This window comes from Oceanobacillus sp. CFH 90083 (genome assembly GCF_009389585.1).
Classification (GTDB): Bacteria; Bacillota; Bacilli; order Bacillales; family Amphibacillaceae; genus Oceanobacillus.
This window is the reverse complement of the sequence record NZ_VIYG01000004.1, coordinates 1-115,343: the sequence shown is the minus strand read 5'-3', so window position 1 is coordinate 115,343 and position 115,343 is coordinate 1. Positions and strand designations below refer to the sequence as shown.

Annotated in this window: 106 protein-coding genes, 4 pseudogenes and 1 riboswitch (1 of these 111 running past the window's edge); of the genes and pseudogenes, 45 read left to right on the top strand and 65 right to left on the bottom strand. The window is 37.9% G+C overall.

The genetic code is table 11. The annotated features are described in order from the left end of the window. Positions 1-483 carry the 3' portion of an AEC family transporter gene (locus FLK20_RS07420; protein WP_152655932.1) on the top strand. 459 nt of this gene lie to the left of the window's left edge, so the window shows 483 of its 942 coding nt (coding positions 460-942); its start codon lies off the left edge, out of view; the stop codon is at positions 481-483. 463 nt (positions 484-946) lie between these two features. Here FLK20_RS07420 and nadE read toward each other — a convergent pair whose 3' ends face one another. The 6 genes and pseudogenes from nadE to FLK20_RS07395 all read right to left on the bottom strand — a co-directional run bounded on the left by nadE (position 947) and on the right by FLK20_RS07395 (position 6,328). After that, the gene (nadE, locus tag FLK20_RS07415; protein WP_152655931.1) at positions 947-1,774 is read right to left on the bottom strand and encodes an ammonia-dependent NAD(+) synthetase; all 828 of its coding nucleotides are present in this window, start codon (positions 1,772-1,774) and stop codon (positions 947-949) included. A 21-nt stretch (positions 1,775-1,795) separates the two neighbouring features. Further along, positions 1,796-3,256: a nicotinate phosphoribosyltransferase gene (locus tag FLK20_RS07410; RefSeq protein WP_152655930.1), complete on the bottom strand. Its 1,461-nt coding sequence runs from the start codon at positions 3,254-3,256 to the stop codon at positions 1,796-1,798. A gap of 524 nt (positions 3,257-3,780) precedes the next feature. After that, positions 3,781-4,033 (bottom strand): annotated as a pseudogene (gene tnpA / locus FLK20_RS22230) (IS200/IS605 family transposase); the annotation flags it as partial. A 271-nt stretch (positions 4,034-4,304) separates the two neighbouring features. Then, complete coding sequence (locus tag FLK20_RS07405; protein ID WP_152655929.1) at positions 4,305-4,955, bottom strand: hypothetical protein; 651 nt, start codon at positions 4,953-4,955, stop codon at positions 4,305-4,307. Between the two features lie 113 nt (positions 4,956-5,068). Beyond that, positions 5,069-5,830: a MerR family transcriptional regulator gene (locus FLK20_RS07400; protein WP_152655928.1), complete on the bottom strand. Its 762-nt coding sequence runs from the start codon at positions 5,828-5,830 to the stop codon at positions 5,069-5,071. A 159-nt stretch (positions 5,831-5,989) separates the two neighbouring features. Then, entirely contained in the window at positions 5,990-6,328 is a 339-nt protein-coding gene (locus FLK20_RS07395; protein ID WP_152655927.1) for a hypothetical protein, read from the bottom strand. Between the two features lie 269 nt (positions 6,329-6,597). On the opposite strand from FLK20_RS07395, the gene FLK20_RS07390 reads away from it, so the two are divergent. Next, positions 6,598-7,911 carry a lysine N(6)-hydroxylase/L-ornithine N(5)-oxygenase family protein gene (locus FLK20_RS07390; RefSeq protein ID WP_152655926.1) on the top strand — a complete coding sequence of 438 codons (1,314 nt, stop codon included), beginning with the start codon at positions 6,598-6,600 and terminating at the stop codon, positions 7,909-7,911. 51 nt (positions 7,912-7,962) lie between these two features. Here the strand turns inward: FLK20_RS07390 and FLK20_RS07385 are convergent, their stop codons facing one another. Continuing rightward, positions 7,963-8,415, bottom strand: coding sequence for a GNAT family N-acetyltransferase (locus FLK20_RS07385; RefSeq protein WP_152655925.1), 453 nt, complete (start codon positions 8,413-8,415; stop codon positions 7,963-7,965). A 162-nt stretch (positions 8,416-8,577) separates the two neighbouring features. On the opposite strand from FLK20_RS07385, the gene FLK20_RS07380 reads away from it, so the two are divergent. Beyond that, positions 8,578-9,516, top strand: coding sequence for an AEC family transporter (locus FLK20_RS07380; RefSeq protein ID WP_152655924.1), 939 nt, complete (start codon positions 8,578-8,580; stop codon positions 9,514-9,516). A 43-nt stretch (positions 9,517-9,559) separates the two neighbouring features. On the opposite strand, the gene FLK20_RS07375 is transcribed toward FLK20_RS07380, so the two are convergent. The 5 genes from FLK20_RS07375 to FLK20_RS07355 all read right to left on the bottom strand — a co-directional run bounded on the left by FLK20_RS07375 (position 9,560) and on the right by FLK20_RS07355 (position 13,722). Further along, positions 9,560-9,943 (bottom strand): hypothetical protein, encoded by a 384-nt coding sequence (locus FLK20_RS07375; RefSeq protein WP_152655923.1) that lies wholly within the window; start codon positions 9,941-9,943, stop codon positions 9,560-9,562. A 193-nt stretch (positions 9,944-10,136) separates the two neighbouring features. Further along, on the bottom strand, positions 10,137-11,027 hold the full coding sequence (locus FLK20_RS21575; protein WP_227994908.1) for a cupin domain-containing protein: 891 nt from the start codon (positions 11,025-11,027) through the stop codon (positions 10,137-10,139). 161 nt (positions 11,028-11,188) lie between these two features. After that, positions 11,189-11,944 carry a class I SAM-dependent methyltransferase gene (locus tag FLK20_RS07365; RefSeq protein WP_152655922.1) on the bottom strand — a complete coding sequence of 252 codons (756 nt, stop codon included), beginning with the start codon at positions 11,942-11,944 and terminating at the stop codon, positions 11,189-11,191. A 209-nt stretch (positions 11,945-12,153) separates the two neighbouring features. Further along, complete coding sequence (locus tag FLK20_RS07360) at positions 12,154-12,672, bottom strand: GNAT family N-acetyltransferase (protein ID WP_152655921.1); 519 nt, start codon at positions 12,670-12,672, stop codon at positions 12,154-12,156. Positions 12,673-13,050: 378 nt separating this feature from the next. Then, the gene (locus tag FLK20_RS07355; protein ID WP_152655920.1) at positions 13,051-13,722 is read right to left on the bottom strand and encodes a flagellar brake protein; all 672 of its coding nucleotides are present in this window, start codon (positions 13,720-13,722) and stop codon (positions 13,051-13,053) included. Between the two features lie 640 nt (positions 13,723-14,362). Between FLK20_RS07355 and FLK20_RS07350 the strand changes: the two genes are divergently transcribed. From FLK20_RS07350 to FLK20_RS07340, 3 genes are read left to right on the top strand one after another with little or no spacing between them, the layout of a single operon-like run. Further along, a complete protein-coding gene (locus tag FLK20_RS07350; RefSeq protein WP_152655919.1) occupies positions 14,363-15,196 on the top strand; it encodes a PRD domain-containing protein in 834 nt (277 codons plus the stop codon). A gap of 4 nt (positions 15,197-15,200) precedes the next feature. Continuing rightward, on the top strand, positions 15,201-16,646 hold the full coding sequence (locus FLK20_RS07345; protein WP_152655918.1) for a PTS transporter subunit EIIC: 1,446 nt from the start codon (positions 15,201-15,203) through the stop codon (positions 16,644-16,646). Continuing rightward, positions 16,624-17,403 carry a ChbG/HpnK family deacetylase gene (locus tag FLK20_RS07340; protein WP_152655917.1) on the top strand — a complete coding sequence of 260 codons (780 nt, stop codon included), beginning with the start codon at positions 16,624-16,626 and terminating at the stop codon, positions 17,401-17,403. Before FLK20_RS07345 ends, FLK20_RS07340 begins: the two co-directional genes overlap by 23 nt. 51 nt (positions 17,404-17,454) lie before the next feature. Here FLK20_RS07340 and FLK20_RS07335 read toward each other — a convergent pair. Beyond that, positions 17,455-17,577: pseudogene (locus FLK20_RS07335) on the bottom strand (LUD domain-containing protein); the annotation flags it as partial. A 370-nt stretch (positions 17,578-17,947) separates the two neighbouring features. Here FLK20_RS07335 and FLK20_RS07330 point away from each other — a divergent pair. From FLK20_RS07330 to FLK20_RS07310, 6 genes are all read left to right on the top strand, one after another. After that, complete coding sequence (locus FLK20_RS07330; RefSeq protein ID WP_152655916.1) at positions 17,948-18,937, top strand: LacI family DNA-binding transcriptional regulator; 990 nt, start codon at positions 17,948-17,950, stop codon at positions 18,935-18,937. Positions 18,938-18,948: 11 nt separating this feature from the next. Continuing rightward, positions 18,949-19,965 carry a Gfo/Idh/MocA family protein gene (locus tag FLK20_RS07325; RefSeq protein ID WP_227994906.1) on the top strand — a complete coding sequence of 339 codons (1,017 nt, stop codon included), beginning with the start codon at positions 18,949-18,951 and terminating at the stop codon, positions 19,963-19,965. 185 nt (positions 19,966-20,150) lie between these two features. Then, positions 20,151-20,960 carry a substrate-binding domain-containing protein gene (locus FLK20_RS07320; protein WP_227994897.1) on the top strand — a complete coding sequence of 270 codons (810 nt, stop codon included), beginning with the start codon at positions 20,151-20,153 and terminating at the stop codon, positions 20,958-20,960. Between the two features lies 1 nt (position 20,961). Further along, entirely contained in the window at positions 20,962-21,150 is a 189-nt protein-coding gene (locus tag FLK20_RS21875; protein ID WP_227994895.1) for a hypothetical protein, read from the top strand. Positions 21,151-21,236: 86 nt separating this feature from the next. Then, on the top strand, positions 21,237-22,736 hold the full coding sequence (locus FLK20_RS07315; RefSeq protein ID WP_152655915.1) for a sugar ABC transporter ATP-binding protein: 1,500 nt from the start codon (positions 21,237-21,239) through the stop codon (positions 22,734-22,736). 98 nt (positions 22,737-22,834) lie between these two features. Next, a complete protein-coding gene (locus FLK20_RS07310) occupies positions 22,835-23,881 on the top strand; it encodes an ABC transporter permease (protein WP_152655914.1) in 1,047 nt (348 codons plus the stop codon). Positions 23,882-23,985: 104 nt separating this feature from the next. On the opposite strand, the gene FLK20_RS07305 is transcribed toward FLK20_RS07310, so the two are convergent. Together FLK20_RS07305 and FLK20_RS07300 are read right to left on the bottom strand one after the other, a co-directional pair. After that, on the bottom strand, positions 23,986-25,791 hold the full coding sequence (locus FLK20_RS07305; RefSeq protein ID WP_152655913.1) for a methyl-accepting chemotaxis protein: 1,806 nt from the start codon (positions 25,789-25,791) through the stop codon (positions 23,986-23,988). Continuing rightward, on the bottom strand, positions 25,775-27,850 hold the full coding sequence (locus tag FLK20_RS07300; RefSeq protein ID WP_194165568.1) for an efflux RND transporter permease subunit: 2,076 nt from the start codon (positions 27,848-27,850) through the stop codon (positions 25,775-25,777). The genes FLK20_RS07305 and FLK20_RS07300 overlap by 17 nt, the downstream gene beginning before the upstream one ends. A 177-nt stretch (positions 27,851-28,027) precedes the next feature. Here FLK20_RS07300 and FLK20_RS07295 point away from each other — a divergent pair, with 177 nt between their 5' ends. Both FLK20_RS07295 and rsgA read left to right on the top strand, forming a co-directional pair. After that, positions 28,028-28,582 carry a TetR/AcrR family transcriptional regulator gene (locus tag FLK20_RS07295; RefSeq protein WP_152655911.1) on the top strand — a complete coding sequence of 185 codons (555 nt, stop codon included), beginning with the start codon at positions 28,028-28,030 and terminating at the stop codon, positions 28,580-28,582. A 296-nt stretch (positions 28,583-28,878) separates the two neighbouring features. Beyond that, on the top strand, positions 28,879-29,922 hold the full coding sequence (rsgA, locus tag FLK20_RS07290) for a ribosome small subunit-dependent GTPase A (protein ID WP_227994892.1): 1,044 nt from the start codon (positions 28,879-28,881) through the stop codon (positions 29,920-29,922). Positions 29,923-29,986: 64 nt separating this feature from the next. On the opposite strand, the gene FLK20_RS07285 is transcribed toward rsgA, so the two are convergent. From FLK20_RS07285 to FLK20_RS07265, 5 genes are all read right to left on the bottom strand, one after another. Next, a complete protein-coding gene (locus FLK20_RS07285) occupies positions 29,987-30,310 on the bottom strand; it encodes a cytochrome C biogenesis protein (protein ID WP_152655910.1) in 324 nt (107 codons plus the stop codon). Between the two features lie 56 nt (positions 30,311-30,366). Then, positions 30,367-30,957: a histidine phosphatase family protein gene (locus tag FLK20_RS07280; RefSeq protein WP_227994890.1), complete on the bottom strand. Its 591-nt coding sequence runs from the start codon at positions 30,955-30,957 to the stop codon at positions 30,367-30,369. Positions 30,958-31,516: 559 nt separating this feature from the next. Next, positions 31,517-32,623, bottom strand: a complete 1,107-nt coding sequence (locus FLK20_RS07275; RefSeq protein ID WP_152655908.1) for a 5-methyltetrahydropteroyltriglutamate--homocysteine S-methyltransferase — start codon at positions 32,621-32,623, stop codon at positions 31,517-31,519. Between the two features lie 39 nt (positions 32,624-32,662). Continuing rightward, complete coding sequence (locus tag FLK20_RS07270; RefSeq protein WP_152655907.1) at positions 32,663-33,412, bottom strand: cyclase family protein; 750 nt, start codon at positions 33,410-33,412, stop codon at positions 32,663-32,665. A gap of 27 nt (positions 33,413-33,439) precedes the next feature. Next, positions 33,440-34,492 (bottom strand): homocysteine S-methyltransferase family protein, encoded by a 1,053-nt coding sequence (locus FLK20_RS07265; protein WP_152655906.1) that lies wholly within the window; start codon positions 34,490-34,492, stop codon positions 33,440-33,442. A gap of 110 nt (positions 34,493-34,602) precedes the next feature. Next, a riboswitch (SAM riboswitch) is annotated at positions 34,603-34,703 on the bottom strand. 333 nt (positions 34,704-35,036) lie between these two features. On the opposite strand from FLK20_RS07265, the gene FLK20_RS07260 reads away from it, so the two are divergent. Next, entirely contained in the window at positions 35,037-35,345 is a 309-nt protein-coding gene (locus FLK20_RS07260) for a hypothetical protein (protein ID WP_194165567.1), read from the top strand. A 228-nt stretch (positions 35,346-35,573) separates the two neighbouring features. On the opposite strand, the gene FLK20_RS07255 is transcribed toward FLK20_RS07260, so the two are convergent. Together FLK20_RS07255 and FLK20_RS07250 are read right to left on the bottom strand one after the other, a co-directional pair. After that, the gene (locus FLK20_RS07255) at positions 35,574-36,437 is read right to left on the bottom strand and encodes a YitT family protein (protein WP_152655904.1); all 864 of its coding nucleotides are present in this window, start codon (positions 36,435-36,437) and stop codon (positions 35,574-35,576) included. A 391-nt stretch (positions 36,438-36,828) separates the two neighbouring features. After that, positions 36,829-37,476 carry a uridine kinase family protein gene (locus tag FLK20_RS07250; protein ID WP_152655903.1) on the bottom strand — a complete coding sequence of 216 codons (648 nt, stop codon included), beginning with the start codon at positions 37,474-37,476 and terminating at the stop codon, positions 36,829-36,831. 134 nt (positions 37,477-37,610) lie between these two features. Between FLK20_RS07250 and FLK20_RS07245 the strand changes: the two genes are divergently transcribed. The 8 genes from FLK20_RS07245 (at position 37,611) to FLK20_RS07210 (ending at position 44,618) form a co-directional block, all read left to right on the top strand. Continuing rightward, positions 37,611-39,563 carry a BglG family transcription antiterminator gene (locus FLK20_RS07245; protein ID WP_152655902.1) on the top strand — a complete coding sequence of 651 codons (1,953 nt, stop codon included), beginning with the start codon at positions 37,611-37,613 and terminating at the stop codon, positions 39,561-39,563. Then, positions 39,560-40,000 carry a PTS sugar transporter subunit IIA gene (locus FLK20_RS07240; protein ID WP_152655901.1) on the top strand — a complete coding sequence of 147 codons (441 nt, stop codon included), beginning with the start codon at positions 39,560-39,562 and terminating at the stop codon, positions 39,998-40,000. The genes FLK20_RS07245 and FLK20_RS07240 overlap by 4 nt, the downstream gene beginning before the upstream one ends. After that, positions 40,000-40,989 (top strand): 6-phosphofructokinase, encoded by a 990-nt coding sequence (locus FLK20_RS07235; RefSeq protein WP_152655900.1) that lies wholly within the window; start codon positions 40,000-40,002, stop codon positions 40,987-40,989. The genes FLK20_RS07240 and FLK20_RS07235 overlap by 1 nt, the downstream gene beginning before the upstream one ends. 16 nt (positions 40,990-41,005) lie before the next feature. Beyond that, positions 41,006-41,296, top strand: a complete 291-nt coding sequence (locus tag FLK20_RS07230) for a PTS sugar transporter subunit IIB (RefSeq protein ID WP_152655899.1) — start codon at positions 41,006-41,008, stop codon at positions 41,294-41,296. 16 nt (positions 41,297-41,312) lie between these two features. Next, positions 41,313-42,596: a PTS sugar transporter subunit IIC gene (locus FLK20_RS07225; RefSeq protein WP_152655898.1), complete on the top strand. Its 1,284-nt coding sequence runs from the start codon at positions 41,313-41,315 to the stop codon at positions 42,594-42,596. Between the two features lie 15 nt (positions 42,597-42,611). After that, positions 42,612-42,995: a tetratricopeptide repeat protein gene (locus FLK20_RS07220; protein ID WP_152655897.1), complete on the top strand. Its 384-nt coding sequence runs from the start codon at positions 42,612-42,614 to the stop codon at positions 42,993-42,995. Positions 42,996-43,009: 14 nt separating this feature from the next. Then, positions 43,010-43,849: a class II fructose-bisphosphate aldolase gene (locus FLK20_RS07215; protein WP_194165566.1), complete on the top strand. Its 840-nt coding sequence runs from the start codon at positions 43,010-43,012 to the stop codon at positions 43,847-43,849. 304 nt (positions 43,850-44,153) lie between these two features. After that, a complete protein-coding gene (locus FLK20_RS07210; RefSeq protein ID WP_152655895.1) occupies positions 44,154-44,618 on the top strand; it encodes a GNAT family N-acetyltransferase in 465 nt (154 codons plus the stop codon). A gap of 59 nt (positions 44,619-44,677) precedes the next feature. Here the strand turns inward: FLK20_RS07210 and FLK20_RS07205 are convergent, their stop codons facing one another. The 3 genes and pseudogenes from FLK20_RS07205 to tnpA (FLK20_RS07195) form a co-directional block, all read right to left on the bottom strand. Beyond that, the gene (locus FLK20_RS07205; protein ID WP_152655894.1) at positions 44,678-44,944 is read right to left on the bottom strand and encodes a GNAT family N-acetyltransferase; all 267 of its coding nucleotides are present in this window, start codon (positions 44,942-44,944) and stop codon (positions 44,678-44,680) included. A 221-nt stretch (positions 44,945-45,165) separates the two neighbouring features. Continuing rightward, complete coding sequence (locus FLK20_RS07200; RefSeq protein WP_152655893.1) at positions 45,166-46,650, bottom strand: hypothetical protein; 1,485 nt, start codon at positions 46,648-46,650, stop codon at positions 45,166-45,168. Between the two features lie 36 nt (positions 46,651-46,686). After that, a pseudogene (tnpA, locus tag FLK20_RS07195) lies at positions 46,687-46,977 on the bottom strand (IS200/IS605 family transposase); the annotation flags it as partial. Positions 46,978-47,456: 479 nt separating this feature from the next. Here tnpA (FLK20_RS07195) and FLK20_RS07190 point away from each other — a divergent pair. The 3 genes from FLK20_RS07190 to FLK20_RS21865 all read left to right on the top strand — a co-directional run bounded on the left by FLK20_RS07190 (position 47,457) and on the right by FLK20_RS21865 (position 49,820). Further along, positions 47,457-48,431: a DMT family transporter gene (locus FLK20_RS07190; protein WP_152655891.1), complete on the top strand. Its 975-nt coding sequence runs from the start codon at positions 47,457-47,459 to the stop codon at positions 48,429-48,431. A gap of 160 nt (positions 48,432-48,591) precedes the next feature. Further along, positions 48,592-49,206 carry an MFS transporter gene (locus FLK20_RS21870; RefSeq protein WP_227994888.1) on the top strand — a complete coding sequence of 205 codons (615 nt, stop codon included), beginning with the start codon at positions 48,592-48,594 and terminating at the stop codon, positions 49,204-49,206. Beyond that, positions 49,170-49,820 (top strand): MFS transporter, encoded by a 651-nt coding sequence (locus FLK20_RS21865; protein WP_227994886.1) that lies wholly within the window; start codon positions 49,170-49,172, stop codon positions 49,818-49,820. The genes FLK20_RS21870 and FLK20_RS21865 overlap by 37 nt, the downstream gene beginning before the upstream one ends. A 302-nt stretch (positions 49,821-50,122) precedes the next feature. Here FLK20_RS21865 and FLK20_RS07180 read toward each other — a convergent pair whose 3' ends face one another. The 3 genes from FLK20_RS07180 to FLK20_RS22225 all read right to left on the bottom strand — a co-directional run bounded on the left by FLK20_RS07180 (position 50,123) and on the right by FLK20_RS22225 (position 54,150). Continuing rightward, positions 50,123-52,054: a fructose-1,6-bisphosphatase gene (locus FLK20_RS07180; RefSeq protein ID WP_152655889.1), complete on the bottom strand. Its 1,932-nt coding sequence runs from the start codon at positions 52,052-52,054 to the stop codon at positions 50,123-50,125. Between the two features lie 424 nt (positions 52,055-52,478). Then, complete coding sequence (locus FLK20_RS07175; RefSeq protein WP_152655887.1) at positions 52,479-53,855, bottom strand: alanine/glycine:cation symporter family protein; 1,377 nt, start codon at positions 53,853-53,855, stop codon at positions 52,479-52,481. 184 nt (positions 53,856-54,039) lie between these two features. After that, positions 54,040-54,150, bottom strand: a complete 111-nt coding sequence (locus FLK20_RS22225) for an AraC family transcriptional regulator (protein WP_194165565.1) — start codon at positions 54,148-54,150, stop codon at positions 54,040-54,042. Between FLK20_RS22225 and FLK20_RS07165 the strand changes: the two genes are divergently transcribed. Then, complete coding sequence (locus tag FLK20_RS07165; RefSeq protein WP_227994929.1) at positions 54,116-54,328, top strand: MFS transporter; 213 nt, start codon at positions 54,116-54,118, stop codon at positions 54,326-54,328. The two genes, FLK20_RS22225 and FLK20_RS07165, sit on opposite strands and share 35 nt — an antisense overlap. Before the next feature lie 74 nt (positions 54,329-54,402). On the opposite strand, the gene FLK20_RS07160 is transcribed toward FLK20_RS07165, so the two are convergent. From FLK20_RS07160 to FLK20_RS07120, 9 genes are all read right to left on the bottom strand, one after another. After that, positions 54,403-55,995 (bottom strand): solute:sodium symporter family transporter, encoded by a 1,593-nt coding sequence (locus FLK20_RS07160; protein ID WP_152655884.1) that lies wholly within the window; start codon positions 55,993-55,995, stop codon positions 54,403-54,405. Between the two features lie 31 nt (positions 55,996-56,026). Next, positions 56,027-57,049, bottom strand: coding sequence for a Gfo/Idh/MocA family oxidoreductase (locus FLK20_RS07155; RefSeq protein ID WP_152655883.1), 1,023 nt, complete (start codon positions 57,047-57,049; stop codon positions 56,027-56,029). Between the two features lie 234 nt (positions 57,050-57,283). Further along, positions 57,284-57,589: a PTS sugar transporter subunit IIA gene (locus FLK20_RS07150; RefSeq protein WP_152655882.1), complete on the bottom strand. Its 306-nt coding sequence runs from the start codon at positions 57,587-57,589 to the stop codon at positions 57,284-57,286. Between the two features lie 2 nt (positions 57,590-57,591). After that, positions 57,592-57,888, bottom strand: a complete 297-nt coding sequence (locus FLK20_RS07145; RefSeq protein WP_152655880.1) for a PTS sugar transporter subunit IIB — start codon at positions 57,886-57,888, stop codon at positions 57,592-57,594. A gap of 186 nt (positions 57,889-58,074) precedes the next feature. Then, on the bottom strand, positions 58,075-58,830 hold the full coding sequence (locus FLK20_RS07140; RefSeq protein WP_152655879.1) for a DeoR/GlpR family DNA-binding transcription regulator: 756 nt from the start codon (positions 58,828-58,830) through the stop codon (positions 58,075-58,077). Between the two features lie 40 nt (positions 58,831-58,870). Beyond that, a complete protein-coding gene (locus FLK20_RS07135; RefSeq protein ID WP_227994884.1) occupies positions 58,871-59,869 on the bottom strand; it encodes a LacI family DNA-binding transcriptional regulator in 999 nt (332 codons plus the stop codon). Between the two features lie 184 nt (positions 59,870-60,053). Then, positions 60,054-61,466, bottom strand: coding sequence for a D-xylose transporter XylE (xylE, locus tag FLK20_RS07130; RefSeq protein WP_152655875.1), 1,413 nt, complete (start codon positions 61,464-61,466; stop codon positions 60,054-60,056). An 87-nt stretch (positions 61,467-61,553) separates the two neighbouring features. Continuing rightward, positions 61,554-62,366 (bottom strand): sugar phosphate isomerase/epimerase family protein, encoded by an 813-nt coding sequence (locus FLK20_RS07125; protein WP_152655874.1) that lies wholly within the window; start codon positions 62,364-62,366, stop codon positions 61,554-61,556. Continuing rightward, positions 62,366-63,409, bottom strand: coding sequence for a Gfo/Idh/MocA family oxidoreductase (locus FLK20_RS07120; RefSeq protein WP_152655872.1), 1,044 nt, complete (start codon positions 63,407-63,409; stop codon positions 62,366-62,368). Before FLK20_RS07120 ends, FLK20_RS07125 begins: the two co-directional genes overlap by 1 nt. Positions 63,410-63,855: 446 nt before the next feature. On the opposite strand from FLK20_RS07120, the gene FLK20_RS07115 reads away from it, so the two are divergent. The 14 genes from FLK20_RS07115 (at position 63,856) to FLK20_RS07050 (ending at position 78,409) form a co-directional block, all read left to right on the top strand. Beyond that, positions 63,856-64,668, top strand: a complete 813-nt coding sequence (locus tag FLK20_RS07115; protein ID WP_227994883.1) for a DeoR/GlpR family DNA-binding transcription regulator — start codon at positions 63,856-63,858, stop codon at positions 64,666-64,668. Between the two features lie 2 nt (positions 64,669-64,670). Beyond that, complete coding sequence (locus FLK20_RS07110; protein ID WP_152655870.1) at positions 64,671-65,060, top strand: tautomerase family protein; 390 nt, start codon at positions 64,671-64,673, stop codon at positions 65,058-65,060. 82 nt (positions 65,061-65,142) lie between these two features. Further along, a complete protein-coding gene (locus tag FLK20_RS07105) occupies positions 65,143-66,600 on the top strand; it encodes a CoA-acylating methylmalonate-semialdehyde dehydrogenase (RefSeq protein ID WP_152655868.1) in 1,458 nt (485 codons plus the stop codon). A gap of 97 nt (positions 66,601-66,697) precedes the next feature. Further along, positions 66,698-67,516 (top strand): 5-deoxy-glucuronate isomerase, encoded by an 819-nt coding sequence (gene iolB / locus FLK20_RS07100; RefSeq protein ID WP_152655867.1) that lies wholly within the window; start codon positions 66,698-66,700, stop codon positions 67,514-67,516. A gap of 92 nt (positions 67,517-67,608) precedes the next feature. Continuing rightward, the gene (gene iolC / locus FLK20_RS07095; RefSeq protein ID WP_152655866.1) at positions 67,609-68,589 is read left to right on the top strand and encodes a 5-dehydro-2-deoxygluconokinase; all 981 of its coding nucleotides are present in this window, start codon (positions 67,609-67,611) and stop codon (positions 68,587-68,589) included. Positions 68,590-68,618: 29 nt separating this feature from the next. Next, positions 68,619-70,535, top strand: a complete 1,917-nt coding sequence (gene iolD, locus FLK20_RS07090) for a 3D-(3,5/4)-trihydroxycyclohexane-1,2-dione acylhydrolase (decyclizing) (RefSeq protein ID WP_152655865.1) — start codon at positions 68,619-68,621, stop codon at positions 70,533-70,535. Between the two features lie 24 nt (positions 70,536-70,559). Beyond that, complete coding sequence (gene iolE / locus FLK20_RS07085) at positions 70,560-71,447, top strand: myo-inosose-2 dehydratase (RefSeq protein WP_152655863.1); 888 nt, start codon at positions 70,560-70,562, stop codon at positions 71,445-71,447. A 92-nt stretch (positions 71,448-71,539) separates the two neighbouring features. Then, entirely contained in the window at positions 71,540-72,397 is an 858-nt protein-coding gene (gene fba, locus FLK20_RS07080; RefSeq protein WP_152655861.1) for a class II fructose-1,6-bisphosphate aldolase, read from the top strand. Positions 72,398-72,463: 66 nt separating this feature from the next. After that, a complete protein-coding gene (gene iolG, locus FLK20_RS07075; RefSeq protein WP_152655860.1) occupies positions 72,464-73,474 on the top strand; it encodes an inositol 2-dehydrogenase in 1,011 nt (336 codons plus the stop codon). Between the two features lie 150 nt (positions 73,475-73,624). Then, the gene (locus tag FLK20_RS07070; protein WP_152655859.1) at positions 73,625-74,836 is read left to right on the top strand and encodes an MFS transporter; all 1,212 of its coding nucleotides are present in this window, start codon (positions 73,625-73,627) and stop codon (positions 74,834-74,836) included. A gap of 181 nt (positions 74,837-75,017) precedes the next feature. Beyond that, positions 75,018-76,121, top strand: coding sequence for a 5-methyltetrahydropteroyltriglutamate--homocysteine S-methyltransferase (locus FLK20_RS07065; RefSeq protein ID WP_152655858.1), 1,104 nt, complete (start codon positions 75,018-75,020; stop codon positions 76,119-76,121). A gap of 238 nt (positions 76,122-76,359) precedes the next feature. Then, positions 76,360-77,352: an ROK family protein gene (locus FLK20_RS07060; protein ID WP_152656171.1), complete on the top strand. Its 993-nt coding sequence runs from the start codon at positions 76,360-76,362 to the stop codon at positions 77,350-77,352. A gap of 29 nt (positions 77,353-77,381) precedes the next feature. Beyond that, a complete protein-coding gene (locus FLK20_RS07055) occupies positions 77,382-77,762 on the top strand; it encodes a VOC family protein (RefSeq protein WP_152655857.1) in 381 nt (126 codons plus the stop codon). A gap of 86 nt (positions 77,763-77,848) precedes the next feature. Further along, positions 77,849-78,409: a sugar O-acetyltransferase gene (locus FLK20_RS07050; protein WP_152655856.1), complete on the top strand. Its 561-nt coding sequence runs from the start codon at positions 77,849-77,851 to the stop codon at positions 78,407-78,409. Between the two features lie 224 nt (positions 78,410-78,633). Here the strand turns inward: FLK20_RS07050 and FLK20_RS07045 are convergent, their stop codons facing one another. The 18 genes from FLK20_RS07045 to FLK20_RS06960 form a co-directional block, all read right to left on the bottom strand. After that, the gene (locus FLK20_RS07045) at positions 78,634-79,575 is read right to left on the bottom strand and encodes a sugar phosphate isomerase/epimerase family protein (protein ID WP_152655855.1); all 942 of its coding nucleotides are present in this window, start codon (positions 79,573-79,575) and stop codon (positions 78,634-78,636) included. Positions 79,576-79,778: 203 nt separating this feature from the next. Continuing rightward, on the bottom strand, positions 79,779-80,642 hold the full coding sequence (locus FLK20_RS07040; RefSeq protein ID WP_152655854.1) for a sugar phosphate isomerase/epimerase family protein: 864 nt from the start codon (positions 80,640-80,642) through the stop codon (positions 79,779-79,781). A 45-nt stretch (positions 80,643-80,687) separates the two neighbouring features. Then, positions 80,688-81,713 (bottom strand): bifunctional inositol 2-dehydrogenase/D-chiro-inositol 1-dehydrogenase, encoded by a 1,026-nt coding sequence (gene iolG, locus FLK20_RS07035; RefSeq protein ID WP_152655853.1) that lies wholly within the window; start codon positions 81,711-81,713, stop codon positions 80,688-80,690. A 57-nt stretch (positions 81,714-81,770) separates the two neighbouring features. Continuing rightward, complete coding sequence (locus FLK20_RS07030) at positions 81,771-83,183, bottom strand: sugar porter family MFS transporter (RefSeq protein WP_370453170.1); 1,413 nt, start codon at positions 83,181-83,183, stop codon at positions 81,771-81,773. 524 nt (positions 83,184-83,707) lie between these two features. After that, positions 83,708-84,616: an AraC family transcriptional regulator gene (locus FLK20_RS07025; protein WP_152655852.1), complete on the bottom strand. Its 909-nt coding sequence runs from the start codon at positions 84,614-84,616 to the stop codon at positions 83,708-83,710. Positions 84,617-85,401: 785 nt separating this feature from the next. Then, the gene (locus FLK20_RS07020; RefSeq protein ID WP_152655851.1) at positions 85,402-86,784 is read right to left on the bottom strand and encodes a sugar porter family MFS transporter; all 1,383 of its coding nucleotides are present in this window, start codon (positions 86,782-86,784) and stop codon (positions 85,402-85,404) included. A gap of 230 nt (positions 86,785-87,014) precedes the next feature. Beyond that, the gene (locus tag FLK20_RS07015; protein WP_152655850.1) at positions 87,015-87,884 is read right to left on the bottom strand and encodes a sugar phosphate isomerase/epimerase family protein; all 870 of its coding nucleotides are present in this window, start codon (positions 87,882-87,884) and stop codon (positions 87,015-87,017) included. Positions 87,885-87,927: 43 nt separating this feature from the next. Then, positions 87,928-88,959, bottom strand: a complete 1,032-nt coding sequence (gene iolG, locus FLK20_RS07010) for a bifunctional inositol 2-dehydrogenase/D-chiro-inositol 1-dehydrogenase (RefSeq protein WP_152655849.1) — start codon at positions 88,957-88,959, stop codon at positions 87,928-87,930. A 692-nt stretch (positions 88,960-89,651) separates the two neighbouring features. After that, positions 89,652-90,560: a helix-turn-helix domain-containing protein gene (locus tag FLK20_RS07005; protein WP_194165564.1), complete on the bottom strand. Its 909-nt coding sequence runs from the start codon at positions 90,558-90,560 to the stop codon at positions 89,652-89,654. 256 nt (positions 90,561-90,816) lie between these two features. Next, a complete protein-coding gene (locus FLK20_RS07000; RefSeq protein ID WP_152655847.1) occupies positions 90,817-91,755 on the bottom strand; it encodes an aldo/keto reductase in 939 nt (312 codons plus the stop codon). 25 nt (positions 91,756-91,780) lie between these two features. Next, the gene (locus FLK20_RS06995; RefSeq protein WP_152655846.1) at positions 91,781-92,611 is read right to left on the bottom strand and encodes a sugar phosphate isomerase/epimerase family protein; all 831 of its coding nucleotides are present in this window, start codon (positions 92,609-92,611) and stop codon (positions 91,781-91,783) included. Positions 92,612-93,146: 535 nt separating this feature from the next. Continuing rightward, positions 93,147-94,028, bottom strand: a complete 882-nt coding sequence (locus tag FLK20_RS06990; RefSeq protein WP_227994882.1) for an aldose 1-epimerase family protein — start codon at positions 94,026-94,028, stop codon at positions 93,147-93,149. A 364-nt stretch (positions 94,029-94,392) separates the two neighbouring features. Then, positions 94,393-95,214, bottom strand: coding sequence for a carbohydrate ABC transporter permease (locus FLK20_RS06985; RefSeq protein WP_152655845.1), 822 nt, complete (start codon positions 95,212-95,214; stop codon positions 94,393-94,395). A 14-nt stretch (positions 95,215-95,228) separates the two neighbouring features. After that, complete coding sequence (locus tag FLK20_RS06980; protein WP_152656168.1) at positions 95,229-96,500, bottom strand: carbohydrate ABC transporter permease; 1,272 nt, start codon at positions 96,498-96,500, stop codon at positions 95,229-95,231. A 145-nt stretch (positions 96,501-96,645) separates the two neighbouring features. Next, the gene (locus tag FLK20_RS06975) at positions 96,646-97,968 is read right to left on the bottom strand and encodes an ABC transporter substrate-binding protein (protein ID WP_152655844.1); all 1,323 of its coding nucleotides are present in this window, start codon (positions 97,966-97,968) and stop codon (positions 96,646-96,648) included. Between the two features lie 339 nt (positions 97,969-98,307). Then, positions 98,308-99,612, bottom strand: a complete 1,305-nt coding sequence (locus FLK20_RS06970; RefSeq protein WP_152655843.1) for an ABC transporter substrate-binding protein — start codon at positions 99,610-99,612, stop codon at positions 98,308-98,310. Positions 99,613-99,739: 127 nt separating this feature from the next. Next, positions 99,740-100,723: a LacI family DNA-binding transcriptional regulator gene (locus FLK20_RS06965; protein ID WP_152655842.1), complete on the bottom strand. Its 984-nt coding sequence runs from the start codon at positions 100,721-100,723 to the stop codon at positions 99,740-99,742. A gap of 350 nt (positions 100,724-101,073) precedes the next feature. After that, entirely contained in the window at positions 101,074-101,826 is a 753-nt protein-coding gene (locus FLK20_RS06960; protein WP_152655841.1) for an SDR family oxidoreductase, read from the bottom strand. Positions 101,827-102,349: 523 nt separating this feature from the next. Here FLK20_RS06960 and FLK20_RS06955 point away from each other — a divergent pair. Further along, complete coding sequence (locus tag FLK20_RS06955; RefSeq protein ID WP_152655840.1) at positions 102,350-103,039, top strand: MFS transporter; 690 nt, start codon at positions 102,350-102,352, stop codon at positions 103,037-103,039. Further along, entirely contained in the window at positions 102,927-103,532 is a 606-nt protein-coding gene (locus FLK20_RS06950) for an MFS transporter (protein WP_152655839.1), read from the top strand. The genes FLK20_RS06955 and FLK20_RS06950 overlap by 113 nt, the downstream gene beginning before the upstream one ends. 147 nt (positions 103,533-103,679) lie before the next feature. On the opposite strand, the gene FLK20_RS06945 is transcribed toward FLK20_RS06950, so the two are convergent. From FLK20_RS06945 to FLK20_RS06900, 10 genes and pseudogenes are all read right to left on the bottom strand, one after another. Beyond that, positions 103,680-104,486: a histidinol-phosphatase gene (locus tag FLK20_RS06945; protein ID WP_152656167.1), complete on the bottom strand. Its 807-nt coding sequence runs from the start codon at positions 104,484-104,486 to the stop codon at positions 103,680-103,682. Between the two features lie 172 nt (positions 104,487-104,658). After that, a pseudogene (locus tag FLK20_RS06940) lies at positions 104,659-105,177 on the bottom strand (RpnC/YadD family protein); the annotation flags it as partial. 147 nt (positions 105,178-105,324) lie between these two features. Further along, a complete protein-coding gene (locus FLK20_RS06935) occupies positions 105,325-106,377 on the bottom strand; it encodes a galactitol-1-phosphate 5-dehydrogenase (protein WP_152655837.1) in 1,053 nt (350 codons plus the stop codon). Positions 106,378-106,381: 4 nt separating this feature from the next. Continuing rightward, positions 106,382-107,890 carry an FGGY-family carbohydrate kinase gene (locus FLK20_RS06930; RefSeq protein WP_152655836.1) on the bottom strand — a complete coding sequence of 503 codons (1,509 nt, stop codon included), beginning with the start codon at positions 107,888-107,890 and terminating at the stop codon, positions 106,382-106,384. Then, positions 107,883-108,716 carry a class II aldolase gene (locus FLK20_RS06925; protein ID WP_152655835.1) on the bottom strand — a complete coding sequence of 278 codons (834 nt, stop codon included), beginning with the start codon at positions 108,714-108,716 and terminating at the stop codon, positions 107,883-107,885. The genes FLK20_RS06930 and FLK20_RS06925 overlap by 8 nt, the downstream gene beginning before the upstream one ends. A 14-nt stretch (positions 108,717-108,730) precedes the next feature. Next, positions 108,731-109,759 (bottom strand): alcohol dehydrogenase catalytic domain-containing protein, encoded by a 1,029-nt coding sequence (locus FLK20_RS06920; protein ID WP_152655834.1) that lies wholly within the window; start codon positions 109,757-109,759, stop codon positions 108,731-108,733. 50 nt (positions 109,760-109,809) lie between these two features. Then, positions 109,810-111,177: a PTS galactitol transporter subunit IIC gene (locus FLK20_RS06915; RefSeq protein WP_152655833.1), complete on the bottom strand. Its 1,368-nt coding sequence runs from the start codon at positions 111,175-111,177 to the stop codon at positions 109,810-109,812. Positions 111,178-111,384: 207 nt separating this feature from the next. After that, entirely contained in the window at positions 111,385-111,669 is a 285-nt protein-coding gene (locus tag FLK20_RS06910; protein WP_152655832.1) for a PTS sugar transporter subunit IIB, read from the bottom strand. A 17-nt stretch (positions 111,670-111,686) separates the two neighbouring features. Continuing rightward, on the bottom strand, positions 111,687-112,154 hold the full coding sequence (locus FLK20_RS06905; RefSeq protein WP_152655831.1) for a PTS sugar transporter subunit IIA: 468 nt from the start codon (positions 112,152-112,154) through the stop codon (positions 111,687-111,689). A 1-nt stretch (position 112,155) separates the two neighbouring features. Then, the gene (locus FLK20_RS06900) at positions 112,156-114,210 is read right to left on the bottom strand and encodes a BglG family transcription antiterminator (protein WP_194165561.1); all 2,055 of its coding nucleotides are present in this window, start codon (positions 114,208-114,210) and stop codon (positions 112,156-112,158) included. Between the two features lie 313 nt (positions 114,211-114,523). On the opposite strand from FLK20_RS06900, the gene FLK20_RS06895 reads away from it, so the two are divergent. After that, the gene (locus FLK20_RS06895) at positions 114,524-114,790 is read left to right on the top strand and encodes an AbrB/MazE/SpoVT family DNA-binding domain-containing protein (RefSeq protein ID WP_152655829.1); all 267 of its coding nucleotides are present in this window, start codon (positions 114,524-114,526) and stop codon (positions 114,788-114,790) included. Continuing rightward, positions 114,790-115,197 carry a type II toxin-antitoxin system death-on-curing family toxin gene (locus tag FLK20_RS06890; protein WP_152655828.1) on the top strand — a complete coding sequence of 136 codons (408 nt, stop codon included), beginning with the start codon at positions 114,790-114,792 and terminating at the stop codon, positions 115,195-115,197. The genes FLK20_RS06895 and FLK20_RS06890 overlap by 1 nt, the downstream gene beginning before the upstream one ends. The last annotated feature ends 146 nt before the right edge of the window (positions 115,198-115,343 follow it).

The window sequence follows — 115,343 nt, the reverse complement described above, 5'->3', positions numbered from 1 at the left end:
ATGCTTCCAGATTCCAAAGCTGTGTTTATCCTGAAAAATCCCGGCTTTTTAGCAACAGTGTTCGGTTTTATTTTATTTATCTTTCCTGTTCAAATTCCTGCTTTTATTATGGAGCCGGTAGCGACCATCGGGCAGATGACAGTACCTTTATCCATGATTATGATCGGTATGATGATTTCAACGATTACTTTTTCAGATGTTATCACATATATGAAGGATATTTTCGTTTATATCGCCGTCATAAGCAGGTTATTTATTTATCCAATCCTCTTTTTTCTGCCATTACTGTTATTTCATCTTCCATTTGAGTGGTTTATGATAGCATGTCTGCTTTCTGCGACACCAAGTCCTGCCACGATAAGTATGTATGCACAAGTATATGGGGGAGACGCGGAATTTTCTGCGGTGGTTGTCTTTTTCTCCACCCTTCTTTCGGCTGTCAGCATTCCTCTGGTTTATTTACTTTTTTTATATTTTATCTAGCAGATGTATGTTACACCCTCCTGACCAAAAGAGCTTGCCAAGAAAGTCACTTGGTCTTTAAAACACTGGTGTTCTTGCCGAGGAGATGTTCGCTACGGGAAGTCGCTTTCCACGGGCAACGGCCTTAGCCTCCTCGGAGGAAGACCGCTTCCTGCTCAGGTCTACCTGTTGCTTTTCCTGTAGGAGTCGACAACATCCGCTCCCATCTTAGAAGAAGTATGTTTCTTTTGCTTTCTTACAAAGAATTCAAACTAATTCTAGCGGAAGAAATACACGGAGACTCCTGTGGGAATGCGCAGTGGGAAGACCCCGCAGGAAAAAAGTGCTCTTCTTTTTTTCGAGGAGGCTGAGCTCAAGCCCACGGAAAGCGGAGTGTATTTCTGGAGCGGCTATCTTCAGCATTTTTTATATTCTTTCTCATTCTGCAAAAAAGGACGAATGATTCATCCGCCCTCTCCTGCACTTATTTCCACCAATCATTATAAACAGAAGCAATCGGCTCACGCTTATGCATCGTTTTTATATAATGTGCTTCAATGGTTTCTCTCGCCTTCTGAGATATTTCTTTTCCCTCTAAATAGTCATCCACTTCTTCATACGTGACACCTAACGCTTCTTCATCTGCTAAGGCTGGTCGTTCATCTTCTAGATCAGCAGTCGGCTTTTTCATATAAAGATGCTCAGGACATCCCAATTCTTTTAACATTTGCTTTCCTTGACGCTTATTTAATCCGTCAAGCGGCACAAGATCACAAGCACCATCTCCATGCTTGGTAAAGAATCCAGTAACTGCTTCTGCCGCGTGATCTGTCCCTAATACAAAACAGTTATACACACCCGCGATACTGTATTGTGCTTTCATACGTTCTCTAGCTTTTTCATTTCCTTTTAAAAAATCACTAATAACAACACCTGCAGCACGTAATGTTTTCTCACTCGCATCCACAGCTTCTTTAATATTGACCGTCAATACCTTAGAAGGCTGGACAAACTGAATCGCATCTTCCACATCTTCTGCATCTCCCTGCTCCCCATATGGCAGCTTGACACCAATAAATTGGTACGCTTGCTCTTTCTGCTCCTCGTTCAATTCATCCATTGCCAGCTGAGCCAGTTTTGAAAGCAAGGTTGAATCCTGTCCGCCTGATATGCCAAGAACGAAGCCATTAGCAAAACTAAATTTTTGCAAATACTCCTTCATAAAATTTATCCGGATGCGGATTTCTTCTTTCGGATCGATTTCCGGTTTTACATGTAATGCCTGGATAACGGATTGCTGTAATTCACTCATTCATATACCCCCTTTAAAAAACTAACGATCTTGATCCTGCTTTACTTGCTTCTTCACATTTTCAATATGCTCCATTTTACTATTCCATAGTTTTATGCTTAAATCGACAGGGTATTCAGCCGGATAGTTTGTACGTTTATACTCATCCCAGAAAAGCTGAAGCTGATTCTTCACATAATTTTGCACTTGCAGCAGGCCGGGACATTCATAGACAATTTTACCATCTACTGCAATATCATGGTGCAGATTCACCGCATCAAAATTAGAAACCATTTTCTTATAATACGTATGAATCGGATGGAAAAGCATAATTTCAGCTTCCTGATTGGGATCTTCATCCTCTAGTGTCAGATAATCTCCTTCGCTGTGATGATTACCTCGATTAATAATCCGGTACACTTTTTTCTTTCCTGGTGTTGTCATCTTTTCCGGATTGCCTGAAAGCTTAATGGTATCCACCATTTTCCCATGCTCATCCTCAATGGATACCAGCTTATAAACAGCTCCAAGTGCAGGCTGATCATATGCTGTAATCAGCTTTGTCCCGATACCCCATACATCAATCTTTGCATGCTGAGCCTGGAGACTTGCTATCGTATATTCATCTAAATCATTCGAAACATAAATTTTCGCATTTTCAAAGCCAGACGCGTCTAACATTCTTCTAGCTTCCTTCGATAAATAAGCTAAGTCGCCGCTATCAATCCGAATTCCTTTAAAATCAATGTTGTCCCCTAATTCTTGTGCTACTCTAATCGCATTCGGAACGCCCGAATTCAGTGTATCGTAAGTGTCTACTAAAAAGACACATTCCCGATGCGTTGCTGCATATTTTTTAAAGGCAGTATATTCATCACGGTAAGCTTGCACCATGGAATGTGCATGAGTCCCCGATACAGGGATGCCAAATAATTTGCCTGCCCGGACATTACTTGTCGCATTGAATCCGCCAATATACGCAGCTCTTGTTCCCCACACAGCGGCGTCCATTTCCTGCGCTCTTCTTGTGCCAAACTCCATCACAGGATTATCTCTGACCAATTGTCTGATACGTGAAGCCTTCGTCGCAATAAGTGTTTGGTAATTCACAATGTTTAATAAAGCCGTCTCCAGCAATTGCGCTTCTGCTAATGGTGCTTCCACACGGATAATCGGTTCATTTGCAAACACAATTTCCCCTTCATGCATGGATTTCAGGGAGCCTGTAAATCGAAGACGGCGTAAATAATCAATAAAGTCCTCTTGATAACCAAGCTCTTGTAAATAGATTAAATCAGATTCACTAAAGCGGAAGTTATGTAAATACTCAATAATTCGCTCTAGCCCGGCATATACTCCATAGCCATTTCCAAATGGAAGCTTGCGAAAGTATAAATCAAACACAGCACTGCGATTATGTACACCATCACGCCAATACGTTTCAGCCATATTTATTTGATAAAGATCTGTATGCAGCATTAAGCTGTCATCTATATAATTCATTTCCGATTTCCTCCTGTGGGTTTATATGTTTCCTATTTTATTACCAAATAGATGAGAAAACAATATGATCATTAAATCGATATAACTGGAACGGCCGGAATGAATTCCGCTCCGTTTTCTTTAAGTTTCCATGATGGTCGACAACTTTTTCTAAAAAAGGTAATTTAGGAGCTTTCCCGAAAAAGACAGATGTGTTTGTAATTCTCGAGTGATCAGATACGGTCATCAGTACACGCTGCAATTCAGATAAACTGACAACTCCCACAGCTAAAACAGTGGGGTTCTAAGGTACTAATACACTTCTTAACAGCGCCCTTATCTTCCTATCACTTTTCACCGCTTTATGTCTTTTTAGGGCTTTCCCCAGGCAAGAATTATAGACCATTCTTGTAATGTTGAATTTCTTTTCCAACCGATGTTGTTGCCAAAGGGGGATGTGCACAGGAAATTCAATCGTATAACTCGGTGTATGATTTCTCGCCATCGGTTCAACTCCCCTCTAGTTTTGTTTTTTCTGACTTTCATCTGCATTTTCTTGAAGTCACTCTTTTGATATTCGCCATAATATTAGCGGGGTTAAGCGTTGACAACACGTTTGAAAACATATGTGTATGGTCTGTGTCACACTAATAGCAACAACAATTTTCAATTTTTCACATATTTCCCGTACTAACTGTTTGAAGCGTTCCTCTACATCCGTACAAAGAAATAGTTTCCTTCTATAATTGGGGACAAAAAAACAAAATAATAGTTAACTAATAATACGGTTGTGTTTGTTCATCTATATTCGTTCATATATATTGTATCGGCTTATCTGATGCACTGCAATGCATATATAACAAAAAGAGTTCATTTTTCAGATACTTGAAGCGTCACAAAACTTTCCGTTTTTAGTGGCACTCCGTATCCGACCTCATTCTCATCCCACACCTAAAGGAGTGGGCTTTCTCATTCGAAAAATAGGTAAGCACTTTATCTTTTCCAAACGTACAACAAAAGCTGAAAAAAATTTTCAGCTACATCTGCCACCGATTTCTTTTCAGCTTTTTTAATTATGCTTTTGTTTTTTTGGAAAAATCGTGTATGACCACGAATATATAAAATCAACAATAAAGATAAGCCCCCAAAGCTTTGACAATCCAAATGCTGTATCACTGGCATACGGAGACTGCCGGTAATCATCTGTCTCTATCCAGGACAAATCCGATAAGTAATCCAATATTCCTTCTGTACCGCCTAATCCATAAATCCACAAACCTGCTTGTACCCCAACAAAAATAATTAAGTGCATCATTGCACTAATACGATTTTTGCGGGCAATATATTTAGCATTCTGCTGACGCTCCATTATCTGCACATCTTTTTCCGTTAACAAAGAAACTCCGCGCCATTTACCAATCGTTTTCCGCATCCAGCGATCAAGCCGTTTAAAGTCAGCGATTCCAAACGTACATGCGTAGAGCACAAAAATAGTAATGATGATTTGAAATGTACTGATTTCTCCTGTTAGCTGATAAATATAAAGAGCCAGTACGGCTTCAAAAATAAACAAAGCTAAAAATAAACTGATAAAGATAACACTTAACTTCCTCTTATTCAGCAGGTACCTGGTTAATCCAAATAATAAAAGCGAAACAACAGAAAGAATCTCAGCTGCAATAAATAATTCCCATTGGTAGGTTAAAAGTGCTTCCTGCATGGCTTATCTCCTTTTTGTAAGTTCGTTTTATACTATTTACGCAGGAGTGGAAGAAAAGTTTCATAATAGTAAAAAAATCGGGAAATCTCTCCTCCCCGATTTTTTCAACAGAATCAATCCGTTGCATATTTAACCACTGCATCATGCAGAAGTGAAACAACCTCTCTTCCAGCACGATCATTATAATATTTCGCAAATCGTTCATCTGCTAAATACATTTGCACCAAACCTTTGTGTGCTTCTGCTGAATAATCTGGCCAAGAATACATCAGCCATTTTTTATGGTGTTCATAGACTTCTTTTGCTTCTGCTGCGTCTAAATCTTTTGTTTCTGCCAGTTGCTCCAGCTTCGCAAATAATTCATCTTCTATTCTTTGCATTTCCTGAAAATCTGCTTCACTGAGGTTCATCCACTTTTTATTCGATGCTTCTATTGTTTTCTCGCCATATTTTTCTCTGATTTCTTTTCCATATAACCTTTCATTCTCTTCCAGACGTTCTTTCTTAAATCCTTCAAATTTTTCTTCTGCTGTCATCGTAATCTCTCCTTTTGTATGTTGAATTGTTTTTTTCACCGTAGCTAACAATTGATTTATCCTTTCTTTTTCTGCTACCAGTTTGCACTGATGTTCTTCTAATGCAGCAAGCGTATTAAAATCAGGATTATCCAATACGGAGTGAATCTGCTCCAGTTTCATCCCTAATGAACGATAGAGTAAAATTTGCTGCAGACGATTTATTTCTTTTTCTCCATAAAGCCGGTATCCTGAATCTGAAAGCTTTGCAGGCTTTAATAAATCAATTTGATCATAATAACGGAGTGTTCGTGTGCTGATACCAGACATATCAGCTACTTGTTTGATGGAATATCTCATTCCTTTTACCTCCCTTCTATTCTTAATATAAAGATTTACGCAGCGTAAAGGTCAAGTCTTTTTTAATATTATATTAGAAAATCTGGTTGCGCTCCTGTAAGTAAGAAAATATAAAAACCCATCTTAATCCGCTTCTAAGATGGGTTTATCTTACCTTATTTAAATAATTTCATTAAAAATTAGTCCGCCATTTAAATCAATTATTTTCAAGCGGCTTGTATCCTTGATAAAAATGGTTTTATACTTTTTCTGATTATTTTCATCCCCGATAAACAGAATTCGTTTATGCGGATTATCCTCCACAACTTGAACAGAATCATTTCCTGATGGAATTTGATTTTGAATAGCTTGCATTTCTTCCTGCGCACTTTCGCCTGTTTGTTCTTCAAAAGCCACTGCTTCATTACCTTTTGTAATTTCTTCCGCTTCTCCTGTGTTGGAATAGATTCCAGTGAATAATAATGCTCCTGTTACTGTAGATAGTAAAATTGTCTTCATGTAAAAAACCTCCTTGATTTATTTACAATTACCAGTTTAGTGGAAAGCTTCTTAAAATGTACTTAAAGGAAAATGAGAATTTGATGAGAAATATTCCTTCTTCACTAAGCGTTTATTTTCACAGGGATGGGGAAAAGATAATATGTCTACTCTCTGTTCCCGTTCTTCTGTGGAAGATATTCGAGCAGTTATATTCTCCATTTTCACGTACCAAACCTTTCTATACTATTAAAAACACTTATACAGTTAACACAATCGGAGGAACGACAATGAACAAAATATATGATGCTATCGGTATTGGAATTGGTCCATTTAATTTAAGTCTTGCTGCTTTAACAAATGATTTGGATGAAGCAGACATTTTATTTTTTGAGCAGGAGGTTTCTTTTGATTGGCATCCGGGGATGCTGATTGAAGGGATGGACCTGCAAACACCTTTTATTGCAGATCTTGTGACATTTGCAGATCCTACAAATCGCTTTTCTTATCTAAATTATCTTTACAAGCATAATCGTATGTATTCATTTTTCTTTTTTAACCGTTTTACCATTCCCAGAGAGGAATATAATGCTTATTGCAAATGGGTAGCTTCAGAGTTAAGCAATTGTCAGTTTGGACAATGTGTAACAGATGTGTCAGAAGTGCCGGATAAATCCTGTTATGCAGTCACCGTCCTGTCCATAGAGGATGGCAGTAAAAAAATCTATTATGCAAAACATATCATTTTAGGAACAGGCAGCATCCCGAATATTCCAGCACCATTACAGGGGTTCCCGGAAGAGGATATCACACATACCAGCCGTTATACTTATTTTCAAGATGCTTTAAAAGAAGGAAGCTCTATTACTGTCGTAGGTTCAGGACAAAGTGCATCAGAGGTGTTTTATGATTTGTTAAAGGACCAAAAAAACTGCGGTTATGATTTAACCTGGTTTACCCGTTCCGGCGGAATTTTCCAAAAGGAGGATACAGGACTTGGCAGAGAAGTGTTTTCTCCAGAGTATATTGATTACTTCCATAACCTGACAATGGAAGCTCGGATGGAATCTCTTGAAAATTTAAGTACTATCCGAAACGGTGTAGATCCTAAACTGTTGGAAAAGATTTATGAGCTGCTCTATAACCGTTCCATCGAGTCTGCTTTGCACGAGGTCACTATCCAGACAAATACTGCGGTAAATGCGATTGAGGCACAAACTGATTCAAATACAGAAAGCTACCGTCTGCAATGTGAACAATGGCAAAAAGGTGAGAAATTTACTTATCATACAGACAAAGTTATTCTTGCAACCGGATATAAGCCGTATCTCCCAGACTGGCTGGAGAATTTTTATGAAAAAATAGAATGGGAGGATGAAAAAAGATTCCGCGTAACAGCAGATTATCGTCTTGTCTTTAAGGACTCCCGCGAGAATCAAATTTTCACCTTGACAAACATTGAGCATTCCCATGGTTCCAGCGCAACAAACCTTGGGCTATCAGTATTACGTAATCAAAAAATCATCAATTCCATTGTTGGTAAAGAAGTCTATTCCACACCGGATCAAGCAGTTTTTCAACAATTTGAAATGAAAAAATCATAATTACAGAAAAAGATGCCAGGTGTGCTTCATACACATTCAGCATCTTTTTCTCTACATTAAATCCATTTCCAGCCTTACCATATCCACAACCTGTATCCCATTTTCAAAGATTGGCTCGTCATAGTGACGCAAAAAGAAGTCACGATCAATGGAGACCATGCGAAAACCGCATTTCTGATACAAAGCTAGCTGTGTAACCCCTGAATTACCTGTTCCAATCTCTATCGTGCGGTACCCCTGCTGTTTTGCTGTCTGCACAGCATGTAATACCAGCTGTTTTCCAAATCCTTGCCCGTGATAATCTTCATCGACAGCAACATTTACCAGTTCCACTGTATCTGGCCTTGTCGGCAGAAGAACATACACACCAATCATCTTTTCTTCTTTCTCCAGCACATAGCAAGTTCCTCTTGAAGTATAATCACGCACTAATCTCTCTGATGGATCAGCAAGCAATAACAGATTCATAGGTAACGCTTCTTCTGCACGCAGCTGACGTATCATATTTTTCACCTCTTTTTTGACAGTTAAGGATGTCACCCAAAAGCTTGGTGACAACCAAGTTTTCTTTAAAATTGACTTGTTTCTTTCTTTGTAATCTTCTAATATTAGGAATTAGAAATCAAATATAGTATATCAATATTTACAAATTTAAAGGAGATTAAAATGAATGTTACCATTGTCGTCCTAACCGTCATTATGATGGGACTTATTTTATTCATCGGGGCATTGGTCGCCTTGAAAAATACAATTACATATGAAGCAAAACAGCTATTTATGAGCGTTATTATCAATGTTGCTGTTCCATTTATTATTTTAAATGGTGTCTTCAATACCGATTTAACGGATGACGTGCTGCATCAGGTTATTCAGATATTTATTCTCAGTGTCAGCTTTAATGTTTCAGCAGTTGGTATTTGTTTCTTATTTGGAAAAATTATCGGCTTCTCCATGACAAAATCAAAGCAGCTCGCTTTACTGGCTGCCATTGGAAATTCTGGTTTTATTGGCATTCCATTATGTGCCGCTATCTTCGGACCGATAGGCGGTTTACTTGCTGCTATTTTTGATGCAGGACTGGATGTTGTTGTCTTTTCTTTAGGAATCTACCTATTGCAAAGTGACGATCGCTTCGAATGGAGACATTTAAAAGCGCTGGTGAATATGCCATTAATTGCGATCAGTTTTGGGCTTCTTTTTGCTTTCAGCGGCTGGGAGGCTCCTGTTTTATTAAAAGATCTGGCCAGCATGCTCTCAGCATTAGCTGCTCCAATGGCCATGCTCTATGTCGGTTTTAGTCTGCCGGAGCTTTTTCGCAGCAAAGAGCCTTTATTTTATCGCGAGCTATGGATGCCCTTAACGTGGAAGCTGCTTATCCTGCCAATGATGATTATGATTATTCTGTCCTTTCTGCCAATTGAAGCTTTGCTCAAAAATATATTAGTGATTCTTTCCTGTATGCCAACCTTTATGCTGTCAGCTGTTCTATTTTCCCGCTATACAGATAGAGAACAAGAAGCCGTGGTTACATCTGTGTTTTCTACATTACTTGCTCTCGGAACAATTCCCTTTATCGCCTGGCTGTCCACCTTTTGGATCAGCTGATATTTACTACTGCGTGTAAAATAAGTGAAAGCAGATGAACATGTCACTCATGCGCGTCTGCTTTCATTCTACTTTTTCTTAATGATAAACCAATTTCCAGCACCTTATGATAAGTACAAATTAATCCAACAACGTGAAACAATATAGCTTTTGTTAGTCCTCCAAGTATAATACCCAGCAAACCCGCCACAAAAAGCGGAGAGTATTTTTTATTTACAGTCTCTTCAACGCGGTCTCCATGGTGAACTGTCAAAGAATTGCTGGAGAAAAAGCTCTGATTAACTGTAATCTCAGCTGTATCTTCAGAAACGGATGCAATAAATACATCATTACCTTTCAGTTTCCCCTGTGCTTCTCCATTAACGTTAACCTTTATACTGGGGAATCCACTAAGTGGACCTGTGTTTCTGTTGATATGAACCTCCATCTATGTACCCTTCTATCATTTTATTTCATTAAAATATACCAAATAACGAAAAATGAAAGAGACTAAAGGAACAGGTACGTTGGAACTGATTTTTTAATCAAGAAACAGAAAGCCGATCTGCTCACAGAACAGCTTCCTGTTATATGAAAAAAATAAACTGCTGCAGTGATTACTCCTGCACAAAATATAACTCTTAGCCTTCTTTTTGCATCGCCTCTTCCTTTGTACGTTCTACCGTCCCAAATGGGTGATGTGGCGGTGCATAAATCGTATACAGCTTTAAAGCTTCATCTCCTGTATTTGTTATGTTATGCCATGTACCAGCAGGAACCATAATAGCGCTATCTTCTTCCACTTGCTGCTGAATAGTCAGATTATCTTGCCGATTGCCCATCTGCACAGTTCCTTCTCCTTCTTCGATACGCAGAAATTGGTCTGTATCCGGATGTACCTCTAAACCAATATCACTTCCTGCCGGGATGCTCATTAATGTAACCTGAAGATGCTCTCCTGTCCACAAGGCGGTACGGTAATTTGTGTTTGCTTCTGCTGCATTTTCAATATCAATAACAAAGGGATTTCCTCCATAATCAGTAACCCGGGAATACATTTGGGAGTCCTGACTGGTTTCTAAATACTCTGCTAAATGATTCGCAATTTGATAATCTGTCATCGCCAGCTGATAAAGCAGCTGCCGGGAATACGGCTCATTCACCTGCTCACTTTTACGATAGTGTTCTTCATAGCTTTGAAGAGCATATTCATAAATAGATTCAAAACTTACATGCTCTTCCTGTTTATGCTCTGACTGTCTTGTATCTATCTGCCGTCCAGTGAAATGTTGATAAATCTGCTCCAGGCTTGCTGCTATTTGATTTTTAGATTGCACAGCATAGAGTATTTCCTGTCCGGAGTCTTCCTGCCTAAACGGCTCCAGCACTTGAAAATACATAGGAATTAACGCTGCTTCACGCTGCAACGTTTCCTCTACCATAATAGCTGTCTGTTTATCATAGGCGCTTCCCTGATTTAAATGTGGATTCATTCGATTCATTTGCTGCTGATAAAAAGGATTATAATACATTTTAGTCTTTTTACCTACCTTTCCTTAATCTTCTATCAGCATATGACTATAAATGAAAAATGGAACCCGGAAAAAAGAAGAGACACCTGAAAGCATCTCCCCATTCATCTTATATTATCCTGTGTCTAAATATTCCCTATCATTTCTGCTTGCGTTTCTTCTTATTTACCAGCTTTAAATTCCTTCTTCTCCACCGCAATCATCAAAAACATCGGTCTGCGCAGCTCATGCTTCATTGCCGGTACCTTCTCCAGCATCTCCTCTGACGGTACAGATTCCTCCACACGTAAAATGTCAAAGCCTGTCTGTATTAAACTATTTATAAATGCAGATACTGTACGATGGTACTTTATTACCTTTTCATTTAAAAAGGACGCTTCCCGTTTTCCCTCTATCTGATAATAATCCACAGGCCAATATAAAGGCTCCCCGCCCGCTTTATCATAAATCCAGTCCTGCTCTTTTCTTGCCGTAAAAATAGGATGCTCCACTGAAAACACGAAGCTGCCACCCGGCTTTAAAATTGTATATACTTTTTCACAAACACTGTCAAACGATTCGATATAATGAAGTGCAAGGGAGCTGATAACAATATCCATAGATGCTTCAGAAAAATCCATATCCTCGATAGCTTGATGCAAGTACGAAATACCGGAATCATCCGTCAGCTCTTTTGCCTGCGCAAGCATCCGTTCAGATATATCTGTGCCTATCACAGATTCGGCTCCCTGTTCTTTGGCATAACGGCTGTGCCAGCCAAATCCGCAGCCTAAATCTAAGACTTTTTTTCCTTTAAAATCGGGCAGCATCTCTTTTAATATATGCCATTCTCCAGCTGCTTCCAGTCCCCGCTTAGACCGGTCCATATCAGCATATGCTTGAAAAAATGGATGATCATCATATTTATTCTGTTTCAACGTTTCACTTCCTTTCGATTTCAGTTTATTATACAACATAAAAAAGCATATCTATGAAAAACATGCTTTATACTTGAAAATTATGTACCTGACAGCAACCTTATTCCAGTTAATGAATGATAAGGTATACCGCCAGAATAATTATATTAATCGATGATTTTATCAAATAACTGAAGAAGATAATGGGGGCAAAAAGCGATTACTGCAAATTATAAAATCTTTTCATATCTGCAATGCCCATGATTCGTGCCTTTATAATCGTAGCCAAAGCCTTTATATATCTGATTAAGTTTTTTATTACTTTCCACACAATCTAATCGAATTCGGCGCATTCCCTGCGTCTTTGTGTAAGCTTCCATCCAATCAACAATAGGCTTTCCCAGACCTCGTCCAATATGATCATAATCTACGGATAAGCGATGCATATAAAATGCATCTTCACTGGACTGCCCCCAGATATTTTTATCCCAAGGAGTCTGCATATCGTTTAATGTAAATGTAGCAATCGTTTCGCCATTTTCCTTAACAATAAAAGTAGCTCCATCTTCAATAGACTGTCTTACTTCCGGATCCTCTTCATCCTGATCAAGAAATTCCCACTGTTTGAGCCGACTTTTCTTCAACCATGTCGTAACACTTTTTAATAAGCGCAGTATAGACTTCATATCTTCCTTTTGTGCAATATACACATGCAGCTCTTGATCGATTGATCCAACTTTTTGCGACATAAATCTACCTCCTTATATCCTTTGCTATATATTCGACACGAAATTTAAAAATTCCTGCTTTCGAATAAAAAAAATTAAAATTCCTTGCTTCTATTTTCTCTTATACTGTGTGTTCAGCAGGCTACAAATTAGATGCAAGAAGGTCAAAGCGTTATGATTTTTTACGTGCGCGTGTTGTGATGGCTTCTGTATTGTCCATAAGGTAAAGGACATGGACGATCTTAACAGAAATCCCTCTATGCCTATAAATACGTGAGTAATAACAAATGTTTTCGATGGGACGAGTAATCGCAGTCCAGTCCCATCAGAAAAATCATATCAGCTAAAGCGTTCGCCGCATATTTGAGGGATTTTTGAACTACCTCTTATAACAAGTAATTACCTCTTCAGTTTATTACGAATCTCTATTTGTTTCCTGATACAGAATTGCACAATCTTTGACCGCGTTCCTTCCCTCATATCCATAAATTGGATAGCATTTTTAAACATTTTATTCTGTTGCTTCATCACATTGACAATTTTGCCCTTAAATGCTATTTTCTGCGTATCCGATTTCTCTTTCAAATACAATACGCCTGTCACTTGATCTCCAATTTCAACGATTTTAAAATTTGTGAAAAAAGCTACTCCGCCACCGCTGATATCATGGGTAGTAACGGTTATATTCTCAGCTTCTATTTCCTCCCGATTCTCATTTATCCCCTCAGCAGGAGGCAATGTCAAATCCATATCTAACATTATTTTCACACGGAAAAATTTCCTTCTCTGTACTACTTTTATTTCGCTTGTATCAGGTTTATTGAGTGATATTCTCCCGTTCAGATGACGATATATTTTTGTATCAAATTTACACACCCCTCTTTCATCATCGAGAAAGGAAACAGTAACGCACATGCCATTTTCAATAGACATCGGTATATTCTGCTTATTCACTGGTGGTTGAATCAGCATATCAGACTTGTTCCAAATAAGCTGTGTAAAATAAATTTTTTCCTCTGAAGTCATAATTTCAAACAATTGGCCATCCCAAAACTCCGTGTATTCTTTCAAATAAATTTCCCCTTCCTTCAGTTATGAAAAACAGATATTTGTGTTCTGTAATTTATTTAATCTATGTAATTCTGCAAGAAAAAATTCTACCACAACAAAAACTAATATTTGTATTATTAATAAAGCAAATGAATGGATGATTATCTTAACAATGAATATAGAACTATATTTCACTGAAAAAATATTCATTTATAGGTACTTGGACAGGAATACCTTGTCCTAATTATAGCGTTTTTTTTAATTTTTGTAATGATAATTACAATTTTTATTATTAATTGTGACATGCATCTTATCTTTCATTTTTTATTAAGAAGTTTCATCCTTTTAGCAAGAGAAGTATATATCAGCGAAATGAAGCAGATGTCTAGCATTTTATAATGAATCAGAAAAATATGTATAGTACATTTAAATAAAAATAAAGTGCTCTTTTTCCGTATACAAAGAAATTTCTTTCACATAATTTTTAGAGGTTCTTAAGTTCAGCTAACATATTGACACCGCTTCCAGATTACTGTACTATATATCTTATCATCTAAAATTAAATAATGTGGATTGTAACTCTTTGAGGCATTACCACTCTTTTTCAAAATGAAGGAGGGGTGAAGTATGTACTTAAAGAGTTTTTTTGTGAGGTGAAACCATGAAAGTTGTTAAAAAGCTGAATAATAATGTTGCTGAGTGTATTGATGGCAATGGCAATCAATTAATTGCATTTGGAAAAGGAATCGGTTTTCCAAAAATGCCTTATGAATTAACAGATTTAAGCTCCATCCATATGACATTCTATAAACTGAATGATCATTTTGAAAAGATCATCAAAGAGCTTCCTGAAAATATCTTAAATCTAAGTGTGGAAATTGTAGAAATGGCTCAAAAAGAACTCAAAGGGCAATTAAATCCAACACTTGTTTTCAGTTTAGCCGATCATATTCACTTTGCTATACAGAGGGTGACGAATTATCAAAATGTAAAACTGGCCTTCAGTCACGAGGTTGAGAAATTATATCCCGAAGAAAATAAATTAGCTGAAAAAGCAGTAAAAATGATTAATCGTTCCTTAAATGTCTATTTGCCCAAAAATGAAATTACCAGCATTGCTGTGCATTTTCTTAATAGTCAATCCGAATTTAAAATCTCTCAAGAAGAAGCATTAATTGAAGAAATCGTAAATAACGTAACAAAGGTTATGGAAGAAGAACTATCCATCCGTATTGATAAAGATGAATTCAATTATAATCGCTTCCGTACCCATATGGTTTATTACTTAAAACAAATCCGGAATGGAGAGCAATTTCTTGAGAATAATGAAAAGCTCTTACAAAGCCTGATTCAGGATTATCCTGAGATTTATAAAACTGCCGAAAAAGTTCGGGAGGTCATTTATCAGTCTTTGGCAATCCGGCCATCTAATGACGAGCTAGTTTATTTAATGCTCCATATTAATCGGCTGCACAAGAAAAATATAAGGAGATAAGAAGATGAAAAAAACAGATTATGGCCAAATGGCTAATGAAATCATACAAAATGTAGGCGGAAAAGAAAACATCAGTCATGTAACGCATTGTATGACAAGATTACGCTTTAATTTAAAAGATGAAAGTCTGGCTGATACCGATAAGCTAAAAGAAGTCAATGGGGTTTTGGGAACAACCCAGTCAGGCGGCCAATTCCAGATAATCATTGGACAGAATGTAGAAAAAGTCTATGATCAGCTATCTGTAGATTCAGATCATGCTTCCTCTCCTTCTGCTTCTGACGAAAAAGAAGCTAAAAAAGAAAAGTTTTCTTTTAAAAGAGCAGGAAATAAGATCCTTGATGGGCTGGCTGGAAGTTTAACACCATTAATTCCAGTGCTTGTAGCTGCTTCTATGTTCAAGATGCTTACTGCTGTACTGGGACCGACAATGCTGGGTATTATATCAGAAGAAAGCTCTTTATTCATTTTATTTAATTTTGTCGGGGATGCCGGTTTTTATTTCTTCCCTGTCATGCTGGGTTATACAGCCTGTAAAAAGTTCGGCTCAAATCCAGTCTTGGGGATGTTTCTTGGCGGCATTTTAATTCATCCAACCTTATTGGGATTTGCTGAAGCTGGAGAAAAATTCTCGGTATATGGAATACCAGCCACACCTGAAAATTACACAAGTACAGTTATCCCTATTATACTGTCAGCTTGGGTAATGTCTTACATTGAGAAGAATTTGAAAAAAGTTATCCCTGCAACCTTAGCAACCATTTTAGTTCCTACTTTGACAATTATGGCTATGCTGCCTATCGCATTAGTTGTCTTAGGACCGGCAGGATTCTTTGCAGGGAACTATATCAGCACCTTCCTGCTATCTCTTGATTCGATTGGCGGATTTCTTGCTGTTGCTATTATTGCAGCATTATGGCAATTCTTAGTGATGACCGGGATGCATTTGCTGATGATTACTACATTAATTACTGTATTTGCTCAAAATGGACAAGAATCCATTGTCGGCCCTGCAGCAATTATTGCCAGCATTTGTGTTGCAGGTATGAGCCTGGGCACTTTCTTGCGCTTGAGAAATAAAAATGAAAAGGCACTATCCTTCAGTTTCTTTATTGCTTCTTTTATCGGTGGTGTGACCGAACCGGCACTATATGGACTGGGCGTGCGCTATCGAAAGCCTTTTATCGGATTGATGATCGGCGGATTTGCAGGAGGATTATATGCGGGTATTACAGGGGTAACAAACTATGCACTCATCCCTGTAGCCAACTTTATTTCCATGACTGGATTCTTTGGAGGAACAACTGCGAATGCAGTCAATGGCTTACTTGCCTGTTCAATAGGTTTTGTTGTCACAGCAGTGATAACGTATGCGCTGGGAGTACAGCAGCAAACTCAAAAAAAGGAAGAGAGTGGAAGTGATATTTATGAAGAAAAAAGTGTTGTTTAGAGCAGATGATTTAGGATATTCCGAAGCAGTAAATTATGGTATCGAAAAATCTGTCAAGGATGGATTAATTTCCAGTGTGGGTGTCATGATGAATATGCCTGCGACACAGCATGGTGTGGATTTATTAAAGAAAGAAAATATTGCATTCAGCCAGCATACCAATATCTGTGTCGGTAAACCTTTATCCGACCCGAAAAGAATACCTTCCCTGGTTACAGATAAGGGCTATTTCAAACCTTCCAGGGAATACCGGTCAGCAGGCGAGGATTTTGTAGTATTTGAAGAGGCTCTGATTGAAATCGAAGCGCAGTATCATGCGTTTATTCGTTTGTTTGGCAAGAAACCAGATTATTTTGAGGGGCATGCCATTGCGAGCCATCATTTTTTTAAAGCTTTAGAGTACTTTGCAGAAGTACATGGACTAACTTATTCCGGATTACCGGCAGGAGCCGGTCCTAATGATCTTACCAGCAACGACTCTTTTATTATCGTCAATAATACGAAAGTGTATCTGATGATGGAAAGCATGCAGGCTGATTATGACCCTTATCATTCTTTGGAAAAAATGCTGGATAATCTGCATGAAGATGGCGTTGACATGATGATTTTTCACCCAGGTTATTTAGATGATTATATTTTAAAGCATTCTTCCCTGCTGATTCCCCGTACACAGGAGGTTGCTATGCTTACGGATACTCGCGTCAAGGAACAATTAAATGAAAAAAATATTGATTTAATTTCTTATAAAGAGCTCTAAATAGAGCGAAAAAAGCTTCTCCCGGCTGGCTGGGAAGAAGCTTTTTCTATATTAATCCACCACAATATACGTCACCTTCACTGGTCCATGAACACCAGCAATCAGATTCATTTCAATATCTGCACTATTACTCGGACCTGTTACGAAACAAACGCTGGAAGGAGGAGCAATGCCCTTTTCATTATCCTGATGAAGCTTGCTAGGCTTTGAAGCGAGGCAGGATTCTCAATTAGAAACGTTTAGCCTGCTGTAGGAGCCACAAAAAAGACTTCTCTATGAACAATCCATTATTATGAAATCCATTACATCTTTCAAGCAGCTTTCATTTTAAGATTTGTCATTGAAATTTTATGAATGTTTTCTGCTATGAAGGCGTATTTTTATTATAGTTACTTCTTTCATCCTATTTTTTAATTTATCAGAATATAGTGTATTGACTTTTTCTTTCTAACCCATTAAACTTAATGAAAACGTTTACATTTTTTGTTCTGCTTTCTAACAATTCCATCATCACTTTATTATTCGTTGTGAAAGAGGTTGTGTCATGGCAAATATTCAAGAGGTTGCTAAACAGGCAGGCGTCTCCATTGCTACCGTTTCACGCGTTCTCAATAACACATCCAAGGTCTCAGAAAAAACACGTTTCAAAGTCGAAAAAGCCATTCAGGAGTTAAATTATGCTCCCAGTATGCTTGGTAGAAATTTACGTAACTCTGAAAGCCGATTACTTCTCGTCCTTATCCACACCTTTTCCAATCCGTACTACACAGAAATCATTACCGGAATTGAAGATTACGCCATTGAAAACAACTATAATATTCTGCTTTGCGAAACAGATGATAACTTACAGCGTGAAGATATTTTCCTTAATATGGTTCGCAATAAATTAGCTGACGGAATTATCTCCATGAACCCTACTGTGCATGTTGACAAACTGAAGGAGCTTGCAAATTCTCATTCCATCGTGCTTTGCAGTGATTATTATGAAGATGCCGATATCCCTTATATTGCGATTGATAATACTATCGCTGCTTATCGGGCAGTGAAGTATCTTATTACAATGGGAAATAATAAAATTGGCTTGATTAATTTTAATGAAAACCTGCTCTATGCAAAACAGCGGCGAATCGGCTTTGAGAACGCATTAAACGAATTTCAATTACCCATCTGTGATGAGTGGATTCATCATAGTGACGGATTGACCTTCCAGGACGGCGTGGAAGCGATGCGGCGAATGCTGCGTTCCAAAAATCGGCCAACTGCTGTATTTGCCATTTCAGATACATTAGCCATTGGAGCACTCAAAGAACTCCATGCCCAGGGAATTAAAGTTCCGCAAGAAATGGCGATTATCGGGTTTGACAATATTGCTTTTTCCAGTATGACTACACCTACACTGACAACCGTTTCTCAACCAAAATATCAAATGGGCTACCGCTCAGCAAAAATGGTAATTGACCATATTCAAGGGTTAACCATTGAAAATGTCATTATGGATTATGAATTAATTATTCGAGAATCGACACTGGAATAGGAGGGATGTAAATGATTGTAGGAATCATTGGCTGTGGTTCCATTACGCGCTTCAGGCATGCTCCCGAGTATACAGCAAATCCATATGTAGAAGAGATTGTTTTCTATGACAGGAATCCCGAACGTGCCGAAGAAATGGTGCAATTATTCGGAGGAAGAGCTGCTTTATCGCTGGAGGCACTGCTTCAAGATTCGACCATTGACGCCATTAGCGATTGCTCCTCCAATGAAGCGCATTATTTTCATACAACGAAAGCTTTACAAGCCGGTAAGCACGTTCTCTGTGAAAAGCCGATTGCCACTACTGTTGAGCAGGCAGAAAAAATGGTACAAATAGCGAAAGAAACAGGAAAACTGTTAATGATTGATCATAATCAGCGCTTTACAAGAGCACATCAAAAAGCACGCGAAGTCCTTCAAGCAAAAGAGCTTGGCGACATTCTTTCCTTCCAGACAACTTTTGGGCACAGTGGTCCAGAAGATTGGGGAACAACCAAATCAAATGCAACCTGGTTTTTTAAAAAAGACCGTTCTCATTCTGGGGCAGCAGGAGATTTAGGTATTCATAAGCTGGATCTGCTCTTCTATCTGTTGGATGATGAGATAATAAGCCTTCATTCCTACGCAGCCACCTTAGATAAAGTAGATGAAAACGGGCAGCCCATCGAAGTGAATGACAATGTTGTCTGTATTTTAAAAACCGCCGGAGGAAGCATCGGTACTGCCACCTTCTCTTGGACCTATTACGGGGAAGAAAATAATTCGACAACGATTTACTGTCAGCAAGGCATTCTGAAAATATATCAGGATAAGCACTATCCACTAGTTATCGAAAAGAAGAATGGTGAGAAAGTCCACTATACATTAGAAGCGATTCAAACCAACACAAATCAAACAAACTCTGGTGTGATAGATGCCTTTATCCACTGTATTCAAGAAGATGAAAAGCCGATTGTCAGTGGTGAAGATGCGTTAAAGTCATTACGGCTGCTTGAAAAAATTCTAAAGCAGCAAGATGATGAAATGTAATGGATTTCATGAAGTACCAGCCTAACTCTTTATGTTAAGGAAAGGGGGCGTTTTCTACATCTATTCAGCCAAGTTCCATCTATTCTCATACGCTAATTGCAAATGGTCATTCTGCTTTCTTCCAGTCTATTTCATAAGATTTACTAAAGGGTTAACAAGAATCATTAAAATCGAGGAGGTTTACTATGAAGAAAAAAAGTTTGGGCTTCTTAATTATTGCTATGCTAATGCTTTTATTGGCTGCCTGCGGCGGGGGAAGTGAATCTGACGGGGCTTCAGATGATAGTAACGCAGACAATGGAAATGGCAGCGGAGGATCTGAAGAACAATATAAAATCGGTATACTTGCTCCAGAAGTGACACATGGCTGGGTTGCAGCAGTTGCTTATCACGCAGAAGAACGTGTAAAAGAACTAGGCGATCAAGTGGACTATCAAATTCAAACCAGCAGTAATGCGGAACAAATGACTTCTCAATTAGATGATTTAATGACTTGGGGAGCAGATGCCATTGTTGCTTTCCCTCAATGGGAAGGCATGGAAGTCCCGATTCAAAATGCCATTGACAGCGGTGTAACAGTGGTCAATTTTGACATTGTTATTGATGTGGAGGGTGTTTACCGTGTTGCAGGTGATAATGAAGACATGGGAATTCAGGGAGCGAATTACATTGTAGATAAAATTGGTGAAGAAGGAAATGTGGTTGTACTCGAGGTTCCTTCCTCCGGATCTGTATCGGAATTACGGACAAAAGGCTTCGAGGAAACGATCGCAGAAATTGCTCCAGATATGAACCTGATGACTTATGCAACAGAATTCACACGGGAAGATGGTTTAGCAGACTTCTCTGATATCTTAACCTCTGTTGATGAGATTGATGCCGTTTATTCACTCGATGACGAAACTTCTATTGGTGTTTTGCAAGCTATTCAAGAAGCCGGCAGAACAGACATTCAGGTTGTAACTGGCGGAGGGGGGGGCGCAGGAATACTTTGAGATGATGCCGGAAAATGAAGATATTTGGATTCAATCAGCATTATACAGTCCTGCAATGGTCCAGGATGCTGTGGACATAGCCATCGACGTTCTCAATGGTGAGGAAGTGGAAGAAGAAACCATCATTCCTACTACTGTCGTTGACCGTGATAACTACGAAGAATTCCTGGATGCAGAATCACCGTATTAAAAAAAGGACGCACTAAAACGTGTTATGTCCAGATAGGGAGCAGCATAAGCTTGCTTCCTTTTCATCCATTCCTTAGAGGTGATGACATGCTTGTAGAATTAAGAAACATTCGAAAGTCATTTGGTAAAAATCATGTTCTAAAAGACGTCTCCCTCTCTATTAAAGAAGGAGAAATCTGTGCATTGCTCGGAGAAAATGGGGCGGGTAAATCAACCCTGATGAACATCTTAGGCGGTATTCATCAGCCGGACACAGGCAGTATTTATGTAGAAGGTGCAGAGGTTAAATTAACTGGTCCTGAGCACTCTATTAACCTGGGAATTTCCTTTATCCATCAGGAATTAAATTTAATCAATGATTTGCCGATCTATGAAAATATGTTTTTAGAAAGAGATTATAAAAAAGGGTTTAAACGTGTACAGCATCAAAAAATGATTCAAGAAACGAAGAAAATATTTGAACGCATGCATGTCGACCTTGATCCTCGTACGCTTGTCAAAGATTTAGATTCTTCCTATAAACAAATTATTGAAATCTGTCGTGCGATTACAATGAACGCCTCTGTCATTATCATGGATGAACCGACGACATCGCTCACAGATTCTGAAATCGAACGTGTCTTTACCATGATGCGTCGGTTACGTGATCAACAGGTCGGTATTATTTTCATCTCTCATAAGTTAAAGGAAGTCATGGAGGTTTGTGACTCTTATGCCGTACTTCGTGATGGCAAGCTTGTCTCTGAAGGGCAGGTCAGTGATGTAACAACAAAGGATCTTGCCCGCTTTATGGTTGGCTATGATGTCCGGACAGACCGGCTGGTGCAGCAGCGTCACCGTGGAGAAGAAATTTTGCGTGCAGAAGAACTTACGTATAACACAGATTTTTTCAATATTTCTTTTTCCATTCATCAAGGGGAGGTTGTCGGATTTACTGGCCTGTTAGGTGATGGACGCAGCGAGCTGTTTCAATCTATTTTCGGAGCAAATGATATCTCAACGGGAAAACTGTTTCTTTACGGAAAGGAAATAAAAATTCATACAACCATGGATGCCATAAAAAATGGGATTGCTTATCTTCCAAGAAACAGAAAAGAAAACGCCATTATTAAAGATATGGATATTCTCGAAAATAGCGCTATTGCTTCTTGGAATATGCATGCAAAATGGGGCATTATCCAAAACCGGGTACATAGAGAGAAGCTGGATACACTTCAAAAACAGCTCAAGATCCGGATGACGGGTTCTTCAAGCAGTATCCTGAATCTCTCTGGAGGGAATCAGCAAAAGATAGTTTTAGCGAAATGGCTTTCCACAGAGCCTCGTATTCTTATTTTAGATAATCCTACGCAGGGAGTGGATGTTGGAGCGAAGGAAGATATATATGATATTATCCTGCGCTTAGCTGACGAAGGGATTGGCGTTATTATTCTTTCCAGTGAAGCGAATGAGATTCTGAGGCTTTGTAATCGCACATATGTCATGTATCATGGGCATTTGCAGGGGGTATTAGAAGGGGAGGAAATGAATGAACAATCTATTATGGAATTAGCTACGGGCGGAGATGCTTTTATTTCCAAGTCTTAAATGGAGCAGTTTACCACCATAAAGTAACGTTTAAAAGGAAGCACTATTCCATTATAGCGCAGTTTCATTTTATCCAGTAACGAAAAGGGGTGTACCTTTTGACAGAAAAAAACATCAATCGCTTTCATCAGTTTATCACCTGGTTCAAGGATCGGTGGTCAACCAGTCCACTGTTTAGTATTTTTATTGCGTTAATTGTAATGGTTATCTTACAAACGATTGTGTTGGGCTTTGACTATAATTCGTTTGGAGAATGGTTTACTTCCTGGACAAATAACTGGATTAATATTTTACGAAACAATGCCAGTGTAGCAATTGTTGCACTTGGAATGACGTTTGTTATTATGACAGGCGGTATCGACTTAGCAGTAGGTGCGACACTTGTAGCCACAGGGGCACTGACAATGACACTGCTTGATGTTGGAGCGAGTGGCCTATTAGGATCAATCGGCATTACGGGATGGCCGGCAATTTTGATTACGATCATTGCTGTTATCATCTTTGGCTATTTACTTGGCTCCTTAATTGGCGTAACAGTTACACGAGGAATGGTTCCTCCTTTCATTGCCACCTTAGGCGCAATGATGGTATTCCGCAGTGTCACCCAGCATTTCATGCAGGGTTCTGCACCACGTGTACCGTCTGAGTTTTTGCAAATTTCCAATCTTCAAATTGGAAACTATATGATTATGCCCATTATCTATTGGATTTTAATTGCAGCAATAATGTATTATATTTCCAAAAGAACCACCTTTGGACGGCAAATTATTGCTGTCGGTTCCAATGAAAGGGCTGCCAGACTTTCAGGAATTAATGTGAAACAGGTTAAATTTCGGGTTTATGCTCTTTCTGGAATGCTGGTAGCGATCGCTGCAATCATTCAAGTTTCCCGGATTGGCTCGATGGATTTTGCCGGGTCAGGACGCGGGATGGAAATGGATGCCATCGCCGCAGCTGTTGTCGGGGGTACAAGTATGATGGGCGGAAGAGGTTTTATTCTCGGAACAGTCTATGGGGTGTTAATTATATCTGTACTGAACAATCTGCTCAATCTTTTTGGGGTTCCTCCATTACTTCGGGATGCGTTCAAAGGAATTATCGTGATTGCAGCTGTTCTGTTACAGCGAAAGGAAAAAACTTCTTAACGAAATAGATTGGGAAAGGTTAGGTGTTTATCCGCTGCCTTCCACACATTTATTCCGAATCAAGAAGAACCCGCATGAGCCTCTTCATGCGGGTTCTTCTTCCATTAAAATAAATTCATTAAACGCTCCCAAAAACCTTCGCTATCTTCATCCTCTTCTGCTTCTTCTGTAATATCTTCCGGTTTGAGACTATCTGTTTGAATAACAAATTGAATTGAATTTGTTATCTCATTATTTTTTTCCGACACGAAAGATACGGGATCGAAATCGGATTTATCATATTGCGAAATCATCTCGTCAATTTCTTCCTGCATCTCATCAGGGATATTTTGCGTGGCATCATACAGCTCGCCAGTTCCATTTTGTAATTCATCTGCTCCATTAGCAAGCTCATTTGCCCCTGATGATACTTCACCGATTCCTTCATGAATATTTGAATAGGATGTGCTGAGCTGACCAACTCCATTGGTATAGGAAACTAAGCCTTCGTGGAATTGATTATAATTTTCAGCCATGGTATCTATACTTGTAATAAATTCATTTAACCCGTCATCGATATCTATGTCACCGATAGATTGTTCTAATTCCTCTGAGAAATCACGAATATAGCTGGTGATTTCCCCAGTAGAGGTTTGAAATTCAGTTAATGCCGGCTGGACTGCCGCAAAGGATTCCGCCGCTTCCTGATAAACAGCAAGGGCATTCTGAGCAGCTTCATACGTTCCAACCAGCTCTTCAACTACCCCTGAATCTATGTCACTATCATATAAAACTTGAAAATCTTCCTCTGTTAATGTTGCTTCTGGTATCTGCTCCATAGCTGTCTTTAATGTATCATTTGCATCCGTGTAGCCTTCTGTCAAAGTATCTATCCCATCAGACAGTTCTTCCATTCCTGCAGCCATATCCGAAGCAGCTTCTGTGATACTGCTTAACTGATCTATTCCATCAACTCCAGAAATCCGGCCTACTTCTTCCTGTATCCTCTGAAATGCATTATTTATTTCTTCCGATGCACCCGTTAATTCACCGCTGGAATTATTCAACTCATTTAAACCATCTTGAAACTGGGAAGATCCATTTTCTAAATCAGTCAGACCTCCTGACAGCCCTCTGATTCCTTCTCCAAGCTCACCTACCCCCTGGTTTAGTTCACCAATCGCATCGGTTAGACTTTGAAACTCCTCCGTCAGCGAATCTGTATCCGGTCCATCTACCGAGAAGGAAGATGGCAGCGCAGAGATCTCCATTCCCTCTAACTCAAATTGATCGGTGTCTGCCTGAATTGTGAGCGTCTCTTCTTCTCCAGGCATTACCGTAAATGCAACCTGCCTATTTTTCCCTGCATTCGCTATCGTTGCATCCGCAGCTTCAATATTATAAAAGTAGTCAGTATTCAGCGCCTGTGAAATTTGCAGCATATAGTTATCAAAGAAAGCACCTTCTGCTTCTTCATTCTGTTCTACTGTTATTTCAATCTCTACCTGCCCCGACTCTCCGATAGCCGTTTGTGGATCTACTTCTTCACCATCTAAATAATACGTGATTGTAAAATTCCACGGCAGTTCTTTCAACAGGTCACCCTGATAATAAAAAGTATCTGCTGTTGCTTCCATACGGATGATATCTCCGTCTTGTTCTATTTCACTCGTATCCGTTAAATTTTTAATAGCTTCATAGTTGCCAAAATCTTCAATAATACCTGTTTTATTCAGTTCAAATGCATTGACAACATATATATTTTCTAATGCGCCGTCAGCTTCTAAATTCGCATAAATAACTTCATTCTTTCTCTCTACTTCTGCCTTTCCATCTGTCTCCCCGGAAGACGCCGCCAAAACAGCCGGATTTAAAAATGGAATAAAGCATAAAGCCAGAGTAAGCCACATCCATTTAATCGTTGTTCTCATATTTTTCCTCCTTCTGAAACTTCATCCCTAACGATGTCTTTTGAAGCAATGTATCACCATATACCAGCAATGCAGGCAGTAAGGTGATGACAAGAATAAATGCTAAGAGTGCACCTCTTCCTAACAGTAAGCCAATAGAACCAACAACTGGATTAGAAGAAGTCATCCATAAAATAAAGCCGACAGTTGATAAAATGGATGCAGAAACAGCAATGGAGAAGAGCTTATCATCCAATGTCAGTTTCATCGCCTTCCATTTTGGCATATATCTCCTGTAATTTTTATATGTCTCTGTAAGTAATATTGCATAATCCACGGTTGCCGCCAGCTGAACAGTACTGACAATCAAATAACCAATAAAAACAAGCGGTGCTCCTGTAAAATAAGGAATAGCCAAATTCATCCAGACAGCCGCCTGAATAACCAGCAATAAGATCACCGGGAAGGAAACCGACCGGAAATTAAATAATAGTACGATTCCTACTCCGAGAATCGTTAATAGATTAACAAGCTGATTATCCTGCGAAACGATATCCTTCATATCATATAGCGAAGCACTTTCTCCTAATGCCAGTGCCTCATCTCCATAATAGGAAGAAGCAATTTCTCTTACATTTTCAACAATCGCAAAAGGAAGATCTCCTTCTGTCCCTGCTTCTGTATTAATAATAATCCGGCTATAATTATTAGAAAGAAATTGCGCTGTTACCTCCTCTTCTAAAAAGTCTTGCGGAATAACACTTCCAACCATAGTTGTATAGCTGATAACAGAGGAAACATGATCTACATTATCTAAAATTTGAACCATTTCCTGTTCTTTCCCTACATCATGATTAGGAACCAGTAAAACAATAGAAGTAGTTTCTCCAAAGCTTTCTTCAATTTGCCGGACATCAGTTCCTAATCGCGTATCCTCCGGCGGTTCTCCCATCCCGTACGTAAATGTCGTACTGCTCTGTGCCAGAAAGCTTGGAACAAGGAGCAATAAAACAAGCACGAGAACCGGAAGCCGTAATTTCAGCAGCTTTTTTCCAACCCCTTCAAAACGAGTTGGTACAAATACACGATGCTGCGTCCGGTCGATCCAGCGATAAAATACCAATGTAAAAGCTGGCAAGAAGATAATAACACTAATAAAGCTTAAAACAATTCCTTTTACTAAGTTTAACCCTAAGTCGGAGCCAATCTCAAAACGCATAAATAATAGCGCCATAAAACCGAAGATCGTTGTGAAAGCACTGGTACTGATAACTGGCCATGACTCTTTAATAGCTGTTTTCATTGCCTCTTCCGGTTTATAATTTTTGTTCCTGTAATCCTGAAAACTATGCAGCAGGAAGATAGCATAATCCAGAGAAACCGCAAGCTGCAGTATCGGAGCAACAGCCTGTGTAACAAACGAAATCTCGCCGATAAATACATTCGTCCCTAAATTAATAAGTACAGATACACCAATAGCAGTCAGGAAAAACACTGGTTCAACCCATGAGCTTGTTGATAGAATCAGGATAATGATAATAATCGGAACTAAAAGCGCTGCCGCATACATGCTTTCCTTCCCTGTCATTTCCTGCTCTGCAGCCGTATTAACTGCCTCACCAGAAATTGCATTTTCCTCACCGATTAAATCATAAATCGCATTAGTTGCCTCTACTTCTTTTTCATTAGCAATCGTCACTGAAAAAAGAGCATTATTATCTTTATAATATGCCTCTACTGTATCTGTATCAGATACTTCAACTGGTGTCCGGATATCTATAACATCATCCAGCCAGAGAACTTCCATGACACCACTTATTTCTTCCAGGTTACGTTTATATTCCATCGCCTCTTGGATAGAAACATCCTCTACCATAACTCTGGCATTTGGAATGCCACTTGAAAACTCATCTTCCATTACTTCTAAAGCCTGTGTTGATTCTGCTTCATCTGGTAAATAATCCTGCATATTGTAATTCACATCAACGAATAGAATTCCCGCTAAAGAAAGAATCATAAGTATTGTAAAAATGATTACAATTGTCTTTTTAAAACGAATAATTAAATTTGCCACACTCATTCCCCATTATCTTGCTGATTTCATTCATATCATTTAATATTATAAATACACACTGTTAGTTAGACAACAAACAGTTGTTTAAAATATGTACATTTCCCAACAGAAATCTACTATCTGTTGGATAACAAACATAATTTCATATTTTGTTCATAAATAGCGAAAGGAAGATAATTTAGTATGGTTCAAAAATTAGATCGTAGAAAGCGTTATACAAGAATGGCTCTAAAAAATAGCCTGATGGAACTTTTAAAGGAAAAACCTGTTTCTTCTATTACCATTAAAGAAATCTGTGAGTATGCTGATATCAACCGCTCTACTTTTTACAGCCATTACGCAGATCAATATGATTTATTGACCAATATTGAAGACGAAATAATCGATGAATTGAACCAGGCATTGCTTCAATATGACTATACGCAGGAAAAGGAAGCTCTGGCGATGTTACAATATTTACTCGAATACGTTCACAGCCGCCATGAGCATTTCCGGATTCTTTTTAGTGAGCACGGCAATAAAAGATTTACACACAAAGTTATGTATGCTGCACAAACTCATATTATGAATGACTTTAACGAACCGGAGCATAAAATGAGTGAAACCGCAGCAAAATATCTGACGATTTTTTCCGTCAGCGGGAGTATTACAGTGATCGAATACTGGCTCGAAAATGGCATGAAGGAATCTACGGATGAAATGGCTAAAATAATTACAGAAATTAGTAAGCCATGCTAAACTCCCCTGGATCATGTAGTAACATCAAATCAGCACCTTTAAGCTTGTGTTTTTTTGCCTATTTACTTTCTGTCAATAATCCGTTATGATGTAAGCAATTACAAAAAGGGAGAGGGTGATGTCTTATGAAGAAAGTATATGTAATTTTATCAGCAGCTATTTTCCATAGGTACTCACCTTCCCATACGTGATAAATATTTATTTGGAATTCTAAAAGAACTCCTATATTTTTGACGTGTCCGGGTTGGTATGTACCAATCCGTTTTTTATTTCAAAAATACAAGGAGGAAATTCATTTGCACGAATTTCAAAAAAACTATGCTTATCGTCCAGAAATAAATTATCAAGGCTCTATCGAGCTGTTAGCCCGTGTTATCAATGAACAAAAGGAAAGATATACCGTTCAAACAATCTATGGACCACGCCCGGCAGTTGTTAAAGGAAAGCTCAGATACAATGCGGCATCAAGAGAAGAATTCCCGTCTGTCGGAGATTGGGTTGTTCTAAAAGAAAATAACCATCATGATATACGCATCATTGATGAACTGCTCCCCCGTTTTAGCAGTATTATCCGAAAAGCGGATTCCTTAGAAACACATGCCCAAATTCTGGCTAGTAATGTTACCAAAGTATTTATCATGTTAAGTGCAGAAGAAAAAATTAACGAACGAAAATTGGAGCGTTTTTTAGTAACGGTTTGGGAAAGTGGAGCCAGCCCTATTCTTATTCTATCAAAAGCAGACTTAGTGGAGAATCCGGAAGCAATCAAACTGGAAGTGGACCAGCTTGCTTCCGGTATTCCTGTCCTGATTTGGGGCGCCAACCGGGAAATTGGCAAAGAAGACATCCAGAACAGCATTCATGCAGACGATACGATTGTGTTAATGGGAAACTCTGGCGTCGGGAAATCAACGCTAATTAATCATTTATTAGAAAAAGATGTTCTTAAAACTGGAGCTGTCCGTGACTCTGATAAACGTGGAAGACATACAACCACACATCGGGAGCTATTCCGACTGCCTGAGGGTGGTGTAATTATTGATACTCCTGGTATGCGGGGATTTTTGCTTTGGACTGGAGAAGAAACCGGGTTGTCTCAAACATTTTCTGATATTCAAATACTGATCGGGAGATGCCGGTTCAATGATTGTCAGCACGATACCGAGCCAGACTGCGCGGTGAAAGAAGCATTGGAAACTGGTGAATTAGAAAAAGAACGCTGGAACAGCTATGTTAAATTACAAAAGGAACTCGCTTATTTAGAGCGTAAGCAAAATGCACGGCTCGCTGCAGAAGAGAAGAAGAAATGGAAACAAGCGACAATGAGACACCTGAAATAAACCGCTGTTTATATACACATGATAAGAAGCAAGCCGTATCAACTGGACACGGCTTGCTTCTTATCTAATCCAGTATCGGTATAAAATACATCATGGGATGATTACTTGGATGGATATCATGGATGATTTTCTTGACTTTCTCAACCTGGTGAATCATACATCGGAATTCTACCTTATTGACCGTCTGCAGGAACTCGCTTTCTATTGGCAAAGACATATCCAATGAAGCCAGCTCCAAAGGACGGGAATAATGCTTGTATTTTGTATAAGACAGAACATTATCCTGATTTGCATAATGTAAAAATCCATGCTCATGGAGCTGCTCCCGCAAACTGCTGATATATTCCTCTGCAATCAGCACCTCTACCTTCACATAATTAATTTTCATCCATAACACCCCCTTTGTAAATCTCTCTATTTTTCAATTATATATTTTTTATGCTGTTACTCATTAACCGTGGCAAGATGAGCTGTATTATTATAATCCACGACACGCCACTCTCCGTTTTCAAAAGCAAATTTTGTAATAGATGTATTTTCTAGAAACGTAACACCTGTGCCTAATTCTCCTTTTGAAATAACAGATAAAAGGGCATTAATCAAGGCTCCATGAGAAACGATTAATACACGTTCATCAGGATATTTTTTGCAAATCTCCTCCAGCCCCTTCATTCCTCTCCGCTTTAATTCTTCAAATGGTTCAACATTCGGAATCGCATCACGATCAGGGAAAAAGTGGTTTCTCTCCTCTATCGTCATCCCTTCCGCATCTCCATAAGAGCGCTCCACAAAAGCAGACATTTTATGTAAAGGAAGCTTCAAGTTTTGATTAATGATTTCCGCTGTTACCCTTGCACGTGCTAAAGGGCTGGTAACTAATACGGTTGGTTTAAATTGTTTTGCAGCCGCACAGCAAATTTCCGCTTGTGACTTTCCAGTTTCATTTAATGGGATATCTGTCTTGCCTTGAATTCTTTTTTCCTTGTTCCAATTTGTTTCTCCATGCCGTATCATAAAAATCTCCGTCAAAGCCATCTCCCCACTTTCGAACTATTTTTCTGACTATCCCTATTCTAGCACTATTTCTATCTTTTTATCTATTAACTTGTGTTTTATTGACACCAAAAGAAACAGGCTTAAGGGTACCGATATCCCTCAGCCTGTTTTTAATGTTCATTTATTTTCCATACAATGTGATACGGTGAAACTTGATTTAGCGGGAGATTTTCCCGATAAAAATAAGGAACACAAGCTAACGTCTTCGCATTCTGGCGATTACTCGTCCCACCAAAAAGCTTTGCGAAAACGCTTGTGTGACCAACATCATGTTGGCCTGAATCAATCAGAAGATGAAGTAACCATTTTCCCCCATACAGATAAAAAATTTTTTCCGAATATAACATGAAGGGGAATTACGGACACTCATGCTGTGATACGGTGAAACTAATTTAACGGGCGGTTTTCCCGTTAAATTTTAGCTGAACCAATCAGGAAATGAAGTGCTCCGTTTTTCCCTATCCATATTAAATATGTCCTTCCATATACAATAAGGGGAATTACGGACACTCATGCTGTGATAACGCGTTGTTTTCTTTTATTCGCCCCATACTTCTTTGGCAGTATCCACGATATATTTTAACTTGTTCCACTGCTCTTCCTCTGTTAAAAGATTACCATGATGCGTTGATGCAAAACCGCATTGTGGACTGATGCATAATTGATCCAATGGAACATATTTTGACGCTTCTTCAATTCTTGCTTTAATATTTTCCTTTGGTTCCAGTTCACCATGCTTCGAAGTAAATACTCCCAGTACCACGCGCGGACCACCATTTGGAATATAATCCAGCGGTTCAAAGCCGCCGGAACGGTCATCATCATATTCTAGGAAGAAGCCATCCACTTTTTCTTTTGCAAACAAGGTGGGAGCTATTTTTGCATAGCTTCCTTCAAAAGCCCATTTAGAACGATAGTTACCGCGGCAAAGGTGGGTTGTAATCGTTAAGTCCTCTGGTTTATCTTCAAGAACACGGTTCACCACTCTTAATGCTAAGTCAATTAATTTTTCCCGATCATATCCACTATCATTAAATGGAATTTCGGGTGAACTTAAACCTGCAATATAAACATCATCTAACTGCAAATACCGACAACCCGCATCATAGAATGCTTTAATAGCATCCCGGTAAGTTTGAATAATATCATTTGCGTATTCCTCAATATCCGGATAAACTTCAAGGTTTCTGATACCTGCATTGAAAAACTGATTTGGACTTGGGATCGTTTGTTTCGCAATAGCCCGATTACCGACAATCTCTTTAAATTCAACAAATTCCTTGACATGCGGATGATCCGGGTTAAAAGAAACCTTTCCAGTCACTCGTACATTGTAGCGTTCTGTTTCTTCCCCTACAAATTGATATCCTTTCTCCGGCACATATCCTTCGACCCCATTTAAATGCTCCTGGAAATCTGTATGCCAGAAGCGGCGTCTGAATTCGCCATCTGTCACAGCATGTAAGCCAATTTCAATTTGCTTATCAACAATACGCTTAATTTCTTCTGTCTCAATTTGATGAAGCTCCTCTTTAGAGATAGATCCTTCCTGAAAATTCTTTCTTGCCTGATGAATGCGTTCCGGTCGTAATAAGCTTCCAACATGATCTGCACGAAATGGTGCTTTTACTGCTGTTTTCGTCATCTTTTCCTTTCTCCTCTTCTATACTATCTTTTTAAATTATTATGGTAAAATTGCAAAAGAACGAACAGGAAAACCACTTGCTCTCTCAGGCTTTGGACTGATGTTAAAAATCACAGCCCCCTTTGCCGGCAACTGATCCAAATTCGTTAACAGCTCTATCTGGAAAGTGTCCTGTTCTAACACATAATACTCGCCAATTAAAGAGCCATTTTTCCTGGCATCAATAGCTGCATCGGTATCAAACGTTTCATGACCCACAGCCTTAATATTTCTTTCTTCAAATAGGAATTTTAAAGCGTCCAGACCCCATCCAGGTAAATGACTATCCCCATTTTCATCCTTATTTTCAAAGGCTTCTTTATCCGGCCAGCGTTTACTCCAATCTGTCCGCAATGCAACAAAAGTACCGGCTTCAATTTTCCCATGAACTGCTTCAAACGCTAAAATATCTTCTGCCGTTAAAATATAATCATGGTTTTCCTGAGCTGCCTCAGATTTATCAATAACGACAAGCGGGAGAACAACTTCTTTTAAATCCAGTTCTTCTAAATAACGCTGATCACGGACAAAATGAATTGGCGCATCAATATGCGTGCCATACTGCCCTGAAACACTGAATTGCTGTGCTAAAAAACCATCATCATGTGTAAACAATGTCTCAAATTCCGCATCATTAAATGCGGCAAAATGCGGGGAATCTGGACCGAATGTATGTGTTAAATCAACCCATGTTTTTGATTTTATTGTTTCAAACGCCTGTAATAATTCATTTTCCTGTCTAACCGTCATGATAAGCCGCCTCCCATAATGTCCCTTTTAAGCTTTTGTTTTGTACTCAGTAATATGATCCTGTAACGTTTCGTCTTTACCAAATAAGAAGTGCTTATGCATATCCGGAGAATAGATTGAATTAATTGTTTCAATTCCGACAGCCTCTGCAACAGCGCGCACCATTGCCGGCGAAGCTCCACAGCATAAACCAATATAATTAATGCCGATGCTATGTGCTTTTTTCGCCCATTCAGCCAGCTCATAACGGTTATGGTAAAGCGGATCCAGTGAAGTCGGGAATGTTGTCTCCGTCGGTAAATGACAGCTGCACCCTCCATCCGGCAGGTTAAAGAAAGTCGGATGCTCCTCCGTTGTACGGTAAGGAATCGGTAACGCTCCTACATAGCCATCTACATTTTCACGAATTTTTTCCAAATAAGGCTGCATTGTATCCGGTCCACGGAAGCAGTTCATACCAACAACCAACGCACCATTTTCTTCCAGAATCTTACATGACTCTTCTACTGTATAGCCATCGCGTAAAATATTCTCACCCATTAATCCTAATGTAATCACTGCCGGCAAGTCATATTTTTTTATTTCTTCCAGGGCAATTAATGCTTCTTCATGGTAGTAGAAGGTTTCACCATTAATAAAGTCCACTCCTTCATCCTTACACCATGAAACCATCTCATTAAACATTGCCCTTACTTTATCCTTTGATTCCTGATCTTCCGGATTAAAGATATTGGTATTAGAGATATTACCCGCAACCAGCGCTTCTTCCGTTGGATGTTCTTTAGCTACTTCCTTCGCTAACCTAATGGCATTTCTATTTAAAGGCTCTAATAGGTCTTCCTTGCCAATGATACGCATTTTTTCACGGTGTGCATTGTATGTAAATGCCAGCACAACATCAGATCCCGCTTTCATAAAATCACGATATACGGCTTTTAAGGTTTCCGGATTATCCAGCGCTACTTCCGGTACAAAGGACCCTGCCTGAAGGTATCCTCTGCGCTCTAATTCAAATAAGTATCCTTCCCCAACAATTACTGTTCCCTGCTTTAAACGTTCTTCCAAGCTTCTTTTTGCCATCTTTACATTCCTCCTGTATATCATTTCTTTTTCTACAGATAAGTCAATATAGACGTAAAAAACCTCTTCTTTTTTAGAAAGAAGAGGTTTGATTATATTGTCAAGTACTCTCCTTATCTGCTAGCTTCATGCTACTGGAATTGGCACAGTTCTTTTTAAGTCTGTTGCCGAGGCTTCTAAGGGCCAGTCCCTCCACCTCTCTGGATAAGAAAATCTATTGCTTATTTAATTGTTGTAAATAACTATATATGTATTTGAATTTCATGTCAATAAGAAATTTTTAAAATATTACTGGCATATCGGCATCTCTAAGCGTATGTTTCGCTTTACTCTGAAAAAGGGTATATTTTTCTTATACAAAAAAATTCATAAAATGTTCAAAAAGTCTAGACACATGGAGAGAATAGGAATATAATACACATTAAACTCTCATCATTGAAATATATTACATTAAACTCATGTATCGATATTGGTATAATGAAATTATTTCTTGATCGTGAATGCTTCTAAATACATTTTAATTCAGGAACGGAAGGGGGCGTAGATGTTGAATAGATATTTGATGATTGCTTTCATAATTTTCTTTTTGCCGATGACACAATTATTTTCAGGTACACATCACAGCTACGTGCTCACCGAACAAAATATGCTGGTTGACAATCATGCATCACAGGATTTAGGTATTGGCGGAAACGATCAATCCGATAAATTTAAATTATTTATAGTTCATCCAACTTTAGTCATTACGCTATTCTTATTAGGCAGTCTGTGCTTATTCGCTACAGTTGTAAGAACTAACCGTACAAAACAGCTGTTGACGCCTGTTTTCTATCAATCCAATTTCGTTATCTAAGCCTCTTTGATATAAGCAAAATTCAAAAGAGGAGGCAAAAAAAATGATGATTTTTAGATTAATCGTTATTGGATTCTTTTCACTGACTGCATTGTCTGTATTCACTTACCAGGGTATTGAAGTATTTCATGCAGTTGCTGATATTTTCAGATCAAGATCATAATTATATACAGGAAGGCAGCCAATAAAAAGCTTATTGGCTGCCTTTTTATCATTCCTTAAAATGCCTTATCCAAAATTTCCGCCACGCACCTCGGAAACCTCGTAAACAGTTACAAATGCATTGGGATCAACATCCTGAATTATCTCTTTCATTTTACTTTCTTCCAGACGGGTAATGATACTCTTTATTTGTTTAAACTGCTGCTTTGAATAGCCGCCTTCTACATGCTGCAAGGTACAGCCTCTTCCTAAATGCTCTCTGATTTGTTGCATCATTTCATCAGCATGCTCTGTAATAATATATACTGCTTTTGTACTGCTCAAACCCTCTTCAATAACATGAATTACTTTAGAAGCAATAAAATAAGCAATCCCTGACATCAATGCTCCCCGTAAACCGAATACTGTGGAGACAACAATAAATACAAATAAATTAAGGAAGAGAATCAAATCACTTGTTCCAAAAGGAAGCTTCCGTGATAATAGAACAGCCAGCATATCAATTCCGTCTAACGCGCCCCCATTACGAAGCGCCAGCCCCATACCAAATCCGATAATAATACCTCCGACAACGGTAACCAGCAGGGTATCTCCTTCAATTTCAATAATGGTCGGGACATGATGCATCAGGCTTGTACTTACAGCTAAGGAAGCAATCCCGAGAATAGACAGGACTGCAAAGCTTTTACCAATCTGTTTATACCCTAAGTAAATAAATGGAATATTTAAGATACCTATCAACAATCCCAATGGCAAGCCTGTCCATTGCGAACCAACGATACTAAGACCAGTTACACCACCATCAGAAACACTATTTGGAATCAGTACCGCTTCCAGTCCATAAGCCGTAATAAACCCGCCAATAATAATAATGAATCCTCTTGCAAATAACATCGCTTTTTTCGATGCTTGTGTTTGTGCTTTGCCCATCAAATCTTCCTTCCTTTTCTTCCATTCTTACCGCTTGTGTGAAATAAGATATTTTACCACCTGTTTCAAGGCATTTAAATCCCTATTAATCGGGAGCGTATAAGCATCCTTCTTAGATTTTCTTATTTCATACAAAATACCCTTATAAAGACAGCTTTTTCAATATTATTTATTATACGCTTCTGCATCTTAAACTCAACCATTTCCGGATAAAAAATGGATAATTCTGCGTTTTTAAGGGCTCGCTTTCAAGTTGGCTTTGAAAACATAACTTACTTTAGAATACCCCATTTTTTCATAGCATCGATGCACAATGTGATGTGATGCGCAAGCCTGAGGATAGAGCAACCGATTCAAAATGATCTCTTCCTCTTGCCTGAATATCCTTATCTTACTCTGATGATAATGTATTTTTCTCAATGTGCGCACCTCTCTCATCCGTAAAAAGAATCATATCCGCCTGTTCTTTATATGGGTGCATAAAATGGTTGTATTGTATTCTTCTTTCTTGATGTGACTTTTGTATATCTTTCATATTTCTATTTCGCTCTGCTGTATCCCGGCTGGAACGCCGGTCTAATTCTGTGTCTCCATCTGTATAAAGATAAATTTGTAAATCCAGATAATCAGGGTTTACAAATGCTATACTCATCCCTTCCATAATAGTCAGCTTTTTGTTTGGATCTACCCTTTCAGCCGGTAAATAATCTGTGTCAATTGTATTCCAAACCATACCTGCACGTGTCATTTGAATATCACGTTCCAAAGCTTCCACATAATGCGCTAAAGGATGACAGGCAGTCATTTTTGCAGTGCGCACTTCGTTTTGATAAGTATATGTAATTTTCGTGTCTTTTCTTAATGCTGATCTGACAATGTATGGATCCGTACAAATTAAATTGGCATTTTGGCTGAAAGCCTGCTTCAATTGCTCGGCAAATGTTGTTTTCCCGGCTCCACCATGTCCGGTAATACCTATGATAATATGCTTATGTTGTGCATTTATCCATTTAATTAAATCCTGTATGATACTATCCATAGGATTCACCTCCACTACTATTATATCTTAATGAAGCAAAGTAGAAACCTTTTTTCCTACAGAGAGGAAAAAGGCTGCCTTAATAGAATGAATGCGCTTTCGTAATATGGAGTTAGAAAGGAGATCGTTGAACAGTGGAATTACTAAATAAACGGGAATTGAAAATGCTTCACCTTCTCTCGAGTAGTAAGGAAATGCATACAGGACAAGAAATAGCATTACTTCTAAATGTATCATCAAGAACGGTTCGCAATGATATTAAAAATGTAAATGTAGTATTGCCTAAATATCATGCCGAAATTATTTCTCACAAAGGAAAAGGTTATGAATTGATTATCAGGAACGAGGATAAATTTCGGGAGCTGTTACCGAAAACGGATTATGCAGTCCACCGTAGACATACGGGTGATTCAGAAAGTAAACAGCATGTTGACGAAATCGTTAGAAAAATATTGATGAACTGCCTGCACGGTGAAGTTATTTTCCAGGAGGAACTGGCTGAGAGCCTATTTATCAGTGCCACTTCTTTAAAGAAATATCTTCCACTTGTTCGCTCTGCTTTCAAAGAATACAATCTCACCTTAGTGTCTGACAAGAAGAACGGATTTGTCATTCAGGGAAAGGAGGAAAAAATTCGATTTTGCATATCTGACTTTCTATTTCAAGATGAAAAATTTGAATTGCTGGACGATTTATTTCCAAATAATTTTCTTGATGTAGACAGTCTGAAAGATATCGTGTTGAGCCTTCTCATACAGCATCAGTTACGTCTTACAGATGATGCGATTAAAAATTTAATTATTCACATTATCATTACAGTTTGGAGAATACAAAACCATCAGGAATCTATTGTAAGCAAAGAGCTGCAGTCTGCCATGGAGCATACAAAAGAATTCACCGCAGCTGTCGACATCATTGAAACAATTCACAAAAAAATGGGCATTAATCTAAAGGATGAGATTTATTATTTGACGCAGCATTTAAGTGCCAGCAGCAGGTTATCCAGCCAATATATTGACACCAAGGAGTACGACCAAATAAAACAAATGCTCCTCGAAGCACTGCACGAAATAAAAGATGCTACAGCGATTGATCTAATAGAAGATCAGCAGCTGATTAACGGATTAATTACCCATCTTGTTGTTGCCTTTAAACGGATTGTCTATCAAATGAATATTCGAAATGATGCGTTAAACAGTATTAAAAATAGTTACCCTTTGGCATTTCAGCTTGCCATGACAACGAGTAATTATCTAACCAAATCTATGAAATTAACTATCCATGAGGATGAAATTGGATACATCGCCATTCACTTTGGGGTGGCACTGGAAAGAAAAGGATTAAATCACACAACGATAAAGAATATACTGATTGTTTGTGGTTCAGGAATGGCAACTGCTGCTTTAATCAAAGAAAAAATTTTACGGTCTTATGGAGATCAGGTCAATATTGTTAACACGATGAGCTTATCTGAATTTAAAGAAGACAAAGCAGACAACGTCGACCTCATTATAACGACGATAGACATTCCATTTATTGATTCGCGAAAGTTATTAAAAGTAAATCCTATCATTAACCATCAGGATTTAATTACTATACGAAAGAAAATAAATACAGCAAATCAAACGCTCAGTATAGAAACATATCAGTATTTATTTAAAAAAGACCTGTTCATAAAAAGTTTGAACTTAGAAACAAAAGAAGATGTATTACATTATTTAACGAAGCGAATGAAAGATAGAAATTATATTAGTCAGACTACAATTGAATCTATTTTTGAAAGAGAAAAAATGGCTTCCTCAGAGCTATGCAGCCTGCTGGCTATTCCACATCCGCTTGTTTATACAACAGGGCGTCCATGTATTGCAGTAGGTATTCTCAGCAAACCGATTTTATGGGGAAAGGAAAACGTGCAAGTTGTCGTAATACTGTGTATTCCTAAGCATCAACAGGAACAATGGGAAATTATCTTTAAAAAATTATACCGTTTTTTAATTGAAGATTACGGGATTACAAAACTTATTTCTGATTACAATTATGACGATTTCATCAGAAAATTGTATCAATATGAGGAGTTTCATGTATGAAAGAAATCAAATTTACAAAAGAAAATGTCCGTTTAAATGTCCAGGCAGACGATTGGAAGGATGCCATACATCAGGGAGTTGCTTTACTCGAGCACAATGGGTTCGTTACAGATAAATATGCGTTTCATATTATCCGCAACATTGATGAATATGGACCTTATATTGTTATATCTCCAGGTATTGCTATCCCGCATGCCAGACCGGAAGACGGAGCCATTGATATTGGCGTCAGTCTTATAACACTAAAACAGTCTATAAGTTTTCCTAATATGGAAACTCCGGTTCGGGTGCTTATCAGTTTTGCTGCTCAGGATAATGATCAGCATTTAAACATCATTAAATTGATTGTAAAAATCATTGAAGATGGACTGATTCAAAAAATAGCTGATATATCATCTATTCAGAAATTGAACGATTTAATCGGAGGTGATGAATAATGCATCGAGTTGCTTTAATTACCAGTGGCGGTGATGGTGCAGGTATTAATTCTATGATTGAAATGCTTGCCCGAAACAAGGAAATTGATTTATACGGTTTTCATGATGGTTATGATGGCATTCTGGTAAATCAGCCTATTCATTTAACACCAGCAATTTGTGAAAATCATTCCTTAGACGGCGCTCATTTTCTAAGAACCGCACGCAGTAAGCTGCCATACACACAAGACGGCAGGCAAAAAATTATTCAAACACTACTTGAGCAGGAATTTGAATGTCTCGTTATATGCGGCGGAAGCGGATCGCAAATTGCCGCAAAACGAATTCATGAAGAAGGGATGAATACATTGTTTATTCCTATGACCGTCGATAACGATGTGATTGGAACAGACTATACGATCGGATACGATACAGCACTCAATCAAATATTAAAAATCATTGCAAATATCCAAAATACAGCTGCAAATATGCCGGGAAGGATATTTATGATCGAAGTTTTAGGTGGAAACGCAGGGAATCTCGCTTTAGAAAGTGCGTTAGCGGGAGGATGTGATTTAGCTATCATACCTGAATGTTCCACAGATAGAGAGGAAATTGCCAAAAAAGTACAAGCTAAACTAAAAGAAAAGCAATCTTTAATTATCACTTGCTCGGAATCTGCTTACGACAGTAAAAACTACCAGGCAGGAGACCAGGGTGTTTCCTTTGCTATTGCAGATTCCATTGAACGTTTAACCGGCATCCGTGTCCGAAAAACAGTGGTTGGTTTTTACATCCGGGCAGGGCACCCTTCCAACCGGGATGCCATCATTGCCTCCAAGCTCGGCTATTTCACTGCTGCCGCTATTTTAAATGGTAACTTCGGAGAAATGATTGCGGTAAAAAGAGATACTGTAACTACTGCTGATTATAAAGATTTAGATTTCTCAGCCAGCACAACGAATCAAGAGCTTTTAGAGATAGCGGAAAATGTAAACTTACTAAATTAATAAGGAGTGTTATGCCATGTTACAAATTTTAGTCGTATGCGGAGCTGGATTAGGAAGCAGCTTTGCCTGTCAGATGAGTGTAGAGTCAGTATTGAAAGATTTAAACGTCGAGGCTAAGGTAGATCATTCAGATATTGCCTCTGCTGCCGGCACAAGCGCAGACATTATCATTTCAGGGAAAAATTTTGAGGAGCAATTCTCCAGATATGATTTATCACAGGACCTTATTTTTCTGGAAAGATTAGTAGATAAGGAAGAAATCAAAGAAAAATTAACTCCAGTTTTACAGGAAAAGGGAGAATTATAGAAAGGGATGAGCTAAGATGTCCGTTCTTAACTTTATTATTGAAAGTATTCTCACACAGGCAGCTATCACAATCGGTTTAATTGCATTTGTCGGGTTATTGCTTCAGCGCAAGCAGTTTGGTGAAGTAATGTCCGGCAGCTTTAAAACAATGCTTGGGTTTATGGTTTTATCAGCCGGATCTGCCATTATTGTAGATTCTCTGACCTATTTTGGTGAAATTTTCACGGAAGCATTCGGTATGCAGGGAATTGTACCTTCTATCGAAGCAATTAATGGGCAGGCCATGAATAATCTTGGGCTGGGAAACCAAATAGCATTAACATTTCTGGCGATTTTTATCTTTAACATTATTATCGCAAGGATTACAAAATGGAAATATATATTCCTGACAGGGCAAGCCATTTTATGGATGGCGACAATGACTATTATTTTTGGCAGTGCTGCAGGATTCTCTGGAATTACACTCATTCTGTTCGGAGGATTGATTGGCGGAATCTTCGCAGTTGCGATGCCTGCTATTGCTCAGCCAATTGTCCGTAAAATTACAGGATCAGACGATATTGCATTAGGTCACTTTTGCACAGTTGGATACCTTTTTGGAGCAGGAGTTGCAAAAATAATAGGAAAAGGCTCTAAATCTATAGAAGATATTAAATTTCCTAAAGGGCTCGGGTTTCTATCCGACACGTATCTGTCTGTCGCTTTTATAATGGTCCCTCTTTATGTTATTACTGCAGCTTTTGCAGGAGCAGAATTTACTTCTCAATTATCTGGTGATGTAAACTTCATTGTTCATGCATTTTTGCAAGCGGTTCAGTTCGTTGTGGGTGTTTATGTACTGCTTTCAGGAGTCCGTTTACTGCTGGCAGAAATTGTTCCAGCTTTCCGCGGCATTGCATTAAAAGTTGTTCCAAACGCAAAGCCGGCGTTAGATTGTCCGGTACTGTTCCCTTATGCACCTAATGCTGTAACAGCCGGGTTTGTTACAACTACTATCGGTACAATCATTGCCATGTTTATACTACCGCTGTTCGGATTAGCTATGATTCTTCCAGGGATGCTGACTAACTTCTTCGCAGGAGGTACAGCAGGAATATTTATGAACGCAGTCGGCGGCCGGCGCGGTGTATTAATCGGCGGCATTGCGCATGGGATATTTATTACCCTGTTACCTGCACTGCTTGTTCCATATTTTAATGATTTAGGCTTCATCAATGCAACAGCAACCGACGTCGATACCGTTTCTGCCGGGTTACTTATTAAATGGTTTGTAGAACCGATTATGAATATATTCAACTAGAAAGGATGAAATAAGATGACATTCTTCCAAAGAAAAAAGAAGAAAGCTGCTTCTCCCAAAGAAGAAAAAGTGGTAAATAAAGAAGAATTTCTCACAAAAATTGAGCAGGCCAAGCAAGAGCTTGAAGAAGCAGACGCAGAGAATAAAACTTCATATTTGAATAAAATTGGAAGTCTTTATTTAGAAATAGAAGATTATGATCAGGCAATCACCTATTACGAAGCCAGTATTTCTGAAAAACAGGTAATGGGAAAAGCATTTGCTGATTTGACAAAGCTTTACAATTTCAAACGGAAAGAAGCTTCTGAACAGAATGATAAAGAAAAAGTACAGTATTACCTTGCCAAATCAGATGAATTAATAAAACTGACAAAAGATACCATTCGTGGGAATATGTAAGGAGGAAATGTATAATGAAAAATTTGACGGAATTATTTAAAGAGAATAAAGGAAAAAGAGCTATCGGTTCCTTTAATGTCCATTGTTTAGAGATGCTCCCGGCAATGATTGAGGGTGCAAAAGAATTGAATGTACCAATTATCATTCAAACCTCTCCTGGAACAGCAGAATATATTGGATTAGATTTACTTGTTTCATCTATCCAAACATTGAGCGAGAGAAATAATGTAGATGTTTGCCTGCACATGGATCACTGTACTGATATCGAGGTAATCAAAAAGGCTATTGATACCGGTTATACTTCCGTGATGTATGACGGATCCAGCTTGCCCTTAGAAGAGAACATCAAGAACACAAAAGAAGTCGTTGCCTATGCCAAAGAAAGAAATGTCTCTGTGGAAGGAGAAGTCGGCTCCATCGGCGGAGCTGAAGATGGTGTCGTTGTCAGTGAAGAGGATGCTATTTATACAGATCCCGCGGACGCTTATCATTTTGTGCAGGAAACAAATGTCGATGCTATCGCAGTAGCTATTGGTACAACACATGGATTGTATAAATCCAAGGCTAAGCTGAATTTTGAACTATTAGAAGAGTTAGCAGCTAATTTGGATAATGCAGGATTAGTTTTGCATGGAGGAACAGGTGTGTCTGAAGCAGATATGAGAAAATGTGTGGCCCTTGGCATGAAAAAAGTCAACGTAGGAACAGAGTTAAATAAGTCCTATATAGATAATGTAAATAGCGCCTTTTCCCAGGCAACACCTTTGACTTCTCTTCGTAAACTGTTTATTCCTGCAAACCAGCATATTAAGGAAATTGTTAAAGAGAAAAGTGAGCTCTTTCAATTGGTATAAAACAAAAATTCATTCCACTGGAGTTGTCATCCTCTTCTCTGCCAAGATGGTGATTACTCATTCTATCGAAAGCCTGAGCCAGGTTAAATTCTTTCGTCCAAACGATTAAGCTTAAACCGTTTGGACGATTATTTTTGTAATTTTTTCTCCATCCTTCCCTCTTAAAGTTCATTTGACTCTTTTCCGTACTTCTTTTAAAATCGGCTTTAAACAACTACTTAATGATTATCGGCAAAAACCGCATGGATGGAGAGATATTTGATGAACAATAACAATAGTAATACAATCCTTCGCCCCCATAACCATGCATGATTTCCAAACAGTCTTAAGCTGGAGCAGAGACAACAGCTTTTGTGCAGCGAATGGCTGGGAGCTAAACCGATCACAGGAAGAACTTTATATGTGGTGGAGCCATTGCGTCTATAACCAGCAGCCCAATTTCATCCGATTAGGCATCGAATTTCATCGCAGACTCGCTGGCTATGTTGATTTAGCTGATATACATAGTAATACTGCTGAATTAGGCATTGCAATTGGAGATAGCAGTCTATGGGGGAGAGGCATTGGAAATACTGCCGCAAAGAAGATGATCACATACGGAGTAGATCATCTTGGTATTCATTTATTTCGGGCAGAAACACATATAACAAATCAGCGCGCTCAAAAAATGCTGAAGAGAATCGGTTTCCAAGAAGAAAAAATCCAGGTGGATAAAGAAGATTCCAGCTTGCACATTCCATTCTCATTACATATAAACAGCTATAACTAGCCCTTCTTGACAGAAATTATTTTTTCCAGAAGCTTCTGTCAAGAAGAGTTCTTTCCATTTTAAGCCGGAAAAATCACACTTATATCCTTCCATTCATATACAATCAAATCCAGCGCATCATCAGCAATTTGAATCTTTTTCTTTTCAATAAGCTCCGCTCCCAGCTGCTCATAAAACAGACAGCTGTTATTTTCCGCCAGAACCTCGACTTGGACAGTGTGAATAGCTTGTTTTATAAAGAATTGAAAGGATTCTAATAAAAGTGCTTTTCCTATTCCTTGTCCTTGCCAATCTTTTAGTAAATAGACGGCTCTGACAACTCCCACAGCTAAAGCAGTGGGGTTCTAAGATACTAATACACTTCTTAACAGCGCCTTATCTTCCTATAAAAAAGAGTTTCCACTGAAACACTGGTGTATATTCTCTTAAAATATTAACGGACGTATTGCGAGGGTGCAAGGCACTTCACCAAGCCAGCCTAAAAAGACTTCTTGTGTGCTTGTCGTTCCGCTTCTCTTGGGCGTTTCATGACCAATCAGGTTTATTTTTATGCGATAAACCAACGCATTGTTTTACTTTTTGACTGTTTTAGTCGTTCTATTTCACCATGATGCATTTCTATAAAGTTAGCCCACTTTGCATTGCATAATTCTATATCAACAGAATCAAGGGTTTCCTTTGTATTAGCTATTAAAAAAGCACTATATAAATCACGTTGGATACGAAGCTCTCCAAAATCATTCCAGCGTTCTGAAAGTTGTTTTTTCTCGTATTTTCCTGTTACATGATTAAATTGACTCGCTTTTGTGGCGTAGGTATCTATCTTCTTTAATTCTCTTTCTTGATATTTCAGTTTGCGCTCGATAATGGTGAGCAGCATGGCAGGGGCACGCTTGGCAATGGATTTTCCAAAACGCCTTTTCCGGTTTATTTTCCCATTGGTATTGTTTCTAGTCGTATTTTTCGCACGTTTTTGCAGGGATTGAAACCGCATCGTTTCTACTCGTATATCGGAACCCAGGGTAAGAATATCGTTTGCTAATTTTTCATGTGACATTTTTCGCCTGCCAGCAACTTTGCGGTAGCGTTCTTTACGTTTTTGACGCAGCCTTTCATATCTTTTGGAGTATTTCCAGGTTAAACTGCCTTTTTTGATCGTTCCATTTTTATGAAAATTGTCAGGATTGGTACTTCGTTTGGATCTATCCATTTTTCGTTGAATTCTTCTTAATTCTTTTTCATCATTGTGGCACTCTGGAGCAAGTTCACGAAGTTCGACTAGGCTATCACTGCTAATCGCAATAGTAGATGTACCAATGTCTATTCCTACACGTTTTGTTTCGTCATGAGCAACTTTACGATTTCTTTTGGTTGGTGGGTATCCTTCTTGAATGAGTTGAACAAAATAGCGGGTTTTCCCTCTGACCTCCCGCTTCAAAATGCGTACATACTTTGTCTTGTCTAATAAAGCCTGATGTGCATATTCATCCTCTTTTTTAGGAGAAATCGGTATGCACAGCCAATTTTTAGGTTTCGGATTTTTCCTGGTTGGTTTATCGCCCCAAAGAATATTTTCTTCTCTATATCTCAACCCTGTTTGGTTTGATTTGTTTTCTACGGAAATAGCATCCTTTGCATGTTTGAAATATACTTTTTTGGATTTCCCAAAATGAAGCTTCTCAACGGTTTGAAAAGCTCTTGTTGCCAATTTTTGAGCCTCCAAACTGCCAATATGTTCTTTGAATTTGTATTGGGCTTCCTTTACAAAATAATGGATTCCGTATTCAGAAAAGCCATAATTTGAACGAATATCCGCTAATTTCTTATGACGTTCTTTTGATTTAGGTTCCTTCAGCAATGCGCGATAACGCTTATCACTTTTCACCGCTTTGTGCCGTTTTAAAGCTTCCCCTAGACAAGAATTATAGAGCCTTCTTGCAATGTTGAATTTCTTTTCCAACCGATGTTGTTGCCAAAGGGGGATGTGCAAAGGAAATTCAATCGTATAACTTGGTGTATGCTTTCTCGCCATAGGTTCAGCCCCCTCTAGTTTCGTTTTTTCTGGCTTTCAACGTATAGTTTCACTTGATACGTTTGTTGCAATGGATATCAAATAGGAACGTATCCATAGAATTGGCCAGTGCCGAAGATGAGAAAACGCTTCTCTTCATTTTCTTGAAGTCACTCCTTTGATTTTCGCCATCATATTAGAAGGACTATGCGTTGGTAGCACATTAAGAAACATATAATTATGGTCATTGTCACACTCTATAACAACAATTTTCAATGCTTCACATATTGCCCGCACTAACTGTTTGAAACGTTCCTCTACATCCGCGCGAAGGAATATGTTCCTTCTATTATTGCTATTTTGATTCCATCTTTTTGCAAACACTTGTTCTTTTTATTATACAAAACAAACGTTCTCTTAACAAGCTATTTTCTATAAAAAGATACACATTTTATTTAAAACTTTAAGATTACCTCTCTATCATCCCACCTCTAAAGAAATGGGCTTTCTCGTTCGGAAAATCTGTAAAGTTTAAATATAATTATAGCAAATTTTTCTTCCTATTCCATTACCTATCATCTAACTTCATAGTTAGCAAGTAGACAAAATCCCTTCTCATTATTTTGTACACTACTTGTTTCTAAATAAGTAGTGTGATAGATTTAGAACAATTAAACTGTACTTATTCAATCGTAAAACATAAGAAAGTGTATTTCCTTACATATCAGATACATATCTTTATCGTATTTAGCGTTAACTGAATAGCAATAGCTTTCATTTTAAAAGCTCCACTATAATTACATTATCATTTTTGGAGGTAAATCAAATTGGGTAACCAGCATTCAACTTTTCTGGGAGTTATATTTGGTATGGTTGCAGGGGCTACCTGGGCTTTAGCCTTTCTCATTCCGAATATGCTGTCCACTTTTTCATCATTGGAAATGACGTTAGGCCGTTATTTTATGTATGGATTATATTCTGTTCTCTTATTTATAGCCTATAAACGGGAGGCTGTACATATTCCGCTAAGAATGTGGTCCAGAGCATTACTTTACGCTTTTACTGGAAATGTTGGTTATTTCTTTTTTCTAGTATTGGGAATTCAATATGCAGGAGCCACCATTACCACATTAATTATTGGAACACTGCCCATTGTTATCAGCTTAGGTGGAAATTTTTTAAATAAAGAATTTCCTTTTAAAATAATGGTGATTCCTTCTATTTCGATATTACTGGGGATTTTTCTATTGTATAGCGGCGAGCAAGGGGCTGACAGCAGCGCGACTACTTCCAGAGCTGATCTATTATTTGGGTTTCTATGCTGCTTTATTGCGCTGGCTTTATGGTCATGGTATGGAATATCCAATGCTAATTTCCTGAAAAAAGAGTCGCAGGTTACGCCAAATCTTTTTTCGACGATTGTCGGGATCCAGACCCTGACATTGGTAGTCATCGTTTTATTGATTAGCTGGCTGACAAATCAGCAAATCGTTACTACTCTTTTAGCTAAGGATCATTTGCTGCATTACTTGATAGGAGTTGTTATTTTAGGCATAATCGCCTCTTGGGTGGCGACATGGGCCTGGAACCAGACTTCAATCCGATTAACTGTCACTATGGCGGGAATGATGATTGTTTTTGAATCCTTGTTTGGACTGCTTTATTCCTTTATTTATCGTGCATCCTTCCCAACTCTCCCGGAGGGCTTCAGTATTTTATTTATTTTGATGGGTGTTGCATTTGGAATTTGGCGAATTAATAAGGTAAGAGATTCTAAACGAAATAGAGACAAAACTGTCTAAATCCTCCGATTCTTACATGGAGCCAGCCATTCTTAGCGGAGCGTTCGCGAGGAGTAACAAAGAGAAGAGCTGATCTAAAAAATAGCTTTACATTCTCTTCTCTCTTTTGATAGAATAATTCCTTGTATATTTAAAAATATGTTGTAAAGGAATTATTCTTATGCGTCTATCAAAACAAGCTTTTGCCAGAAGATATTATATATTTTTATTACTGCTCGCCATTTTACTGATTGCGGCAACATTGCGGTCACCAATCACGTCTGTCGGACCGCTTATTCCTCTTTTCCGGGGAGAACTGGAGGCTTCCAATGCAATGATTGGACTGGTTAGTACCTTACCATTGCTTGCTTTTGGTTTGTTTTCTCCTTTTGTCCCAAGGATATCCGGTAAGCTCGGGATGGAAATGACACTACTTATTTCCATGTCTTTCCTGTCCATCGGTGTATTTATCCGGGCAAGCGGTGGACTGGAGCTATTGCTATTTGGCACACTCCTGACCGGAATGGCGATCGCAGTTGGGAATATCCTTATGCCAGGTTTAATTAAATCGACATTCCCTTATCGAATGGGACTTATAACAGGGCTGTATTCTGTTTCAATGAATATATTTGGAGCACTCGCTTCCGGGGTTTCCGTACCTATTACTTCCATAAATGGCTTTGATTGGCGGCATGCCATGCAATTATGGAGTGTGCTCTCCCTGGCAGCTGTTATTGTCTTATTGCTCCGCTGCCAGCGATGCGGTCATCTGAAAAAAAAGTGTTTGTTAATGTAAAAAGTCAGCCTTCTAAAGCAATCTTTAAATCAAAAATTGCCTGGGCTGTTACCTTTTTTATGGGACTGCAATCGTTTATACCATATAGTTTATTTACTTGGCTTCCTGATATTTTTCTCACCAAAGGATTCAACGAAAGTGAAGCTGGATGGTTGATTGCTATTTATCAGGCTGGATTGATTCCAACGACATTTATTGCACCAATCCTCGCCGCCCGCATGCAAAATCAGCGGCTGATTGGCTGCAGTGCCGGTTTATTATTTTTCTTTGGTTTATTAGGGGTTGCTTTTTCTTCTTCAAATTGGATTATTTTCTTTCTTATTTTAACTGGTGTTGGTGCCGGGACAGCTTTTAGTGTTGCTATGATGTTTTTTGTTCTCCGTACCAATACTGTGATGGAATCCGCGCAATTATCCAGTATGGCGCAATCGATTGGATATATTGTCGCCTCTACAGGTCCGTTATTTCTTGGAACCATCGCCGAAATAACAGAGGGCTGGACAGTGCCATTTATCATTTTAATGGCGGCAGCCCTATGTATTGCCTTCCTTGGGATCGTTGCAGGCAGGAATGAAAAGATTTCTTTTGAACCGAAAGAAGCAGCAGGCAAATAAAATAAGGTCCGCGGGAAAATGCTGCGGATCTTATTTTATTTTTGCTTATTAAATTTTTCTAAGGTAACTTGCAAATCTTTTTTACGCTTTAAGAAAGTATAAAGAATAAAGTATAAACGCAACGAAGGCGACCAATCCTGCGCCTTTCAGACTTAGCTTGCCAAGTTTTCTTTAAAATTTCCTGCCATAAACTCCCTCTGACCTCACCTGTACTTCTCGAAACTTTCGTTCTTTTAACGTCCCGTATCCCATTATTTCCCAAAGCGAATATGTTTTCCTTTTATATTCTTTTCAGCCTTCCCTTAACGAATATACCGATATTCCATCAGTTGATTTAACATATCAACTTCTTCCAGCAGCTTAGCCCCGATATTGGTCTCCCGGACCATTTTCCGCTCCAGCTCTTTATCCACCACCCGCCGGACAGATAAAACATCTGCTCCATTTAAAACAACATCCTCTTTTGAATTAAAATGCTGGTGGGCAACAAGCTGCATGCCGAATGAATTATATAATAATGTATAGCCGGCAATGCCTGTCGTAGATTGATAGGCTTTAGAAAACCCGCCATCGATAACTATCATTTTGCCGTTTGCCTTGATTGGATTCTCCCCATCGATTTCTTTTACTGGTGTGTGTCCGTTAATAATATGCCCTTGACCTGGATTCAAACCAAATTCCTCCAGAACCTTCTCACACATTTCCACATTTTCACGCAAATAATAATACGGATTTTTTTCCTCTTTATGAGATGCCTTATCGGAAATAAAGTAACGTTCAAAAGTGGTCATGGCCCGTTTTCCAAAGAGCGAAGAATATTCTCCTGTCCATAAGTACCACACCATATCCGTTGCCAGATCATCTGTCGTTTCTTTATGAGCAAAAGCATAGCGTAAATAGGACTCAAATTTATCCAGCAGCTCTCTCCCTTTGTAGGCTTTCCCCTCAATCTCCATCTTTTCCATGCTTCCATTTTCATCAACAGGAATACAGCCATGAATTAATAGATTGCCATTATATTTCAGATACAGACTTCCTTTTTTCATCAAGAAGTTCATATGCCTTTTCAGCTTCTCCGATTGCTGTACAGACAGTAAAAGCTTATCAATGACTTCTTCCTCCTCCGGCAACAGTCTGGCTGGATCAGCAGGATCAACGGTAGAAAAGCATGTATTTTCCAGTGGATACGTCTTTCCATAAATCATGATTTCCTGTTTTTCGTAGTCTGTTTTCTCTAATACCAGTCTCTCTTCCATATTAAAGAAGGAACGCCGTTTAATAATCGGACTTTCCAGCTTAAATTGAATCATGGCAATCGCTTGATGAATCTTCGTAATCTGCAGTTTTTCCTGGTCCGTAATATTCTGATCCGAATGTTTTTTAGGCCGGAAAGCAGGATTATCTCCATAATATTTTTCTGCTAAATTAAGTAAAGGACGCAAATTGATTCCATAAGCATCTTCTATGATATCTAAATTGTCATAACGTGCACAAATTCGAATAATATTGGCAAGGCAAACCTTGGAGCCGGCATATGCACCAATCCACAGAACATCGTGGTTGCCCCATTGGATATCCACCGAATGATAACCGATCAACGTTTCCATAATTTTATCCGGCTCCGGTCCGCGGTCATAGATATCTCCAACAACATGCAGATGATCCACAACAAGACGCTGTGTTGTATAAGATAGGCCAATAATCAGCTTCTCTGCCTGACCAAGCGAGATAATTTTTTGAACAATTTTTTCATAATACGGCTTTTTATTTGTATATTCATCTGTCTTGTACAGAAGCTCTTCAATAATATATACAAACTGTTCCGGTAATGCCTTACGCAGCTTAGAGCGTGTATATTTAGAGGAAGCATAGGAAATTAAGTGAATCATATGATCGATTTTCTCTGCATACCATTCGTCTAATGCCTGTTTGGAATTAAATTGATGTTTCATGAGCTTCAGCTTATCTTCCGGATAATACACGAGCGCCGCAAAATCATTTATCTCCTTCTCTGATAGCTTATCTTTAAAAATATCATTTATCTTTTCTCTTACCTTTCCGGAACCATTTCGTAACACATGCTGAAAAGCCTGGTACTCGCCGTGTAGATCACTTACAAAATGCTCGGTTCCCTTTGGCAGGTCCAAAATCGACTCCAAATTAATAAGCTCTGTCACAACCTTCTCTTCGCTATCAAATTTCTCCGCTAATAAATCAAGGTATTTTGTATTCACTCTCCAGATCCCCCTTTTAAATAAGCCATATCATTTCTAAATAGCATAACACATTGAAGCAAGAATTACAGTAATTATAGGCTCCTGCCACAATAGAAGAGATTGCAGAATATACACATATAGAAGCGAATAGCAGTACGTGAATGTCCGGAGCTGTCCCTAAAATACTATTAGAAAAACTCGTACACTTTCACTTTTTTCAAGCGAATGCACGAGCTTTTCTTATCAGGACTTCCTTGTGCTGTGATTATTCACTTATTTGCAATGCTCTTGATAGGACGGCAATCCACAGCTTCAAAGCTATTCTTTCCGGCTAATCTAAAGAAAAGGTAAACACCTTCACATCATGTATCCCGCTTTTCTTTATATCCAGATTCTATGAATACCTCCTTACCTTCTACATATCTCCATTATCAGACAGCTGTTAACTTGCCAGCTTTTGTTTCTTTTCCTCTTCTTTTTCTTTTTTCCGTACCTCTCTAAATTTGTTTGTTTCAGATACAATAACACCTGATAATAAACAGAGAGCAATTAAATTGGGGATAGCCATTAGCCCATTGAAAATATCTGCAATATCCCAGACTAATTGCACGGATTGACCTGCACCAATCATAACAACGATACAGAAAATTACTTTATAATAGATGGTATTACGATCACCAAAAATATATCCAAAGCATTTCTCTCCGTAGTATGACCAGCCAATAATGGTTGAATACGCAAAAAAGATAATACCAAATACAACAATGTAATTACCTAAGCCCGGTAAGAAAGACTCGAATGCTTCCCCGGTAATAACAGGTGCTGCATCTCCCCCTAATTGTAAATGAAGACCGCTCATCACAATAACAAGACCAGTAATTGTACAAACGATCATTGTATCAAGAAATGTTCCTGTCATGGATACCAAAGCCTGCCGCCCTGGATAATCCGTTTTTGCTGCAGCTGCCGCAATAGGAGCTGATCCAAGACCAGCTTCATTGGAGAAGACCCCACGTGCAATACCATATCGAATTGCAATGCCGATCGCTCCGCCACCAACAGCCTCAGGATTAAATGCTGCTTCAAAGATAACTGCAAATGCAGCAGGAACTTCTGTAATATTTAACAAAATAATGATAAGTCCACCCGACATATAAAACAAAGCCATAAACGGAACAAATATAGCAGTAACTCGTCCAATCCCTTTAATCCCGCCCAATAAAACTAAAGCTGTAAGCACCATCAATACAAAACCAGTAATCCAAGGGTTTACATTAAAAGTAGCTTGTAAAGAACCTGCAACCGTATTGGATTGTGTCATGTTTCCAATTCCAAAGGATGCTAAGAAGCCAAATAATGCAAATAAGAAAGCTAACCACTTCCACCCCAGACCTTTTTCAATATAGTACATCGGTCCACCTGATATTTCGCCCTTATGGTTAACTGTACGATATTTAACAGCAAGAATAGCTTCACCATATTTCGTTGCCATTCCAAAAAATGCCGCCAGCCACATCCATACCAGGGCACCGACTCCACCAAGAAGAATAGCAGAAGCAACCCCGGTCATATTACCAATTCCAAGCGTTGCAGCCATAGCTGTCATCAATGATTGAAAGTGAGATATATCCCCTTTATCATCTTTATCTTTCTTTTTACTTTTAGAAAACGTTAATTTGAGGGCATAAGGCAAATCTCTTAATTGTAAAAAACCCAGACGAAGCGTTAAAAATATCCCCGTCCCTACAATTAATATGAGTGTAATCGGTCCCCAGACTACTCCATTAATAGCATCAACTATACTTTGTATATTTCCCATCCTCTTACCTCCCCCTTTATTTAATGTATGTTTTTTCACAAAAATACAATTAAAGTAATTGTATTTTTTTATTGTATACGAATGTTTATAAAAAATCTATTAGAAAATAAAGAAATATTAAACAATAGATCCAAATAAAATATATGCAATTTGTTATCATAACAAATTGCAGCATAATTATATCCTAGTAAAAGATATTCCTAAATTGCTTTGGGGAGATATCCACATTTTTCTTGAATGTAGTGATAAAATGAGAAGTACTGTTAAAACCGCATTCACCAGCAATTTCTTCCACATTCCCGCCAATCCACGATGTATTAGGCGGTATGACATTCTCGATTTACGGTGCGTTGAGTGTACTTGCTGTCATCTTCATCTGGAAGTTTGTACCGGAGACAAAAGGAAAGACATTGGAAGAGTTAGAAAAAATTTGGCTTGATGATAAAAGTCCAAAGAAAAAAGCGGCACTGTAAATGAATAAATCATTAACCGAAATAAATAGAAAGCAAACATCCTTTATATAGAGGGTGTTTGCTTTCTAAATAAATTATCTAGCCAATACAAGCGGAGAAAAGACAACATAAGATGCTACTACAATCACTAAGATTAAAATACCAACCCATCTAACATGTTTCCACGGGGTAATATCTACTTTGTTTTGATATTTATCGAATTGGAAGTCTTCTTGAGATGGTCTCTTTACGCTATAGAAATATAGAATAGCTAAATCTACCAGGAAGAGGACACTCCAAACATATAGATAATGGATATCCGGAATAACGACTTTAGACAATGCATACACAGCAATGTGGAATATTAAAGTAATCTTCGCGCCAGTTGCTGATGTCTTTTTAGAATAGAAACCTACTAGAATAATTGCCAGGAGCGGCATACTATATAGTCCATTAAATTCTTGAATAACTGCATATAGCCCTTGCGGAAACAGAGAGATTAATGGTGCGACAAGAACAACAATAACACCAATGACAATGGTTAAAACTCTTCCCGCTTTCGCAATTTGACGGTTTGTTGCTTGTTTATTAATGACTGGTTTATAGAAATCTAAGCTGAATAAAGTAACAGTAGCACTTAATGCTCCTACGAAAGAGCTGATAATCGCTCCAAATACCACTGCTCCAAACAGACCGGCTGCCCAGTCAGGTAATACTTCAGCTACTAACGCAGGGTAAGCAAGATCCATTTGCATGCCATCACCAAACATATTGTATGCGATAACACCAGGAATAACTAAGAAGAACATACCGGAGATTTTAAAGAACCCAACAATCATTGCTCCTTTTTGTGCTTCCTTTAAACTTTTTGCAGCTAATGCTTTTTGAACAATCATTTGGTTCGTACACCAAAAATATAAGTTATTAAATAACATTCCTAAGAATAATGTCGGCCATGGTACAATTGGCGAGTCCAGTGCGCCCCAGGCATTTAATTTTTCGGGCGAACTTGTTAAAAATCGATCTAATCCAGTAAAAAAGCTGTTTTCACCCAACGCAATAAGACCTAAAACAGTAATCGTCATACCACCAAGCAATAAACCAATGCCATATAGTGAATCACTATGGGCAATGAGGGAAAGGCCGCCAACGAATAAATAGGTAACACCGACTAAACCAATAATGGTAGAAATAATAATGACAGCTGTTATTCGGCTGACACCTAAATGTTGCTCAATGCCGAATAAATCATTAAAAATTAATGCTCCAGAATATAAAACAACCGGCATAAAGCTGACAACATAGGTAAATATAAAGAGAATGGATACTATTCTTTTTGTAAATGTATCGTAGCGGATTTCAATAAAATCAGAAATGGTGTTTACGCCATATTTAAAATATTTCGGTAAAAACACCCATGCCAGCATTACAATAGCAATAGAAGCGGTTACTTCCCAAGCCATCACTTCCATGCCAGCTACATAGGCCTGACCGTTTTGTCCTACCAGCTGTTCTGTCGATAGGTTAGTCATAATAATGGTCATACCAACAGTTGTTCCAACGAGCGAACGTCCCCCCAAAAAGTAACCCTCTGAATCTTTGTTATCGATACTTCTTGTACGGTAAAAAGCATAGAGATAGATTAATACCAGCACAACAATAAAACTGATAATACTAAATAAATTCAATGTACTCTCCTCCTAAACCATATGCCATTGCCTATAAATATTGAATATCCACTAATTTATTTCTATCAAACGACTCCTGACATGCTAACGCTACTTCTGTTCCGCGTAAACCATCAACAGCAGTCACTTCAGGCTGTTTATTTTCACGAATGCATTGGGCAAAGTCTTTCAATTCATTTACATATGCTTCAGCAAACCGCTCAGGAAAATGCTGAGAAGATGGACGAACCGTGCCGTGCTCATTAAATACAGCTACTTTATTCTTTTCAGGTGATGCAGCAATCCGCAGCATTCCTTTGGTTCCAATGATTTCTGTTTCTACATGATAACCATGTGAAGCGGTCCGTCCGGCAACCAGCAAAGCGGTTACATTATTGTCCAACTTCATTGTAACTGTTCCTAATTCCAGTTCATTTAGATCATTCAGTTCCGGCGCAGCTTTATTGGTTCCTGTTGCCCAAACAGTTGAAATTTCAGATTTTGTTAACCATCTAACCACATCAATATCATGGACACTCATATCAAGGAACAGACCGCCGCTCGGGCTTTTTTTAGCAAAATTAACAAAACTGTCCAATCCTTGAATCGGATCAATACTATACGAACGAATCAAGGAGATATCTCCAATTTGCCCACTATCTATCATTTCTTTCGCATATAAATAATCATCATCAAACCTTCTCATAAATCCTAAATGAAAAATGCGGTCACTTTTCTCTATTTCTTTGATGGTTTGTTTGATATCTTCTACCTCTAAACCAATTGGCTTTTCGCAAAAAATATGCACATTCTTTTTCAGTGCTAAACGAATATGCTCTGTGTGAAACCCAGAAGGTGTTACAATACAAACAGCATCTAACTCCGTTTGTTCCAGCATTTCCTCATAATTTGTATAAACATTTGGGACTTTATATTTTTCTTTTACCTGTTTATTTACTTCCTCATCTAAATTAGAAACCGCTGTCAACTCGACTCCTTTTAGATTATAGATATTTTCTGCATGAATTAAGCCCAATCTCCCTAATCCTGCAACTCCGATTTTAAGCGTTTTCATTTGTTGTTCTCCTTTGTTAAATTTATAGATATAATAACCAGCATTATTTCTATGTTATATACTATTATAAAAAATAATATTTAGTCAAGTTTTTATCAATTTATGATTAATTTATTGTTATTTTTTGTGATTAATTTGATATTGCCTGATTTACTGTACGCGTCTTTTTTTCATAAAAAAATCCCGTACTTGGATATACCAATTACAGGATGATCTTTTACTATTATTTATTAGCTATTTTTTCAAATGAAGCTCTGCTAGCTCCTGCACCATGTCACAAATCATTTGAGCATTTGTCACATGGTCCATCGCATGAATGACATAGATATTAATATCTGTCTGCTGATCACGACTGTTCAATTGCAAAAGCTCCGTCTGTTTTTTATGAGCAGCTATCAAATGCTTTTTAGCACCAGCTATGCCTGTTTCATATCCTTGCACATCTTTTTCCTTTGCTAGGTCTAATGCCTGATAAGCCAATGTTTTTGCTTGAGAGGCTTCTGTAATCAAAGGCATAAATACTTCTACATCAATTGCCATTGTTATGCCTCACTTACTTGTTCAAAAATGCTGTAAACATTCATGGTATTGTAGTCTTCCACTGTAATTTTAGCAACCTTTGCATCCGTTGACGCTTCATATTTCTTAGCAATATGGTGAATTTGCGGCCCCAATAGTACAACATCTACATTATGTTCTTTAATATAGTCTAACCCTTCTTCCAGACTTTTCGATTGAATATCAACTTCCTGTCCTTTTTCTTGGGCAAGATCGTTTAATTTTTTTACCAATAAACTTGTTGTAATCCCCGCTTCACATACTACAATTACTTTTTCCATTATTTACACACACCTCTTTTTTCCACTTATATTCGTCACACTGTTTCGTGCACCTGGAATATGAAAAGAGAACTTTAATGATTGTGTACTTTTTCACAGTGTGAAGTTTTATCTTATATTAAAGATTTTTCCCCAGGAATGCAATTCTTCTGCATACAAAGAAGCATTTAAATCAGGCTTATAAGGTTACCTTGGATAAATTAATTCATATTGATTCTGTTCACTATGTTTTATATATTCTTGTGACGGCTCTTGATTGGTTATCAAATAATCAATGTCCTCAAAGCTGCAGTAAGTTGTTAATGCATATTTATTAAATTTTGTATGGTCTACAAGAATAAACACCTGCTCACTTTTTTTAATCACATTCGATTTAACCTGTGTTTCTAATGGAGAAGAATTGGTTATCCCTTTATCCAGTGAAATTCCGGTAGAAGCCATAAAAGCTTTATTAAAATTATATTTTTGAATAACATCTGCACTTTCTGTTCCAACATATGATCTTGTTGATCTTTCAAAAACCCCTCCCGTTGAATATATATTTAAATTGGGATAGATACTGGCGTCCAAAGTAAAGTCGAGATTATTTGTTACAATAGTAATATTTTTATACTTGATAAAATCCAGCAGTTCTACCGTAGTAGTTCCTGAATCAATAAAAATAATATCTCCATCCTCAATAAATTCCGCCGCTAATTTAGCAAGTGTCTTTTTCTCATGGAATTGCTTTACTTTACGGTCCTGATAAGGAACAGTTAATGGCTTTGAAATAGATACTCCACCATAGACCTTCACCAATTGTTCTTCGTCAACAAGCTCCTGAATATCCCGCCGGATCGTGTTTTTAGACACACCAAAACGATCTACTAGTTCATCAAGTGATACAGATTCTTTTTCTTTCACGTATTCAAGTATTGCAGTTACTCGCTGTGCTTTCATCATAAAAACTGTTCCCCCTTCTAAGAATTACTTACTGTCTGCCTTATTTCACCGTCCCCCGAATCACTAATTTCGGAGCTAATACAATTCGCTGCTTTACTTTTTCCGTTCCGCTTATCTCCTCTACCAGAAGCTGAACAATTTTTTCAGCCATCTCCTCAATCGGCTGTGCAACAGTTGTCAACTGCGGGTAGCACATTTGCGCCAAAATAGAATTATCAAAACCAACAATAGATACATCATCAGGAATCATGAGACCAGCTTCTCGAATCCCTTGCATGGCACCAATTGCCAAAGGTTCTGTGGAAGCAAAAATTGCCGTTGGCGCCTCTGGCATGTTCATCAGCTTTCCAGCTGACTGCGAAGCATCCATAAAGCTAGAATTATCTATTGAAATAAGCGACGTGCTCACTTCCATTTCCTCATCTTCCAGCGCCTGCTTATACCCGTCTACTCTTGCCTTTACAGATGAAAAATACATATCCTCTGTTATCATTGCAATCCGCTTATGGCCTTTTTTTATTAAATAAGATGTTGCTTCATAAGCTCCTAAATAATCATTTACTAACACTGTATTCAAAGGCAGCGAAGGAACTTCCCGGGATAAGAGCGCAACAGGAATATTACTGTGTTTCAACTCCTGTAATGCCTTCGCATTTTTCAAACCGGTCGCAATAATAATACCATCTACATATTTTTTACGCAGAATAGCAATATACTCCTTTTCTTTATCAAGATTATTATCTGTACTGCAAACAATTAAGCTGAACCCATATTTACGTCCATTATCTTCAATTTTCCTGGCAATTTCCGCAGAGAAGGGATCAGCGATTGATGGAATCAATAGTCCAATCGTTTGCAGCCTTTTCTGTAATGCAGGCGCAGCAATGGGCTGATAATTCAGCTTCTGCATACTTGCCTCTACTTTTTTCTTCGTTTTATCTGCAATACTACCCGTACTATTCATCACTTTAGAAACAGTGGAAATGGAAACCCCAGCCTCTTTAGCTACATCATAAATTGTCGGTCGCTTCTCTTTCAAAAACATTTCCCTACTTTCTTATCATGTTCGTTTTTTCTTATATAATAACTTTAATTCTACAGGAAACAACCTAAGTATACCATAGGTGCAAAACGGTTCTTTTTCATTATTCTTTCGGAAAATAAAAACTTGATGTAGTTGTGAACTACACCAAGCTTTTTATCCGCTCTATCTTTTGTTGCGCCTAGACAGCATTTTTCTGCTGAGCATTCAATCGTTTATCTTCCCAGTACTTTTCAATTTCCTCTAGTGTTTTCCCTTTCGTTTCAGGGACAAGTTTTAGAACAAACAATAACGCCAACAGACACATAACACCATAGAAAGTATAAGCAATGCCTGCACCAATTTCTAACAAGGAAGGGAATGTAGAAGAAATTAATAGATTCGAGCTCCAGTTTGCTACGACAGTGATAGCCATAATCTGTCCCCTTACTTTGTTAGGGAATAACTCTGATGCCAATACCCACATTAATGGACCAAATGATAGATTATAAAATGCCACAAAAACTAAGATGAAGATAAGTGCACCAATCCCCATTTGATCAAGATATGCCAGCGCAGCAACACCGAGCATTCCAGCAGCCATACCGATGGAACCTACAATCATTAATAATCTTCTTCCAACCCTGTCCACCAGCAGCATCGCAATTAATACGAAGATAAAATTAACGATTCCAATAATAACTGTTTGGAACATCGAGCCATCTGAACTTGCACCCATCTCCGCAAAAATTCTCGGTGCATAATACAAAATCACATTAATTCCTACAAATTGTTGAAAGGCAGCTAATAAAATACCGACAACAATAACTAATTTGCCGTAAGAAAATACACGAACATCCTTCACATCAACCGTTTGTTTAATTTCTTGATAAATTGCATTCGCCTTTTCCTTTGAATTATTCACTTTTTCAAGAATTGTCAATGCTTCTTGATCTTTATTTTTAGAGATTAAATACCTTGGTGTTTCTGGAACAAGGAATAACAATCCAAAAAATAACAGTGCCGGAATTGCTTCCGAAGCAAACATATATCTCCAGCCTACATCATGAATCCAGCTCAATTCTTGCCCTGCTGCAATTCTCCAGTTAACAAAATACACTAATGACATCCCAAATATGATCGCTAAATTATTTAACGTTACTAATTTCCCTCTAATATTAGCAGGAGATGTTTCACTAATGTATAAGGGGCCAAGCCCCGATGCTAATCCAACACCGATTCCGCCAATAATACGATAAAGATTAAACATAATGAAAAGTCCCATTGTTGGACTATCTTTCGTAAAGAATAAAAATTCAGGATAAGCTGATAATAGCGCAGAAACGAAGAACAATACCGCAGCTACTAAAAGCGAATTTTTCCGTCCAATTCGATTAGAAAGAAATCCACTGATTAAACCTCCAATAATACACCCAATCAGTGCACTAGAAACCGTTAATCCGTGTGCAAATGTTCCTAAGCCGAGGTTTTCCATAAAATATACCTGTAAGGATTGCTCGGCTCCAGAAATAACTGCTGTATCATAACCAAACAATAATCCTCCTAAAGCAGCAATTAAAGTTAATGTAACAATATACCTTGTATTTTTCTTCATGTATTTACCCCTTTCCCCTTTTTAAACCCCTTAACAGAAAGCGCTATCATTAATACAGATGGAATAGCGCCTCATAGCGCTGAAACCTTAGTATTCCTCCCATTCTTTCAACTGCTTTAATGACTGACGATAATACGTTGTAATAACATCTAAGTAGTCCCCTTCTTTCACTGGAGTAAAAGGATTAGGACCGGCAGCAGTCATTTCCATAATAAGCGGACCTGTATAAGCGATTTCTTCTAAAACAGCTACCTGTTCTTTTAAATTTGCATGTCCATTTCCAATAGCTTGTCTATTGGAGTCAGCAATATGATAAACGCCCAAATTTTCTCCAACATTCTTCAACGCTTGAACAGGTGAACTTTCTTCAATATTCATATGATAAGCATCTAATAAAATAGTAAGATATTTACTTTGAACCTCATTTATTAATTTTTTTGCTTCTTTTGACGTTACTATTTGATGGTTTTCATAACGATTAAGCACCTCATAAACAATCGGCATTTCAAGCTCTTCTGCTTTTTCTACTATTTGCTTTGTACTTTTCACAAGTAATTCCCAGTCTTTATCCGTGTTACCTGATCCTGTTATTTTCCCAACTTCACCATGAAGACAGATCCTATCTGCTCCCAGCTCTTTTGCCCAGGTTAATAATTTCAGAAAGTAATTAACAGCATCCGTTCTAACTCTTTCATCAACACTTGAAATATCAACATTATCCGGTGTGACAGATAAAGCCTTTAAGTTATATTCTTTCAGTAATATTTTTAGTTCTTTTGGGTCATCCTCCAGATTTCCTTGCACTTCTACACCATCCACACCAATCTCTTTCGCAATCTTTACCTTTTTCTGTGTATTTAAATCTCCAAATGTCCATAAGCATAGCCCATACTCTCTCATTACATTACTTCCTCCTTTGATTGTAATGTAATAACATCTTCTACTTTGACAGGAAGTCCTGTTTTAACAGACTCCATACTTGCCAATGCCAAATACAATGCCCATTCCGCATCTTCAATAGATACTTTGGGCAATACTTCTTCATTTTGTACCGCTTTCACAAAATGCTTTAATTCTTCAACATATGCGTCAAATAAAAGATCCTGATCATATCTGGTAGTTTGATAGCTTGCTCCATCTGCATTAAATTTTTGCATACTGGATGTTTTGATATCTCCTAACGTGATCATTCCTTCCGAACCGAATACTTCTGCACGAACATCGTACCCATATTTAGCCTGGAAGCTGGCATCTGCTACAGCAATACATCCATTATCAAATGTTATCGTTACGACAGAAGTATCCAATAATCCATTTTCCTTCAAATCCGGACGTATAAGTGCATCTGCTTTCGCATATACCTCTACCGGTTTCGCTCCTGGATTTAAGTACATCAACGTATCAAAATCATGAATCAATGTTTCTAAAAATATCGTCCATTCCGGTCTCTTTTCTGGATTAGAAAGCTCTGGATCTCTTGTATTTGAACGTAGCAGCTGTATATTCCCTAACTGTCCATCAGAAATTTCTTGATGCGCTTGTTTAAAACCTTTTTCAAAACGACGATTAAAACCAACTTGAACCGGTACAGGATTTTTCTTTACAGCTTTTTTGATTGCTTCCATCTCTTCTATTGAAACTGCCATTGGTTTTTCACAGAAAACGGGCTTCCCATACTCAATCGCTTGAATGACATTTTCCGAATGTGTTCTTGCTGGAGAAACAATAACAATAGCCTCTACTTCTGAATCCTGGATTAAATCTAAAGGATTTGTATAAATTTTAGCTTCTCCTCCTATATGTTGTAATACGTTTTCTGCAGATTGCGGAAAAGGATCTGCAATCGCATACAATTTTGCCCCAGGAATACGTTGCGCAATTGTTTGACCATGGAATGCTCCCATTCTCCCAGCACCTATCAATCCTATATTTAATGTTTTCATAAAAATCCATCCTCTCTTTAGGAAAGTGTTTTCCTTATGACGATGATTATAAACAGGCTTTTAATTCATGTCAATATTAATTTATTTAGGATAATACAGAAAAACATATAGCAATTAAAGGAAAATACTTTCCTAAAACTATTTATTACTATCATTAACAAAGGATTCGTATTAGCTCTTCAAATGACCAAAAATAAGACAAATCAAAGCCGGAATTTCTATTTAAATATTTCACTTCTGCTCTAACTAATTTCATAAGCACAATCTAACACTCTTCTGCGGAGTAAATCCCCAAAAATATTAAAATACCTACCCCCAAAAGAAAACGCACCCAAAATCACTGTCACATCAATCAAACAATAATGTGCTCAAATAAATTATAAACTTTTGGTTATTTATTGTTAACTTTTTGGATTCCTTGTGTTATACTCGATTCAAGAAAAGAGGTGATCAACATCAAATCAAAGCGTATCGCTGCGTTACAAGAATATATTACACTCAAACAAAGAGCTTCTTATGATGAACTTGTTAACAAATTTGCTGTTTCTAAAAATACCATCCGTAATGATGTTCAGGAATTGTGTAAGTCTGGTGATATTATCAAAGTTCACGGTGGAGCAGCAGTCAATCAGCCTGCCGAAGATCAACAACTGAACAAAGATATCACCAAGCCTTTAACATCCTTCACTTACCGGCAGACAAAGAATCAGCCAAGTAAACAAAGAATTGCGGAACAAGCTGCTGGTTATATTCAAAATGGAGACATTATTTTTATAGATACGGGAACAACCGTTTTAGAGCTCATTGAATATATTCGGGAAAAACAAATTACAATTGTAACCAATAATATTGATTTTATCTTGAAAACCTTGCCTTATAATAACCTTACTGTTTATAGTCTAGGAGGCGTACTTGACCGCAGAACGCAATCATTTACCACGATTCAGGCACAGAAAATTCTTAAGAATTACAATATTAACAAAGCATTTTTAGCAGCTACCGCTATTTCTATCAAGAATGGCGTAACAAGTTCGATTCCTGTGGAAAGCGAATTGAAATCTTATATAGCGGGGCAAATCGAGCAGAAGTTTTTGTTAGTTGATCATCAAAAATTCGATAAGGTTGCATTAACGACCTATTGCGACCTGAACCAGTTAGACTATTTGATTACGGATCAAAGCCCTGATCAAACGTATATTGACTATTGTAAGAAATACAATGTCGAGCTTGTCATTGCAAAACAAAATGAAGGAGTGTAGAAATGCCCCTAATCAAAGTTGATTTAATCAAAGGTAGAAAGCCTGAAGAAATTAAACAAATTTTGGATGCAGCGCACCAGGTTGTTTTGGAAGCGTTTCAAGTCCCTGAAGGTGATCGCTATCAAGTTGTGACACAGCATGAGCCATATGAAATGATTATGGAGGATACTGGTCTGGGCTTTGAGAGAAGCCATAATGTCATCCTTTTTACTGTCGTCAGCACACAGCGGACAGACAAAATGAAAAAAGACTTCTACCGCCTTCTAACAGAGAAGTTAGAAAAACAATGCCGGATTGATCCAAAGGATGTCATGATTACCTTTGTCACGAATGGTGCCGGGGAGTGGAGTTTTGGATTTGGAAAAGCTCAATTTTTAACCGGTGACTTATAGATTTTTTGCACAAGTTATCTAATTTCTCTAATATTTGGAGAATAAAATATAAATCTATTAAAATTAAAGGAGGACATACCTTATGTCTAAAAAATTAAAAAACTTTATTAACGGAGAATGGGTTGAAAGTAAGACAGACAAGTATGAAGAAGTTTACAATCCAGCAACCAAAGAAGTATTAGCACAAGTACCAATTTCCACTTCGGAGGATTTTGAAGACGCTGTACAAGCTGCTCAGGCAGCGCAAGATAAATGGAAAAAGGTATCCGTAGCAAAACGTGCCCGTATCTTATTCAAATATCAAAACCTATTAGAAGAGCATAAAGAAGAACTGGCAAAATTAATTACGCAGGAAAACGGAAAAAGCGTCGGTGAAGCATTAGGAGAAGTTGGACGCGGAATTGAAAACGTAGAATTCGCTGCCGGTGCGCCGACATTAATGATGGGTGATTCTCTTGCAACAATCGCAACAGATGTAGAAGCGACAAACTATCGTTATCCTGTAGGTGTTGTCGGCGGGATCGCTCCATTTAACTTCCCGATGATGGTTCCTTGCTGGATGTTCCCAATGGCAATCGCTTTAGGCAACTCCTTTATCTTAAAGCCATCTGAAAAAACACCGATTCTTGCAGCCAGACTTGCAGAATTACTGGACGAAGCTGGTCTTCCTAAAGGGGTATTCAGCATTGTTAACGGTGCACATGATGTGGTTAACGGAATCCTGGATCATCCTTTAGTAAAAGCTGTATCCTTCGTAGGCTCTAAGCCTGTTGGAGAATATGTATACAAACGCGGAAGTGAGAACCTGAAACGTGTGCAGGCATTAACTGGTGCGAAAAACCACTCTACTGTACTGGCAGATGCTGACCTGGACTTAGCAACTAAAGAAGTTATCAGTGCAGCATTCGGCTCAGCTGGAGAGCGTTGCATGGCTTGTGCGGTTGTAACGGTTGAAGATTCGATTGCAGATGAATTTATTGCTAAATTAAAAGAAGCATCTGATAACATTAAAATGGGTAATGGGCTCGATGAAGGTGTCTTCTTAGGACCAGTTATCCGCGATGAAGCAAAGCAACGTACATTAGGCTATATCGAAAAAGGGATTGAAGAAGGAGCTGCATTAGTTCGTGATGGCCGCGATGAACAATTAGAAGACGGTTACTTTGTTGGACCAACTATTTTTGACGGTGTAACTCAGGATATGTCCATCTGGAAAGATGAAATTTTTGCTCCAGTACTATCTATCGTACGTGTAAAAAACTTGAAAGAAGCTGTGGAATTTGCGAACCAATCTGAATTCGCTAACGGCGCTTGCCTATTCACCACAAGTGCGTTATCCGTACGCTACTTCCGTGAAAACATCGATGCAGGTATGTTAGGAATCAACTTAGGTGTGCCGGCTCCGATGGCATTCTTCCCGTTTTCTGGCTGGAAGTCTTCCTTCTATGGTACATTGCATGCTAATGGCAAAGACAGTGTCGATTTCTATACTCGTAAAAAAGTAGTAACAGCTCGTTATCTGGAGCCTGATTTTTCATAATAAGATAAATAAAATACCAACTTTACAGTAATAACATGAGGTTGGGAGCCTGTTATCCCACTGCCCCGGCCTCATCCCACATGGAAAGGAGTCCATTATGAGTCATTTACTAAGAAAACCAGAAAATAATAAACTCGCTGACGGTGTAACACTTGTTCATGAAGTGACAGAAGAAAATTCTGACCTTCATTATGTCGGCTTTAAAGTAATAGATTTAGAACCAAATACGAGCTATGATGAAAAGCTGATCAACTTAGAGCTTTGTGTTGTTGCATTGACTGGGAAAATTACCGTAACAGACGGATATCAAAGCTTCTCGGAAATCGGTACGCGCGATAGTGTATTTGAACGTAAACCGACAGACAGTGTTTATGTTTCCCATAATAAAACCGTTACCATTACAGCGAATACCCAAGCCCGCGTGGCATTATGCTTTGCGCCATCTGACGAAGAACTTCCGACCAGACTGATCAAAGCAGAGGATAACGGTGTAGAGCATCGTGGAAAGTATAATAATAAGCGTCAAGTTCACAATATTTTACCAGACTCTGACCCTTCTGCAAACAGCTTACTTGTTGTAGAAGTGTTTACAGAAACAGCTAACTGGTCAAGCTATCCGCCGCATAAGCATGACCAGAACAATCTTCCGGAAGAATCATTCTTAGAAGAAAGCTATTATCACGAAATGGATCCTCCACAAGGATTTGTTTTCCAGCGTGTGTATACAGAGGATCGTTCTTTAGATGAAACAATGGCTGTAGAAAACGCAAATGTTGTTCTTGTTCCGAAAGGCTATCATCCGGTAGGCGTGCCTGATGGCTATGCTTCCTACTATTTGAATGTCATGGCCGGGCCAGAACGCATTTGGAAATTCCATAATGAAAAAGATCATGAATGGATTATTGATAGAGATTAATAGATATTGAATCGTCCTCCCCTATTCTATTTTCCTAAAATAGAACAGGGACGGTTCCTCTATGAAAATTCACAATTTAAGGAGCGAAAATCATGTCACTTACATTTAATCAGGATAGAGAATTCGATATTATCGCAATTGGCCGTGCTGCTATTGACTTGAATGCAAACGAATACAACCGTCCAATGGAAGAAACAATGACTTTTACAAAGTACGTTGGCGGTTCACCTGCAAATATAGCTATCGGCAGCTCAAAATTAGGTCTGAAAGCTGGATTTATCGGCAAAATTTCACAAGATCAGCATGGAAACTTTATTAAGCAATATATGGAGGAAAAAGGCATCGACACTTCAAATATTGTTTATGATACAGAAGGCCATAAATCCGGACTTACCTTCACAGAAATTTTAAGCCCGGAAGAATGCAGCATCTTAATGTATCGTGATGAAGTAGCTGATCTTTACTTAGATTCTACCGAAGTAAGTGAAGATTATATTAAAAGAGCAAAGATTCTTCTTGTTTCCGGTACTGCGCTTGCACAAAGTCCTTCTCGTGAAGCTGTCCTGCAAGCAATTCAATACGCTAAAAAGAATGGTGTAAAAGTCATTTTTGAATTAGACTACCGTCCATATACCTGGAAATCTGCTGAAGAAACAGCTGTTTACTATTCTCTTGTTGCAGAGCTTTCTGATGTCGTTATCGGCACACGTGACGAATATGATGTAATGGAAAACCTGGATTCTGAAGGCGATAATGAGAAAACAGTCCAGCATTTATTCCAGCACAATACGGAGCTTGTTGTTATCAAGCATGGTGTGGACGGCTCCTATGCATATGAGCCAGATGGAACGATTCATAAGGGAGAAGCATACAAAACAAAAGTGTTAAAAACATTTGGTGCAGGCGACTCCTATGCATCTGCATTCCTCTATGCATTGGTAACCGGAAAAGATTATGAAACTGCGCTGAAATTCGGCAGTGCCTCTGCTTCCATTGTTGTCAGCAAGCATAGCTCATCAGAAGCGATGCCGACTGTTGGAGAAATTGAACAGCTTATTCGCGAGCGTTCTTAAATTCAAAAAGGAAAGGTAGGTTGAATAAAATGGGTGAAAAAATCCGTTTAACTACTGCGCAGGCATTAGTAAAATTTTTAAATCAGCAATATATTTCTATAGATGGTGTGGAGACACCTTTTGTGGAAGGGGTTTTCCATATTTATGGACACGGAAATGTTTTAGGTTTGGGAGAAGCACTTGAAAATAATCCCGGTCATCTGAAAAGCTATCAGGGCAAGAACGAACAAGGGATGGCTCATGCAGCAACCGCTTTTGCCAGACAGAACCTTCGTCAAAAGATTTTTGCTGTTTCTGCATCCGCAGGACCGGGTTCAGCAAATATGGTAACGGCAGCTGGAACTGCTTTCGCAAATAATATCCCAGTATTATTCTTGCCGGCTGATACGTTTGCAACAAGACAGCCGGACCCTGTTTTACAGCAGTTAGAGCATGAACACAGCACGGATTTAACCACGAATGAAGCATTCAAAGCTGTTTCAAGATATTGGGACCGTATTGATCGTCCAGAACAGCTGATGAGCGCATTATTACGAGCATTTGAAGTATTAACGAATCCAGCAACAACCGGACCGGCAACCATTTGCCTGCCTCAAGACGTGGAAGCAATGGCTTATGATTATCCAGCCAGCTTTTTCACTAAACGTATTCATTATTTAGATCGTAAATTACCGACTCAGCGGGAATTAGACGGAGCAATTGCTTCTATTAAAGAAAGCAAACGTCCTGTCCTATTAGTCGGCGGCGGCGCTAAATATTCTGAGGCAAGAGACGAAATAGTAGCACTCTCTGAAAAAGCGAATATTCCAATTGTAGAAACCCATGCCGGAAAATCAACTGTTGAGTTTACGCATCAAAATAATCTTGGCGGAAATGGTATTTTAGGTACTTCCGCTGCCAACAAAGCCGTAATGAACGCCGATTTAATTATCGGAATTGGTACAAGATATACAGACTTTACGACGTCATCAAGAACGTTGTTTGATTTTGACCATACAACATTTTTAAATATCAATGTAAACCGCGGACAGGCATATAAATTTGATGGCTTCCAGGTTGTAGCGGATGCCAAAGCAGCGCTGCAATTGATTAACAAAAATATTGGGAACTATCAATCAAGCTACGGTGAAGAAATGATTTCATTGAAACAGGAATGGGAGAAAGAACGGAACCGCCTGTCTGCAACTAAATTCAATCGCAATGATTTCAGACCAGAAATCGCAGATCATTTCAATCAAGAGGTTTTAAATGATTATGCAGATGCGCTTCAAACAGAATTAACACAAACGGAAGCATTAATTAAAATCAATGATGTGGTCGATAGCGACGCCATTGTGATTTCTTCAGCAGGATCGCTGCCAGGAGATATGCAGCGGATCTGGAATGCCAATGTGGCAAATACGTTCCATTTAGAGTATGGCTATTCCTGTATGGGATATGAAATTGCAGGAGCTTTGGGTACGAAATTAGCCAGGCCTGAACAGGAATCGTATGCTGTTGTCGGAGATGGAAGCTTCTTAATGCTTCATTCTGAAATTGTCACAGCTCTTCAGTATGATAAGAAAATTAACCTGCTGCTATTCGATAATTCCGGATTTGGCTGCATCAATAATTTACAGATGGATCACGGAAATGGAAGCACAGGAACAGAATTCCGCACTGTGAATAACGAGATCATGAATATTGATTATAAAAAAATTGGTGAAGGTTATGGCTTAAAAACCTATTCTGTCAATAACCTGGAGGATTTAGCAGCAGCTGTTGAGGATGCTAAAAATCAGCGCGTATCCACGCTGATTGAAATAAAAGTACTGCCAAAAACAATGACAGACGGCTACGATGGCAGCTGGTGGAATGTAGGTGTAGCAGAAGTTTCCGAAAAGGAAAGTGTACAAAAAGCCGCTGCAGAAAGACAACAAATTCTTGATAATGCAAGACAATATTAATCTATAAGCTGGACGTGATAAATAATGGAAAAACAGAATATCCAATGGGGAATTGCCCCGATCGGCTGGCGTAATGACGATATGCCCGAAATCGGAAAAAATAATACACTATCGCATCTATTAAGCGATATTGTTGTAGCAGGGTTTGAAGGCACAGAAGTCGGCGGCTTCTTCCCTGATGCAAAAACCTTAAAAAAAGAAATGAATCTTCGTAACTTAAAAATTGCCGGACAATGGTTCTCCAGCTTTATTGTTCAGGATGGAATCGAGAAAGCAGCTGAAGCTTTTCATCAGCACTGTGCCTATTTAAAAGAAGTGGATGCTGCCGTTGCTGTCGTTTCCGAGCAAACTTACAGCATTCAAGGATTGTCGAAAAATGTTTTTGCTGATAAGCCAACCTTTACAGATGAAGAATGGGAACAGTTTACGAATGGTCTTAATACCCTTGGTAAAATAGCTGACAGCTACGACTTGAAGCTTGTTTATCATCATCATCTTGGTACGGTTGTGCAAACATTAGAGGAAGTTGACCGCTTAATGGAACATACAAATCCAAACCTGGTCCACTTACTCTATGATACCGGTCATATCTATGCCTCCGATAAAGAATATATGCCGTTATTAGAAAAGCACATCAACCGGATTAAACATGTACATTTTAAAGATATTCGGGATAATGTCATGAAAACAAGTGAAGAAAATGGTGTATCCTTTCGTTCCGCTTTTCTTGCTGGCATGTTTACGGTTCCAGGAGATGGCGGCATCAACTTTAAAAAGGTATATGATAAGCTGCAGGAAAATAACTATCAGGGCTGGATTGTGATTGAAGCAGAACAGGACCCGGAAATTGCTCACCCGCTTGAATATGCCTTAATGGCCCGCAAGTACATTGATGAAAAGATACTGAGCTAAGCAATGATTATTTTTAAAGAAGATGGTCACTTTAAAATACATATTCTGGAGTGAACATCTTAATAACTTATATAGAGAATAGAGGTGAAAGAATGACATTTGTATCATTAAAAGAACTGATGCCCGAAGCAAAGAAAAATCGCTATGCTGTCGGTCAATTTAACATAAATACATTCCAATGGGTGGAAGCGACATTACGCATAGCAGAAAAAGAAAAGTCTCCCGTTATTCTAGCTTCTACCGATCGGATTGTTGATTATCTTGGCGGATTTAAGCTGATTGCTGCAACCATTAAAAAAATGGTGGAAGAAATGGGAATCACTGTACCTGTTGTGCTGCATCTCGACCACGGATTGTCCGTAGAACGCTGTAAAGAAGCCGTTGATGCAGGCTACAGCTCGGTTATGTATGATGGCTCGAAGCTGTCTCTGGACGAAAACATTGCCAACACTAAAGAGGTTGTCGCATATGCAAACAAACAGCATGTCTCGGTGGAAGCAGAGATCGGTTCTGTAGGGGGTACAGAGGATGGCATTACTTCCGGTATCAAATACGCTGCCCCAAATGAATGCTATCGGCTGGTAGAAGAAACAGGGGTAGACCTGCTTGCCGCCGCACTTGGATCTGTGCATGGCGTTTACCAGGGCGAACCAAAGCTGGCATTTGACTTAATGCAGGAGATTTCTGCAAATCTGAATGAGGTTCCATTAGCTCTGCATGGCGGTTCCGGAATACCTGCTCATCAAATTGTAAAAGCCATTGAATATGGTCATGCCAAAATCAATGTCAATACAGAATGCAATCAGGCATGGGTAAAAGCAGTACGTGAATACGTAGAGCAGCATCCGGATTCACATAATATCCCGGAAATCATGCAAACAGGGATGCATGCCATTGAAAAAGTAGTAACCGAAAAAATGCATTTATTCGGCTCTTCCAATAAAGCATAAAACATTTTTACTTAATAAGTATAACTGCCTCTAAATATAAGCAGTTACAGAATTGGAGGAATTGTGATGACAAAAGTTGTTGTTGGAATCATTGGTGCAGGCCGTATCGGGCAGCTGCATGCCAAAAATATTCTGCTATCCGATAACTACCGGCTAAAAGCGATTTCTGATGTATACACAGAGCACTTAAAGGATATAGATTATTTAAAAGCAGTTCCAGTAATTACACAGAATGCGGATGATATTCTTCATGATCCAGAGATTGACGCTGTTTTTATCTGCTCAAGCACAGACACACATATTGATTTTATTACCAAAGCAGCCAAAAACAATAAACATATTTTCTGCGAGAAGCCTATCAGCTTTGATATTGAGAAAACAAAAGATACCTTGCAAGTAATCCAGGAAACAGGCGTGAAATTCCAGGTAGGCTTTAACCGCCGCTTTGATACTCATTTCAGAAAAGCACATGATGTTGTCCGCAATGGTGATATTGGGACACCACATGTTATTAAAATTACCTCCCGTGATCCAGAGGCGCCACCAGAAGAATATGTAAAACGCTCCGGCGGTCTATTTATCGATATGGCAATCCATGATTTCGATATGATTCGTTACTTATCCGGACAGGATGTGAAAAACATCACCGTAAAAGCTTCTTCTCTGGTAGATGATCGCTTTGCACGTAATGATGATGTAGATACAGCCATTATTACACTTACCTTTGCAGATGATTCATTGGGAGTGATTGATAACAGCCGTCAAGCAGTATATGGTTATGACCAGCGTATCGAAGTATTTGGCAATAACGGCATGGTTCAAGTGGAAAATCAAAAGCCAACCAATGTAAAAGTAAGCACAAATACTGCGGTTACAGAGGATAAACCGATGTATTTCTTCCTGGAGCGCTATAATGAAGGATATATCGCTGAAATCCATGATTTTGCCCAGTCTATTTTAGAGGATAAACCTGTCGTGGCAAAATTCGAGGATGGATTACAGGCAGAGCTCTTAGCAAAGGCTGCGAAAATATCCTGGCAGGAAAATCGTACCGTGGAATTGAGTGAGCTTCGTTAAGTTTGAAGAGGTTGTTCACAACTCCAATAAAAATAAAGCATCCTGATACCATTTTTCCAGCAGGCGGTGTCAGGATGTTTCCTTTTTTCATAACCTCAATCCTTACTGTTTTACATGTTTTTTAAATTTAGAAATTGGAAGTGATTTCTCATGACAAGAGCGATCAACAAAAATAAAAATCTTTTTATGGCAGTTTCTTTCTTACTATGGCTTCCTCAGTTTATGTATGTACCCATTTTGTCTCCGTATATGGAGTATAAAGGAATTCCATATTCATTTATAGGGATTGTTCTGGGGAGCTATGGATTAACACAATTACTATTTAGACTACCAATTGGAATAACATCCGATATAAAGAAGCTGCGCAAGCCTTTTATCATTTTTGGTATGTTTAGCAGTATGCTCAGCTGCTTTATCTTCCTGACGATGGACGGACCCGGCTGGTTATTGTTTGCACGTGCATTAGCAGGACTTGCCGCTGCTTCCTGGGTTGCATTTACCGTTTTATATCCAATTTATTTTTCTGAAGACAAAGTCCATGCAGCGATGGGAAGTATTACTTTTATTGTTGTTTTAGCGCAATTATTAGGAATGAGTTTTAGCGGTTATATTGTTGACGTATGGGGATGGACAGCTCCCTTTTGGATTGGTGCTGTGTTCAGTATCATTGGGTTGATCCTTTCCTTCTTTATTTATGAACCAAAAGATAAGCGGGCTTCTGAACCAATAAGATTAAAAGGGTTGGTACAAGTTATTCGTGAAGCCTCGCTATGGAAAGTATCCTTATTATCCATCTTAGCCCATAGTGTTATTTTCTCAACGATGTTTGGCTTCACCTCCACTTTTGCGTTGCAGATTGGCTTTGAAACGAATGAACTGACATGGATTGTGCTTGCATTTATGATTCCCCATGCTATTGCTACATTATTTATGGGGAACGTCCTTGTCCCCCGTTTAGGAGAAGGAAGATCCTTAATGGCTGCTTTTTTGTTAACAAGCATCTTTACAGCTATCATTCCATTTGTACAAATCAAAAGTCTCTTTCTGATCACACAAGGGTTTCAAGGATTTGTCCTAGGTTTGACTTTCCCGTTGCTGCTGGGTATGTCTATCAAATCGATTCGTTCTGAAAAAAGAGCAACAGCCATGGGTGCCTATCAATCTATCTATGCGCTGGGTATTGTGATTGGCCCGCTTTTAGCAGGAATCGTTAATTCACAATTCGGTATTGCATCAGGATTTTATTTTGTTGGCGGTTTAGCTTTGATAGCTGCTTTACTTATTGTTATTTGGTTTAAAGAAGAAATATTTACCTATCCTTCATTTAAAAATAAAGAAGCAAAAAAACATGATATTGTCTAAAAAGGACACGATGAGGTAAGAAAAAAACATTCCCAATCAACATATCAATTGGACAAGCTAGTCCGCACTATACCTTAAATCGATATCCAACCATATGTTTTAAGTATTTTACAGACTTTTAGCATTTAACTTATAATAGATATATTACCAAGAATCGATATAAAAAAAAGGAGATGCAACGATGCTGAATATAAAATATGATATTGTAGGTTCTTTTTTAAGACCTGAAGAGATTAAAAATGCCCGTGCAGCCTATTTCAATGGTGAAATTGATTTAAAAGCTTTGAGAGAAGTGGAAGACCAGGCAATTGCAAATCTGGTGGAAAAGCAAGTGGCACATGGTCTCAGGTTTGTTACAGATGGTGAATTCAGACGCAGATGGTGGCATCTGGACTGGCTGAAAGAATTTGACGGATTTTCCACAAAGCATTTTGAAAAGGTCATTAATGGTGTAACTAACCAGATTGAATTAGGATGTATTGAAGGAAAAATTTCTTATGATAAAAACAAAAACCATCCGGAAATAGAAGCCTGGGATTATTTACATAGCCTTGCTAAGAAATATGATGGCGTGGAGGCGAAGAAATCCATCTCCGGACCGAATATGATTCTGGTTGATCATTTCCTTCAGCTCGGTATCAAGGATACACCTTATTATGGAACCGATATAGATTTGGTTATTGAGGATATTGGAACAGCGTTTCAAGCGGCAATTCAGGATTTATATGATCACGGATGCCGTTACTTACAGATTGATGATACATCATGGACCTATATGATTGATGAAAGATTTACCGAAAAAGTTGCCGCTCTTGGCTATAACAAAGAAGAAGTTCTGGAATGGTTCAGCCGCGTATCCACAAAAGCTCTGGAGCATAAACCAGACGGAATGACCATTGCAACTCATTTCTGTAAAGGAAACTTTAAAGGGAATCCGCTTTTTTCAGGTTTTTATGACTCCATTGCAGAAGTTATCAGCAAGCTTCCTTATGATGGCTTCTTTGTGGAATATGATGATGCCCGCTCCGGTTCCTTTGCACCTTGGGCAGTGCTGAAAGAGACAGATGCTACATTTGTGGTAGGTCTTATTTCCACCAAAAATCCTGAGCTGGAAACGTATGATAACATTAAGAAAAGATATCAGGAAGCTAAATCGGTGGTCGGCAATAATATTGCCCTATCTCCACAGTGTGGTTTTGCTTCCGTTGAAGAAGGAAACTCCATTGATGAGGAAATACAATGGAAAAAGATCGACCTCTTAGTTTCCTGTCAGGATTTTCTCTAAAATGAAAGAAAATCTCCTAAGCTAAAAAAGAGCGTGAGAAGCGTATAAACTGGGCCATTTCCCCAAAAAAGTTTATACGCTTTTTATTATCTCACACCTTGATTCTCTTATCTTTATTTGCTAGTATTATATGCAAGTAACTTATTAAAGAAGTTTAATAAGTTTCACATTCACTTTTTAAACCTCTTTAATAAGTGGATGCAGGAGGTATCTGAATTTGGAAACGACACCAAAAACGATGAAGAAGGCCATTTATGTGAGTATTCGTAAAGCTCTTTTAGAATTAGAGAGCTCCACAAAAGCAGAGCTTAGCGAATATTTAAAAATAAGCTTCCCAACGATAAGCAAGTTTCTTACTCAAATGGAGAAAGAGGGTGAGATTTTATCAGCAGGACTCGATCATTCAAGCGGCGGAAGAAGAGCGAAACGCTATAAATACAATCCGGATCATATGTCAGGACTGGCTATCTTTTTAGAGAAACAAGAAATCAATTATATCGTTTTTAATTGCTATGGAGAATTAAAAGATGAAGGAACATATCCTGATATTGTTGATGTAAATTCACTTACTGCATGCATGAAAGAGATCATAAGCCAATATCCAAAAATCAGTTCTTTATCCATCGGTGTACCAGGCTCTGTGGATAGCAAACAAATTTTCCATATTCCAGGTTATGAGCATCTCCAAAACGTTGACTTGAAGGGGTACCTGGAGGATTATTTCTCTATCCCTGTTGTTGTAGAGAACGATATGAATGCAGCAGTATTAGGATATCATCATGCAATGAAATTCAAAGAAAAGAAATCACTTGTCTATTTATATTTAGGTAAAAATGGTCCCGGGGCTGGAATTATAGTCAATAACAGTGTGGTGCATGGCAGCACCAATTTTTCCGGAGAGGTCTCCTTTATCCCACAATATAATGACCGGAATTTCTGGCAAACCTTCATAAAAAAGAAGGAGCTTGATCAATTACCAGTACATGAGGAGGAAATGATTGATGTAATAAGCAGATTAATAGCATCCTTTGTAGCTATTATTAACCCTCATATGATTATTTTTTGTAATGAAGAAGCAGACCAAAAAACATTACATCAAATTGCGCAGTGCAGCTCCAGATATGTTCCATCAGAGCATATTCCAGAGCTTACTATAAGTGACTGGAAGCAGGATTATTTATATGGCTTACAAACAATCGGACTTGACCTCATGATAAAGAAAACCATCTAAAAAACAAATTCAAAAAGGAGAGAAAAGATATGAAAATAGAACATGTGGCCATTTGGGTCCAGGATTTAGAAAAGATGAAGACATTTTATGAAACATATTTTAATGGCAATGCAAGTGCAAAGTATCATAATAAGGAGAAGGAATTTGAATCTTATTTCCTAACATTTGATGAATCTGCACGTTTAGAAATCATGCGAAAATCAGGTATTGATCAATCACATTCAACAGAGCAGCTCGGCTGGGCTCATATCGCTATTTCATTAGGCAGTAAAGAACACGTTGATCAAATGACAAAGCGATTAAAAACGGATGGCTACCCTCTCTTAAATGGTCCCCGTATCACGGGAGACGGCTATTATGAAAGTGTCGTAGAAGACCCGGAAGGCAATCTATTAGAGCTGACTGTGTAGCTGAAGTACATTTAAAGTATGCAATAGTACTTACTTACAGCAATCGAGCCTTAATAATCGAATTCATCTGATAGGGAGAAAAGAAAATGAAGACAGAAAAAGAAAAAATGTTGAGTGGAGAGCTTTATAATGCTGCCGAATCGGAATTACGTGCCGAAAGACAATACGCAAGGAGAATGACCAGATTTTTCAATGACTCACACGAAGAAAGTGGAAATATAAAAAGTTCATTATTAAAAAATATATTTGGCAGTACTGGAAGCAATCTGAGTATACGCCCTCCCTTCCGATGCGATTATGGCTATAATATACATGTCGGCGAAAATTTTTATGCGAATTATGACTGTGTATTCTTGGATGTATGTGACATCCGGATAGGAGATAACTGCTTTATTGCACCGGGAGTTCATATCTATACAGCAACTCATCCATTGGACGCTAAAGAAAGAATATCCGGTGCTGAATATGGCATTCCAGTATCTATTGGCAACAACGTATGGATCGGCGGAAGATCGATTATAAATCCAGGTGTCCACATAGGAAATAATGTGGTGGTTGCTTCAGGTTCCGTCGTTACAAAGGATATCCCTGATAATGCTTTGGTTGGCGGGAATCCGGCAAGAATAATAAGATGGTTGGAAGACTAGGTTTTTGTATCAGATAATGAGATTAAATAAATCATCATTACTTATTCAACAGAAGAAATTGTGTTCTTTCTTTAGTAAGACCTAAAAAGTGACTCCTATCCTTATGAGAGTCACTTTTTAGGTCTTAATTATAATCGTATCCGCGCCCTTTTTGTCAAGTAGAAAAAGAGCTACTACGTTTTACTACTTCATCCTTTGACTAAAAATGATTCATTCTGTTCTTACTAAAAACTCAATGTTTGTCTAAGCGCATCAACAGATGTCCGTACCCCTGCTTCAGGCGACATTGTTAAATCTTCCATTTCTAAGGAAACATATCCATCGTATCCCATCATTTTAACGACAGAGAAAAATTCTTTCCACCATTGTAAATCCTGTCCGCATCCTACAGCTACGTAATTCCAGGCTCTATTTGCTACATCATCTATTTCTTTCGTCTCTAACAAACCATTTACACCAGATAAGTGTCGCTCTAAGCGCACATCTTTACCATGGACATGATGAATTGCTTCTCCTAATTCTCTCGCCGCTAATATCGGATCTGCTCCCATCCAAATTAAATGACTTGGGTCTAAATTCAAGCCCACCATTGGTCCAACTGCATCACGTAATCTAAATAATGTTTCTGGATTATAGACCAGTTGCGCACTGAAGTTCTCAAGTGCGATTTTCTCGATACCACACTCTTCTGCTTTTTTCACTAGCTCCTTCCAATAAGGAATCGCCACTTCATTCCACTGATAATCTAAAATATCCTTTAAAACCGGCGGCCAGCTAACAGTATAAGTAATCCAGTTAGGTACTTTATCTTCAGGAGCTGCAGCCGGAAGACCACTCATCATAATAATTTTCTTAACACCTAGCAGCTTGGCTAATTCAAATGTTTTTCCCGTTACTTCTCGATGCTCCTCTCCCAGTTCACCCGGATGTAATGGATTCCCTGAGCAATTTAAAGCACAAAGTTTTATATTTCTTTTATCCAGAGCAGCTATAAATTCTTTTCTTTTATCTGCATCCTCCACCAGTTCATTTAAATTCAAATGTGGTGCAGGAGACCAGCCTCCTGTTGCCATTTCAACGGTGTCTATCCCCATTTCACTAATGACGTCTAACATTTCTTCAAAAGGTAAATGCCCTAAACTGTCTGTTACGTATGATAAATGCATGGTTTTCCTCCTTAAAAATTCCTAAAACATGAACATCTTCTTTGGAATGTATTTGAAAATATCCTGACGTATATCATTGTTTCACTATTTCTAAACTTATTTTAACTAATATTATTAATGATACGCTTATCCTTATATGTTTGGGCTTGGTATCATATCATTTAACACTCACACTATAGCTCTTTAACAAACACCTGATACAATTAAAGATTTAAACCTTCTTTAATAGATTTCAAGGTTAGTTCATTAGACCACTCTGGTCGATCCGGATATGCAAATACTGCATTTGTCACGATACCGTCAAACTTCATTTCTCTTAATTTCTTATATAATGCATCAAAATTGATCTCCCCTTCACCAGGATTCAAGTGCTGGTGAATTGTTACATTTGCACCTGGCGGGTTTATAATATAGCGTAAGCCAAACGCTGCTTTATGATTAAGGGTATCTGCAATCAGAACATGCGCCAGCAAATCACCCGCTTCCTCCAAATGTTTTTCCACATCACCAATACCATCATCATAGAAGAAAGCATGCGGTACAGAGTATACCAGCTTAATCCAATCTTTATCTAAAGCACGAATCATGCGAATCGCCTCTGTATTCAATTCAATAAAATCATGCGGATGCGATTGAATATTTAATTTAATCCCTTCCCTTTCAAAAATCGGTAGCAGTTCATCCATCGATTTTACAAATGCTGCTTCACTTTCTATTGGACGGGTTTTATCACCAGCAAATTCAGTATTCATTAAATCTACACCCAATTCTGATGTAATCTCAATACAGCGTTTCCAATTTCTAACTGCTGCTTCTCTTACTTCTTCAACTGGAGAAGACCACTGTTGAACAGGAAGTACTGATGAAATTTTCACTCCGGCATCTGAGCAATATCTTTTTAAATCTTTAATTAGCTGCTTATCTACTTTTGGGTATTGGTTAAACCAGATAAAATCCTCACGCGGGGAAAGTTCTACATATTCATAACCTAATCTGGCAACATTTTCAATCGTATCTCTCAAGTTCGTATTATCACGGTAATGTGATGGATCATATGCTAATCGCATGTTATTCATCTCCTTTTATGAAAATTTGTATTTTAAAACCATTTATTACGCCTCTATTTTCGCTTTCTTGTAAAAACTTGGACATTCAGGTAAATTAACAGGAATAACTTTTCCTGACTCTTTCGCTTCCACACAAGCATCCATCGTTACCGAAACAACATAACCATCCCAAGCCGATGGACCAGCCATTTCACCTTTTAGAGTTGCATCTATCCACTCTTGTATTTCTACATCATAGGCATCAATAAAACGAGTCCTCCAATCTGTTAAAATTTCAGATGAAAGCTTAGCATCTTTACGTACGACTACACTGGCAGGCTCCGGCAAGTTAGCAATTCCCGTGTCTCCAACTACTTGACATTGAATATCATAGCCATATTGACAATTAACGAATACTTCTACATCAATTCGAATGCCTTCTTTTGTTTCCAACAATATAATGTGAGGATCTTGCAGCCCTTCATTTGCAAAACGTGTTCTTCTTGGCTGGATAACCTGAGCAGATACATAATCATCTTGAAGCAGCCATCTTAGAACATCAATTTCATGTACAAACGAATCTGTAATTGGCATATCTCCATGAAATCCTGGTGCATTTGGGTTCCTATGAGCACAGTGAAGCATCAACGGACTACCAACCTGACTCTCCTCAACAACTTTTTTCAAAGAACGATAACCTTGATCATATCTGCGCATAAAACCTACTTGTACTAATTGCTTTCCATGTTCAAGCTCAGCATCTACAATACGCTTACATCCCTCAGCAGTAGTAGCAAGCGGTTTCTCGCAAAATACAGGTTTTCCAGCTGCAATAGAAGCTAAAACATATTCTTCATGAGTTGGTCCCCAGGATGTTACGATTACAGCATCCACATTAGAAGATTGAATTAATGCATGCCCATCTTCAAAGATTTCTGCATTTAGATTTTCCGACTCTATAACTGCTTCTGCCTGCTCTCTACTTACATCCGTTACAGCAACAATTTCACCACCAATCAATGTATTTGTAATTCGATGAATATGATCCTTTCCGATTGCTCCTGTACCGATAACACCTATTTTTAATACCATCATAATTCCTCCTGCTAAACAAATTTCTTATTAAAATTTTTATTTTAAAAAACCTCTTTATTTCACATCACTAGCCGACTTAACACTTTCATTTGATTTAAGCTCTTGGAAATATGCCTCAATTTGCTCCAGTGTATACCCTTTTGTTTCCGGCAGATATTTGTTCATAAACCAGATGGAAAATACACCAATGACTGCAAAGACCAAAAAGGTACCTGATAAACCAATAGCAGATATTGCGATTGGGAATAGAAAACCAATAAAGAAATTTGTCATCCATAAACAAAATACACTAATTCCCATTGTTAGCCCCCGAAGTCTTAAAGGGAAAATCTCGGATAATGTTACCCATAATACCGGAGCGATTCCTCCTTGCATAAATGCCAGGAATAGAACCATTAAACCGATCATAATAAATGGAAGGAAGTCAGCACCTGCAAATACATTCGTTAGAATAACAATTAAAAAATGTACTGTAGTTGTTCCAATTAACCCGATAATCATCATTGGACGTCTGCCTACTTTATCTAACAACCATAATCCGAGGAATGTTGCCAAAACAGATATTACTCCATTTGCAATATTTCCAATTAAAGCCGCATTTGTCTCAAATCCAGCATTTCTCAAGATTTCTGTCCCATAATACATGACAGAGTTAACGCCAGTTGCCTGAGAAAGAACTGCAACCGCAATACCAATCATTAAGATATGACGTACCCAGGGAATCTTTAAATCTTTAAAACTAGCTCTTTGAACCTTCATCTCTTCTTTCTTAAATTGTTCAATTTGTTTAAATTCAGCATCTGCTTCTTGTTTTGATCTAATTTTCTCAAGAATAGTTGAAGCCTCTTTATTCCTGTTCTTATCCAGTAACCAGCGAGGACTTTCTGGTGCGAATAACATCCCTATTAATAAAAAGATAGCCGGGATACCTGCAATAGCCAGCATGTATCTCCAAATAGCTTCATTTTCACTAATGTTACCTAAGATAGCATTCATAACAAATGCCATTAATTGACCTGAAACAATCATTAATTCGTTCCATGTCACCACTCGTCCACGACTTTCTGCCGGTGCCATTTCTGCCAAATATGTTGGAACAATTACAGAAGCTCCACCGACAGCACACCCCAGTGCAAACCGAAATATAACCATTGTGATAATATTTGGAGCAAGCGAAACTCCTGCCGTTGCTACTAAGAAAACAATAGCCAAGATAATAATACTCTTACGTCTTCCGATTGCATCTGATATTCTCCCTCCAGAGATAGCACCAAACGCAGCTCCAATTAATAATGCACTTGTTACTATACCTTCTGTGACAGCGTTTAAGTTTAATTGATTCTCAGCTGACATAAATGGAAGTGCTCCATTGATGACTCCAGTATCATAACCAAATAATAGACCGCCTAGTGTAGCTAGTGATATTACTAATCCAAGAAATAGTTTAGGATTCTTTGATTTACTCAAATTACATCGACTCCATTTCATATTCATTTTTAAAAGCAGCTTTCGCACACTGCTTCAGAAAATCAAAAAAATCACGGCTTTCTCAAATTAAAACGCTTTCTTTTTAAGATAAAAAACTATAGGAAGAGTGCACTTCTTCCTTTCTATAAAAAGAAAATAAAGATATTAGTACTAACACCCAGGCATTTAACCAAAACATATCCATAAAGTAACCATTTACATTTGTAATTATAGAGAAGTGATTAATAAATGTATTTGTATTATTCAGCCAAACCCTTGTAACTGAGAGACATAGACACACTAAAATTTCCTAATTAAATATTGACTTATTTATTTTATTGCTGTTTGATATGACGTGTATTTCCATATTTTTAGCTCTAAAATAAAAAAATAAAGATAAGATAGCCTCCAAGTATCTATCTTATCTTTATTAAAGGTATATAGTATAAAATCTAATTTGCTTTGTATATATGGATATACAATAAAAATAACGACGTCATTAAATAAAATTTCATTTATTGCTGCTAACGATCTTTAAACTCCGACTCCATTGTATCCTGATACATCTTCCTATATTTCGTTGGCGGATAACGCATCGTGCGTGTAAATAATTTCGTAAAATAAGATACATCTAAAAAACCACACTCTATAGCAATATTCTTAACCGATTTATCTGTTGTTCGTAAATATTCTGTAGCTAAACTAAGACGCTCATCTTGTAAAACTTCCGTAAAAGTCTTTCCAGTTTCTTCTCTCATAAGACGCGATAAATGACGTTTAGAAACATATAGATCATCCGCAATATCTGATATTTTTATATTTTTATGAAGATTATCCTTTATATACAAATTAACCCTATAAATCAACTCTTTATGCTCATCAAGCGACTGATCTGTTATAAGAGACTCTTGTTTTGGCAATGGGTAAAAACAATCAAATGTGGCAATAAGCAGCTGAGGAGCAAGCTGCTTAAGCATCTTTGCTTTCTTCGTATGTTCCATTTCTATTGCAGACTGGTAGAGAGCTTTCCACAGGTTAGAATAAATGTTTTCTTTTGGAGAAGGGAATACCGGATTTAATTTTTGCTTTAAGCATTGTATGTAATGCCTCCATTCATCATCTGACTCACTTTCCTTTAGATCAAATGCAAAATATAAAGTCTTCATCCCATGTTCGCTAAAAAGCTGATGTTCATAATTAGGCCGTGATAATATGAGGGAATGTGGAGCTAATGGATAACAAACATTTCCTTCGTGGTATTCTCCTGTTCCATTTAACACATAAGTCATCTCGAAAAAACTGTGTACATGTTCTTTCGTACCAAAATAGCGTTCCCATCCACCCCAATAATAAATTCGAAATTCTGCTCCATATAATGAGACAGAGGTTACATATTTATTTAAATCCTTTTTCCCTTCAAATAGATTTTTCATTGTTTTTAAACAACCTTTCCATTACAAACAAGAGAGCAAATACCAACCCTATAGTCTATAGTATATGCTCATTCAATAACCCTGAAAACTTTTTAACAGCAGACAGCCAGTAACGGCCCGATTAGCTAATCTACCAACTCGTTATGATAGGATTGGTAATCGCAAAAGTTTCACTTTATATATGCTGTACTGCAATATAGGTCGTTATCTTGTAATATCCCGTATCTTCATCGGATTCGTATCCTCAGGTGTAAAAGCTTAATTGTATCAATATTTATTTTTGAAATCCTATTAGTTAGTTATGATTTTAAAGCGTTTACATTTTAAATATTATATCTATCTTTTACAAGATAATTATGTTGACTAGTGATGTTATGCCGTTAGTATATCTCAACCGTGAAATTCATTACTATGTTTTTCAGTGTATAAAGAGATGTGATAAATATTTATAATTTGATGCCTCCTTCTGGTATTACAGAGCCAAAACTATAAAATAAATTACACACAGTATTATAAATTCATTTCAATAGAAAAACGTATAAACTTGAATATCCTTTCAAGTTCATACGTTTTTCTATTACTTTAAACATTGATCTGAGCTTCCAGCATTTCATTCAGTGCGTGTAGGAAATATTTGAAGATAAACTAAATCCAAAAACAATGAAAAAAGCATTAAAAATACAAAGCTGTATTTGTTGGGTACCTGAGTCATCTAAAAATATAGTCAAGTATTTCAATATAGGGAAATACTTGACTATATTTCTCCATGACCTTAACAGATTACCTTAAGCATTTTGCTTATCATACTTCCGGAAGCGCTGTTCCAGCTGTTCTAATGTCAATCCTTTGGTTTCCGGCAAATATCTCGCTGCAAAAGTAATCAATAAAATTCCCAAAGCAACAAATACTAGGAATGTGAAAGATAAACCTGTTTTATCCAGCAATACAGGGAACCCTAAGCTAATTAAGAAATTAAAAATCCACATAAAGAATACCGCTGTTCCCATCCCTATACCCCGGAACCGGGTTGGGAATACTTCTGAAAGCATCAGCCATGTTACTGGTGAAATAGCCCCCTGCTGGAAGGCAAGGAATGTCACCGTCAATGTCAGCACTACGTATGGAAGAGCTGAAGAATCAGCAAGCGTATTCCCGAAAATAGCAATAAGAAGCAATGCACTGGTGGTTCCTATTTGTCCTGCTATAAGCATTGGTCGACGCCCTATTTTTCCAAGAAGCCAAATTCCGACAAAAGTTGCTAATACCGAAATAACGCCATTGGCAATATTAGCTACTAAAGCTGCCTGTGTCGCAAATCCTGCATCCCGGAGAATTTGTGTCCCGTAATACATAATCGAGTTTACACCGGTACCTTGCTGCACAAGTGAAATTCCAATACCTAGAAATAGGATCCGGCGCACCCATTTTATTTGCAACATATTCTTAAAAGTTGTTTTTTCTTGCTCTTTTTCTTTAGCGAAGGATGCTTTAATTTCATTTAGCTCCTGTTGCGCTTCTTTCTCACTGCGAACTCTGCGAAGTACCTCCAGCGCTTCATCTGTTCTATTCTTTGATACAAGCCACCGCGGACTTTCTGGCATTTTCATCATCCCAAAGAATAATAGTACTGCCGGGATAGCTGCAATAACCAGCATATAGCGCCATACTTCCGGAATAACATCTGCCATATTACCCAGTACAGCATTCACAATAAAAGCTAAAAGCTGCCCTGATACAATCATTAATTCATTGATGGTTACTAATTTTCCCCTTCTGTTAGCAGGTGACATCTCTGCTAAGTACCCAGGGACTGCTACCGAGGCTCCTCCTACAGCAAGTCCCAATGCAAAACGGGAAATAACCATAATCGTTAGGTTTGGAGCCAGTGTACATCCAAGCGTGGCAAAAAAGAATAGAATAGCCAAATAGATAATATTTTTACGACGACCTAAATAATCTGCTAACCGTCCACCAGTCACAGCCCCTACTGCTGCCCCAAGAAGCAGGGAACTTGCCACCAGACCTTGTGTAAATGCATTTAAATCTAGTGATTCAGCCATGAAAGGCAGTGCACCGTTTACAACACCTGTATCGTATCCGAAAAGAAGCCCACCTAATGTGGATATCATAATAACTTTCATTAAAAATGAGTTTTGCTCTGTATTCACTATATTTTCCTCCCTAGAAAACTGCCCCTTTTAAACGCACCCTTAATAAAGCGCTTTCAACAATTAAAACGCTTATAACATGGATGTTTAAGGTGAATATTTCAAACTTCCCCTTTATAGTTATTGCTTTTGTTTTAATGAAGACGATATCAAGCATACAAACGATTAGGTATGCTTGATATCACAAACATTTAAACTCTAAATACTGCTATTTTATTGCTATATACTGCTCATGAATCTATATTCAATCCTTCTTTAATCGACTTCAACGTTATTTCATTGGACCATTCCGGACGATCTGGATATGCAAACACTGCATTGGTTACAATCCCATCAAACTTCATCTCTCTTAATTTCTTATACAGTGCATCAAAATTAATTTCTCCTTCACCGGGATTTAAATGCTGATGAATCGTTACATTGGCACCTGGCGGATTGATAATATAACGTAAGCCAAATGCTGCTTTATGATTAAGCGTATCTGCAATCAGTACATGGTCAAGCAAGTCACCGGCTTCCTCCAGATGTTTTTCTACATCCCCAATACCATCATCATAGAAGAAAGCATGTGGTACGGAATATACGAGCTTAATCCACTCTTTATCCAATGCACGAATCATCTGGATGGCTTCTGTATTTAATTCAATAAAATCATGCGGATGTGACTGAATATTTAATTTGATTCCTTCTTTTTCAAAAATCGGCATCAGCTCATCCATTGATTTTACGAATGCAGCTTCACTTTCCGTCGGGCGTGTTTTATCGCCGGCAAATTCAGTGTTCATTAAATCAACGCCCAGCTCAGAAGTGATTTCAATACAGCGTTTCCAATTTCGAACAGCAGCTTCACGAACCTCCTCAATGGGAGAAGACCATTGTTGAACCGGAAGTACCGATGAAATCTTCACTCCAGCATCAGAGCAATACCTTTTTAAATCTTTGATTAACTGCTTATCTACTTTCGGGTATTGATTGAACCAGATAAAATCTTCCCGCGGAGAAAGCTCCACATACTCGTAACCTAATCTGGCAACATTCTCAATCGTATCTCTTAAATTAGTATTATCACGATAATGTGATGGATCATATGCTAAACGCATGCTATTCATCTCCTTTTAAAAATATAGTTTTATTTCATCATTCTTACACAGTATGTTTGGCACTAGCTCCTTTATAAAAATCCGGCTGCTCAGGCATTTCTATTGGCACAATCTGTCCTGTCTGCTTTGCTTCAATACTTGCATCTGTTGTCACTGCTACAACATAACCATCCCATGCTGATGGACCATGTACTTCACCTTTAACTGTAGAATTAATCCACTCCTGTAATTCGATATCATACGCTTCCACAAAACGCTGTTTCCAATCTACTAAAATATCCGTAGAAAGTTTTGCTTCACTGCGCATTTGAACGCTGGACGGCTCTGGTAAATTAGCGATACCTGTCTCACCGACCACCTGACATTGGATATCATACCCATACTGACAATTAACAAAAATCTCTGTATCAATTCGAATTCCCTTTTTTGTTTCTAATAAAATAATAATTGGATCTTGAAGCCCCTCTTCTGCAAGATGTGTCCTTCTCGGTTGAATCACTTGAGTAGACACATAATCGTCCTGAATTAACCATCTCAGAACATCGATTTCATGTACAAAGGAATCTGTAATAGCCATATCACCATTAAAATTCGTAACAGCAGGTGCTCTATGTGCACAATGCAGCATCAATGGTTCACCAATCTTATCCTGATCGACAGCCTGCTTCAATGCACGATATCCTTTATCATATCGCCTCATAAAGCCTACCTGTACCAGCTGCTTTCCATGCTCTATTTCCGCTTCAACAATTTTCTTACATCCTTCAGCCGTTGTAGCAAGCGGCTTTTCGCAAAACACTGGTTTCCCGGCCGCAATGGAAGCAAGTACAAATTCTTCATGGGTCGGTCCCCAGGATGTAACAATGACTGCATCTACTCCGTCTGCCTGAATTAACTCATGACCATTATCGTACACTTTTGCACGAAGACTTTCGCGTTCTACAACTGCATGTGCCTGCTCACTATTCACATCGGTTACAGCAACAATTTCTCCACCTGTTAAAGAATACGTAATTCGATGAATATGATCCTGTCCAATTGCTCCTGTTCCTATAACACCTATTCTTAAAACCATAACGCTTCCTGCCCTTCCATTCATGAAGATTACATACCGATTACTTCTTAGGCACTCCAGCTAGCCATCTTTTTATAAGGATAAAACAATACATTGAATGCGTTTTCTTTTTCTGTTAAAAAATTCGATATATCCGTACCTGCAAACAGAATGAATACCCTTCCATTTTAAAAGATATAAAAGGAGATAATCTTAGATTAGTCAGTAGTCTGTTTCTTTTACTTAAGGTATATCGCACCTTATTTAATATCAACAACCACCAAAAAAATATAATCAAAATATAACCAAAAAGTAATCATTTATATTTGTATATTATAGAGAAAGATATTGTTATTGTATTTGTATAATTCAGCCATATTTTTGCATTTTCAGGACACCGAAGACAATACTTCCTATATTATAGAAGGAGGAAAAACGTTGATGATTATTTATCACATCAGGCTGGTGGGCTAGTTAAACAAATATACATTTCACAAAGGGGAGATTAAACGGTATAAAAAAACGCCTTTCCAATACAACTGGAAAAACGTTTTTACTTAAATATTCATTTTTTCAGAACAGGATTACCTCATTACTTTTTGGTAAGCCTTCCTTGCTTAGTTCTGTGATTTCTGCTATGGAACTGCAATAAAGCCTCTATTTTGCATTACTATCATATGTACTGCAAAATAAAGGCTTCACAATGAAACGATTTAGGTCTCTTTAAACTCTGATTCTACCGTATCCTGATATATTTTTCTATATTTAGCCGGAGGAGTCCGTATAATGCGTGTAAATACTTTCGTAAAATAATGCAGGCTGGAAAAGCCGCATTCTGTTGCAATATCCTTAATCGACATATTTGTTCCCCGCAAATATTCCGTAGCTAAATCAAGACGTTCTTCCTGTAAAACTTCTGTAAATGTCTTTCCGGTTTCCTCTCTAATCAGACGGGAAAGGTGGCGCTTAGAAACATAGAAATCATCTGCAACTTCTGATATTTTAAGATTCTTATGCAAATTATCTTTTATATATAAATTTACACGATAGATTAATATTTTACGCTCATCAAAAGCATCATCTTTTAAACCAGATTCTTGTTTAGGTAATGGGTAAAAGGTATCGAGTATAGCCGGAAGTAAATTAGAAGCAAGCTGTTTTAGCGTTTCTTCCTTCCATCTATGCTCCACTTCTATCGCAGACTGATAGAGTGCTTTCCATAAATAAGACTGTACCGTTTCTTTTTGAGATTGAAGGACAGGCTGTGCTTTTCGTTCCAAGTCTTGAATGTAATATTTCCATTCATTAGCTGATTCATTTTCTTTTAACTCAAATGCAAAATACAAATAATACATTCCTTTTGTACTGGAAATTTTATGCTCATAATCAGGCCTCGTTAAAATAACGGAATGTGGTACCAGCGGATAACTCACATTGCTCTCTTGGTATTCCCCAGTCCCTCCAAGAACATAAGATACCTCAAAAAAGCTGTGTACATGCTCTTTTGTACCAAAATGACGCTTCCACCCACCCCAATAATAGATGCGAAACGCTGCTCCATACAATGAAATAGAAGTAACATATTTATTTAAATCTTTTTTTCCTTCAAATAGGTTTGTCATCCTTCTGTACAACCTTTCCATTCTGTTAAAAAGTTCCAGGGAACATTATAAAAAGGAAAGAAACTTCTCAACAGCAGCCGAACTAAAGAGTTGTTAAGCATATTCAGGAGTTTTCCTGTTCATTTTCATAACAAATAAAAATCAGCTCTTTCTCACAGACAAATAAAGGCTGTCACCTAATCATTAATTGACAACTCCCATCTCAAAGCAGTGGACTTTCTGTAACAGCCCTCCATTTCATCAAACAATACTATAACTAAGCAAAAATATCGCTAATCGCTTTATATTCCTCATCTGAAATTGCAACATCTAACGTTTGTAAATTATTTTGCACTTGAGAGCCATTCTTTGCTCCAGGGATAACAACATCTATTGCATCATTTGCCAAATACCAGGCCAATACTAAATGAGGAATTTCCACCTGTTTAGCCACCGCAATTTCTCGCAGCTTTTCTACTTTTGCAAGGTTTTTACGGAATGCCTCTCCTTGAAAATGGTCATGACCATTGCGTAAATCCCCTTCTGGAAAAGTAGTATTTTCATCGTACTTACCAGCCAGCAATCCGGAAGCAAGAGGGAAAAACGGGATAAAGGAGATATTATTTTCTTTTGTATAATTAAAAAATGTTTGCTCTGCATCTCGTTGCACCAAATTATATAGGCCTTGTAAAACATCAACATATCCGTCTTTATTCGCCTCTTTTAATTGATCCGGAGAAAAATTCGAAACACCGATAGAACGGATTTTCCCAGCATCCTTCAATTCTTTTAATGCACCAACAGCTTCATCTTTTGGCGTATCTTCATCTGGAAAGTGGATATAGAATAAATCAATATAATCGGTTTGCAAGCGTTTTAATGCATCATCAACAGCTTGCTTTAAAAATGCCGGAGAATTATCAAACTGCATCTCTCCATCTACAAACTTATGGGCAGCCTTTGTCGCAATTACAATCTCCTGGCGTTTTCCCATCTCTTTTACTACTTTCCCAACCAGTTCTTCTGAATAGCGTGGTCCATAAATAAAAGCCGTATCCAGAAAATCTACGCCATGATTTATCGCATCACGAACCATATCCATTCCCTGTTGTTCGTTAAGATTCGGGTATAGGTTATGACCGCCAACCGCATTTGTACCTAATCCAATTGGGTTAACTATTAAATCTGTTTTGGCAATTTGTACTTTACGCTCCATCTAGTCTACGCCTCCCATAATCTATTTATTTAATTACATTTGCGATAGATTGCAGTGTCGTTTCCTTTGCCGTTCGAATCACTTCCTCTGCAGGCAGCTTATAGTATTCTGGACGGAACAGTTCAACAGACACAATATCTTCTTTGTAGCCAATATCCTTTACGGTCTGTAATAATTTCTCCAAATCAAGGATACCTTCCCCCGGCCAGACACGATGTTCGTCCCGAAGTGCGCCAGCTGGATAATCATCTGTATCATCAATATGCAGAATAAAGATTTTCTTGCCATCTGCCTTCTTCAAAAATTCAACATCTGAATTCATCGCATGGAAGTGAAAACAGTCAAAAACTAAACCGACACTTTCTCTATCTACAGTTTCAATAATATTATAAGCTTGTTCAAAGGTATTAATCGTACACTCCGGATGGCCGACAAATTCCAATGCTACTTTTATCTGCTGTGCCTCTGCTATTTCAGCGAATTGATGCAGCATTTTTACTGCACTCGCTTTAATATCCCTCTTAAGAAGTGTCTGATCAGTTACTAATGGAACCACGACAACATAAACAGCACCTAACTTACTTGCATTCCCCACCATTGTTTTAAATTCTTCAAGGACTTGTTCCTCATCTTCACGATTATTGAAATATACCAACGCATTTAAAGCGATTGGCTTAATATGATGGGTCTGGAAATAATCTTGTAATTCTTCCATAGAATGATCCCGTAAGTATTCAGGCAATTTATCCATCGTACGTATTTCAATATAATCGTAGCCATGCTTCTCACAATATTCGAGATCTTTTACAAGGTTTGAATTCTCTAATGTTGTTGCTTGATTATAGCAAAGCTTCATTTTCTTCGTCCTCCTTGTAGATAATAGGCTTAATATCACATGTTTGCTTTGTATTTGTTATATACCTTTCATTAAAGCGCTTGCATTCCTTTCAAAACATATTCACAAACTTACGAATAATGATATGAAGCCACTATGTCACTATCATCTTACTATTAACTTATTGGTATATTTTTCAGTTTAAATCAAGAAATAGGATAAATATTTATAATTTGACGCCTTATTTTTGTATTATAGTGCCAACATTTCTTTTATTTATTAGCATAATAATCAATCAGGAACCAAAAGCGTAAAGCCCTCCCCTTACAGGCTAAGAACGCGACATCATGTCGCAACGCCTGAATCGCTAAATCTTTCTTATCGCAGAGCGGCTCGTGTTAGCTCTAAAGCTTGGCACTTGGAGCTGGATGCGCCTGTTATTCTATAAATAGCTATCCACATGAAACAATTTTATACTTTCCTGATCAGCAAAAAAAAAGCGTATAAACTTAAACAGGTTCCAGTTCATACGCTCTCATCAGGCTAATTGAAATAATTATTTAAACGTCATCGTATACCCCTTCTGAAATACTTCATCCGTTCCTAGTCGATTAATACCAAACTTCTCTTTTAAATCTCCTGTTGTATCATGCATATCTGCTACACCATACCAAGGCTCGATACAAACAAATGGCGCCATCGCATGATTTTCTTCATTGTATTTAGACCAAATTCCAACAAAAGGAAAGTCTGTAAATACGACCTCTACACCATGATTTGATTTTGCAGAGACAAGCTCTAATGCGTTGATATGGCTATAAATCATCGCATCCTTTGCAAATAGATCTGATTGCAATGTTATATCAGGAAGATTTTTACGAACTCCATTCTCATGTATCAGTGCATTTTCTAAACCATATTCCATGACTTCCTTGTCCGGAGCAGGTGTAAATATCAATTGGTAATCTTCTAACCCTTCATTTTCAAACAGCGGGACTCGAAAAGCAGGGTGTGCTCCGATTGAAAAGTACATTTCCCCGCTATTCTTATTTTCTATTTTCCAATCAACCGAAAGCGTATTTTGATTTAGGGAATAGGTTATGGTTGCTTTAAATTCATATGGATAGACATCTTTAAAACGTCCATCCGAGATTATTTCAAATGAAGCATGCTCTGCTGAATGGGAGCTTAGTTCGAATTCAACATCTCTTAAGAAGCCATGCTGGGACATTTCATAGGTTTTTCCTTCCAGCTGATAATTGTCTCCTTTCAAACGGCCGACAATTGGAAACAGCACCGGTGAAACACGTCCCCAATAGGTGCTGTCTCCGGTCCACATATAATCTATTTTATTTTTCTTATTCTTTACCGCACGTATTTCTGCACCTTTACTTTCTATTTCAACTTTTAACCAATCATTTTCCATTGTCTGTTTCACTTTGGTTCATCCTTTCTGAGATTAAGGGTTAGGTAGAGAAGTTATTCTATACTTCATCTTAATGTGTAGGAGATATACTGTCTAGTACGGTTTTTAATATGGTTATTATAGCTGGAGAGATTATTGGAATTGAAAGGTACTTTTTCTGTTAATAGACTCAAAAGCATAATTAAATAATTCCATATTGACAATGAAATTTAAACCAACATAAATGTAATCGTTTTAATTTTAAAGCCATTATTTGGAACAAAACTGAAAATAGCCATTATCGGCTGTGGGGAATTGCAAATGGAAAACATCATCATTTCTACCGTATAATTAGAGCGGATAACTCTCCAGTTATCCGCTCTAATTATGTTTTCTTCTACTCTTTTACAGACCCCGATGTTAAACCGGAAACAATTCGTCTTTGGAAAATTAACACTAAAACAACAATTGGAATGGTTACAATAACTGTTGCAGCACTGATATCCCCCCACGGGACAGAGTATTCACTCTGGTACATAGAAATCCCTACTGGCACTGTTCTCCATTCATCATCACTATTAATTGTTAAGGCAAATAAATATTCATTCCATGCCGCAATGAATACAAGAATTGCAGTTGTAAAAATACCAGGTGTCGCCAGTGGTAAGATAATCTTGCGGAATGTTTGAAATGGGCTGGCTCCATCAAGCTTTGCAGATTCCTCCAATTCGAATGGTATTTTTTGAAAAAAAGTTGATAGAATCCAGATTGATAATGGTAAGCTGATTGTCATATAAGGGATGACTAATCCTGTATAACTATTACGTAATCCTAACTCTGTTACAATGTTAAAGATTGGCGAAATAACTGCAACTTGCGGAAACATAGAAGCAGCTAAAACAACTCCAAGGAATAAACCTTTCCCTTTAATCGGCAATCTGGTTACCGCATAAGCCGCAAAAGCAGCACAGCCTACCGACAAAACGGTTGTTACGGATGAAACAACAAAGCTATTTAACATATATCGCATCAGCGGGCGATTCGTTAACGCAGCATCATAAGAGTCCAGTGTAGGGTTGGTCGTAAACCATCTAAATGATGTAAATATTTCTCCTACAGGCTTAATCGATGTTAAGAACACCCAAATAAACGGAAACATTACCAAAAATACAAAGATAACCAGAAATATATAGAAACCAATACCTGCACGTTTATTCATATTATTTCTCCTTCCTATTTCGTACGTCCTGCGAATAGATCTGAACCAATCAAGCGTACATAGATAAAGCTAATCAATGCTACACTTAAGAATACAATAACCGATAATACAGAACCTTCTCCAAAGTTCTGTTGTGAGAACAAGGTTATGTATGCGTATATCGAAATAGATTCAGTAGCATTCGCCGGTCCACCGCCAGTTAGTACATAGATAAGGTCGAACACCCGGAAGGCATCTAGTGTCCTAAATAATAATGCAACTAAAATAGCAGATTTCAACAATGGCAGTGTAATCTTAAAGAACTGCTGAAATTTGTTGGCACCATCTACATCACTTGCTTCGTATAAGGAATTTGGTATGGTCTGGAGTCCAGCTAATAGTAATAATGCCATGTAAGGTGTCGTTTTCCACACATCGGCAAAAATAATCGAGAACATTCCACCAGTTGATGTAGACAACAGCCAAGATGAATCAGGTATCAGGTTCCATTCATTAAAGTAATGCGCCACAATCCCTGTTTGACCGTCATATAAGAAGCCCCACATCATAGCAGCTACAGCCGTCGGGATAGCCCATGGAATTAACACCGAGGCACGGACAATACCACGCCCGCTGAAGGCACGATTGATTAATAAGGCAATAGCTAAACCTAATACAAGCTCAACAGCAACGGAAGCAATGGTAAATATCATCGTATTAGCTAGAGACTGCCACATACGACTGTCTTTAAAATATTTCACATAGTTAGAGAAACCAATAAAGTTAGATTCTAATATATTCGTACTTGTAGCTTCCAGTAATGAACTTGCCTGTTCATAATTTTGTGCCAGCTCATCATTGTCTGTGGTGGCAGCCATCTCTTGTAAGTCTTCTGAGATAGAAATCAAAGCTGCGCGATAATCTTCCGCAAAGTCATTGTCCAGCTTTGAATATTTTAAATCAGTATCAGAAACCGGCTCGAAATTCATCAGCATTTCATCAATCTGCTCCATTTTAGCATTGATTTCACTATCTGATGCCAACTCACTATGGAAGCCTTCAATTGTTTCTCTTGCCTGCTTAATCGTCGCTATGTCATCACCAACGGCACTGCCTTCCAGATTGTCCAGCTGACCGTCAATATAAAAGTAATTATCCACATAACGTTCCAAATCCATATTAGCACTTAGCATCCGCTCCGATCTCGTTGGATCATTTAAGCGATAATCAAATAAACTATTATAAAATGACTGGGCAACAGGCCATAATGTTACTAATACTACAAGTATGATAGATGGAAGTATCATCAGATAACCCAGTTGTTTTTCACTGAAATGAAATTTCTTCACATTTCTTTCCCTCCCTTTCTGCTAAGTACATTTAGACGTACTTAATAGAAAGAGCAAGATGAAATTCAAAGCGTCCCATCTTGCCCATCTCTTTAGAAATCCTTTAATCTTCCATAGCATTTTCGATCTGTGTCTGCATATTTTCTGCAGCTTGCTCAGCTGTTTGATCACCAGTCAGCACCTGTGAAACCTGAATCTGAATAATATCGGAAATTTCAGGGTAGATCGGTGATACTGGACGAGGAACAGCTGCGCTCAGTCCCTCAACAAATTCTGGATTTTGGAATAAAGGTGCCGCTTCCTGCACTTCTGGATCATCATAAAGTGCTTCGATAGTTGGAGCATGATTCCCCACAATTGCTCCTGTCTTTTGCCCTTGTTCACCAGCTAAATATTTTACTAATTCCCAAGACTCTTCCGGATGCTCTGTATAACGATTAATCATTGCCATCCAGCCGCCTAATGCGGAAGCACTTCCCTCATCACCAGCAGGTAATGGAGCAATTTGTACGTTGTCTACAACTTCAGAACGCTCTTCATCACTGGAAGAAGATTGCATATATGGCCAGTTACGTGCAAATACAGAATTTCCTGCAATCCATGCATTTTCTGTTTCAATTTCTTGGAAATTCAAGATGTTACCTGGTACAAAATCAGATTGTACAATTTCTGCTAGTTTCTCTAAACCTTTAATCGTTTCCGGGCTGTTTACTACTACTTCGTTATTTTCATTAATAACTTCACCACCATAAGAAGCAATGATTTCAACAAAGTTTGTCACCAAACCTTCATATTGAGAGGCTTGTAATAGATAACCAAACTCCGTACCTTCTTCACCTTGCAATTCTCCAGCTTGTTCAATTAATTCATCCCAAGTAGTTGGCGGTTCCTCTGTTATATCAGTACGATAATAAAGGAATGAAGCGTCGATAAACAATGGAAGTGCCCATTGTCTGCCATTAAAATTACCTGCTTGAATCGGTCCATCAAAGTGCGCATCTAAATCTATACCATCCGCTTCAATAAAACGATCTAATTCTAATGCATAGTTGGCTTGAGCAAATTCAGCCGGCCAAATGCTGTCACCGTTAAAAACGTCGATCTCGGAGCTTTGCGAGCTAAACATAGTTACATATTGATCATGCTGCTGCCCCGTATCTGAAGGCATCTCACGATAATCCACTTTAATATGTGGATTTAACTCCTCAAATTCTGCAATTTGCGCTTCTACTTTGCCGGTAGTATCAACACCTGTGGCATAAACAATAGTTACTTGCTCCTGTTCTTCGGAAGCGTTTTCATTTCCTCCACTGCTTTCTGTGCCTGAATCATCTGTCTCCGCTCCATCATCTCCACCACACGCAACCATAAAAGTAACTAATAAAAAGAATACTCCAAACAACACTAATTTCTTTAGCTGTGACATAACAAACCCTCCTCTATTTGTTGGTCGATCCTCTCTTTGAAATCGATTACAATTATTATAGCAGATAGTTTTATTCAGTCAATTATTTTTCTGAATTTTTCAGTCTGCCTTTATGTCCACTGTATTTTCTCAACTAAATAATTCAATCCAATTATTTCAGTATCTTTACGCGGCATTTTATCATATTAGTTTGTTCAAAACCATATATCCAACATGCCAATTATAGAATGAAAAATTTTACTCTTTTATGTAATTCATTTGTATGTCTTCTAGAAGTAATAATTATGATACATATAAAAAAGCCAGATGAACAAGCTACTGTCCACCTGACTTTTTTTATTAATCTGCCAGAGCTTCTTTCAATTGTGATTCCATATTTTCTACCGCTTGTTCAGCTGTTTGTTCTCCAGTTAACACTCGGGAAACCTCAATTTGAATAATTTCAGAAATCTCTGGATAAATAGGTGATACCGGACGAGGAACAGCTACACTCAAGCCCTCTACAAAACTTGGATTGGAGAATAACGGACCAGCACTTTGCACCTCTGAATCATCATATAATGATTCTATCGTAGGGGCACGTGCACCTTGTATTGCTCCAATTTTTTGACCTTCTTCACCAGCTAAAAATTTCACTAATTCCCATGACTCTTCCGGGTGTTCAGAATAGCGGTTAATCATCGCCATCCAACCGCCTAAGGCAGAGCTGCTTCCCTCATCACCTGCAGGAATAGGTGCAATTTCTACATTGCCTGCAACTTCTGAGCGTTCCTCGTCATTGGATGAGGACTGCATATATGTCCAATTGCGGGCAAATACAGAATCTCCTGCAATCCATGCATTTTCTGTTTCAATTTCTTGGAAATTCAAGATGTTACCCGGTACAAAATCAGATTGTACAATTTCAGCAAATTTTTCTAATCCCTTAATGGTTTCAGGGCTATTAATTACTACATTATTATCTTCATCAATAACACTTCCCCCATAAGAAGCGATAATTTCAATAAAATTGGTTACCATTCCTTCGTACTGAGAGCCTTGCAGTAAATACCCAAATTCTGTTCCTTCTTCTCCTTGCATCTTTTCAGCTTGCTTAATCAATTCGTCCCAAGTCGCAGGTGGCGTGTCTGTTATATCCGTACGATAATAAAGAAATGAAGCATTCATATATACCGGTAACGCCCATTGCCTGCCATTGTAATTACCCGCTTGAATCGGGCCTTCAAAGTGACTGTCCAAATCTATACTGTCTGCTTCAATAAAACGATCTAACTCCAAAGCATAGTTGGCTTGAGCAAACTCCGCCGTCCAGATAATATCTCCATTATATACATCCACTTCCGAACTTTGAGAACTGAACATCGTTACATATTGATCATGCTGCTGACCTGTATCAGCCGGCATTTCACGATACTCCACGTTAATGTGTGGATGAGCTTGTTCAAATGCTTCAATTTGACTTTGCGTAGCACCCGTTGTATCTACACCTGTCGCATAGACAATGGTTACTTGTTCCTCCTCAGAAGCATCATTATTGTTTTCGTTTTCTGTAGTTTCCGAGTCTGATTTTCCACTGCAAGCAGTAATTATTAGAGCTGACAGGATCAAGAAGCTCACTAATAACACTCTTTTCATTTGTTCCATAGTTTACTCCTCCCATTTCATAAAAATGATTACACCAAAACGCACACATTCAAACCATTCCAAAAGAAAAAGTTACATGGAATGAATTCCTCTCCTTTTATGACTATGACAACAGGTAACTTTCCAATCAGGTCGACTCTCTTAAAATAAGCTCATGATCTAAGATTATATCCTCTACTTCTTCCCCCTGTATTTTTCTAATCAGCATATCCACTGATATTTCTCCCATTTTATACATTGGCTGTGCAACGGTAGTTAAAGATGGATAAGTCATATTGGTAAATTCAATCTTATCAAACCCGACTATTGCCATTTCATTGGGAACATCAATTTTTCTGGTATTTAATTCTTTCAATGCTCCAATAGCTAACATATCTGAAACAGCAAACACCGCTGTAAGCCCTTTCTTTTTATTCAGCAAAGAACGCATAGCCTGCTGTCCTGATTCGAGTGACACAGTATCCGCCGAATAAAACCAATCTTTTTCCGGTTCAATATGAAATTCCTTCAACGCCCGAAGATACCCTTTTCTCCTGTCTCTTGCATATAAAAAATACTCGCTGACATTTATGAGTCCTATACGCTGATGCCCCTGCTTTAATAAATATTTTGTTACCTGGTAAGCTGCTAATTCGCTGTCTATTGTTACATAAGACAAATTCTCCGCTTTTATATATTCACTGCATTGTACAAATGGAAAACGTTTTGCCATGTCAATCAATATCTGATGGTCAATCGTTGGATCCATCGTAATAGCACCTGCTGCTAATTGATTTTTTAATAAATCAAAATATACCTTCGCCCTTTCCATTTTAGAATGGGTTTGACAAAGCAGAATATGGTAACCGTGTTCAAGTGCTTTTTCTTCTATCCCTTCTACAATTTTCAAATAAAATTGGTTAGATATCTTCGGCAATAATACTAATAACATCCTGCTTTCTGCGTTCCGTAAGTTTCGTCCTAAGCTACTTGGTGAATAATCCAATTCCCGAATCGCTTGCTTGACTTTCTCGCGTGTTAATTCCGCAACCGATGAAGGATTGTTTAATACTCGTGACACAGTAGCAACTGACACTCCCGCACGTCTGGCAACATCCTGAATTGTCGGCAATATAATCCCCCCTCAACTTGTAAATATCCCTTTTTTATATGCTGTATCTTCTCTCAAAAAAGTAATTGAACTGAATGTAATCCTTTACATTGTATTTTCATCATAATATATAATCTGATAAAAGCAATAGGTAACCGTTTTACATCCGTGAGGAATCAGTTATAAAGCCTTATAGAAACTAGTATTTTCCTGTACAACTAATTTATTTTAATTTCTGTTGTTGAGGTGTTACCTGTTGATAAATACGTTAATAGTAATAAGAACAGACTCATAGTGGTCGTCTGTTTTTTGTATTAACCAAAAAGCTGTTGCCCAATCAGTTACCTGATCGTGCAACAGCTCCCCGCCTCCTATATTCCCAAAGTATTTCCTCCATTTACAGATAACGATTGTCCTGTAATAAATCCTCCTGCATCTGACGCAAGAAATAAGACCGTATTCCCTATATCTTGCGGGACTCCCATTCTACCAAGAGGAACTCCTCTCAGGTACTCACTCATGTCTTCTCCCTCGTGCCTTTCGACTGGTATAAATCCTGGATTAATCATGTTAACACTAATCCCAAAAGACCCAAGCTCATTTGCCCAAGAACGCGTCAATCCGAGTTGGGCAGCTTTAGCCATGACATAGTTTGAATGATTAGGGGTACCTAATTGAACCACTTCACTTCCGATATTTATAATACGTCCAGCCATCTTTCTCTTCATTCCAGGCAGGACAGCCTTTGTTAATAATAATGGCGCTTTCACAAAAAAGTCGAGCTGGTCTAAATAATCTTGCCATACAAGCTCTTCTATTGATAATACAGGATGAGGACCAGCAGCATTATTAACCAATATATCAATACTTCCTTCTGTTTCCTTTTCCGCCTGTTTGATAAGCCTTTCTACCGATGCTTCATCTCGGACATCCCCTTGAATAGCTACGGCTTTTCCTCCATCAGATACAATAAAATTAACAGTATTTTGCGCATTTTCTTGATTATTAGCATAGTTTACGATAACGATAGCCCCTGCCTCTGCCAAAGTTTTACTTATATGCTTCCCAAGTCCCCTTGAAGCTCCTGTAACTAATGCTACTTTTCCATTTAAATGATGAGGCATACTATCATTCTCCTTCATTTATTTTTAGTATCAAGCTGTTCGTACTTTCTATCTAAAACTCTACGCAACCCGCCCCGTTTGCAGGAAGTTCACTGTAAAAAGAATTTCCCCCCAGAGATCTGGAAAAAGCTACAGGAGTTCGTTCACCAATATTTAGTACCTTGAAAAGCCAACAAAACAGCTTTTTCGAAATAGGAAAAAAGGGATGAAAAATCCGCATGAACACTGGTTTTTTGGTATAATTAATCTACTTAACCAAATCATCCCAAAATGGCATTTTATCATGCGGAAATAGGAGAAGAAATCAAAAATATTTATCAATCTCCCGAATTTTCAATTGATTCTATTATATAAAAAGGAATGAAGAAGTTCAAATTGCGATTGCAGTGTCATCAGACGGAATTTAAAAAGGATTTTCCATCACCGATATTTTGTCATTGCTGCTCTTATTTCCACTCAAGATAGCTTTCAATATAATCCAATATATCCTGTAAAAATGCCCTGATTATGGAGAGGAGTAAATATGTTTAAAAGAATTAACAGTTACCTTATTTTCTTATTGTTAACATTTTTAGTTTTAGGAGCACAAACTGGAGTATGGGCAATTCTATTAGCAGATGTAGTAGCAGCTATTCAGATAAGTGAAAGTCAAATAGGTATAGGTTTAATGATTCATTCTTTAGTAGGTCTTCTCAGTATTTACATCGGTGGTAAGATAGCAGATAAATTTAGCAGAAAAGTTGTTTTGATTTTTGCTTTTTTTGGAACTGGAATGTTTTATTACGCTTTAACGTTCATAGATAGTTTTTATCTATTAATAATTATTTTTGCTGTAGGCGGTATTTTTGTCAGTTTTTATGATCTCATTGCGAATACGCTTGGTGGGGACTATGAAAACTACCATAATAAGCCTGTATTGACCCCTTTGCATGCAAGCTTTAGTGTTGGTGCTGCAATTGGTTCAATTATCACTGGAATATTGATAAGTAAAGATATAGATTACACGAGTATTTATATTAGTATAGCTGTACTGCTTTTGGTGATGGGTATCATATCTTTATTTATAAAAACAGAGTATAGAGTTAATGATCAAATGAGTAATGAAATTTCTGAAGATAGAAAAAAAAACAAGCAAAAAACGCTTCATTTCGGTAAGTATTTTAATTCCGAGTTTATTGATTTTGTTTACTTTTTTCATAGAGAATTCTCTTGAGAGTTTTTTATCAATATATTTAAGAGAGACTTTAGATTTTTCTTCAACCATGGGAGGAACTGCTATCGGAACTTTTCATATAGCTTCATTAGCTGGTTTATTAGTTAGTACCTTTTTAATCGTAAAACTGAAGGAAAATAAAGTATTACTCTGTTGTGGTGTAGTTGCTTTTATCGGTTTACTCACACTAATCGTAATACCAGCTCCACTTTTAACAACCCTTGGACTTTTTTTAATCGGTTTTTCCTTAGCACCGATTACGCCTATTGCTTTCTCAATAGCATCAAAAATATCAAATGAAAGGCGAAGTGAGGCTGTATCTATAGTTACTATATTTGGCTATACTGCTTTTCTATTTGCCCCATTAACCGTTGGTATTTTAGGTGATATCTTCTCTCTAAGAGTTGCATTTGTACTTCTTATACTATGTTCTATTTTAATAATCATGCTGTCCTTATTTATATATAAAAGAAAGAAGTTAGAAGGTGAATAATATGTCAACGTGATATAAAACGTTTTTTGATAAAATACATGATTTTATATTCATACAGCTGTTTCTAAAGGATGTCGTTGTAATTTTTAGGAAAGCCTGCATTCGCTCATATTTTAGCGAATGCAGGCTTTTCCCATACTCCACATATTACAATGGCACAGTGTATCTTTTCTTCTTTATGAAATAAACCATTTCCTTGAAACCAATTTGTCTTAATGTGTCCTGTACCTCTTTATAATCATCGCCAATTCGGGAAGCAACATGTGAGTCAGAGCCAAACGAAATATCCACTCCATAATGATACGCTCTTTCCAATATTTCATGAGAAGGATACCAGCCGCCGCAATCTTTATTTTTACCAGATGTATTTACTTCAATTGCCACATTCTCATCAGCAATTATCTTTAATGTCTCATCTATCATTGGTGTCTTTTCATCATGAAAATCTAATAGATATCCCTTCATCGCATCAATATGACCCAGAATCTGAAACATTCCGCTCTTTGCAGACTGCTGTATCAAACGGTAGTAGGATTCTTTTTCCTCTAAACGTTCTTGTTTTGACAAGTTATCCCATCTGCCTCGTTGAAAAATACTTTTTCCATGAACATAATGTACAGAACCAATAATATAGTCAAAAGGATACTGGTTATATTTTTCTTTATACAGGGCTTCATGCTCCCGAAAGTAATCACTTTCCATTCCTAATAGGACATGGATTTTATCCTGATACTTTTCCTTCAGAGATAATACTTCCTTTACGTAGTTGTCCAGCTCACTCTTCGCCATAGTTATTCCGGGATAAAGCCGGTCTTCCTCTGCATAAAAATGTGGAGAGTGATCGGAAATCCCTATGTAATGAAGTCCTCTTTCGATGGCAGCCTGAATATAATCTTCTATCTTTCCTTCTGCGTGTCCGCAACGGTCATGATGTGAGTGTAAATCAAAGATAATATTTGTCATAAACGTGTTCCCCTCCCTGTTCTTTTAATTTGATTATACCCTATTGGAGCCTTTTTTTGATATGTCCGTGTCTACTGAATTATCATAATGTTTTGGCTCTTACTTACTTCTTACACAAAAAGCTGCTGCACGATCAGTTACCTAATTGTACAGCAGCCCCTTTCTATTTCAAGTATTGTTTGACATCTTCTATTGTTTCCAATTCATCGATATGCTCCATCATTGTTTCTAACGTACTAATTTCCTGTTCGTGTATCTTTTTCTTTATATCTTCTGAAAGTGGAGCTACAAATTTTGTGATTAATCGAATTGCAGTATTAGCCAGCACTGCTTTAGCTTCAGCTCTACCTTCTTCTTTTCCTTCATTCAGAAAAATTTCTGCTAAAGTCATTATCAATTTGCTCCCTTCTTGATAAGTGTTTCCGATATGGTTAATTATATCATAATAATGTTTTTTTGTGAGTCGCTGGTTGACACGGAATACATAATAAAACAGTGTTTCAAGGAACTGGGTTACTGTTTTCTGATCCTGTACCTGCTGCAGATACTCGATGGATCGATAAATGGTGTCCAGGACAACTTGTATATCATCTTTACGGATGTCCCGAAATACCATCAGAACAATTCGCAGGAACACATTGAATTGTACTTCTTTATCCTCATAATCCGATACATCGTATAGAAAGAATTCAGAAGGTTAGGCTAAGAAGCTTTCATACAAAAAGAGCCCCCCTTGGACATTCATTAGTAAAATCGATTATGAAAAAAGTAGTGAAATGGAAAATCACCCTTTCTACTTCACTACTTTTCTGTTATAAAATATTTTCACTTACTTCTCCAACTCAAACAAAACCTTCATCGCTTTCTCTTTACCGCCAGTTATTTTTCGAAAAATATCCGGCCCTTCTTTCAAAGGTAAATAATGAGATATCATCGGCTTTATTTTTAACTTTCCTTCTTTAAGAAATTGAAGTGTGGTTGTAAACTCTCTGCCTGGAAACGGTGCAGATACCGCATTCCATGACCCTCGTACCGTTAATTCCTGTCTGACAATCCGTTCAAAATAAAATCTTTTTAACGTAATATCACTATACGGAATTCCAAGGAATAAAACTTCTCCACCTTTTTTGGGAGCTGCAAATACCTCTTCTGAAGTTTGCACGGAACCAGCAGCTTCAATAGCTAAGTCTACGCCATCGTCATCCGTCAATTGCATTAATTTTGAATATGTGGAAGCATTTTTGTCCGGTTTAATAACCTCATCTGCTCCCAGCTCTTTAGCCAGTTCAAGCTTATCTGCATCGATATCAATGACTATAACTCTATCTGCCCCAAACAATTTAGCCCACTGACAGGCAAGTAAACCAATGGTGCCGCAGCCAAACACAGCAACTGTTTTTCCAGGCTGCAGCTGCGTTTGGAAAAGACCATGCAGTACAACGGAGGATGGCTCTATCAAAGCGGCTTCCTCAAAAGTAATGTTATCCGGTAATTTTAACAGGTTTTCTGCCGGCACTTTTGTATAGGATGCAAAACAGCCCGGCTGTTTAGCTCCTATTACGAGCAGATTTGGACATGCTGCGAAGTATCCTGATTTACAGGCTTCACATTCCCCGCATGTTAATTGCGGACATACCGCAACACGATCTCCTGCTCGTACATTCGTTACCTTGCTTCCCATTTCCTTCACTACGCCTGAACATTCATGTCCAAAAATATTCCCGGGAGTCAGTGGACCTATCTTTTTATATCGGGATAAATCTGATCCGCAAATTCCTGCATACTTTACTTCTATAATCACTTCATCATCTTTTTGCAGCTCCGGTTTTTCCTTTTGCTCATAACGAAGATCTTCCATACCATAAAAAGTTAAAGCTTCCATTGAATCATTCCTTATCTTCAAAATGATTTTTTAAGTGATAGAGTGGTAAATAAAACTTTTTGTAAAAATCGTCAAGCACTTCTGCCCGATCCTTATTCGGTGTATATATTTTTATCTCTGGTTCTGGCAACGTATCAACCAGCCCCTGCTTGGACGCGCTTAACATTGCTCCACCCTTGGCAACAGCTTCTTCTATTTCATATGCAAGGATATCCGATTGAAGAATATCTGCCTTCAGCTGCAGCCAAAGCGGATTTTTCACCGCAGGTCCAATCACCTTTATACGCTGAATGTTGGATTCTACATACGTTTCATATACATTTTTTAATTGCTTTAACTCAAAACAGAGTCCTGCTATCATGGAGAAGAGCATATCATGGTCTGTTGACTGATCCGTAGCTCCATAAATCATTACTTTGGAAGCACTGTTTCGGATTGGCGGACCGCTTCCTCTTAAATGCGGAATAAAAACCTGCATTCTATCCATTATGGAAGCAAAATCGCTTACATATTCCTCATGAACCTGATGACACATCTCAGCAATATCTGTTAAATCCCGATTAAATGCTTTCGCTATCCAGTTGAAGCTTTGTCCAGCTGTTGGCATCGATCCATAGAGTGTATATTCTGAATCTATCACGTAACATCCATTAGATATTGCAAACTTCCGAAACGTATCTGATAAATTTGGTTTCTCTCCAAGTAGCAGGAGCCCTTCTGTTGTTCCAGTTGAGTTTAATATCTCTGTTTTCTTCTTTAGCCCAGTACTAATCGATCCAGCCATATGATCATGACCGGAGATAGAAATAGTAACATCTTTGGATAACCCCGTCTCCTTTGAAACAGAGTCCTTTACAGCAGCAATCGCTGCGCCCGATTCTACCAGCTCAGGAAATGTTTTTTTATCCAGATCAAATGTTTTTATAAGCTTTGCTGCCCATTTTTTCTTTCCAATATCGAAAAGCAGTGTTCTGGAAGCTAAGCTCCAATCTGTGGCATAAATACCTGTTAATCGAGATGCAATAAAGCCTGACATACATGTCCATTTATGCATCCTTTGAAAAGCAGATTTCTTATAACGCCTTAACCATAATAACTTGGTTAAACTTTGATTGGAATGTGCATTAATTCCCGTCCGATGATACAGCTTTTCTTCCCCGAAGCTGTCATTAACTTCCTCAGCTTCCCTTTTGGTTCGGGGATCAAACCAGGCAATGGTTGGCGTAATGACCTCCCCTTGACTGTCTTGCAGTACAATTGTTTGGGCAAAGCTTGAAACCGTAATCTGTTTAATCTGCTGAGAATCCTCCAGCCTGTTACATATATTTTTTAATGCTTGAAGCACTTCTCTCCAAATTTGTTCAGCATCTATATCTGTTTTGCCATTTTCAAACGTCTGAGGTGTGGCAAATTTCTCTATTTCTATCAAACGAAACGCTGGTAGTTCATATAAACAAACTTTTGTATTGGTTGTCCCAACATCAATGCTGACAATATACATTTCTTTACCCATTCAAAGCCTTAAATTTAAGTGCTGCTGTTTCTTTTACAGCTTTTTGAGCATCTAATAAAACAGAAATTAAATTATACTCATTATTATTTTCCTCATAGCGCTTCCCGACAGCGGTAATAAATGCTTTTCGTAAATCACTTGCCAGATTTACCTTCCTTACGCCATAGCTTTTCAATTTAGCAAGCGCTTTATCCGGTATTCCTGAACCGCCATGGATAACTAAAGGTACTTGGACATTTTCATTTATTTCCTGTAATAGTTCAAAATTCAAATCTGGAGCCTGATCAATGCCATGTATATTTCCAATAGAAACAGCCAGTAGATCAATACCCGTTCTCTCCACAAAATCTTTACATAATGAAGCATCTGTCTGCGCTGCATCTTCAGCTACATGGTCATCTTCTTTCCCGCTCAGCTCTCCCAGCTCCGCTTCTACAAGAACTCCTCTTTCATGACAGTATTCCACGACTTCTCTTGTTAATGTTATATTCTCTTCATAGTCTAAAGTAGAAGCATCAATCATGACGGAAGCAAATCCAGCATCTACAGCTTTCTTAACATCCTCAAAGCTCATGCCATGATCTAAATGCAATGTAACTGGAACCGATACTTTTTCTGCTGCCCTTTTTACAATTTCTGCAATATAGTCATAACCTGAAAGTTTTACATTAGTAGGAGCAATCTGAACCATGACAGGACAGCCTGCTTCTTCCGCTGCTTCCACAATAGCGATTGTCATTTCTAAATTGGTCGTATTCATTGCCGGAGCAACATAGTTACCTTCCTCCAATGCTTCTAAAAACGCATCCATTGCTTTATATGTCATATACATTCCCCCATCTATTCATTTTTTAAAACAATTTTTAATACATTTTCTGTCTTCTCTTGTGTCAATGCAATCGCCTTATCTAAATCAGATAAAGACATTTCATGTGTGATTAATGCTTCTGTATTGATGACACCATTTTGAATTGCCAATATCGCTTCTTCAAACTCGTATGGTGAAACACTATATGTTCCTACAATCGATTTCTCATCATGGAAAAACATACCTGCATCAATTTCCACGGTTGGTTTAATGGTAAACGGTGAGAAGCAGACCACAGTTCCACCTCTTTTGAGCACGTTCATTGCTTGAGGAAGCAATGCAGATACACCAGCAGCAATAATAACGATATTAAATCCCGGGTGTCCCTGCTCCTGTAAATACGTTTCCAGATCATTTTCCCCGGTATTAATGGTTACATCCGCACCAAACTCATGTGCTTGATTCAAGCGATGATCAGACACATCTGTTACAACAACCTCTTTCACTAATTTCGTTTTCAAAAGCTGCGAATGGATTAAACCAATTGGACCTGCTCCCATCACAAGCACTCGATCTCCAGCATGAATATCGACTGCCTTCTGTCCGTGAATACAGCAGGCAACCGGCTCTGTAAGGGAAGCTTCGGCATAGCTCATTTCATCTGGAATCTTATACAGTAAATGCTTCACATGTTCTTCTGGAAGCTTTACATATTCTGCAAATCCGCCCGGGTGAATATTCGTCTTTTTGAATTCCGGACATAAGGTATAATGCTCTCTGGAACACTGCTCACAGGTGAAGCACGGAACATGAATTCCGCCTGTAACCCGATCACCCAGACTGAAATTAGCAACTTCTTTCCCAACCGCAACGACTTCCCCGGCATATTCATGCCCCAGCACAGAACCTGCAGGAACTAATTCTTCTATTACTTTATGAATATCTGTTCCGCAAAGGCCACATGCCTTCATCTTGATTAATATTTCTTTATCGCTTATATCCGGTTTATCTACTTCTTCAAAACGAATATCATTTTTCCCATAAAAAACAGATGCTTTCATAGTAAAGTCTCCTTCCCTCTTTAAATCACTTCCATGCTGCGAATATTTTGTTATTCTTTCAGCTGACCGTTTTCATCAAAATCTCTTCTGCTGAGTTTATATATATACCAAACGGCGATTAAGACAACAGGGATAGCTGCAATAGCAATCCAATTTCCTTGAGCTAACATAACGAGCCAGTACCTGACCGGGTTTCCTCCATCTAAAAAGCTATTAATCATCGATGTAGCTCCCTCTGGAAACTCATATTGAATGCTTTCTGCTACATTCGTTACAAGCGGGGCTAAATTGGAAGCTAGATATAAAGAGACGATAATCATTGGTATACCAATAATCGCCGACCGTACAATGTTTTTATTGGTAGCAACCAGAACCATTGCTAATGGAACGACAATGAATGGTAAATCTCCTAATGGCATGATAATAACACCTGGAAGAATAACGGCTAATAATATCGTAACCGGCACCAGTAAAAGAGCTGTAGAAACAACGGCAGGGTTACCAATAATAACTGCTATATCCAGACCAATATTCAAATCTTTACGATCAGGGAATCTTTTCTGTAAAAGACTGCGTATAGCGTCTGATAGCGGCATTAAACCTTCCATAAGAATTTTAACCATCCGTGGCATAATAAACATAACCGCTCCTAAAGAGATTCCTAGTTCGATGATATTTCTTATTTCAAAGCGGGCAATAATTCCAATAACAATACCTAAGATTACCCCAATCATCATTGGTTCTCCAAATACACCAAAACGTTTTTTGATCGAATCCGGATCAGCATTCAATTTGTTAAGACCAGGAATTAAATTAATGATTTTATCTCCTAAAATGCCAACAGGGAAATAGATAACTGATGATAATGTCGGCAGGGAAATTCCGGGCAGACCCATTCTTTTATGAATATATGGAGCAGACCAGTCAGCAAGCTTAAAGGTTATAATTGTAGCAATTGCGGCACCAATCAATCCAATGATGAAATTTCCAGTAGCTATATAGACTAACGAACCCGCAAATGCAAAATGCCAATAGTTCCACAAATCAACATCAATTGTTTTTGTCAGCTTAAATACCAGCATCACGATGTTTATAACAATCGTCAATATGATGACAACCGGAGCAATTGGTGAGGCAAAAGCTATCGCTGCCAGAGGTGGCCACCCGGTATCCATGACAGGAAGATTTACCCCTGAGTTGTCTATCATTGCTTCGATTGCAGGACCAAGACTTCCCGTCAGCAAATCCAATACTAAAAATATACCTACAAAACCAAATCCAATCGTTAAAGCAGATTTTAGTGCTTTACCGAAACTGATCCGAAAAGCCAAAGCCATGATGAGTATGATAATCGGCAGCATAACTTCTGGTCCGAAACTCAGAATGTATTGAAACCCATCTACTATTGTTTGTCCCATTATTTTCATCTCCTTCTTTTAAATATTGCCCACTGATAATAAATTGAATTTTTACCTTTAATTACCAAATAAATCAATAACATATCCTTCAATGATATATTTCTGGATATTTCAGGCTTCTACTAAAATCTATGACCAGCCAGTTGAACTGTGCTTATACGGTTATTTCAATCATAGATTTTAGTGTTGACCCTTATTTGCATGCTTCTATTGTTCCTTTAGGATAGAAACAATTTTCTCTAATATTTCTTGTTCCCCGATTCCAGTAAGAATAGGCAATGCATTCACAACTGGTGTTTTATAACCGCTGCCCACATCTGATGTCACCACAAATAAATCAACAGATCCCTCTAATCCAGTTAATTCACCTACTGTTGCCTGACGGGCATTCACTTCAATCCCATTTTCCTGACAATACTCGCTCACTTTCTCTGCCACTACTGTTGATGTTGCAATCCCGCTTGAACACGCAAAAATAATTTCTTTTTTCATTTGTAATTCCTCCAATTTTATTCTGATTTTAAATTATTTTTTAAATAGTCATAAAGCTTATCGTGAGACATGGTGGCTATTTTCTTCAGCACGCCCTCCTCTTTGATTAAATCCATAATTTGACGCAGTATATTTAAATGCTTTGTACTTTTTGATAAACCTAATAAGAATATCACTTTAACCTCAATCGTTTCTTTTGCATTGATCATGCTGTTAAAAATGACAGGTTCTTTTAAAACTGCTACTCCTAAAGAATCATTATTGACAAATTTGGGGTCTGTATGTGGTATCGCAATACCAAAATCATAGGCTTCTATCCCGGTTGGAGCATGTTTTTCTCTCTCTAAAATACTCTCGTAATATCCTTCATTTACATACCCGTTCTCCGAAAAAGCCTGTGACATGAATTTTAAAGCTTCTTCTTTATCAGATGCTTCCAGATTCGTAAAAACAGCATCCTCTGAAATAATTACTTTATTTGTCAAACTACATCACCTCGTCTACAAAATCTCTAATAATCTTTTCCATTTTTTCTACAGAGCCGGCCTTTTTAATTTGATCGACTAGGTGCTCATCCTCTGCAAGTCTTCTAAGTTGAAGTAATGGATTAATATGTTTTTCTTTATCCTCTGCGGCAATAAAGCAAATCAAATTCATACGCTGACCATTTGGAAATTCTACTGGCTCTTTCAGATTTAACAGGCTCATTCCGAGCTTCAGCACACCCTCTTCAGGTTTTGCATGGGGGATTGCTATTCGACTGGCAAGCATAATATAGTCTGAATTTCTTCTGCAGTTCTCCATAACAGCTTCCACATAGGATTCTTTTATATTCCCGCTGTCCAGCAGAGGCTGAGCAGCCTGCCTGATTGCTTCTTCCCAAGCTTTCACTCTGTCAACCAGCCGGATTGTATCGCTAGTTAAAAAATCATCTAATGTTCTTTCTATATCATACGGATTGGATGGAGCAGCAGTCGGATTTTGATCCAGTAGATATTTATTTAAACTGTCCATTAGTTTTATTCGATTTTTTATATCTGCATACTCTTCAATAATGGCCATAATCGAATCCATATCAATACTTGAAAAGGAGAAACCATATAGCTCGGTAAAAACAATTGACTGCAATTTTCTAATCTCAGCCTCACTCATAATTGGTTCAACCAGGAATTGTTTTACATCGGTATCCAATTTATCCGTTGTAAAAACAATATCCACTTCCCCTTCATAATTAGAGAATTCCCGAATCGACATAGGATTCAAAAATAAAAACTCTTTAAATATCGACGTTAACGTTACATGAATCATAACGGATACAGAGTGACCATTCGGACAAACTACTGCTGCCAGAATCTTTTTGTTAAAGTCAATACCATGCTGTCTCAGCCAGCCGCCTATAATAATAGTTATATAGACCAGTTCACTTTCTGGAACTTTTTTATTTAAAGCGTTTTCAATCGGTTCAACAATTAATTTAATTACCCGATGAAGGTTTGTAAGCTTTTGATCAAAATTTAAAGCTAACGATGAATTATCAATAAGGTCAAATTTAATCCGGTAATACGCAGGCTTCATATGCATATATAATTTTTCTATTAATAATTCCTTTTGCGGAATATCAATCACACTTACTCTTTCAAACCGATCAAGCATTTCCTGCAATGCCTTTTTGATTGTATTCATCGATTCGCTGATATAAAAATTTTTTGTAGAAAATACATTCATAATCATTAGCTGCAGTGTTACGTAATGTAATTCACTTTCATTAATAAAACGCAGCTCATGAAATACTTTTTTTACGGTATAAAACTCTTTCTTATCTGCTAAATCAAACTTACTCATTTCATTTTCTTCTACTGTTTTTCCTTGCTTTACACGGTTTTGCCAAACTGCTAAGCAATATGCCACTGTAGTAATCATATTGTCCGAAAAAGTGTAACCGAGTGTTTTTTCACATTGCTCTAACTTGTGATAAAATCCTTTCAAATCTTCTGAATCAATATTTCCATACTTCTCTAACAATTCTCTGTCTTTCCTGCTTTTCACGTATTGTTGAATAATATCAAATAGTAACCTTCTTTTTTCATACTCACCTCCTAAAAGCTGATAGCCCTCTACCCTCGAATAATTTAATTCAATGGAATAAGGTTTAAGTTTTTCTTTGGCTTGCTTAATCACTTTTGTTATTGTATTCCTGCTGAAATCCAATAACTCTGTTAAATGAATAAGTGACAAATCCTGTGACCGGTTTAAAATGATAATCAGCAGGATATCAACTCTTTCAGTTTCTGATAACACATAGGAATGTCCATTAGCCGCTGAGAACATTTCTGTAATTTTCCCTGGTATGATAAATTGCCCTTTAGGAGTACGTTCAATCTGCACATGGTGAATATCCATTAAATGACTATTAATTTTTTCAAGACTATACTTTATTTGTCGTTGATTAATACCCATTTTGGATTCAAGTGACTTTAATGTTGCATTCGGATTGTTAATTAATTCTTGCAGCAGTTGATTACTTCTTTCATCAATATGCATTACTGCTCGCCTCCTGATATATATCATTTTAGATTGCGCCAACTTCAAAGTAAATTCAATTTCAGCCCAACCTTTATTATGCTCGTTGTTTCACAAGAGTATGTGAATTTTATTACAGTTATTTAATATACTAATTCCGTAGAAGAAATGCCAGACGTTCTGACAACCCCATTAAGAGTGTCCATGGACACACTTTTTCTATTGACTAATTAATTCTTTTCCCGTTATAATAAAACCAAATCGTTATAACAGTTAATACAACCATTATAAGTTATAATCTTTACCGTTTTAGATAAAGATAGGAGGAGAAGAAATGGTGGTGAAACAAGTGGAGAGAAAAATAACAAAAATCGGTAATAGCCTTGGAGTAACACTTCCACAGGAAGTATTACATCACTTAAAGGCGCAGCAAGGTGATGATATAAGGTTTAAATTAGAAGAAGACGGCAGCGTTTCAGTAAAAAAATTCAAAGAATTGAATTTAGATGTTCTAACAGACATCGATCAAGATTTTTTAGACGGCTTACAGGATCTATTCGAGAATTATGATGATACATTAAGGAATCTTGCGGATAGATAATGACAGAACAATTAAACCCTCGATATTTAACGGAAAAAGAAGCTATCATATTAAATGCTGCCGTGATAAAAAAATATACTCCTAAAGAGCAAGTGGGGGTCAAAGATACAAGTTTGTTGTTAAGTGCATTGGGAAGACCTCAACAAACGGTTTTTGGCGATGATGCATATCCAACAATTTTCGGTAAAGCCGCGGCCTTATATGCCAGCATATCTCAAAATCATGCTTTTCATAATGGTAACAAAAGGACCGGTTTCGCTTGTATGAAACAATTTTTATGGTTAAATGGATATCAATTTCTTGTGAATCAAAAAGAAGCAGAAGATTACACTGTGTTTATAGTGGAAGAAAAGCCGTCTATTGAAGACATTGCAAAATGGTTAAAAGATTATTCAACAAAACGGTGAGGAATACTAACGACCAGTGCTAATACTGTGATAAGAAATGTATGCCCTGGTTCACTCATTAGTGAAATCGATTTTGAAAAAAAAGGCTGTCGCAAAATACATGATCTGTATTTGGTGACAGCTCCTTTTCTTACCTCCAGTCAAGC

What these genes read in the sequence shown, in the direction of transcription:
- nadE (WP_152655931.1), bottom strand. Translation starts at nt 1,774, where the DNA reads ATGAGTGAATTACAGCAATCCGTTATCCAGGCATTACATGTAAAACCG.
- FLK20_RS07410 (WP_152655930.1), bottom strand. Translation starts at nt 3,256, where the DNA reads ATGAATTATATAGATGACAGCTTAATGCTGCATACAGATCTTTATCAA.
- FLK20_RS07405 (WP_152655929.1), bottom strand. Translation starts at nt 4,955, where the DNA reads ATGCAGGAAGCACTTTTAACCTACCAATGGGAATTATTTATTGCAGCT.
- FLK20_RS07400 (WP_152655928.1), bottom strand. Translation starts at nt 5,830, where the DNA reads ATGAGATATTCCATCAAACAAGTAGCTGATATGTCTGGTATCAGCACA.
- FLK20_RS07395 (WP_152655927.1), bottom strand. Translation starts at nt 6,328, where the DNA reads ATGAAGACAATTTTACTATCTACAGTAACAGGAGCATTATTATTCACT.
- FLK20_RS07390 (WP_152655926.1), top strand. Translation starts at nt 6,598, where the DNA reads ATGAACAAAATATATGATGCTATCGGTATTGGAATTGGTCCATTTAAT.
- FLK20_RS07385 (WP_152655925.1), bottom strand. Translation starts at nt 8,415, where the DNA reads ATGATACGTCAGCTGCGTGCAGAAGAAGCGTTACCTATGAATCTGTTA.
- FLK20_RS07380 (WP_152655924.1), top strand. Translation starts at nt 8,578, where the DNA reads ATGAATGTTACCATTGTCGTCCTAACCGTCATTATGATGGGACTTATT.
- FLK20_RS07375 (WP_152655923.1), bottom strand. Translation starts at nt 9,943, where the DNA reads ATGGAGGTTCATATCAACAGAAACACAGGTCCACTTAGTGGATTCCCC.
- FLK20_RS21575 (WP_227994908.1), bottom strand. Translation starts at nt 11,027, where the DNA reads ATGTATTATAATCCTTTTTATCAGCAGCAAATGAATCGAATGAATCCA.
- FLK20_RS07360 (WP_152655921.1), bottom strand. Translation starts at nt 12,672, where the DNA reads ATGTCGCAAAAAGTTGGATCAATCGATCAAGAGCTGCATGTGTATATT.
- FLK20_RS07350 (WP_152655919.1), top strand. Translation starts at nt 14,363, where the DNA reads ATGAAAGTTGTTAAAAAGCTGAATAATAATGTTGCTGAGTGTATTGAT.
- FLK20_RS07345 (WP_152655918.1), top strand. Translation starts at nt 15,201, where the DNA reads ATGAAAAAAACAGATTATGGCCAAATGGCTAATGAAATCATACAAAAT.
- FLK20_RS07340 (WP_152655917.1), top strand. Translation starts at nt 16,624, where the DNA reads ATGAAGAAAAAAGTGTTGTTTAGAGCAGATGATTTAGGATATTCCGAA.
- FLK20_RS07330 (WP_152655916.1), top strand. Translation starts at nt 17,948, where the DNA reads ATGGCAAATATTCAAGAGGTTGCTAAACAGGCAGGCGTCTCCATTGCT.
- FLK20_RS07325 (WP_227994906.1), top strand. Translation starts at nt 18,949, where the DNA reads ATGATTGTAGGAATCATTGGCTGTGGTTCCATTACGCGCTTCAGGCAT.
- FLK20_RS07320 (WP_227994897.1), top strand. Translation starts at nt 20,151, where the DNA reads ATGAAGAAAAAAAGTTTGGGCTTCTTAATTATTGCTATGCTAATGCTT.
- FLK20_RS21875 (WP_227994895.1), top strand. Translation starts at nt 20,962, where the DNA reads ATGATGCCGGAAAATGAAGATATTTGGATTCAATCAGCATTATACAGT.
- FLK20_RS07315 (WP_152655915.1), top strand. Translation starts at nt 21,237, where the DNA reads ATGCTTGTAGAATTAAGAAACATTCGAAAGTCATTTGGTAAAAATCAT.
- FLK20_RS07305 (WP_152655913.1), bottom strand. Translation starts at nt 25,791, where the DNA reads ATGAGAACAACGATTAAATGGATGTGGCTTACTCTGGCTTTATGCTTT.
- FLK20_RS07300 (WP_194165568.1), bottom strand. Translation starts at nt 27,850, where the DNA reads ATGAGTGTGGCAAATTTAATTATTCGTTTTAAAAAGACAATTGTAATC.
- FLK20_RS07295 (WP_152655911.1), top strand. Translation starts at nt 28,028, where the DNA reads ATGGTTCAAAAATTAGATCGTAGAAAGCGTTATACAAGAATGGCTCTA.
- FLK20_RS07285 (WP_152655910.1), bottom strand. Translation starts at nt 30,310, where the DNA reads ATGAAAATTAATTATGTGAAGGTAGAGGTGCTGATTGCAGAGGAATAT.
- FLK20_RS07280 (WP_227994890.1), bottom strand. Translation starts at nt 30,957, where the DNA reads ATGGCTTTGACGGAGATTTTTATGATACGGCATGGAGAAACAAATTGG.
- FLK20_RS07275 (WP_152655908.1), bottom strand. Translation starts at nt 32,623, where the DNA reads ATGACGAAAACAGCAGTAAAAGCACCATTTCGTGCAGATCATGTTGGA.
- FLK20_RS07270 (WP_152655907.1), bottom strand. Translation starts at nt 33,412, where the DNA reads ATGACGGTTAGACAGGAAAATGAATTATTACAGGCGTTTGAAACAATA.
- FLK20_RS07265 (WP_152655906.1), bottom strand. Translation starts at nt 34,492, where the DNA reads ATGGCAAAAAGAAGCTTGGAAGAACGTTTAAAGCAGGGAACAGTAATT.
- FLK20_RS07260 (WP_194165567.1), top strand. Translation starts at nt 35,037, where the DNA reads ATGTTGAATAGATATTTGATGATTGCTTTCATAATTTTCTTTTTGCCG.
- FLK20_RS07255 (WP_152655904.1), bottom strand. Translation starts at nt 36,437, where the DNA reads ATGGGCAAAGCACAAACACAAGCATCGAAAAAAGCGATGTTATTTGCA.
- FLK20_RS07250 (WP_152655903.1), bottom strand. Translation starts at nt 37,476, where the DNA reads ATGGATAGTATCATACAGGATTTAATTAAATGGATAAATGCACAACAT.
- FLK20_RS07240 (WP_152655901.1), top strand. Translation starts at nt 39,560, where the DNA reads ATGAAAGAAATCAAATTTACAAAAGAAAATGTCCGTTTAAATGTCCAG.
- FLK20_RS07235 (WP_152655900.1), top strand. Translation starts at nt 40,000, where the DNA reads ATGCATCGAGTTGCTTTAATTACCAGTGGCGGTGATGGTGCAGGTATT.
- FLK20_RS07230 (WP_152655899.1), top strand. Translation starts at nt 41,006, where the DNA reads ATGTTACAAATTTTAGTCGTATGCGGAGCTGGATTAGGAAGCAGCTTT.
- FLK20_RS07225 (WP_152655898.1), top strand. Translation starts at nt 41,313, where the DNA reads ATGTCCGTTCTTAACTTTATTATTGAAAGTATTCTCACACAGGCAGCT.
- FLK20_RS07220 (WP_152655897.1), top strand. Translation starts at nt 42,612, where the DNA reads ATGACATTCTTCCAAAGAAAAAAGAAGAAAGCTGCTTCTCCCAAAGAA.
- FLK20_RS07215 (WP_194165566.1), top strand. Translation starts at nt 43,010, where the DNA reads ATGAAAAATTTGACGGAATTATTTAAAGAGAATAAAGGAAAAAGAGCT.
- FLK20_RS07210 (WP_152655895.1), top strand. Translation starts at nt 44,154, where the DNA reads ATGCATGATTTCCAAACAGTCTTAAGCTGGAGCAGAGACAACAGCTTT.
- FLK20_RS07200 (WP_152655893.1), bottom strand. Translation starts at nt 46,650, where the DNA reads ATGGCGAGAAAGCATACACCAAGTTATACGATTGAATTTCCTTTGCAC.
- FLK20_RS21870 (WP_227994888.1), top strand. Translation starts at nt 48,592, where the DNA reads ATGCGTCTATCAAAACAAGCTTTTGCCAGAAGATATTATATATTTTTA.
- FLK20_RS21865 (WP_227994886.1), top strand. Translation starts at nt 49,170, where the DNA reads ATGCGGTCATCTGAAAAAAAAGTGTTTGTTAATGTAAAAAGTCAGCCT.
- FLK20_RS07175 (WP_152655887.1), bottom strand. Translation starts at nt 53,855, where the DNA reads ATGGGAAATATACAAAGTATAGTTGATGCTATTAATGGAGTAGTCTGG.
- FLK20_RS07155 (WP_152655883.1), bottom strand. Translation starts at nt 57,049, where the DNA reads ATGAAAACGCTTAAAATCGGAGTTGCAGGATTAGGGAGATTGGGCTTA.
- FLK20_RS07150 (WP_152655882.1), bottom strand. Translation starts at nt 57,589, where the DNA reads ATGGCAATTGATGTAGAAGTATTTATGCCTTTGATTACAGAAGCCTCT.
- FLK20_RS07145 (WP_152655880.1), bottom strand. Translation starts at nt 57,888, where the DNA reads ATGGAAAAAGTAATTGTAGTATGTGAAGCGGGGATTACAACAAGTTTA.
- FLK20_RS07140 (WP_152655879.1), bottom strand. Translation starts at nt 58,830, where the DNA reads ATGATGAAAGCACAGCGAGTAACTGCAATACTTGAATACGTGAAAGAA.
- xylE (WP_152655875.1), bottom strand. Translation starts at nt 61,466, where the DNA reads ATGAAGAAAAATACAAGGTATATTGTTACATTAACTTTAATTGCTGCT.
- FLK20_RS07125 (WP_152655874.1), bottom strand. Translation starts at nt 62,366, where the DNA reads ATGAGAGAGTATGGGCTATGCTTATGGACATTTGGAGATTTAAATACA.
- FLK20_RS07120 (WP_152655872.1), bottom strand. Translation starts at nt 63,409, where the DNA reads ATGAAAACATTAAATATAGGATTGATAGGTGCTGGGAGAATGGGAGCA.
- FLK20_RS07110 (WP_152655870.1), top strand. Translation starts at nt 64,671, where the DNA reads ATGCCCCTAATCAAAGTTGATTTAATCAAAGGTAGAAAGCCTGAAGAA.
- FLK20_RS07105 (WP_152655868.1), top strand. Translation starts at nt 65,143, where the DNA reads ATGTCTAAAAAATTAAAAAACTTTATTAACGGAGAATGGGTTGAAAGT.
- iolB (WP_152655867.1), top strand. Translation starts at nt 66,698, where the DNA reads ATGAGTCATTTACTAAGAAAACCAGAAAATAATAAACTCGCTGACGGT.
- iolC (WP_152655866.1), top strand. Translation starts at nt 67,609, where the DNA reads ATGTCACTTACATTTAATCAGGATAGAGAATTCGATATTATCGCAATT.
- iolD (WP_152655865.1), top strand. Translation starts at nt 68,619, where the DNA reads ATGGGTGAAAAAATCCGTTTAACTACTGCGCAGGCATTAGTAAAATTT.
- iolE (WP_152655863.1), top strand. Translation starts at nt 70,560, where the DNA reads ATGGAAAAACAGAATATCCAATGGGGAATTGCCCCGATCGGCTGGCGT.
- fba (WP_152655861.1), top strand. Translation starts at nt 71,540, where the DNA reads ATGACATTTGTATCATTAAAAGAACTGATGCCCGAAGCAAAGAAAAAT.
- iolG (WP_152655860.1), top strand. Translation starts at nt 72,464, where the DNA reads ATGACAAAAGTTGTTGTTGGAATCATTGGTGCAGGCCGTATCGGGCAG.
- FLK20_RS07070 (WP_152655859.1), top strand. Translation starts at nt 73,625, where the DNA reads ATGACAAGAGCGATCAACAAAAATAAAAATCTTTTTATGGCAGTTTCT.
- FLK20_RS07065 (WP_152655858.1), top strand. Translation starts at nt 75,018, where the DNA reads ATGCTGAATATAAAATATGATATTGTAGGTTCTTTTTTAAGACCTGAA.
- FLK20_RS07060 (WP_152656171.1), top strand. Translation starts at nt 76,360, where the DNA reads ATGAAGAAGGCCATTTATGTGAGTATTCGTAAAGCTCTTTTAGAATTA.
- FLK20_RS07055 (WP_152655857.1), top strand. Translation starts at nt 77,382, where the DNA reads ATGAAAATAGAACATGTGGCCATTTGGGTCCAGGATTTAGAAAAGATG.
- FLK20_RS07050 (WP_152655856.1), top strand. Translation starts at nt 77,849, where the DNA reads ATGAAGACAGAAAAAGAAAAAATGTTGAGTGGAGAGCTTTATAATGCT.
- FLK20_RS07045 (WP_152655855.1), bottom strand. Translation starts at nt 79,575, where the DNA reads ATGCATTTATCATACGTAACAGACAGTTTAGGGCATTTACCTTTTGAA.
- FLK20_RS07040 (WP_152655854.1), bottom strand. Translation starts at nt 80,642, where the DNA reads ATGCGATTAGCATATGATCCATCACATTACCGTGATAATACGAACTTG.
- iolG (WP_152655853.1), bottom strand. Translation starts at nt 81,713, where the DNA reads ATGGTATTAAAAATAGGTGTTATCGGTACAGGAGCAATCGGAAAGGAT.
- FLK20_RS07025 (WP_152655852.1), bottom strand. Translation starts at nt 84,616, where the DNA reads ATGAAAAATCTATTTGAAGGGAAAAAGGATTTAAATAAATATGTAACC.
- FLK20_RS07015 (WP_152655850.1), bottom strand. Translation starts at nt 87,884, where the DNA reads ATGCGTTTAGCATATGATCCATCACATTATCGTGATAATACTAATTTA.
- iolG (WP_152655849.1), bottom strand. Translation starts at nt 88,959, where the DNA reads ATGGTTTTAAGAATAGGTGTTATAGGAACAGGAGCAATTGGACAGGAT.
- FLK20_RS07005 (WP_194165564.1), bottom strand. Translation starts at nt 90,560, where the DNA reads ATGACAAACCTATTTGAAGGAAAAAAAGATTTAAATAAATATGTTACT.
- FLK20_RS07000 (WP_152655847.1), bottom strand. Translation starts at nt 91,755, where the DNA reads ATGGAGCGTAAAGTACAAATTGCCAAAACAGATTTAATAGTTAACCCA.
- FLK20_RS06995 (WP_152655846.1), bottom strand. Translation starts at nt 92,611, where the DNA reads ATGAAGCTTTGCTATAATCAAGCAACAACATTAGAGAATTCAAACCTT.
- FLK20_RS06985 (WP_152655845.1), bottom strand. Translation starts at nt 95,214, where the DNA reads ATGAATAAACGTGCAGGTATTGGTTTCTATATATTTCTGGTTATCTTT.
- FLK20_RS06980 (WP_152656168.1), bottom strand. Translation starts at nt 96,500, where the DNA reads ATGATACTTCCATCTATCATACTTGTAGTATTAGTAACATTATGGCCT.
- FLK20_RS06975 (WP_152655844.1), bottom strand. Translation starts at nt 97,968, where the DNA reads ATGTCACAGCTAAAGAAATTAGTGTTGTTTGGAGTATTCTTTTTATTA.
- FLK20_RS06970 (WP_152655843.1), bottom strand. Translation starts at nt 99,612, where the DNA reads ATGGAACAAATGAAAAGAGTGTTATTAGTGAGCTTCTTGATCCTGTCA.
- FLK20_RS06960 (WP_152655841.1), bottom strand. Translation starts at nt 101,826, where the DNA reads ATGCCTCATCATTTAAATGGAAAAGTAGCATTAGTTACAGGAGCTTCA.
- FLK20_RS06955 (WP_152655840.1), top strand. Translation starts at nt 102,350, where the DNA reads ATGTTTAAAAGAATTAACAGTTACCTTATTTTCTTATTGTTAACATTT.
- FLK20_RS06950 (WP_152655839.1), top strand. Translation starts at nt 102,927, where the DNA reads ATGAAATTTCTGAAGATAGAAAAAAAAACAAGCAAAAAACGCTTCATT.
- FLK20_RS06935 (WP_152655837.1), bottom strand. Translation starts at nt 106,377, where the DNA reads ATGGAAGCTTTAACTTTTTATGGTATGGAAGATCTTCGTTATGAGCAA.
- FLK20_RS06930 (WP_152655836.1), bottom strand. Translation starts at nt 107,890, where the DNA reads ATGGGTAAAGAAATGTATATTGTCAGCATTGATGTTGGGACAACCAAT.
- FLK20_RS06925 (WP_152655835.1), bottom strand. Translation starts at nt 108,716, where the DNA reads ATGACATATAAAGCAATGGATGCGTTTTTAGAAGCATTGGAGGAAGGT.
- FLK20_RS06920 (WP_152655834.1), bottom strand. Translation starts at nt 109,759, where the DNA reads ATGAAAGCATCTGTTTTTTATGGGAAAAATGATATTCGTTTTGAAGAA.
- FLK20_RS06915 (WP_152655833.1), bottom strand. Translation starts at nt 111,177, where the DNA reads ATGGGACAAACAATAGTAGATGGGTTTCAATACATTCTGAGTTTCGGA.
- FLK20_RS06910 (WP_152655832.1), bottom strand. Translation starts at nt 111,669, where the DNA reads ATGAAAAAAGAAATTATTTTTGCGTGTTCAAGCGGGATTGCAACATCA.
- FLK20_RS06900 (WP_194165561.1), bottom strand. Translation starts at nt 114,210, where the DNA reads ATGCATATTGATGAAAGAAGTAATCAACTGCTGCAAGAATTAATTAAC.
- FLK20_RS06895 (WP_152655829.1), top strand. Translation starts at nt 114,524, where the DNA reads ATGGTGGTGAAACAAGTGGAGAGAAAAATAACAAAAATCGGTAATAGC.
- FLK20_RS06890 (WP_152655828.1), top strand. Translation starts at nt 114,790, where the DNA reads ATGACAGAACAATTAAACCCTCGATATTTAACGGAAAAAGAAGCTATC.